Source organism: Ruegeria sp. HKCCD6157 (genome assembly GCF_013110685.1).
Classification (GTDB): Bacteria; Pseudomonadota; Alphaproteobacteria; order Rhodobacterales; family Rhodobacteraceae; genus Ruegeria.
Genome location: NZ_WVRB01000001.1, coordinates 910821 through 1026163, shown reverse-complemented (window position 1 = coordinate 1026163; position 115343 = coordinate 910821). Strand labels below are relative to the sequence as shown.

Genomic DNA, 115343 nt, shown 5'->3' with positions numbered 1-115343 from the left:
GGCAGTATCTGCGTCAGGGGCGTCGGCCGCTTTACCTGTGTCCTCGGCAGGCTCGGTCGTGGGCCCTTCATCCACAGGAGCCGCCTGTTCAGCCACTTCCGGTTCCGAAACCTGCGCATCCTGCCCTACAGGTTCCGGGGCCACGGCAGAGGCGGTTTCCTGCGGGGCGCTCGGCTCGGGCGTTTTGGTGAAGACGCCGGACAGATACAATCCACCCGCGCCCAATATCGCAACAAGACCTGCAATCACCCCCCAGATGAAATTGCCCGAGCTTCCGTTTCCCGATTTGGCGTCCATTATTTTCCTTTCACTCCACCGGGCAAAAGCTATGCGTTGAAAAGCTTTCCGACGGACAGTTGAGCCAATCTATCAATCCCGCTATCACGGGTCAAAACCCCTGACACAACCCCGGAGCCCCTCTTTGATGTCTCAGAAATCAGTCTGTGTGTACTGCGGGTCACGCAATGGAGCCGAGAAAGCTTATTCTGAAACTGCACGGCAGTTCGGCAGCCTGCTGGCGCAGGAAGGCTGGCGGCTGGTCTACGGAGCCGGCGATGTCGGTTTGATGGGTGAAGTGGCCCGCGCCGCGCAGAATGCCGGTGGTGAAACTTTCGGCGTCATTCCGGTGCATCTGGTCAAGCGCGAGGTCGGAAAAACGGATCTGACCCATTTCGTGATCACCGAGACAATGCACGAGCGCAAGAAGGTCATGATCATGAACGCCGACGCCGTCGTGGTTCTGCCGGGCGGTCCGGGGTCGCTGGACGAGCTGTTCGAAGCGCTGACATGGCGCCAGCTTGGCCTGCATGACAAGCCAATCGTCGTGGTCAATGTGAACGGCTATTGGGACGCGTTGCACACATTGTTGGATCAGGTGATCGGGCAAGGCTTTGCCGACACGTCTTTGGCGGATTTCATCACCTGGGTCGAAGACGCCGATACAGCCATGACCGCCTTGCGGAACAAGCTGACTTGAGGATGGGAAACCATGCGGGCGGTCGAACCGCCCGCCGTATTGATCAGGCCAGTCTGGCTTTGGGTTGCAGACTGTGGCGCACCACCTGTTCGACCTTGTGCAAAGGATGATTGGTCAGGGTCTTGTTGACCTCGGCCACGACCTTTCCCAGCACCTCGCTGTGCAACCGACGCCGCAACAGGCCCAGAACATGAGGGCTGGCCACCAGAACCAGCCTGTCATAGGCGCCTTTCAGCCCCTTGCGATTCAACAGGTTCGCCAGATCCTGCACGAACAGAGATTTTGCGTGCGCCTTCCACGTGGGTTCTTCAATTGCCGATTTCTGTTTTGGTCCGCCGTCGTTGCGACGACCTGCGCGGTCCGTCGGTTTTCCGGTCGGGCCGTCTTGTTCTTCGACAGCGACGACGACAAGGTTGGGATCGTCGGCGTCGGTGATATTCTCCATCACCAGCGCTTTCTCTCCATCTGCAACAATAACCCAAGTTCCCTGTGTAAGTGCGACCATTGCGATCTCCTGATTAGGTTGTGTTCTGGGTATCCCTCGACCTGCCGGACATGCGGGGCTGTTCACGCACGAACAGTGCGCAGCCCGATCATTGTTTGAAATGATATGTAGTTTCTCCCTCTGCCCTACAGAGATGTGCACTGGAAAACAGCAAACAAGATACCGTCATGCAGAAAGGGCACGTATCGGCGGGTTTTCACCGGCTGGTCATCAACCCTTTAGGCGGACATCTCGACAACCGTGATTTCGGGCGTCACGCCCAGACGAACCGGCAGGATCGAACAGCCGATACCGCCCGAAACGACCAGATCGCGCCCATCTTCGCGTACATGGCCATAGGCATAGCGATTGCCGAATTTCGATGGCACCACAGGCGACCAGCCGAACAGGCGCACCTGGCCACCATGTGTGTGCCCTGAAAGCGTCAAGGCCACCCGCCCGGGCACAGTGGGAAACACATCGGGCTCATGCGCCATCATCACAACCGGAGCGTCATCGGTGATCTGCGCCAGAGTACCTTCCAGATCGTCCAATCCTTGCGGCTTGCCGTTGCGCCAGATCGCCAGCTGATCCTCGAGCCCGGCCAGCCAGATGCCCTGAGTTTCGAGTTTGATCGCGGCATTGGACAACACCGAAATGCCGTTCTGTTCCAGAATTTCGGCATAGCGATTGGGCCCGGACCCGCGCCGCTGTGCCGACCTGTCATCCCACCAGTCGTGATTGCCCAGAACGGCAAAGACACCATTCTTCGCCTCAAGCCCGGCAAGCACAGGGGCCAGGTCCTGCATCTTGACCGTGTCCGAAACACCTTTGTGGCTTGCAAAGAAATCACCCAACAGCAGGATCACGTCCGGAGCCAGCGCATTGGTTCTGCGGACCACCTGCTTTACGCGGTTCAGGCCGACATGGGGCTCGCCCACATGCATATCGGACAGTACGGCGATTCTTAGCGGCGGCGCTGTCCAGTCGTCCCGCTGAATGCGCCATTTGCGCACGCGCAACCGAACCGCGGGTTCAATGATGAACCCGTAGGCGGCCGTGACAAGGCCTGCCAGCGTCACCGCCAGCAGGCCCTTTATAAACCGACGTCGGTTCAATACGTTACATCCGCGATGCGACGTTTTCCCAGTTCACCAGATTGTCGAGGAAGTTCGACAGGTAGGCCGGGCGTTTGTTGCGGAAATCGATGTAGTAGGAGTGTTCCCAAACGTCGCAACCCAGCAGCGCGGTTTGACCAAAGCACAGTGGGTTCACGCCATTCTCAGTCTTTGTGACGGCCAGCGAGCCATCGGCGTTCTTGACCAGCCACGCCCAGCCCGAACCGAACTGACCCGCACCGGCGGCACTGAATTGCGACTTGAATTCATCTACCGAACCGAAGCTTTCGGTCAGCGCCTTTTCCAGCTCGCCCGGCATCTTGGACTCGCCCGGCCCCATCATTTCCCAGAACTGGTTGTGGTTCCACAACTGGCTGATGTTGTTGAAGATACCGTTTTGTGCCACGGCGTTTGCGTCGTAAGTACCAACGATGATCTCTTCCAGCGATTTGCCGTCCCATTCGGTGCCGGCGATCAGCTTGTTGCCGTTATCGACATAGGCCTTGTGGTGCAGGTCGTGGTGATATTCCAACGTTTCCGCGGACATACCCTTGGCTGCCAGCGCGTCATGTGCATAAGGAAGATCAGGAAGTTCAAAAGCCATGTCGGCCCCCTGTTTAAATGTAAGTTGCGGTTCCCAAGGTTAAATGCTTTGGCAACCGCCGCAGGTCAAGGGGCGTGGCAAGAAAACCCGGAGGCAGGCGATGCTGACACAGGCGCGCAAGATGTTCTATCGCGCCCGCGGATATTATGCGGGCAATCTGAACGGCGAGCCGTTTCGTCTGGACCCGTACCATTCGAAATTCTGGCGCAAGGCCACTGCGGGCGCTTGGGAACCCGAAACATTTGCGGTTCTTGACAGGTTCCTGTCCCCGCAAAGCGACTATCTGGACATCGGCGCGTGGATCGGCCCGACGGTGCTGTATGGTGCGCGAAGGGCACGGCATGTCTGGTGTTTTGAGCCTGACCCGACCGCGTTTCGGCATCTGGCATGGAACCTTGATCTGAACGGCATTCAGAACGTTTCGGCATTCGGGGTCGCCCTGTCAGATCGATTTGGCGTGGCACGCATGGCTTCTGTGCGCGGTGAACCCGGGGATTCCACCAGTTCGCTTCTGCACGACGGGGCGCATGGGTCTGATGCGCTGACGATCGCCTGGGACCAATTCGAAAAGTCAAACGACCTGTCACGGGTATCGCTGGTCAAAATGGACATCGAAGGCGCGGAATTCATTGTTGCCCCCACTTTGTCCGCCTGGCTGAAGGAACGCCGCCCCGCCCTTCTTCTGTCTCTTCACGCACCTCTGTTGCCGGAAGACCAGAGGCACGAACGTGTCAGTGCGCTGATGGATGAACTGGGTTGTTACGCAAAGCTGTCGGATGACAAGGCGCAGCCTGTAAAGACTTCGGACTTGCTGACCGAAGACGGCCTGAGCCGTTTTCACACCGTTCTCTTGCATGGGTAGAACGTCAGGCGTTTTTTTCTTCTTTCACGCGAGGTCCCGCTTGCGGCATTGATGTGTATCAGTTTGAGTGCACACACCAAGAATCATACCCAAGTGGATAGAATGAAAAGACTTTTACCGATTGCAGTCGCCGCATTGCTTGCGCAAACCGCTGCGGCGGAAACGGTTACCGATCATTGCAAGATGACCAAACAGGACGCCCATGGCTGGATTGCGCCAGAGTATGCGTTCCGGATCGACCCCGCCGCATCTTCGGCGATGGCCGCCACTTCGTACCAGGATTGGGCCAAGGCAAAATTCAAAGACCGCGGCGCCAAGGGATATCGTATTATCTGGAAACTCGATCAAAAAATGAGTGCCGGCGGCAATGTCCGCGTTCGATATCAGGCGAACCTGAAAACAACCGACAATACAATCGCCGTCCGCATGGCATTCGTTCAGGGAAATTTCACCAACAAACCTTTCGGAGTCGGCACCTGTTCGACAGTCAAGTAAGAAAAAGCCCCGGATGAACCGGGGCTTTTTTGTTCAGTAGACCCCGACTTCACTGCCGGGCTGTGCTGCCACCTTGAGCAGTTTGAACACGTAATCCGCAGCGGAACGGAAGCAGACCACACGGAAGGTCTGTTCATCATCCATCCAGAAAGCACCGGCCACCTGCGCCAGACGCGTGCGGCGGATCTGGCCGGGCTGGAATGCATCCGCCGACAGATCGACAGGTGCGACCTTGCCAAGCACCTCTCTTGCGCTGACACCAGAGACGCTGAAGACGGCGCGGGCATCCGAGACGTTGACCGCCAAAGCATGGGTGCCATTCAGGGCACCGACCATGTCGGCCAGTTTGGCTTCGACCTCGGCATAAGGCACCAGAACCAGCAACTCGTCGGTCGACATCCAAGCCACGCCGGTATCGCCGGTCACAAGCACCTGGCGCTGACCCGGCACTTTCTGACCGGTTGCATCCTTGACGGCCTTGGCCAGCACCTTGTCGGACAGGTCGCCGCGCAGGGTTATCATGCCTTGCAGGCCGCATTCCTGGACCTTGGCGATGCCGTCATAGCTGGCGTGGTTCAATGCGCTGATGGGTTCAGACATTCTGCTTCTCCCCGTCCTTGTCATAAAAGATCGGGTCCACGATCTTGGCTTTGTAGGTTTTGCCGTCCGTGCCCGGGAACTCGACGATCTCGCCCATGCGGTCGGGGCCGTGTTTGATCAGCCCCATGGCGATGCCTTTGCCCAGATTGGCCGAGTAATATGTCGACGTCACACGGCCGATCATGTTGCGTTGACCGTTGGCATTGACGCCCTCGCCCACCGCGTAAGCACCATCCGGCAGAACCGATCCGTCCACAGTCTCGAGACCGACCAGCTTCCAACGCTCGGGATCCGCCATATGGCTGCGGGAATGAGCGCGTTTGCCCAGATAGTCCTCTTTCTTCTTGGACAGCGCCCAGTGCAGCCCCAGATCCTGCGGGATCACGGTGCCGTCGGTCTCGTCCCCGATCATGATAAAGCCCTTCTCGGCCCGCAGGATATGCAAACATTCGGTTCCGTAAGGCATCACCCCAAACTCTTTGCCTGCCTCCATCAAGGCATCCCAGAACGCTTGACCCTGGCTGGCCGGAACGGCGATTTCATAAGACAGCTCGCCCGAGAACGAAATGCGGTAGGCCCGGCAATCGAAGCCTCCGATCTTGCCATCGCGCCATTCCATGAAGGGCAGCGCCTCTTTGCTGACATCCATGCCGCCCAGCTTCTCCAGCACTTTGCGGGCGTTGGGGCCCACCACGGCGACCTGCGCGTATTGCTCGGTCACGTTGGCGACATAGACTTTCCAGTCCCACCATTCGGTCTGAAGCCATTCTTCCATGTGACCATGGATACGCTCGGCCCCGCCTGTGGTGGTGTGGCACAGCCATGTGTCCTCGTCGATGCGGGCGACAACGCCGTCGTCGATCAGGAAGCCGTTTTCCGAACACATCAGGCCATAGCGGCATTTGCCGACCTTCAGCGTGGACATCATGTTTGTGTACATCATGTCCAGAAACTTGCCCGCATCCGGGCCTTTGACGATCAGTTTGCCCAGCGTCGAGGCATCCAGCAGGCCAAGATTCTCGCGAGTGTTCTTGACCTCGCGATTGACCGCGTCATGCACGGATTCACCGGGGCGGACATAGGCATAGGCCCGGCGCCAGTGACCGACCGGCTCCCAGTCGGCGCCGTTCTTGTCGTGCCAGTTGTGCATCGGTGTCCTACGGATCGGCTGAAAGACCTCACCCCGGGCCTCACCGCCGATCGCACCCATCGAGATGGGCGTATAGGGCGGGCGGAAGGTGGTTGTGCCAACCTTGGGAATTTCGGATTCCAGCGCATCAGCAAGGATCGCCAATCCGTTGATGTTGCTCAACTTACCCTGATCGGTCGCCATGCCCAGCGTAGTATAGCGCTTGGTGTGTTCGACGCTTTCATACCCTTCGCGCGCGGCCAGTTGGACGTCAGAAACCTTGACGTCGTTCTGGAAGTCCAGCCAGGATTTCATGCGCAATTGGACTTCTGCGTTTGCCGGCATCAGCCAGACCGCTTCCATCGGCGCTTCGGCGGTTGTTTCCCCGATGGGCGCCTTGGTGTTCTTGGGCTTGAAGCCAGCCGCCTTGGCGGCCGCCTTACCGGCCGCATGGGCGTCTGTCAGAACATCTTGCAACGCCAGAGGACCGTTGGACGCGCCAGCAGCAACAACGAACCCTTTGCCATCGGCCCCCAGCGGCGGACGCTCGGGATCCGGCCGGAAATGCGCATTCGCCTCATCCCAGATCAGCTTGCCCCCGCAATGAGACCACATGTGCACGACCGGAGACCAGCCGCCGGACATGGCGACTGCATCCGCCTCAACCTCTTCACGCGCGCCGCCGATGCCTTCCTGATTGCAGATGGCAACCTTTTTGACCCGCTTGCCGCCTTTGACCTTGGCAATGGCCTTGCCCGGATCAACGCGGATACCCAACTGGCGGGCTTCTTCCGCCAAAGGTCCAGCCGTTGCCCGTGCGTCAACAATGCGCAAAACATCCACACCTGCCTGTTTCAGGATAATCGCGGTGCGGTAAGCGTCATCATTGTTGGTGGCGACGATGACCCGATCGCCCGGAGCAACCCCCCAGTTCACGACATAGTCGCGCATGGCCGAAGCCAGCATCACACCCGGAACATCGTTGCCAGCAAAGGACAATGGCCTTTCAATTGCACCCGTTGCCGTCACAATTTGCTTGGCACGAATGCGCCACAAGCGGTGGCGCGGGCCCTGCACGCCCGGCGTGTGGTCCGTCAGGCGTTCGTATCCCAACACATAACCATGGTCATAAATACCCGCTCCCATGCAGCGCGTGCGCATGATGACGTTGCCCATTGTTTCGAGTTCGGAAACCAATTGTTCCACGAACTTATCCACAGGCTCACCATCCACGGTGCCGCCGTCAACCGGAGCGCGACCGCCCCAATGCGCGGTCTGCTCGATCAGCAGGACCTTGGCACCGGATTGTGCCGCCGCCTTGGCCGCGTGCAAACCAGCCACACCGCCGCCGATCACCAGAACATCGGTAAAGGCGTAGAAATGTTCATAGGTGTCGGCATCCCGGTTGTCTTTGTCGGGCGCCTTGCCCAATCCCGCCGACTGCCGGATGAACGGTTCGTAGACGTGTTTCCAGAAGGGTTTCGGGTGGATGAACGTCTTGTAGTAGAAACCAGCCGGCAGAAACCGGGCAAAGGCCGTGTTCACCGCACCGATATCATATTCAAGGCTTGGCCAATGATTCTGCGAAATCGCGGTCAAGCCGTTGAACACCTCGGTCGTCGTGGCACGCTGGTTCGGCTCGAACCGGTTGCCCTGCCCCAGGCCGACAAGCGCGTTCGGCTCTTCCGCGCCGCTGGCGACAACGCCGCGGGGACGGTGGTATTTGAACGACCGGCCAACCATCATCTGGTCATTGGCCAGCAGGGCCGAGGCAAGCGTATCCCCCTCATAGCCCTGCATCGAGGTTCCGTTGAAAGTGAATGTGACCTTTTTCGACCGGTCAATCAGCCGGCCTTGTTTTGCGAGACGGGTGCTCATTGTGCGGGCCTTTCGCATGTGGAGGCGTCAAAGCCTCCGGCGGGAGTATTTTTGAAAAGATGAAGCATCAGGAGAACTCTCTCCACGTCCAGCCGGGCCGTTTGGCAGTGATGGCATCCTTGATGTCTTGCGGCGGCTCGGTGACCTGCGCGGAATAGGTGCCGAACACTTCGAGTGTCTGCGTGCAGCGCGCGGCGTGGAACCACTTGCCGCAGCCATTGGCGTGCCGCCAGCGCTCGAAATGAACGCCTTTCGGGTTTTCACGCATGAACAGATAGTCGTGGAATTCGTCATCGGACGAGCCCGGACCGAAACGCTTCAGATGCGCTTCGCCGCCGGCGGCCAGTTCGGTTTCTTCGGCGTCTACGCCGCAATAGGGGCAATTCAGGATTAGCATGTTGTCATCCTTTTGGCGGTCGGTCGGCGCGGGGGCCGACCTGAATTCTGTTTTCTGGCACCTTCGGGGATCGCCCTAGTGCGCCACCCCGGCGGCGACGCTTTCGTCGATGAAGCGGCCTTCCTTGAAGCGGTCCATCGAGAAGGCTTCGGTCAGCGGTGAATGGCCTGTCGCCATCAGCTGCGCCATCCCCCAGCCGGAACCCGGAATTGCCTTGAAGCCACCGGTACCCCAGCCGCCGTTGATAAAGCAGCCCTGCAACGGTGTTTTCGACAGGATGGGCGAGCGGTCACCGGTCATGTCCACGATCCCGCCCCACTGGCGCAGCATCTTCAGGCGCGAAATCATCGGGAAGGTTTCGACCAGCGCCCGCACCGTTTCCTCGATATGATGGAAAGACCCGCGCTGCGTGAAGTTATTGAACCCGTCGGTTCCCCCGCCGATCACCATTTCGCCCTTGTCGGATTGCGACATGTAGCCGTGGACTGTGTTCGCCATCACGACCACGTCCATGCAGGGTTTGATGGGCTCGGACACCAGCGCCTGCAAAGCAACGGCTTCCAGCGGCAGGCGGAAGCCCGCCATCTCGGCCAACTGACCCGAATGGCCCGCGACGACGATGCCCAGTTTGTCACAATCGATGGCACCCTTGGTGGTATCGACCCCGACAACGCGACCGTTGTCCGAGCGCACACCGGTGACTTCGCATTGCTGGATGATATCCATACCCATCGCCGAACAGGCACGCGCATAGCCCCACGCCACCGCATCATGGCGCGCAGTGCCCCCGCGTTCCTGCCAAAGGCCGCCCAGAACCGGATACCGGGGGCCATCCAGGTTGATGATTGGCACCAGTTGCTTGACGCGCTCGGGGCCGATCCATTCCGTCTTGACACCTTGCAGCGCGTTGGCATGGGCCGTGCGCTGGTAGCCGCGGATCTCGTGCTGGGTCTGCGCCAGCATGATGACACCGCGCGGGCTGAACATGATGTTGTAGTTCAGTTCCTGGCTCAGGTCCTCGTAGAGGCTGCGCGCTTTCTCGTAGATCGCAGCAGACGGGTCTTGCAGATAGTTCGAACGGATGATCGTCGTGTTGCGACCGGTATTGCCGCCGCCCAGCCAGCCTTTTTCGATAACCGCGACATTCTGGATGCCATAGTTCTTGCCAAGGTAATACGCGGTCGCCAGACCATGACCGCCAGCACCAACGATGATGACGTCATAGCGCTTCTTGGGTTCGGGTGAGCGCCAGGCGCGCTCCCATCCGGTGTGATAGCGCAGAGCTTCCCGCGCCACAGCAAAGGCTGAATAGTGTTTCATGTGCGAATCCATCCGGTTCGGTGATTGGGCGCAGATATGCCGTGTGACGGCATTTTAACCCTGCCGTGCAACGCCGCAATATCGCACTATTGCGACATGTCGCTCATTCGCGGCCATTTGTCCCTTTTGTCGGACGCCTCACAGGTCTAAGTCAGGGCAGCATCCTCGGAGGGACCATGACGTTCTGGGTTCTGATTTTTCTTGTCGCGCTGCTGATCGCAGCTTTTCTCAGCTTTACCCTGCTGCGCAAACGCCGTGGGGATGAACCCGCGGCGGCATACGATCTGCGGGTTTATCGCGAACAGTTGGCCGGTGTGGACCGGGATCTGGCGCGCGGGGTCATTGGCGAGGCCGACGCGGAACGGGTGCGCACGGAAATTTCCCGTCGCATTCTGGCCGCGGATGACCAAATGAAGAAAGAGGGCGACGGCGCCGGGCCATCTCGTGCGGTTTCGGTGTTTTCGATCCTTGCAATCTCGTTGCTTCTGATCGGTGGAGCGTTGGCGATGTATCATCGCACCGGCGCCGTGGGTTTGCCTGACATGCCGCTGACCGCACGGCTTGAACTGGCCAAGGAAGTGCGCGCCAACCGGCCATCCCAAAGCGCCGCGGAAGAACTGGCGACCCCACCTAAACCTGCGCAGCTGGAAGAAAGCTATGCCAACCTGCTGAAGCAGTTGCGGGAAACCGTTGCGAGCCGGCCGGACGATTTGCAGGGTCAGATGTTGCTGGCGCAACACGAGACGAATGCGGGCAACTTCAAGGATGGGTACACCGCGCAGCAAAAGGTGATCGAGCTGTCAGGCGACAGCGCCACGGCTGATACCTATGCGGACCTGGCTGAAATGATGATTCTGGCCGCAGGTGGATATGTCTCACCCGAAGCGGAACAGGCGCTGATCGAAGCGCTGAACCGTAACCCCCGTCACGGCCCGGCGCGCTATTACTGGGGGCAGATGCTGGCACAGATCGGGCGGCCGGACCTTGCCTATCGCATGTGGGTCGAAACGTTGCAGGATTCCCCCGCGGGTGCGCCCTGGGCCGAAGCAATTCGGGCTCAGATCGACGAACTGGCCTTTCGGGCCGGCGTTTTCAATGCACCGGATCTGAGCACAGCACCCGGCCCCAGCCAGGAAGACATGGCCGCCGCCGCAGAGCTGAGCCCCGAAGAACGGCAGCAGATGATTCAGGGCATGGTGGACCAGCTGTCTGATCGGCTGGCGACAGAAGGCGGATCTCCCGAGGAATGGGCCCGCCTGATCGCCGCCTTGGGCGTTCTTGGCCAGGGCCAGCGTGCCATCGATATCCGCGACGAGGCCATGGAAGTCTTTGCCGGCAATTCAGAGGCGTTGCAGATCATCGATGCGGCGGCCCTTCAAGCCGGGATCGCTCAATGATCCATGACGCCATCGAAGAATTTGCAGCCGCGCTGCAACCGATGAGTGCCCTGATGGGGCTGGACCTTGGGGAAAAGACAATCGGAGTCGCCGTGTCCGACCGGATGCGCGGTGTCGCCAGCCCGCTGGAAACGGTACGGCGCAAGAAATTCACGCTCGATTCCGCGCGCCTGATCGAAATTGTGACCGATCGCGAGATCGGGGGCATCTTGCTGGGCCTGCCCAAGAACATGGATGGCAGCGAAGGGCCAAGATGCCAGTCAACGCGGGCATTTGCGCGCAATTTGTCCCGCCTGACCGATCTGCCCATCGGATTTTGGGACGAGCGGCTCAGCACGGTTGCGGCAGAAAAAGCACTACTTGAGGCGGATACGACACGAAAACGTCGCGGACAGGTTATTGATCACGTTGCGGCCAGCTATATCTTGCAAGGGGCGCTGGACAGGCTGCGCTTTTTGTAACGGGTCGGAGACCAGTGATGACGAATATGGTTTGGAAAAGGAATGAGGTCGAAAGCCCTTGTGTCCAGATCTGTGTCGTTCACCCGACTGAACGTATCTGTACCGGCTGCTATCGCACGATTGACGAAATCACCCGCTGGTCCAAGATGGACAGCAGCGAACGCGCCGAAATCATGGAAGAACTGCCAACCAGAAAGCCGCGCCTCAGCAAACGTCGTGGCGGGCGTGCAGCGCGCATAAACGGTTCCTGAAGTCAGCCAGTCTGCTTTGGGGACGTATCCCTGTGGTCATTGGATTTGTTGCGGACCGACCCGTTTGTGTCTTGTCCGCGCAGCTCTGACTCGAACAGTGCCGCGATTTCGGATCTGCTTGTTTTTGCAGTCCCGTATTTTTTCTCTGCACGTTGGACATGTTTCGTGCTGGTCTTGTCCGCCTTGAGTACTGGCGTCTTGCGTGCCGCAAATCTTTCCATCAATAACCTAAGTGTCATCGCAAACTTCCCGCTTCCAATAACTGTGCCGCCGCGGGCCGAGTTCGAGCTCCTTAAAGGGGCCAGCTCATGAACGCATCTGTTCAACGTGAGTGGAGGCCCGCAGCGACAGGGCGTAGGTAAGGGCATTTCCGGTCAAATTTAGGGGGAAAACACACGGTTTTTGGTCCGTGTTGACCTTAAGGTCAGAAATTCCACGGAAAAACCCACCCGTTCCCTTACGTCACAATTCTGGACCGGTACGGCATCAAGACCGGTTTCAAGACATGTGGTGAGTGTCGTTCCGCGAAAAAAGCCAATCAGATTTGGTCAATTCGCGCTCGAGGGTGCTTTGTTCTGACCAGAGAACAAAGCACGCAAGCCGCCTGTTGGCTGCAATATCACAGGATGCAGGTTGAGGCGCAGAGCAGGGCCTTACCCCGCGGCCAGCCAGGTTTTAGCGTTTTCGATTTCCTCGGACGGAAAGAACTGAGTCCGTGTGCCCAATACATGACTGGCGACACGTTGTGCCATGTGCTGCCAGCTTTTGTCCCCGACGATGGCCGCGCGATCCAGTTGTCCGATGTGGCGACTGGCCAGACGAAAATGCGCTGCAAGAGCGGACAACCCCTGCCAGCCGTCAAATTCCCGCAGGTCGATCAGCAACCGAAACCCGGAGCGGTCATGCAACAAAGCGTCCAGGTCGCGCTCGGCCTGCTTGTACTCCTCGGGGTCCAGTTTTCCCAAAAGGCTGATCTGCACACATGGGCCCTCAAGATCGGTCACGTGAATGGATCCCAGCGACTCGCGCATCCAGCGCCGGGCGGCTTCAAGCTCGGCCAGTTCAAAGACCTGAACGGGGCATGGCAGGATCGGGGCGGCCAATCGGATGCTGGTTTGCACCCAGCCCTGATCGGCAACAACCGCGATCCGGTCAAACCCCCGCCAGTGGCTGAGCCCCAGCTTGGTGTCGGACCAGGCCGCGCCCAAATCATACCCCTTGAACTCTGGCTGCACGATGGCCAAAAGCCGAACGGAATCGTGTTCGGTCAGCGCTGCTTCGATTGCAGGAACCAGGACATCGGCATAGTCGGCGCTGTTGACTTGCCCCGACAACTCCACTTCTATCAACGCGCCATCAGAATTCGTATGGACCGTAATCATCGGTCAAAACCTCCAAAGCCAAACAATGACAGGAGGTTAAGTGGATTCGATCCATTCCGCCACACCCCCGGCACATTCCGGGCGGAAATAGGCGATCATCCGTCCATCCGGCCCTGCGCTTGCCGTTTCCGCCCAGGGGGCAACCCCGTGCAGGCAGAGGCGGTGCAGCACGTAAGCCTCGCCCGGCTTGGCCGGCAGTTCGATTCGCGGGCAGGTTTCGAAAACCTCGCGACGGGCGGATTGGTAGATATCCGTAACATCGACTTTATGCAGACGCTCTGGTGGCGTCCCCGCAAGGGCGCGCCTGAACGCCGCGCCCAGGATATGATGGCTGCCTTCCCACAACACCATGGGCGACGCATCCGGGCTGGCCTCGGTCAGCGGTATGCCCAAAATCCAGGCGTGCGGTTCTTCCACCCGGCGGCGACGATCCGGCCCCATCGGGCGCAAACCGTCCACATGAGCCGCGTCCCGATTTCTGCGATACCGCGCGGCGGCTTCGTTTTCCCCCCGACGTGGGCGTGGATACCCAGGATGCATGACCGAGACTTGGCCTTTGTGAAGCGGCAACTGCCCGTAACGCCCTGCAATGAATGACATGGCGGTTCCAGCCAAAGGCCCCGATTGGCCAACCCTGCCCTGCGCGTCATTGGGCAACGCGTCAACACCGATGAACCACGTCCCGTCACAATCCAGCCAGTCAGCATGGGCCGGGTCCGTTACCGCGGCCCGTGCGGCAGGCAGCGCATGGCCTACCCAGGCCGCAAGCACTGGATCATACGGGAATTTCACCCAGCCCCTGACGTCAAAATCCTTCACAAACCCACCGCTTTGCGCAGCATATTGAGCGCCACCAGCGTAAGGAACACGGCGAAAACGCGCTTCAAAGGTTTCGGATCCATCGCATGGGCCAGCTTCACCCCCCAGGGCGCGGTGATCATCGTCATAGCCACGACGATACAGAAGGCCACCAGATTGACCGCCCCAATGGTCAGCAGAGGCCGGTGTTCCGGTGCGATATCCAGAAACAAAAACCCGATGACCGAGGGCACGGCGATGATCACACCAAACCCGGCGGCGGTTGCGACGGCGCGGTGGATCGGCGTGTTGTACAGGCTCATCAGCGGTACACCAAAACTGCCGCCGCCGATTCCCATCAGAACCGAAAGAAACCCGACCGCGGGGGACAGGATGGCCCGCTTTACCCCACCGGGCATAACATCACCCAGCCGCCATTCCGAACGACCCAGCCCCAGATAGGCCCCGATCACCATTCCCAATATGCCGAACAGCGCCTGCAAAGCTTCGGTCCGCAGGGCCGAGGCAACAAGAACTCCGATGATCGCACCGACGACGATCCCCGGCCCCCAACCGCGCAGGATATCCCAATCCACCGCACCCTTTTTGTTGTGTGCAAGAACGGATCGGACCGATGTCACGATGATCGTGGCCAGCGACGTGGCCAGACACAGTTGCATCAACTGCGGGCCGCCGTAGCCAAGAGTTTGAAACGCATAGAAAAAGGCAGGCACCAAGACGATTCCACCGCCGACCCCCAGCAATCCGGCAAGCACGCCGGCCAGCGCTCCGATCGCAAGCAAAAGGCCCAGCATCTGGGCCAGCAACATCGTCTCGGGCATCGTTCCCCCTGCCGCTTAAACTTCTGCCATGGGCGCCACATGATCCAGCGCCCGCAGCATCACCTCGGGTCCGGCCCCATCCCGCACAGCCCCTTCAGACAAGGCGCGCCGCCATGCGCGGGCTCCGGGACGACCTGCGAAAAGGCCCAACATATGACGCGTGATCTGGTGCAAACGCCCGCCATTGGCAAGGTGCCGTTCCACATAAGGCACCATATGTTGAACGATCGCGAACGGATCACGCGTCGTTCCGGTACCAAAGATGCGTCGGTCAGCATCCGACAGGACATCGCCCGGCTGATGGTACGCAGCCCGGCCGATCATCACCCCATCCAGACCGGCTTCCAGATGTGCGGCTGCCTCGTCCAGCGTGTTGATGCCGCCATTGATCGATATGTGAAGATCCGAAAACTCAACCTTCATCCGATGCACAAGGTCAAAGTCCAAAGGCGGGATATCCCGGTTTTCCTTGGGGCTCAGCCCTTGCAGCCACGCCTTGCGGGCATGGATTGTCACCCTTTGGCAACCTGCCGCGCTGATGTGCCCCAGAAACGCGGGCAATACATCTTCGGGCTCCTGATCATCGACTCCTATGCGGCATTTCACGGTGACATCCACATTCACCGCTTCGCACATGGCAGTCACGCAGTCGGCAACGCGGGCCGGGTCTTTCATCAAGACCGCGCCGAAAGTGCCGGATTGCACCCGATCCGACGGGCAGCCGCAGTTCAGATTGATCTCATCATACCCGGCCTCAGCCCCCAGTCTCGCGGCCTGCGCCAAATCTTCCGGATCAGAGCCGCCGAGTTGCAAAGCAACCGGGTGTTCCTCGGGAGAGTAGTCCAACAGATGCAACGCCCCGCCCCGCACGAGCGCTGGCGCCGTCACCATCTCGGTATACAGCAACGTTTCCGCGCTGAGCAGCCGATGGAAATAGCGGCAGTGTCGGTCTGTCCAGTCCATCATGGGTGCCACGCTTAAACGCGCAGACTGTGTTGCCTTGCCTGTCACAGCAACGCCTCCGTCTTGCTATGCTTCGAAATCCGATGGACTGTCAGCGGCCTTGCCCATCCGAATCAAGTCGAAAAGCCCTAACACATTCCTCTGACGACGTCCCGACTGCGTCCATCAGGATCCAACTGCTTCCGATCAGACACCATATCGGCTCATCACCATCTGGACACTGCTTTCGATCGTTTCCGTCATCTCGGCTTCGCTGAGCACCCCACCCGTAAACAGCATTGGCCAGAAGGCGCGCGCCTTGATCAGGCCAATGAATTCGCGCCCGGCCCGTTCCGGATCATCGATCCGAAGCTGCCCATCCTCGGCCGCATCTTTGAGCATGGCAATGAACGTCGCCGTCTTGTCCAGCTTGCCCTGCGCTTCCGCCGCAAGCGTCGGGTTGCGCAAGGTTTCGCTGATCACCATCCGGGCCATTGCGATAACATCGGGCCGCATCAGAATGCGCCCTTCGGCCCAGGCCAGTTCAGTCAGTTGCGTACGAATATCGCGACCTTTTTCATACCGAATTTCCAGCACTTCAGCAAAGCGGTTGGACAATTCGACCACGATGGAGCGGAACAGGTTTTCTTTACTTTCAAAGTACTTGTACAACGTACGCTTGGACACTTCGGCCCTTGCTGAAATGCGATCCATACTGGCCGCGGCAAAGCCCTTTTCCTGGAACTCGGCCACGGCAGCTTCGATGATCTGTGCGCGCTTGGACGCATTCTGTGCGCTGCATTCGTTCATGTCAGAGCTATAGACCTATTGACGTACCCTGGTCAAACACTAGGTAAACGCAAGAGTTTACAGAGGCAAAACTATATGCCATAAGTAAACCTGCGAGTTTACCAATTGCGGAAACCAGCACCAACAGGAGACCCCCTCATCATGGCTCTGAAATTGAACCTGAACGGCACGACCCACGAGGTTGATGCCGAACCCGGAACGCCTCTTCTCTGGGTGATCCGAGACGAACTGAAACTGACCGGCACAAAATTCGGCTGCGGCGTGGCATCCTGCGGGGCCTGCACCGTGCACGTGAATGGTGAGCCCGTCCGTTCCTGTCAGACATTCATTGAAGACGTCGAAGACGCCGAAGTCACGACCATCGAAGCTGTCGGTGACGACAAGATCGGTGCCGCGGTACAACAGGCCTGGGTCGAACTGGATGTCGTCCAGTGCGGCTATTGCCAGTCGGGCCAGGTGATGTCGGCAGTTGGGCTGTTGTCCGAGAACCCGAAACCGTCGATCCAGGAGATTGACGAGTACATGTCCGGCAATGCCTGCCGCTGCGCCACCTATCAACGCATTCGCGCCGGCATCCAGCGCGCGTCTGAAATTCTGGAGGCCTGATCCATGACCATCAACACTTCTCGCCGTGGGTTTCTGAAAAGCGCCGCCGCTGCCGGTGCCGTCCTCCTGGTCGGCACCCGTCCGGACGGTGCGCTGGCCGCGGCCTCGTCCGAGACCGCGCAGTTCAATCCATTTGTGAAGATCGATGCCGATGGCACCGTGACCGCCATCGTCAAACATTTTGAAAAAGGTCAGGGCCCGGCGACCGGACTGCCGACGCTGATTGCCGAAGAAATCGGCCTGACCATGGACCAAATCGAATACGAGTTCGCCCCCTCGGATCCGAATGTCTACAACAACCTGCTGTTCGGCCCGTTCCAGGGCACCGGCGGTTCGACCGCGATGGCGAATTCGTGGCTGCAATACCGTCAGGCCGGTGCTGCCGCGCGCGAGATGCTGATCAACGCCGCCGCGCAAAGCTGGGGCGTGGATGCATCCGGCATCACCATCGAAGACGGCATCGTGAAGGCAGGCGACAAGTCGGCTCCGATCGCTGAATTCGTGTCCGCTGCGTCGCAACTGGATGCTCCGGCAGAGCCACGCCTGAAGGACCCGTCCGAATTCCGCCTGATCGGAAATGAAACGGTGCGCCGCACGGATACGGCGATCAAAAGCAACGGCCAGGCGATGTTTGCCATGGACGTTCACCTGCCCAACCAGATGATCGCCATGATCAAACGCCCCGAAGCGAAGGGCGGCATCGCGCTGGGCTTTGATGACAGCGCATCGAAAGAGGTCAAAGGCTATATCAGCGCCGCAGTTCTGCCCAATCAGGCGGGCGTCGCGGTGTACGCCGAGAACACCTGGGCCGCGATTCAGGCACGCGATGCGCTTGAGGTCGAATGGGACATGTCCGGCGCGGAAACCCGCAACTCGGACCAGATCAAGGCCGAGATCATGGCCGCGCTGGAGGCTGAGCCCACGTATAACGTCAACAAGGCGGATTTTGCCGCTGTGGCAGCCGCCATCGACGGCGCGGACAAGGTCGTCGAAAAAACGTTCTACTTCCCACTGCTGGCCCATGCCCCGATGGAACCGCTGAACTGCACCATCGAGCAGACCGCAGACGGAGACATCGTTCTGCATGACGGGGCACAGATGCCGACGGGTCCTCATATGGCCTACCAGCAGATCTTTGGCCTGCCCGCCGAGAAGATCCACATCAAAACCATGCTGGCAGGCGGGTCGTTCGGGCGCCGCGCCACCCCGGATGCGGATTATCAGGTCGAGGCCGCCCTGGCCTTTGTCGTCACTGACCGCTCTCGCCCGGTGAAACTGGTCTGGACGCGCGAAGACGACATTCGCAGCGGGTATTACCGACCGGCCTTTGGCCACAAGGTTCGTGTGGGTCTGGACGCCGAAGGCAACATCGTCGGGTGGCAGCACCAGATTGCCGGCCAATCCGTGATCAAGGGCACCCCGTTCGAGGCTGTTCTGGTTCATGACGGCATCGACCACAGCTCGGTCGAAGGCGTTTCGGACAGCCCCTACAGCATCCCCGGCATGGCGGTGGGTCTGACCGATACGCCAAAGGCGACGACGGTTCTGTGGTGGCGCTCGGTCGGGCACACCCACACCGCCTATACGATGGAAACCATGATGGATCTGGTGGCCGAGGCCGCCGGTCGTGATCCGGTGGAGTTCCGTCTGGCCCATCTGTCCGACAGCAGCAACCCGGACCAGCAGCGCAAGGCAGCTGTTTTGAAGCTGGCGGCCGAAAAGGCGAACTGGGGCAATGCGCCAGAAGGCCGGTCGCAGGGGATTGCCGTTCACAAGTCCTTTGGGTCTTACGCGGCTGAAGTGGTCGAAATCTCGGGCGATCCGGAAAGTGGCATCAGGATTGAAAAGGTCACCTGTGCCGTGGATTGCGGTATCGCCGTGAACCCCGATATCGTGCGGGCCCAGATGGAAGGCGGCATCGGCTATGGCATTGGCCATGTGATGCGTGACCAGATCACCCTGACAAGCGGGGCTGTGGATCAATACAACTTCCCGGATTACGAACCGCTGCGTATCGGGGATATTGCTGCAATCGACGTGCACATCGTGCCATCGGCCGAAGCGCCGACCGGCGTCGGAGAACCCGGCACGCCACCGTCGGCACCGGCTTTGGCCAATGCGATCAAGGCCCTGTCAGGTTTGCATGTCGCGCAATTGCCCATGGAAGAACATGGCGTAAGCTTTGCCTGAAAACAGCTCTCCGCGCCGGTCACACCGGCGCGGGGCGTTCCTTGAACACCCAAGCCAAAATTTGATCAAATTTGGTGACAAAGCACATCCATTGAAGTAAATCACTGGGGAGTTTCACCGACGGAGCCCCCAATGGATCTGAGAGCCCTGCACAATTTTCGCGTTGCCGCATGTGACCTGAACGGTCAGATGCGAGGCAAACGCGTGCCCCCTGGCTATGCCGACAAACTGGGAAAAGGCGCCGTGCGAATGCCGTTTTCGGCACTGAACGTAGACCTGTGGGGCGCTGATATCGAAGGAAGCCCGCTGGTTTTTGAAACCGGCGACGCAGATGGGGTGCTGCGCCCGATCGAACGCGGCCCGGTCCCCGTGCCCTGGCTGGATACGGAAACAGCGCTGGTGCCAATGTGTCTGTATGATGATGACGGCGTACCCTTCCCGGGCGACCCGCGGCATGCCCTGTCCGCCATACTCGACCGCTATGCGCAACGCGGCTGGTCCGTTGTTGCCGCGACGGAGTTGGAGTTCACACTCGTTGACGCTTCTGGCGCGCAGCCGCAACCACCGGTGAATCCGATCACAGGGCGGCGCCTTGCGGATGAGGCCGTTCTGTCGGTTGCCGAAATGGACGCGTTCGAGGCGTTCTTTACCGACCTGTACGATGGCTGCGCCGCAATGGGCATCCCCGCGCAGACGGCCATTTCCGAAAGCGGTATCGGCCAGTTCGAAATCAACCTGAACCATCAGGACGCCATGTGCTGTGCTGATGATACGTGGCTTTTCAAGGCATTGACGCGTGGATTGGCGCGCCGGCACGGATTTGCGGCCACCTTCATGTCCAAGCCTTATGCCGATGACGCGGGCAACGGAATGCATGTGCATTTCTCGGTGTTGGACCAGAACGGACACAATGTGTTCGACAACAACGGGCCGGAAGGCACCGAGATATTGCGGTCTGCCATAGCGGGCTGTGTCGCGGCCATGCCGGGCAGTACGTTGATATTTGCACCCCACGGCAACTCCTACACACGGCTGGTACCGGGTGCACATGCGCCCACGGGCGCCTGCTGGGCCTATGAAAACCGAACCGCTGCCATTCGCATCCCGGGCGGAGCGCCCACCGCACGGCGCATCGAACACCGCGTCGCCGGCGGGGACATAAACCCCTATCTGATGCTGACCGCGGTTCTGGGCGCGGCACTTGTCGGCATCGAGGACGGCTTGACCCCACCTGCCCCGATCACGGGGAACGCCTATGACATCTCGGACCTGCCTCAACTGATGCCGGATTGGTCGAGCGCGATTGACAGGTTCGCCTCGGATCCCTTGGTGGCCCGGATGTTCCCCGCTGACCTGATCCGCTATCTGACCATGACCAAGCGACAAGAGATCACCCGATTTGCGAACATCCCGCCCGAGGATCACTGGCTGTGCTATCTCGAGACGGTTTGACCCCCTTGCCGCGTCAACCAGTCTCGGTTAGGATTAATTTGATCAAATTTGGTGACACATGAAAATCGGTATTCTACAAACCGGCCACACCCCCGAAGTGCTACAGGACGAATTCGGGGATTATGACGAACTTTTCCCCGCGTTGCTGCGTGACAACGGGTTCGAGTTCGTGACCTTCGCCGTCGTGGACGGCACTTTCCCCGATGGTGCGGATGATGCGGACGGATGGATCATTACCGGATCGCGCCACGGGGTTTACGAGGACCTTCCCTGGATCGCCCCGCTGGAAGCGCTGGTGCGCGAGATCCGGGAAAGTGGAAAACCCCTGATCGGCGTTTGCTTTGGCCACCAGATCATTGCTCAGGCACTGGGTGGCAAGGTCGAGAAATTCTCGAAAGGATGGGCCGTGGGTCGTACGGAATACGAATATGACGGCAACAGATTGTGGCTGAATGCCTGGCATCAGGATCAGGTTGTCGAATTGCCGAAGGAAGCGCGGGTTCTGGGCCGGAATGCCTTCTGCGAAAACGCGATGCTGGCTTATGGGGACGCAATCTGGACAGTACAGGCCCACCCGGAATTCACCAACGGATTCGTGGCGGGCCTGATGCGGACACGGGGCAAGGGCGTGGTGCCCGAAGACCTGATGCGCGAAGCCGCAAATCGCGAGACGGCCCCGGACGACAACGCCAAAATCGCGCGCCACATGGCCGAGTTTCTAAAGAAAGAGAGAGCCTGATGGCTGATTGGACCGATAAACTGCCGGAAGCCGCAAAGGCATATTTCCATGGGCAACGACTAGACGAAGTTGAATGCATCATTTCGGACCTGCCGGGTATTGCGCGCGGCAAGGCGGTGCCTGCATCAAAATTCGCAAAGCAATCCTATTTCCACCTGCCCGACAGCATTTTTTACCAGACCATCACGGGGGGCTGGGGCGAAGCGGCCGGCGATGACGGGTTCATCGAAAAGGATATGATCCTGAAGCCCGATTTCTCGACCACTTCCGCTGCGCCGTGGACGGGGGATTGGACATTGCAAGTGATCCACGACGCCTACGACCGGGATGACAATCCGATCCCTTACAGCCCGCGTAACGTGCTCAAGCGTGTTGTGCAGCTTTATCATGATAAGGGATGGAAGCCGGTTGTTGCACCAGAGATGGAGTTCTTTCTGGTTGCCCCCAACGTGGACCCGGCGCAGGGCATCAAACCCATGATGGGGCGTTCCGGCCGTCCGGCCGCGGCGCGGCAGGCCTATTCCATGACGGCCGTGGACGAGTTTGGCCCGGTGATCGACGACATCTATGATTTCGCCGAGCATCAGGGGTTCGAGATCGACGGCATCACGCAGGAAGGCGGCGCCGGGCAGTTGGAAATCAACCTGCGTCACGGCAATCCGGTGAAACTGGCCGATGAAGTCTTCTATTTCAAACGCCTGATCCGCGAGGCCGCGCTGCGCCACAATTGTTTTGCCACCTTCATGGCCAAACCGATCGAGGAAGAGCCGGGTTCGGCCATGCATATCCATCACTCGATCATCGACATGGAAACCGGTCAGAACATCTTCTCTGGTCCTCAAGGGGGTGAGACGGACGCGTTTTACCACTTCATCGCCGGTCTGCAGAACCACCTGCCCGCTGGTCTGGCGGTTATGGCACCCTATGTGAATTCCTACCGGCGCTATGTGAAGGATCACGCGGCACCGATCAATCTGGAATGGGCCCGTGACAACCGCACCACCGGTATTCGCGTGCCCCTGTCCGGCCCTGAATCGCGGCGCGTCGAGAACCGCATCGCCGGGATGGACTGCAACCCGTATCTGGGCATCGCGCTGTCGCTTGCCTGCGGCTATCTTGGCCTGGTCGAGCAGGAACGCCCACGTCGTCAGTTCTATGGCGACGCTTATGAAGGCGAGGGCGATATCCCGCAGGTCATGGGCGAAGCGCTGGACCTGTTCGACGAGGCCACTGCCCTGCACGAAGTTCTGGGCCCCGAATTCGCCCGCGTTTACGGCATCGTCAAACGGGCCGAGTACGAGGAGTTCCTACAGGTCATCTCTCCGTGGGAACGTGAACATCTGCTGATCAACGTCTGAGACCTTCCGTGAACCTGCTCTATTCCAATGACCGCAAGGGCCAGTACCCTGACAGCTGGTATGCCGCGACGGCACATCCGATGGATCGCTTTCCCGCGTTGTCAGAAGACACCAAGGCGGATGTATGCGTTGTCGGTGGCGGTTATACGGGGCTGTCCGCGGCCCTTCATCTGGCCGAAGCCGGATTCGACGTCGTGCTGCTTGAAGCGCACCGCGTCGGCTTTGGCGCGTCGGGCCGAAACGGCGGCCAGTTGGGCAGCGCGCAGCGGATGGACCAGGAAGACCTCGAGCGTCTTGTAGGCGACGCTGACGCCGCCAAGCTGTGGGAGTTGGCCGAAGACGCCAAGGATCTGGTCAAATCCCTGATTGCAAAACACAAGATCGCCTGTGACTTGAAACCCGGTGTCGCCGTTCTGGGCCTGAGCAAATCCGAACAAAAAGAACTGCATGACCATGCCGGCCATCTTTCCGAGCGGTACGGATACGACCAGATCGAGCTGTTGGACGAAAACGCGGGTCATTCGCTGTGCCCGTCGCCCGCCTATCACGGGGGGTATCTGGATATGGGTGCGGCGCATCTGCACCCTTTGAACTTTGCGTTGGGATTGGCGCAAGCTGCGGCCAAAGCGGGCGTTCGCATCCATGAAAGCACCGAAGTGACCGGTATTGACGAGGGCCAGACGGCTGTGATCCGAACTGCACACGGCAACGTTCGGGCCGAGCACGTCATTCTGGCCTGCAACGGGTATCTGGGCGGCCTCAATCGTTCCGTCGCCGCCAGGGTCATGCCCATCAACAATTTCATTGCGGCCACCGAACCCCTTGGAGAGGACACCGCCCGGGTTTTGACCCGGGATGTGGCGGTTGCGGATACGAAATTCGTGGTGAACTATTTTCGCCTCAGCGCCGATGGCCGCCTCTTGTTCGGAGGCGGCGAAAGCTATGGCTATCGCTTTCCATCAGATGTCGCCGCCAAGGTCCGCAAACCGATGACCGAGATTTTCCCGCATTTGCGGGATGTGAAGATTGACTATGCCTGGGGCGGAACGCTGGCCATCACAATGCGGCGGATGCCGTATCTGGCCCGTGTCGCACCCAATATTCTTTCGGCTTCGGGATATTCCGGTCACGGTGTCGGCACCGCGACCCATGCCGGACACCTTATGGCGATGGCGATTCAGGGTCAGGCCGAAGGGTTTGACACGATGGCACGCGTGCCCGCGCTGTCTTTTCCAGGCGGCCCTGCCCTGCGCAGCCCGCTTCTGGTGCTGGCCATGACTTGGTTCGCACTGCGCGACCGGCTTGGGGTCTGATCCACGTAAATTGCGACAGATTGGTGAATTTTCGCCTGCCCGGCGATTGAGGGCTTGGATTGCCTTCCGATTATCTTTATCTTTCCCAAAGATAGAATTCGGGAATTCCAAATATGACGCTGCCCCCCAACGTTCACGACGCCGAACCCATCCCTGCCGCCGCCAAGGACGCGATCGAGGCCCTGATGCAGTCAGGTGACCTGTTCCGCTATACCGCACCGCAGGATGCCCCGGTGGCCCTGCTGGAAGCCGAGTTCGCGGAACTGTTGGGCACGAAATACGCCTTGGCGGTGTCGTCCTGTTCGGCCGCGCTGTTTCTGTCGCTCAAAGCACTGGGCCTGCCTCGCGATGCGCGTGTTCTGATCCCCGGCTTCACCTTCGCGGCCGTGCCGTCTTCGGTTGTCCATGCCGACTGCATTCCGGTTCTGTGCGAAGTGGGTGAAAACTATCGCATCGACATGGCCGATTTCGAGGCCAAGCTGGACAACGTTCAGGCAGTCATCATCAGCCACATGCGCGGGCATACATCCGACATGGATGCGATCATGGCCTTGTGCGACGCACGAAACATTCCGGTGATCGAGGATGCCGCGCATTCGCTGGGCACCACATGGCATGGCCGCAATATCGGTACGATCGGAAAGGTCGGATGTTTCTCGTTCCAATCCTACAAGATGATCAATGCCGGCGAAGGTGGCATCCTGATCACGAATGATGCCGATCTTGTCGCACGGGCCGTCATCATGTCCGGCGCGTATGAACACAATTGGAAAAAGCACAAAGGTCCGCAGGGCGACAATTCACCCGAACTGGAAGAGGCCTTTGCCCGCTGGCAGAACAAGCTGCCGCTGTACAATCTTCGCCTGAGCAACCTCAGCGCGGCAGTGATCCGTCCGCAACTTCCGGAACTGGCGCGCCGCGTCCGCGATGGCCTGGCGAACCATGATTACGTGGCCGGTCGCCTGAACACCTCGTCTCATATCGAAGTTCCCGCCCCCCTGCCCCCCGAGCAGCGTGCGCCGGATTCGATCCAGTTCAATCTTGTCGGAATGCAGGAACATGAGATCCGCGCCTTTGCCGCAGCGTCCGAGGCACGCGGCGTCAAGGTTCAGGTTTTTGGTCTGAGCGAAGACAACGCCCGCGTCTTCTGGAACTGGCAATTCCTGCCAGAAAGTTTCGACCTACCCAAGACGCGCGACATGCTGATGAAGGCCTGTGACGTGCGCCTGCCCGTCCGCCTGACCCGCGAAGAGCTGGACGTGATTGCAGACATCCTGCTGGCATCGGTTGGCGAAGTGACCGGCCCCATGCCGGTTTATGGCACTTAAAGCAACGGCGCTTTGAACAAGAAAGGCCCGCACAATGCGGGCCTGTTTCTTTGTTCGGAACGGATCAGTTCAACTTGGACAGTTTTTGCTGCAACTCGGCCAGCTGTTTCTTGATGTCGTCCAGATCCTCTTTCGGTTCGGACTTGTCCTCTTCCTTTTCCGGGCTGGACCATCCGCTGGACAGCCCACTGGTCATCGCCTTCAGGAAAGCCTGTTGCTGCGCCTGCAATGCGTCAAAACCCGGCATCTGAGACATCGGATTCATCGCGCTCATGTTTTCCATCATCTTGTTTTGGCTTTCGCGCAGCATCTCGAACGAGCTTTGCAGAAACTGGGGCATCATCCCCCCGCCCGGCAGCATGTAACTACGCACCAGATCATTCAGTACATTCACCGGCAGCACGTTTTCACCCCGGCTTTCATGTTCGGCAATGATTTGCAGAAGATACTGGCGCGTCAGGTCATCGCCGGTTTTCAGATCAATGATCTGTACTTCGCGCCCGTCACGGATGAACCCCGCGATATCTTCGAGCGTCACGTAATCGCTGGTCTCGGTATTATACAGCCGACGGCTGGCATAGCGCTTGATAAGCAGCGGTTTTTCTTGGTCCGACACCGGGTTCCCTCCCCAAGGATGATGCGTTGCAGCACAGGTTATGCGAGTGCAGCACAAAAAGAAAGGGCAGGTCAATGGACCTGCCCAACGCGATTGCACCCAATGGGAGGGTTGGGTGCGCTTCGCGGACGTTTCTTACTTTGCAGCTGCAGCTTTCTTGGCTGCGGTGGTGACCTCGTTGGTCGCCTTTTTGACGGCAGCGGTTGCTTCTTCCGCGGCGTCTTTGCCGGCAGCCATCAGCAGCTCGACGGTTTCGGTCTGAACTTTTTTCGCGATTTCAGCGAAAGCGGCCAGATTTTCAGCTGCAACTTCAGCCGACGCGCTTGCGAAGTCGGTTGCGGCTTTTGCGTAGTCAGCAGGCTCTGCCTTGGCTTTCGACATCTCGCTCAGCTTGGCCAGGGTGTCCTTGGTCCATTTGTTCGAGATCTCGGCCGATTTCTCAGCAGCGTCCAGGGCAACGCCCGACAGCTTCTCGTTCAGCGAAGCGGTCGATTTGAATGCGCCTTCCATTGCGGTGGTGTCCACCGGAAATGCACCCATCATGTCTTTCATGATCGCGGTAAAGTCTTGGGTCTTTGCCATTGTCCTAATCCTTTTAGCCGGTCCGGGCCCACCCCGGGTTTCATCAGCTTGAGGACAATATGATTGCTGCACCGCAGCATTGCAAGTTTTTTCTTGCTGCGACGCAGAATTTTTAAGTTTCAAAATGAAATCAGGCGTTTGGTTTCGCCACAACATAAGTCCCGGGTGCGGATGCAAGGCTCGGGTGCTTCGAATCACCCGGCTCACGGGCCGGAACCTGCTTGCCGGAGCGCTTCTTCAACCACGCGTCCCACATGGGCCACCAGGACCCCTCGTGAAAATCGGCTTCCTTCAGCCAGGTGCTGGCGTCCGACTTCATATCCGGGTTGGTGTAGTGGCCATATTTCTTCTTGCTGGGCGGGTTCACGATACCCGCAATATGACCCGACTCTGAAACCACGAAGGTTTTGGACCGCGAGCCCATTTTCTGCACGCCGCGGTAACAGTCTTTCCATGCCGCGATGTGGTCGGTTTCGCAGGTTATGGCCATCAGCGGCACATCCACGTCTTCGAGTTTCAGCTTGTGCCCCATCAACTCGAAACCGTCGGTCGCGAACTCGTTGCGCTGGCAGAGGCCTCGCAGATATTCCACGGCCATTTTTGCTGGCAGGTTTGCACCATCGCCGTTCCAGTAAAGCAGATCAAAGGCCGGAGGCACTTCCCCCATCATGTAGCTGCGAATGGCCGGACCATAAACCAGGTCGCGTGATCGCAGAAATGACATTGTGCGCGCCATGATCCAAGACCGCAGAACGCCCTCTTTTTTTACTTCCTCTTCGATTCCGTCGATGAAGTCGTTTTGCAGGAATGGCGTAAACTCACCCTGATCGGAAAAATCCGTCAGGGCCGTGAACAGCGTTGCGGATTTGACCGATTTGTCGCCACGCTGTTTCAGCAAGGACAACGTCAGGCTCAGCGTCGTGCCCGCGATGCAATAACCCACAGCGTTGACCTGTTTGACCTTGCAGATCTTCTTGGCCGTTTCGATTGCGGTCAGGAAACCGTCCTGAATATAGTCTTCCATGCCGGTTTCGGCATAGCTTTCATCCGGGTTCACCCAGCTTACGACAAACAGGGTATAGCCCTGTTCGGTGATCCATTTGATCATGCTGTTCTGGGCTTTCAGATCCAGAATATAGAACTTGTTGATCCAGGGCGGGAACAGAACGATGGGCGTCTCATAAACCGTTTCCGTCACCGGCTTGTACTGGATCAGCTCCATCATGCGGTTGCGATATATGACCTCGCCCGGCGTCGTCGCCAGGTTTCCACCAACCTCGAACGCGCTTTCATCCGCCAGTTTGACGACCAACTCGCCATCATTGGCCTCAAGGTCTGAAACAAGGTTCTCCAACCCTTTGATCAGCGACTGACCTTCGGTCTCGACCGCTTTTTGCAGGGCATCCGGGTTGGTCGCCAGAAAATTCGTGGGCGCCATCATGTCGATGATCTGCTGCGAGAAATACTGTAGGCGTCGTTTGTCCTTGGCATCCAGATCATCGACCGACGAGACAGCCTGCGCAATCGCTTCCGCGTTCGTCAGGTATTGCTGCCGGATCAGTCGGAAATAAGGGTTTGTCTCCCAAAGGGGATTGGAGAACCGCTTGTCACCGGGCTTGGTTTCCTCGGTTTCCACCTCACCTGTCGTCAGCGCTTTCTGCGCTTCGGCAAAGTTGAGAACCGACTTGCCCCAGAATTCTATCTGTTGCTCCAACAACTTGGCGGGATTTTGCCATGCCTCGGCCCAATACGCCGTTGCTGCTCGTGCGAAAAGCTCTTGATTCGGGCCGTCCAGCGCGGGGGTGTGCGACTTTTTTGACGCCATGATCTCGACCAGGCGCTTCGAGAGCTGCTCGACCTTTTCCATATTTTCTTTAATGCGTTCAATATGTTCTTCGGACACGTCCGGCATTTGGTCTTCACTTGTTGTCATTTTAACAATTCCACCCTAACCTCGCTGCCATGCAGAATAACGTCGTGGGCGCTGGGGGGCAAAGCGACGAATGGTCCGAACTCTCAGGCTGACACTCAGGAGGCTCCATTTATGCGCTACATGATGACCTACGACTTGATGGAGTCCATGCGAAACACCAACCAGTGGCTTGGTGCAACCGCAAGTGCGATGGCGTCCTACCCCCTGTTTTCCATGACACCCAACCCGGCGTTCAGCTGGATGGCTGCCTGGGGCGAAGTCACCGAACGTACCTTCCAGCGAATGGTCGTCAAACCTGACTGGGGCATTCGAACCTTCACCTGCGAGGACGGAAAGGACCATCTGGTCGAGATCACCACCGTTCTGGAACGCCCCTTTGGCGATCTGGTTCATTTCCGTGTCAACGGCCGGGAAGAACAACCGCGCAAGGTCCTGCTGGTTGCGCCCATGTCCGGCCATTACGCCACGCTGCTGCGTTCGACTGTCAAAAGCCTGCTGGTCAATTGCGAAGTTTACATCACCGATTGGCATAATGCGCGCGATATTCCCGTGTCTGCCGGCAAGTTCGATGTCGAAGACTACACGCTCTACCTTGTAGATTTCATGAAGGAACTGGGGCCGGACACGCATGTCGTGGCGGTTTGTCAACCTGCCCCGCTGACATTGGCGGCCACCGCCTATCTGGCGGAGGTCGAACCCAAGGCTCAACCCAGTACCCTGACACTGATTGGCGGGCCGGTCGACCCGGACGCGACCCCGACCGACGTTACCGACTTTGGACGCCGTGTGACGATGGGTCAGCTGGAAGAAACCATGATTCAACGGGTCGGATTCAAGTACAAAGGTGTCGGGCGTATGGTCTATCCCGGCCTGCTGCAACTGGCCTCGTTCATGTCGATGAACGCCGATCGCCACTCCAAGGCGTTTTCCGATCAAATTCAGCGTGTTATCCGCAACGAAGCCTCGGATCTGGATGCCCATAACCGTTTCTATGACGAATATCTTGCGGTGATGGACATGACGGCCGAGTTCTATCTGTCGACGGTCGAACGCGTCTTCAAAAACCGCGAGATCGCACGCAACGAATTTGTTGTCGCCGGCCACAAGGTGGATATCGGCAAGATTACCGATGTTGCCGTGAAATCGGTCGAAGGTGCGAATGACGATATCTCGGCGCCCGGTCAATGTATTGCTGCTCTGGACCTGTGCACCGGCTTGCCGGACAGCAAAAAGGCCAGCCACGTAGAACCCGGCGCGGGCCATTACGGCATTTTCGCGGGCCGCAGCTGGCGTGACAACATTCGCCCGCTTGTGATTGATTTTATGAACGAAAACAGCCGCAAGAAACCTCGCCGCGCAGCGAACACCAACAAGGTCGCCTGATGAACATGGGCGGGCCGGCACATGGTGGCCTTGCCTTTTCCTGCACCTGCGGCCAGTTGAAGGGTCAAATCTCGGACCGGGGCGTTCGGCTTGGAACCCATGTCGAGTGTTTTTGTCATGACTGCCGCGCGGCGCAGCTGTATTTCGGGCAGCCCGACCCGGCCCCAGGCCCGGTGGACATCTTCCAGATGGCACCGGATGAAATCGAAATCACCGCCGGAGGCCAATTCCTTTCGGCCATGAAGCTCAGCCCAAATGGTATGCTGCGATGGTATGCCAGCTGCTGCAACGCTCCGCTGGCGACGACGCCACGGACTGCCCGTTTGCCCTTTGCAGGGTTTATCGTCGGCAGGATTACCGGTGACGTTTCCGCATTGGGTCCGGTCACGACCCGTGGGTTTGTCCCTCGACCCGATGGAAAACAAAAACACGAAAAGGTCAGGTTTGCGGCGTTTGGCCTTTTGCGCCGCGCCCTGCATTCGCGCCTGTCAGGACGCTGGAAGAATACGCCGTTCTTCGACCCCGAGACCGGCGATCCTGCGGTCGTACCGAATGTCATTTCGAAAGACGAACGCGCGGCGCTTTACCCGTAGACAAACCTTTGCGGGATATTCAGCCAGGTTTCCAAGGCTTTGTTCACGGCATCGGGCGCTTCAAGCGGCAGAAGATGTCCGGCGTTTTCAACGATCTCCAACGCGGCCTCCGGTATCAGGTCGGACATGAAAGAATGCCGTTTGACCGGGGTCAGCGTGTCATGGGCACCGCACATGATCAAAGTGGGGACTTTGATGCGGCGCAACGATCCCTGTTGGTCGGGTCGGCGCTGCAAGGCACGCATTTGGCGCACAAAAGCTTCGGCGCCCAGATCATTCGCCATTGCCAAAAGATCATTCAGAATCGGGACTCGCCTGGGCCCCGGCGCCAAAGTATCGGTGCCGACCAGTTGGCGCATGACCTCTTCCAGCCGCCCACCCAGGGCACCAATGATCAGGTCCTCGCGACTGGCCGCGATCTGAGGTGTGTCCGCCTGTGCGTCCGTCGACATCAGGCACAGGCGCGTCACCCGTTCCGGTGCCCGCCGGATCAGTTCCAGCCCCACCACACCGCCCATGCTCAGGCCCGCCAATGCAAACCGATGTGGAAGCTGATCCAACAGCCCCGAGGCGATCTCTTCAATTCGCTCGCCTCCGGAAACAGGCGCAACAGTGACGGGCCGCGACCGTGACAACACCTCGATCTGAGGTCGAAACAGCCGGGCATCACACATCAACCCAGGCAACAACACCAGCGGTTCGTTCACGCGGGGGCTCCATCTGCTCGGTTTTCCGAGTCCTTCCAGTTGTTGTCAGGATGAGAGTTTTGCCGCAGCCGGGCAAGGAAAACTTCACGGGTAGGCGATGGCGCGAAATGCCGGAAAATCGGCGTAACGGGCTTGCCGCGTCGCAAGGTCTTCACCGGGTTCAGCGCCCGGCCTCAACAGACACCCACGCGGAGCAATATAGCTGTCGATCCGGCGATGCGGCCTGGGCCGCCACACAAGATTGAACGCACAGAGCTTGGGGAAGAACCAGATTTCGGAATACTCCAGATGATCGTGCATCCACCACGCCAGATCCCGCCAGTCCCTGCCCTGCGCATATTGATCCGCGAACCACGGGATAACGATGGATGCCCCGGCAATCCGCGCATCCCCTTCCCCGCGATCCCAGATGTGGCATTCCAGCGGGTGATCGTTTCGGGCGCAGTTCAGCTTGTTTTCATTGCCAAACCGGTTCAAGGACGATGAACGATAACCCGACCTGACCGCGACCCGGCCAAATGTCTCTTCCAAAGGGTCAAGAAGGGTTTCGCAAAACGCGCGACCTGTTTCGATCGCCAGATCCGGGTTGTCCGGAATATTCTGCTTTTGGTGGAAGTTGCCGATTTCCGAATACAGAAAATCGCGCATGAAGAAATGCCGGGACAAGCGGACACGACCCAGGGTCTCAAGGCTCCACATGCTGCCCGGCTTACGCATCTTGCATCCTTTTTATCCGATCAATCAGGGTTTATTCCACCCCCAAGCCCTTCAGCCACTCCAGAATGCCAGCAACGGCGGCATCGGTTTGACCCGGCGACATCAACCGCCCCGCGATAACATGTGAAGACGGATCGTCACCCGGCCCCATCGTCACCAGCTCGACCGTTGCCGGAGTGCCCCAGGCCTCGGCAACCTTGTGCGTCCGGTGCGGCCGCACAACCTGATCATCATCCGAAAACCAGAACAAGGCGGGTATCAGGGCCTCAGAGAAATCCAGCGCATAGACCGTATCCACCAGCACGGACATCGGCACGACGGCTTCCCACGGGTAGACCGACGTCCAGTACCTGTTCTTCTCTGGGTCCGGCCCTGACACATCGCGTTCTTTCCCCATGAGAACGGGCAACCAGCTTCTTGCCCAAGGCAACGAAGGCACCCACGCCGCGACGGTATTCACACCAAAGTTCGGCGAAACAAAAACCATGCCGACCACATCCTGGCTGAGGTCGGCATCCAACGCAGCGGCCGCCGCCAGCGTTCCTCCGGTCGAGGTGGACATGACGATCACCTTTTCCCCGACCGCGCGCGCCGCTGCCAGCCCTTCTGCGGTATCCTGCATCCAGCCCGAGGCCGTACCCTCGGCCATTGCCGGCCCATCCCGACCGTGACCTTGCAGCCGGGTGTAGACCAGATTGGCGCCCAAAGCGTCAGCCACCAGATCAGGCACGGGGCGGATTTCCTCGGAACTTGCTGAAAAACCGTGGATGTACAGAACAGAATACGGCGTGCGCTGTTCCTTGTATCCGTCCTGCCAGATCACGCGCTTTTCGACACCCGGAACGATGTCATCATAGGCAGACTCGGTGCTTTCAAAATAAACCTGAACACCTTCACCAAATTTTCGAGAGTCAAAGGTCGGGTGCAGGTTCACTTCCTCGCGCGGGCCGAACCAGAAGACCAGGCCGCCAAGAACAACCAGCGCCAGAAGAGCGCGCCCCAGAAACCAACCAAAGCGCCGCATCAGGCTTCTCCCAACACGTCAAGAACCGCGGTCTCGATCAGACGCAGGCACTTCTCGTCCGAAAAGCGATGATCGGCCCCCTTGACCAACAGCAGCCGCATGTCAGGGCCCGCAGCATGTTCCAGAAGCCGCACGGCTGTTTCGGTCGAAACGGCCGTGTCTGCGGTGCCTTGCAGGAAACGAACCGGGAACGGCAGATCCAGAGCGCCCCGCAAAACCAAATTCTGGCGTCCGTCTTCGATCATGCGCTTGGTGATGACATAGGGTTCCATATAGTCGGACGGCAGCTCGACATGGCCGACAGTGTCCAGCGCAGCTTTTTGTTCGTCGCTGAACGAAGCCCAATACCCGTCCTCGGTGAAATCCGGCGCGGCGGCGATTGTCACCATGCCTGCAATTCGCTCGGGCATGACTTTGGCCAGCAGCAATGCCTGCCATCCCCCCATTGATGAGCCAACCACGATCAAAGGTCCGTCCGTCAATGCCTTTACCGCAGCCAATGTGTCCTGATGCCAGTCACCGATACAGCCCTCGGTGAACGCGCCCGAGCTTTCGCCGTGGCCGGAATAATCGAACCGCAAGAACGATTGCCCCCGCGCCTGTACCCAGGCTTCCAGATGCACGGCCTTGGTGCCTTCCATGTCCGATTTGAGCCCGCCCAGAAAAACGATGGTCGGTCCTGCCCCTTCGGTCTTGTGATAAGCCAGTCGCCGCCCCTGCGGCGTCTCCAGAAAATCCGTCGCTGCCATGAAATCCTCTTTCTCGTTAGGCAACATCATGCACGGCAGCACGATGGTCGCAATTCCGGAATTCGATTTCCCGTTGCGTCAGCTACGCACCTTGCGACACTTGACAGTAATTGTTGCACCTGCCACATGGGCCGAACACACATAACCCGCAACCGGGCGTTCAGTGGGCGCCAAACCGACGAGGAGAGCCGATATGGCCCTGGATTCTCAATCCGTCTCTCTCACCTTTCCCGATGGCAATGCACGCACCTACGCCACAGGCGTCACGCCCGCGCAGGTGGCTGCCGACATCTCAACCTCGCTGGCCAAAAAGGCCATCTCGGCCACCGTTGACGGCCAGCACTGGGACCTGCAATGGCCCATCGAATCCGACGCGCAGATCGCCATCCACACCATGAAGGATGAGGCCCAGGCCAATGAGCTGATCCGCCACGATCTGGCCCATATCATGGCGCGCGCGGTTCAGGAAATCTGGCCCGCCACCAAGGTCACCATCGGCCCCGTCATCGAAAACGGCTGGTATTATGACTTCGACCGCGAAGAGCCGTTCACGCCGGAAGATCTCGGCCTCATCGAGAAAAAGATGAAAGAGATCATCAACAAGCGTGATCCCGTCACCACCGAGGTCTGGGACCGCGAGCGCGCGATCGAGTTCTACAAGGCCAACAACGAGCCCTACAAGGTCGAGCTGATCGAGGCTATTCCCGGCGACGAACCGCTGCGCATGTACTGGCACGGCCATTGGCAGGATCTGTGCCGAGGTCCGCACCTGCAACATACCGGGCAGGTTCCGGGGGATGCGTTCAAGCTGATGTCCATCGCCGGCGCCTATTGGCGTGGCGACAGCGACCGTGCGATGTTGCAGCGTATCTATGGTGTGGCCTTCACCGGAAAGGAAAAGCTGAAAGCGCACCTGCATATGCTGGAAGAGGCCGCCAAGCGCGACCACCGCAAGCTGGGCCGCGAGATGGACCTGTTCCACATGCAGGAAGAGGCCCCCGGCCAGATTTTCTGGCACCCCAACGGCTGGACGATCTACACCCAGTTGCAGGACTACATGCGCCGCCAGCAGCGCAACGGCGGCTATGTCGAGGTCAATACGCCGCAGGTTGTAGACCGCAAACTGTGGGAAGCATCGGGCCATTGGGACAAGTATCAGGAAAACATGTTCATCGTCGAAGTGGACGAGGAACATGCCCGCGAAAAGGCGATCAACGCGCTCAAGCCGATGAACTGCCCCTGTCATGTGCAGATTTTCAATCAGGGCCTGAAATCCTATCGCGACCTGCCGCTGCGCATGGCCGAGTTCGGGTCTTGCAACCGCTATGAGCCGTCAGGTGCGCTGCACGGTATCATGCGTGTGCGCGGCTTTACCCAGGACGATGGGCACATCTTCTGCACCGAAGACCAGATCGAGTCAGAAACCGCAGAGTTCATCCGGTTCCTGTCCCGGATCTACAAGGATCTGGGATTCGAGAACTTCTCGGTCAAATTCTCGGATCGCCCCGAGAAACGGTCGGGGTCGGATGAAGTCTGGGACAAGGCTGAAGCCGCGTTGCTCAGCGCGACACGTGCTGCCGGGATCGAGCCGGAGCTCAACCCCGGTGAAGGCGCCTTTTATGGTCCCAAGCTGGAATTTGTTCTGACGGATGCGATCGGTCGCGATTGGCAATGCGGCACGCACCAGGTTGACTTCGTGCTGCCCGAACGCCTTGATGCCACCTATATCGGCGCTGACGGCGGCAAGCACCGCCCCGTCATGCTGCATCGCGCGACGCTGGGCTCGTTCGAGCGTTTCATCGGTATCCTGATCGAAGAACACGCCGGCAAGCTGCCCTTCTGGCTTGCGCCGCGTCAGGTCGTGGTTGCGTCCATCACCTCCGATGCGGATGGCTATGTCGCCGAAGTGGTCGAAACGCTGCGCGCCGCCGGTGTGCGGGCCGAAGCCGACATTCGCAACGAAAAGATCAACTACAAGGTTCGTGAACACTCGGTCGGCAAAGTTCCGGTCATTCTGGCCGTCGGCCATCGCGAAGTTGAAGACCGCACCGTCAGTGTCCGGCGTCTGGGCGAAAAACAGACGCAGGTACAACCGCTTGTCGTTGTAACAAACGAGCTGTCGCAGGCAGCCACCCCGCCGGATTTGCTGTAACAATCGGCAGCATATTGCTGGGAATCTGGCCCCCGAATTGGGGCCAGGTTGAAACAATTCGCTCTTTCTTCATCAAAAACAATGCATTACGCTGCAAGAGGGCAAGCCGCCCTTTGACGTGCTTGTGAGACACGGGCTCGTGAATTCAACTCTGTCTATCAAGCTACTACCTTTGTCATTGTCACAAGCAGACATACCCAGTCATCAAGAGGATTACCGAGATGTCGAACACAGCCAAGTCCCTGGTTATCGCAACCGCAGTCGCAGCCGCCGTATCGGGCGCCGCAACCACTGCATCCGCTCAGGCAAAGGAAAAATGCTATGGCGTATCGCTGGCCGGTCAGAACGACTGCGCCGCGGGCCCCGGCACCACCTGCGCGGGCACCTCGACCGTTGATTATCAGGGCAACGCATGGACCCTGGTTGACGCAGGCACCTGCGCGGATATCGAACTGCCCGCACAGGCAGACGGCACCCCGCGCAAAGGCTCGCTGGAAGCCCTGGATCGCGATCTGCCCGCATAAGAACGGCCTGACGAATTCAGGGGCGGGCACCATCGCCCGCCCCTTCCCTTTCGTGATCAAGGAACTGACCCATGCTGGATAATGCCCACCGGTCGAACCGTCTGCCCGCAGCGCCGGGCGTTGGTTACAAGCCGCAACACTTCGCTCAGATACTTGAACACGCACAGCCCGTCGCATGGTTGGAAATCCATGCCGAGAACTACATGGGCGACGGCGGGCGGCCTCTGGCGCAGCTGCGCCACCTTTCCGAACAATTCCCGATCTCGGTCCATGGCGTCGGCCTGTCCATCGGCGGCGAAGGCGCGCTGGACCCTGATCACCTGGCCCGGCTGAAACATCTGGTGGGCTGGCTGAATCCCGCCAGCTTTTCCGAACACCTGGCCTGGTCCACACATGACACCCATTTCTACAACGACCTGCTGCCCTTGCCCTATACCGACGCAACACTGGCGCGCGTTTGCGATCATATCGATCAGGTTCAGGACACCGTCGGACGGCAGATGCTGTTGGAAAACCCCTCAAGCTATTTGGCCTTTGAAGAAAGCACCTGGTCCGAGCCGGACTTTCTGCGCGAAATTGCACGTCGCACCGGATGTGGCTTGTTGCTGGATGTCAATAACGTCTTTGTCTCTGCCACCAATCTGGACTTTTCTCCTCAGGGTTACATCGATGCCTACCCACTTGAAAAAGTGGGGGAAATTCACCTTGGCGGCCATGACGAGGATGAAGACGATCACGGCCATCCGCTGCTGATCGACAGCCACGGGCGTGAAGTGGTCGACCCGGTTTGGGCGCTGTTGGATTACGTGCTGGAACGCACGGGGCCGAAACCCGTCCTGATCGAGTGGGACACCGACGTACCGGACTGGTCCATTTTGCGGGAAGAGGCCGTTCGCGCGCAGACCGCCCTTGAACGGATCCCGGCATGAGCGTTTCGCAATCCGAATTTCGCGCGGCCATGATGGATGCGTCAGCCCCTGTCCCCGAAGGTTTGCTTGACGCCCAGGCGCAGCCAGCCGGTCGTCGGTTCAGCGTCTATCGCAACAATGTCGCCGTGTCCTTGACCGAAGCGATGCATCAGGCGTTCCCAGTCATCACCAAGTTGCTGGGGCCACAGAACATGGACGGGCTGGCCGGGATATTTCTGCGCCAGCACCCGCCATCATCACCGTTGATGATGTTCTATGGTGAAGCCTTTCCCGAATTCCTGGCCGGAATGCAGCAGCTTGCCCATCTTGGTTACCTGCCGGATGTGGCGCGGCTGGAACTTGCGTTGCGCCACTCACACCACGCCGCCGACAGCCAACCCGCCCCGGCAGACGCGCTGGCCGCAGACCCCGAACAGGTCATGCGAGCCCGGCTGCGTTTTGCCCCGGCCATGCGGGTGGTGCGCTCGGACTGGCCCATTCACGCGATCTGGCGTTTCAACACCGAAACCGACGCGCCGAAACCCGATGCGCGCGCCGAGGATGTTTTGATCACGCGCCCGGAATTCGACCCGGTTGCCCTGTTGCTGCCCGCTGGCGGCGCCGATTGGATCGCCCATATGCAAGGCGGCGACATGATCGGCGAAGCATTTGAAAAAACCGCTGCGGCGCAGCCGGAATTTGACCTTGGAACCACTCTGGCACTGCTTTTGCAGGGCGGTGCAATAACTTCTGTGACTATCGAAAGGCTGGAGACATGACTGCCCTGATCTCACTTCACAACATTGTTCTGGGAAAAGTGGACCTGGCGTCCAACTGGCTTACACCCACGCTGGCGCGACTGGTCTTTGTCGCGGTTCTTCTGGTCTATTACTGGAACTCGGCGATGCTGAAGATCGACGGCTCGATCTTTTCACCTTCGGCCGGTGCCTTCGGTCAGATTTTCCCCAAAGCCGCCGAAGCCGTCCTTTACGACGTATCCCAAATGACGTTCTTTCAACGGGTCGTCATTTTTTTTGGCACGGTTGCAGAATTCGTTCTTCCCGCGCTGCTGCTGGTCGGTCTGTTCACCCGTCTGGCGGCCTTGGGTATGATCGGTTTCATCTGGGTGCAGACCCTGGTCGATGTCACCGGCCATGGCGTGAAACTGGGCAGCCTGTTCGACGCGGCGCCATCCATTATGGATCAGCGCACGATGTGGACGTTCTTGATGCTGGTGATCGTAATCAACGGTGCAGGCCCCATCTCACTTGATCGGATCCTGCGTCTGAAATGACCTAGAAATGCGCTTTGGGCTGGTCCGGCTTACCTGCTGCCAGCCCAAGCACCCCGGCAACCCCGGCAAACGCGATCGGGAACATGGTGAACACACCAAATCCGAATGCGTAATACATCGCCGCCGCTGAAATCAGCAGCAGGATCCCTGCAACAAGGGCGCGCGCGGGCGCCATCGCGCCCCCGGCAATGGCCAACAAAGGCGCAATGATTGAAACAGCCTGAATCACGTCAGGGTTGTCCACCTGCCTCAGAACGCCGTCTATCTCGCCGACGTGATCGATGACAACCACCTTCGCATACCCGAAAAACCCGACGATCATCCCGATCAGCCCGGCAATAACGCCCAAGATCATGGCGGCATTACGCATTTAACGTCCTCACTGTTGCTTGCAGGCACATAAGCATTCCTTAAGAAATACCAAGCTGCGCGCGTGTTTCCGCAGTCCAGCCAAGAAACAGCTCTCCGCCTTTCTCGAACAACGGGCGCTTCATCAGGGTGGGATGCTGTTTCAAAAGCTCCAAAGGTGCTTTCGCGCGCTGGTTGTCGTCCAATCCGCGCCATGTCGTTGACCTGGTGTTGAGCAAAGCGTCGCCGAAGTCAGCAAGAGCCTGCGACAGCACAGCATCCGGCATGCCGTCGCTGCGGACATCCACGAACTCTGCGTCTGGCAATGTTTTCAATGCTTTGCGACAGGTGTCACAGGTTTTCAATCCATAAAGGCGCATGTTTTTACTGCTCCTGCATTTGATTGCATTTTAGGCAAACTTGCCAGTTTCAGGCGGTTATTCTTGATTTTTTACTTCACCGTGCAATGTTGAAAAAGGCGAAACACACGAAACGGACTGTTCAGAAAGTGCCAAACAGTCTTTTTTTGTGGTGACGCTGACCACAGCCCCCACCAATTTGTGGGACAATGCGCAAGTAGAAGGAGACACGGGACATGCCAACCGGCACCGTGAAATGGTTCAATACCACTAAAGGTTATGGTTTTATTGCCCCTGATGAAGGGGGCAAAGATGTGTTTGTACATATCTCGGCCGTAGAACGGTCCGGCCTCACCGGACTCGCAGACAATCAGAAAGTCTCGTACGAGTTGCAGGACGGACGCGACGGCCGACAAATGGCTGCGGAATTGAAGCCGTTGTAACGACATCCCCGCTGATCGCGGGATGAATCCATTAAGGATGGCGGCCAATTTCCGGCCGTCAACCACCCCCTACCGGGCCTGTTCCATTACCCGCGCGCGGATTGTTCTTTTGCGCGGCGTAGATGGTGTATATCCGTTGCTGTGGTGTCGGATATCCCGGGTTCCTGCGACCTGATCCCAGCCCCGCCCCCAGATCGGATTTCCCAGGCTTTCATTGTGTGCTCGGGGCGACGCTGGCACGTTGCGACGCCCTTCGTTCCGGTTTCAGGTCATCGTGCATGCGTCGCAAAAGCCCACACTCTGCTTAGGCGATGGATCGCTTGGCATGACAATCCGAAAAAATTGGCGCCCGGCAATTCGAATTCTATTTGCGAATGATCTCTTCGAATTCGCGCCACTCCCGAGCCGTCATGCCCGAGCTTTCCTGCGTGACGTCCTCACCCGCCAGCATGCGGCGTAGGCTTTCAACCATCTGAGCCGACAGGTTGACGGCCCCAAGACGGTAGTCCTCGAATGCTTTATAGGCAAAGGGCACCCAGTCGGCGACAATCTTGCACATCGTATCAGCGTAGACGCGGATCTCATATTGAGCATGAGGGTCAGCGCGCAGTCGCAAAAAATGGAACAGGTTGTGCAGGTCGACCTTCCAGTACCACTGCGTATAGATGTTTGCGGGCAGGTTCATCCGCGCCAATTCGCGAGCCAGACCCTGCTGCCCGTCCTGGCTGATCATCGACTCGTAATTGTCATAGCACCGGGCGCTGTCGGCCTTGAGGATGTCCAGAACACGCGCGGCCTCTTCACCTTCCAGAGCAGAGCCACGGCCCTGATTGTTCACCTCTGATTGGGCGGCCACATGTTCGGGTGCGGGAATATAGAACTCACGATCCAGAATTGAATATCGCGCCGAATACTCATTTACATTGGCCGTACGGTGCCGAATCCACTGCCGCGCCACGAAGACCGGCAGTTTTACATGCAGTTTGACCTCGCACATTTCGAAGGGGGTCGAATGCCAGTGCCGCATCAGATACCGGATCAGACCTTCGTCATTCTGAACCGATTTGGTTCCCTTGCCATAAGACACACGCGCGGCCTGACAGATGGCCGCATCATCGCCCATATAATCAATCACGCGGACAAAGCCGTGATCCAGAACCTGATGCGCGGTGTAAAGGTGATCTTCCATTCCCGCTGAAACGACGCGACGAGTGGGATGCGATTGGGCACGTTGCGCTTCGATCTCGGCCTGTTGGTCAGCGGACAGCGGCATCAAGTTTTCCTTTCTGGCAATGAGTCGCCCCCTACTATATCTCGCCAGATGCAACATCGAAACCGCGATATATGCCGCAACCCACGCAAAATTCAGTTCGCCAGACCCAGCGGTCTCGACACCCTAGGTCGGCGCGCTAAGCTCTTTGCAAACTGAGTCGAAAAGGATGAGCAAAATGGCGCTGACATATCTTCACACCATGGTCCGCGTGAAGGATCTGGAAAAATCCATGGCGTTTTACAAGCTTCTGGGCCTGAAGGAAACGCGCCGCTATGACAGCGAAGCCGGGCGGTTTTCGCTGATTTTCATGGCCCCTCCGGAGCAGGAGGATGCGCCCATCGAGCTGACCTACAACTGGGACGGTGATGATGGCCTTCCCAGCGACAGCCGCCATTTCGGTCACCTCGCATACGGCGTCGACAATATCTACGAGGTTTGCCAGCACCTTCAGGACAATGGCGTCACGATCAATCGCCCTCCGCGTGACGGTCGCATGGCCTTTGTACGCTCACCCGACAATATCTCGATCGAGCTTTTGCAGAACGGCGATGCGTTGGAGCCGAAGGAACCCTGGGCCAGCATGGAAAGCGTTGGCCACTGGTGATCCGGTGGGTCATAACGCTTGGGTTGGCCGCGCTGGCCAGCCCGATCAAGGCCGAGACGTGTCGTCTGGCCCTTGCATTGGCCATGGACATTTCAGTGTCGGTCGATGAGGCCGAGGACTTGCTGCAACGGCAGGGTTTGGCGGCTGCGCTGATCGCACCCGAAGTGCAGGAGGCCTTTTTCTCCTCTCCTATGCCGGTTGCTTTGGCTGTTTACGAATGGAGCGGTCGCTCCACGCAGCACGTCATTTTGAATTGGTTGCTGATAGAAGATGTTGCCGACCTGCTGTTCGCCTCCGGTCAGATAAGTGGTTCCGTGCGATCAAATTCCGGTTCCGCGACCGCCATGGGCTATGCCCTGGCTTACGGGTCAACCTTGATGAACCAGGCACCCGACTGCTTGTTTCAAACGATTGACCTGTCCGGAGATGGTTCAAACAACGATGGCTATGGACCGCAGATAGCCTATCGTCACTTCGCGTTCCAGAATGTGGTGGTCAATGGCCTCGTGATCAACGCGGCGGATTTTGAAGGCGAACTTTTTCTGATCCCGTTTTTTGAAAACAATGTTCTGCATGGTCCCGGTGCCTTTTTGGAGGTCGCTCAGGGGTTCGAAGATTTCGAACGGGCCATGCGGAAAAAGCTGAAACGGGAATTGAGCGGTTTGCAGATTGGTGCGCTTGATGAAAACCCGCAATAAGTCCGCGCCTGAGCGCTGCATTTACGGGCCTGTTCTCTGGACCAGCATTTGAACAAGGCCGCCAGGCCTGTGCATCATTGCAGGACGGGTTTGGTTCTGCGCGACGCACAGCCGCGGTCAGTAGATGTATCGGATCTGGTCGGTCCAATATCGCTCCACGCGGCGCAGCGACGTGGTGATGTCTTCGATACCTTCCAACTCCAACACGCCTCTGCTTTGCAATCCTTCGGCGTGACGCGCAAACAGGTCGGACACGATATTGCGGATTTCCCTGCCTCGTGGTGTCAGACGCACGCGGACAGAGCGGCGGTCAATCTCGCATCTCTGGTGGTGCATATACCCCATCTCAACCAGTTTCTTGAGGTTGTAGCTGACATTGCTGCCCTGATAGTAGCCGCGGCTTTTCAGCTCGCCCGCCGTCACTTCGTGATCGCCGATATTGAACAGCAGCAGCGCCTGAACCGCGTTGATTTCCAGCACGCCGACGCGCTCGAATTCATCCTTGATGACGTCCAGCAGCAACCGGTGCAGCCGTTCCACCAGGGCCAGCGCCTCAAGATAGCTGGTCATGAACCCCTTGGCTTCCAGCCCGGAGACCTGCATTTCCATACTCATCCGACCCTCCGATTCAGTCGTGCTGTTTGAGACACGATGACCTGAAAGTCCGAAAAATCGGTTAAGCCGGTATTTTCTTATTTCTGAAAGGTCTGAGCGATGTTTGAAATCAAACTGGCAAACTGCGCCGGCGGCTGCACCTGACCTGTGACCCATTGATAAAGGTCCTGATCGTTTTCGTGCAGCAGCGCGTCAAAGACATCCAGCCCGGCGGCATCCATATCGGCCAGGTTGCGATCTGCATAGGCGGACAGGATGATGTCCATCTCTTTGATCCCGCGCCGCATGGATCGCATTTTCATTCGCTTGATGCGTACGTCCCGGGGTTCACTCAATTCTTCTGCTCCAGCATCAGACGCATTTTCTTTTCCAGTCGCGCCGCACGTTCAGCGCAAACCCGCATCTCTCCTCGGATGGCGCGCAGTTCGGCCACCGCGGTCGACAGTTCCATTCCACCTTCGCCCTCTTCCACCGGGGCATCCATGCCTTCGCCCTCACCGGTCAGCAGCCACATGATCGAGACATTGACCAGCCCCGCCATCATCGACAACCGGTTCGCACGCGGTTCGGACAGATCGTTTTCCCAATCGACAATCGTCGTCTTCTTGACGCCAAGGCGGCGCGCCAGCTCTGCCTGGGTCATTCCGGCCGCTTCGCGCGCGCCTGCCAGACGGTCCCCGAATGTCGCAGACTCAGGTCCATACCAGTCTTTTTCATCATTCATCGGGGTCTCCAATTCACATTGTCCATTCGGCTTGATCGTCATTCCGGCGCACCCTATGACAGTCGGGTTGAACATACAAACCGAGGCCATCCATGAGTTTCCTGTCTGCGACACTGTCACGCGTTAAACCATCGCCCACGATCGCCATGACAGCCAAGGCCGCCGAGTTGAAAGCCGCCGGGCGCGACGTGATCGGCCTGAGCGCGGGTGAGCCGGATTTCGACACCCCGCAAAACATCAAGGACGCCGCCGTTGCAGCGATTGCAGCCGGAAAAACCAAGTACACCGCACCGGACGGCATTCCGGAACTGAAGCAGGCGGTTTGCGCCAAGATGAAGCGCGATCACGGGCTTGACTACACGCCCGCGCAGATCTCGGTTGGAACGGGCGGAAAGCAGACGCTGTACAACGCCTTGATGGCAACAATGAATGACGGTGACGAGGTGATCATCCCCGCGCCATATTGGGTAAGTTACCCCGACATGGTTTTGCTGGCAGGTGGAACGCCGGTTGTTGTTGAAACGACGCTGGCCAACAGGTTCAAGCTGACGGCAGAACAACTGGAAGCCGCCATCACCCCAAGGACAAAGTGGTTCATCTTCAACTCGCCCTCGAACCCGACAGGCGCAGGGTACAGCCGGGATGAGCTCAAGGCCCTCACCGATGTTTTGATGCGCCATCCGCATGTCTGGATCATGTCGGACGACATGTATGAACACCTGGCCTATGACGGGTTTGAATTCTGCACGCCTGCCGAGGTGGAGCCCGGCCTGTATGACAGGACGCTCACCTGCAACGGTGTTTCGAAAGCCTACGCCATGACCGGCTGGCGCATCGGTTATGCGGCCGGACCGGTCGAACTCATCTCGGCGATGCGCAAGATCCAGTCGCAATCCACCTCGAACCCCTGCTCGATCAGCCAATGGGCGGCAGTAGAAGCGCTGAACGGAACACAGGATTTTCTGGCGCCGAACAATGAAACGTTCAAACGCCGCCGTGATCAGGTGGTGCGCATGTTGGACGAGATTGACGGCATAACCTGCCCGACACCCGAGGGCGCGTTTTATGTCTACCCCTCGATCGCCGGGCTGATTGGCAAAACGACACCCGCGGGAACCGTCATCGAAAACGATGAAGCCTTTGCCACGGCCCTGCTGGAAGAGGCGGATGTCGCCGTCGTGTTTGGCGCGGCCTTCGGCCTGTCACCCAACTTCCGGGTCAGCTATGCGACGTCCGATGCAGCCCTGACCGAAGCTTGCGCTCGTATACAGCGCTTTTGTGCATCTCTGAGGTAAACATGTCTGCCGACCTGCCCGAATACTATTTTCGCATCCGTGAAAACGGGGCCGCGGTGTTTCGGATCGATACGGAAAACCGCCAGCGCCGGATCGAGATGGACCAGATCGCCGTCATCAACATCCGCAACGGTGAGGTCAAGCCGCACGGGCAACGGGTTTTGTCCGAACGAGATCAGGCAGAGATCGCCCAATGGGTGGACGAGCGCCGGGCCGTACTGGCCCAGCGCGACATCGACGACATTCACCGCGCTGTCGACTATCTGAATCTGACAACGCAATGGGCGCAGTCCAAGGCAAGCGACGAACAGCTTGAGGATGTAACCGACAGGTTGCTGATGGCGATGCACGATCTGCGCACGGTTCTGGTTCGGAAAAAGGCCGACCGGTTGAGCAAAGACTAGGCAAGTTCCGCCGGCGCCTGCATCTGCCGCACCGAATGCATCCAGAACCGGGCCATCAGCAGCACCGCCGCGAAGGCCAGGCCAAGCACCAGTCCCAGCCAGACACCGATGCCGTCCATCTGACGGACGAAGCCGAAATAGTAGGACGCCGGAATTCCCACCACCCAATAGCTGAGCGCCGCCATAACCATCGGTATCTTGGCATCCTGCAAACCACGCAGCAGTCCCAGCGCAATCACCTGCGCCCCGTCGACCAGTTGGAACAGGGCAGCCATGGCCAGCAATCCTGTCCCGATTGCCAGAATTTGTCCGCGCTGCGGATCATCGGCCTCCATGAACAGGGAAATCAGCGGCTCGGCATATGTCAGGAACAGGATGACGGTCACGACGGACATGACCAGCGACATGCCCGTCACGGCAATCGCACCTTTTTCCAGATGCGCCTTGTCCCGGCGGCCCAACGCGTTGCCGGCCCGGATGGTGGCCGCATTTGACAGCCCCAGATGCACCATGAATGTGGCCGACGCCAGATTCAGGGCGATCCCGTGCGCGGCCAGCGGGACCTGACCCAGCCAGCCCATCATCACGGCGGATGTTGCAAACAGCGACACCTCGGCCAGGGTAGTCAGGCCAATGGGCACGCCCAGTTTCCAAACGCTGATGAACATTTCCCAATCCGGACGCCAGAAGCGTTGGAACAGGCTGTGTTCCGGCAAGGTCCGGACCACATAGACGACAACCGCGACCAGTGAAACGACCTGCGTCGCGATCGAAGCGATCGCAGCGCCCATCACGCCCAGTTCCGGCGCGCCCCAGTTGCCAAAAATCAGCGCATAGTTGGTAAACCCGTTCACAACCGCCGCCGTAACCGTGATCCACAGCACGATCTGAGTTCGCTCCAGAGCCGCAAGGTAGGATTTCAACACCATCACGATGAGCGCCGGAAACAACCCCCAACCGGCAATGCGCAAATATTCCGACGCGGTTTCAGCGATATGCGGCTCTTGTTTCATGGCGATCAGGATCGGATAGGACCACCACAACAACGGCATGACCACCGCAGCGTATAGCAGCGACAACCACAGCCCCATGCGGGTCGAGCGGCGAATGCTGGTTTCGTCCCCTTCTGCCGCTGCGGTGGCAACCATCGGCATGACGGCCCAGCCAAACCCGGCACCAAACAAAAACAGAACGAAATAATAGCTGCTGGCCAGGGTAACCGCCGCCAGCGCCTCGACCCCGTACCAGCCCAGCATGACGGTGTCGGTCAGGCCGATGGCAAACTGCGCCAGGTGGCCACCGATCAACGGCAGGCCAAGCACGGCAATTGCCCGAAAGTGGGCCGGATATGTCATCACTTTTGTCATCGCACCAGCCATATGCGCGGGCTTGGCGCGAGACAAGAGATGATCGCTAAAATGTCAACATGATACTTCGGTGCCCGCTTGCGCAGTCCAGGCGGGCACCGGCGTGATTAACGAGCGTCCGGATGCAGTGCTGTACCCAGAATATGCTCGGAGCGGTGAATCACGTGATGCGCCTGCCCCACGATCAACGGATCGGGCTCACCCACAATGTCGTGATCCTTGCCCGGATAGTCCAGCGTCGACAGGAAATGGCGCATACAATTCAGCCGCGCGCGTTTCTTGTCATTCGACTTGATGATCGTCCACGGCGCGTCCGCGGTATCGGTGTAAAAGAACATGGCCTCTTTTGCTTCGGTATAATCGTCCCACTTGCTGAGGCTGGCCTTGTCAATCGGTGACAATTTCCACTGTTTCAGAGGATCCGTCTCGCGACTTTTGAAACGACGCTGCTGTTCTTCCTGCGTGACCGAGAACCAGTATTTGTAAAGCTGGATGCCCGAACGCACCAGCATCCGCTCCAACTCCGGCGTCTGCCGCATGAACTCCAGATATTCATTGGGAGAGCAGAAGCCCATCACCCGCTCGACACCGGCGCGGTTGTACCAGGACCGGTCGTAGAACACCATTTCGCCAACTGTTGGCAGTTCCTGAATATAGCGCTGGTAATACCACTGCCCCTTTTCTTCCCAAGTGGGTTTATTCAAGGCCACGACTCGGGCCTGACGTGGATTGAGGTGCTCCATAAACCGCTTTATCGTACCGCCCTTGCCGGCGGCATCGCGCCCTTCGAACAGCAGAACGAAACGCTGCCCGGTTTCCTGCGCCCACAACTGAACCTTCAGCAACTCTGCCTGAAGCTTGGCCTTCTGTTCTTCGTACACCGACCGCGCCATCTTGCGGCCATAGGGGTACTTGCCGCTTTCAAACGCCTGCCGGATCTTTTCAGGGCTGGGCTCTGCGACCTCTGCAACCGGCGTCGGCCTGGTCTTGACCTGAGTTGAATTTGTTTCGACCCGAGCAATGGCTTCCATGAAATCTTTCCTTTTCTGTTGTCCCGGAAAGGAGCTAGCAGAAAGGCCAAGGATGCGCTTTGATTGGGGTCAAATTGATGCCTCAAAAACCCATGAATTCCGCACTGGATGCAAGGTTCCGATACAAACGCCGTTTTTCAAGCTGTGCCCGAGCGGCCCTTGCCTGAATCCTCAATAGGATCGTCTAATCGACCTCGGCCAACATGGCCAAGGCTGGCGCCCGTTTGGCGCACCGGATCGCTGATCCCCTTGTTTCAGGCTTCATCTATGCCCCCAATCGTCAGGGTTGTTAGAGTTGTTGGGCGACAGACCCAATTCGTCGCCTTCCGTCGAACATCCCAGCCCCAGAACCGTGCGGTTCGCATAAGAGAAGTACGAACAGACCTGATTGATCTCGAGGATTTCTCCATCATCCCACCCTGCCGTGCGCAGCGCCGTCACATCCGCTTCGACCAGATCGCCCGGATCCTCGGTCAGCTTGCGCGCATAGGCCATGGCCGCCACCTGCGCTGCATCCAATGGCGCGGCGGCCGGATCGCGGGCTTCGATCGCCGCCCGGATCGCGTTTCCCCGTTCTTCGTTGTCCAGCAACCGCTGCAACCCTGCGAAATGATGTTCGACGCAATATCCGCATCGGTTCAGGGAGCTGACCCACACGCCCAGCACCTCGAGAAACCATTTCGGTATCTTGTTGCCCGAGTGATGCAGCACCGCCTTGTAGATCGCCATGTGCCCTTCCATCGAATGCGGACGCAACGAATGCGCCATCATGATATTGTCCACATTGTTGCCCGGGCCCGTGACGCGGTCATAGAGTTTCTTCAGCCTGCCTGTGGCCTGCTCGAATGGGATGGTTCTGATCCAGCTCATTTGACTTCCTGTTGACGTGATTGCCTGTCCTTCAGAGACTAGAAGCGCTTTGAGCCCGAGGCGAGACGAATTCGACACCCCGTCAGAAAGAACCCCGACCAGCACAGACCGCAATTCGAACATCGGCCCGGTTTCCCGAAACACCAACACGGCAAGTCCAGTTTAAGCCCTGCGAGCATCCGCCCTAAACCACCAGCCGTTCGGCAACCCGGTCAGTTTGGGCTAAACGCCCTCTATCTCCATGGTGCGGAACTCATTCTTCAGCCAATTGTGCCGGGCACACATCGGTCTTGTGAAATGCTGACGTATCAATTTGCTCATGGCCTTCTGGATCAGCACCGACGTCGTTGCCGGGTATACTTCGGTTGTAAACAGCGACACTGTGCGAACGAAGTTGCTGCCGGGAAAGGGCATTGCCTTTACGCTGTTGTGAAACCTCTGCGTTCTGTGAAAGCACGCCGCTGTCGTGATTGCCCAGCCACTGCCCTGCGCGACCAGGCCGATGATGGATTGGTTGCACTCCAGTTCAAACCGGTTGGGCAGGCTAAACTTGCTTCGGGCCAGTTGAGTTTCAATCTGCTTGCCGATCACATAGTCACGCGAATACCTCAACAATGGCAAATCGGCATCCGGGTTGAACAGCTCGTCCGGGGATCCTTCGAACTTGTTGGGAACCACGACTATGAAGGGGTCTCTCATCAACGGATATTCGATCAGCCCCTCGGTACGACCCAGCGGTCGTGTGGCGACGCCCACGTCAAGCTTGTGTTCCTGAAGTTTGGCAAGAATTTCGTGGCTCGGGCGCGTGAAATGGCGGAAATTGCACCGCGGCAGAGCCTGCGCCAGAAAACGAACAAGGTCGGGCGCGATCTGGTTGTCGAAGTCATCGATCAAAGCCAGCCGCAGATCCGTCGCATGCTGCCAGTTTCCCGTTCGAATCTCGGCCTCACCGCGTTTCAGCACAGTCAGACCCTCACGCACATAGCGGGCAAACACCTCGCCCGCCGGCGTCAGGCCCATCGGGCGGCGCCCATGGTCGACCAATTCAATCCCCAACGCGCGTTCGAGGCTGCGCAGGTGGTTCGAAACCGTGCTGATCGACAAGTCTGTTTCTGATGCGACTTGCTGAATTGATCCGGATTTGGCGATCAACTGAAACACTTCCAGCCATCGAAGACTCAGAGATTTGGACACGGCAACCGACCATTGTTTCGATTTGTTCGAAACTAGCGAAGCAAAGTTTTGCCCATGCGGCAATGAAGAAGTTGATCGAAACGGTCGATTCTAGGCTTTCATCCGCACAAAATCCGGGTCATACGGGCTTGGGCTGATAACCGTCGCGCCAATCCGTTTCCCGCAGCAGTCCAGCTCCATTTCGCGGCCAAGCTGCGCCAGGGACGGATGAATGAAAGCGTGCGCCAGATTCAGCTCCGTGCGATACCCCCATGCGCCCGACGTGATGGTACCAACGACAGTATCACCCTGCATCAGCGATGCGCCGGGATGCGCCGGGCCAAGGGTCGAATCGATGCGCAACGGGACCAGCTTGCGTCGCGGTCCATCCGATTTCCGTCTCAACAGGGCATCACGCCCCACGAAGGCGCCCTTGTCCAGTCGGACAAACCGATCCAGCCCGGTTTCAAAAGGGTCAAACTCGGTGATCAGATCGGCTTTCCAGTGCAAAAAGCTCTTCTCCATGCGCATGGATTCAACAGCCCTGGCACCGAACAGTTTCAGCCCGTGCGTTTCGCCGGCCTCGCGCAAGGCAAGATAGGCCGCATAGAGCGAGGCGTTTGGAACATGGATTTCATAGGCCAGCTCGCCCGAGTAACTCAGGTTCATGACCGTCGCCGGAGCAATACCGACAAAGCACTCGCGCACGCTGAGCCACGGGAACGCATCTGCCGACCAATCTCCTCTGGCGCAGGCTGACAAGACAGAACGCGACTTCGGGCCAGCCAGAACCAGAATGGTCTGATCATTTGTCAGGCTGCGCAACTGAACGTCTTCATCGCTGCGCAGATGCAGGCGCAACCAATCCATGTCGTGAAACTCGCTTGCCGCGGCGGAACCATACCAAACGCGGGCCGGCCCCCTGTCGCTGGCGGGCAGATTGGCAATCGTCGCTTCTGCCTTGATCATACCCTGGTGATTCAACAGGTATCCCAACCCGACACGCCCCTCACGCCCAGGAACAAGCCCGCAAAACAACCGATCCAGGAATGCGTGCCTGTCCGATCCCGTGATCTCGATGCGGTTGAACCCGTTGACCTCAGCAAGCCCGACGCCGGTTCGAATGCTTTCAACCTCGGCGGCTACCAAATCGAAGGTTTCGTCAAAATCGAAACTGAGCGTCGGCGAGAAATCGGGATCGGGTTTGAAATAGTCCACCCTTTCCCATCCGTTGACCACTGTGAACTCGGCCCCTTCGGATGCCAGAACAGGCGTCAGAGGTGTCGTCTTGGCGGGTCGGCCCGCGGGGCGATGTTCATGCGGAAAGTGGAACCTGAATTCGTTCTGATAATCTTCAATCGCCTTGAGCGCGGTGAGTTCCACATTGGCATGACCCGTAAACCTCCGCGGGTCGAGGCACCACGTGTCATAACATGCCTCGCCATGAACGATCTGCTGTGCCAGCAACCATCCGTGACCGCCACCTTCACCCAGCCCGGCCCGCAGCCCAATGATGCAGTACGCGTTGCGCTTGCCCGGGATCGGACCGACCAATGGGGCGCCATCAATGGTATAGGTGATCGGTCCGTTGACCACGGTGTGAATACCAACCTCCATCAAGGCGGGCATGCGCGCAAAGGCCCCTTCCAGCACATCGGTCACGCGGTCCAGATCATCCGGGCACAATGCGTTCACGAAGTTCGGATCGATCCCGTCCATACCCCAGGTTTTGCATCCCTGCTCGTAGAACCCGAGCAACAGGCCGTTCTTTTCCTGCCGGCAATAGTAATCGCTGATCGGACAGCGCAGCAGCGGCATCCGGTGTCCGGCATCCCGAATGGCCTCGATTTCTTCGGTCAGGAAATACTGATGTTCCATGGACGACACGGGATGATGAACACCCATCATGGCGCCGACTTCGTTGACCCTGTAGCCGCAGGCGTTGACGACGACATCACAGTCGATATCCCCGTGCTCGGTATGCACGGTCCAGGTGTCATCGCTGTGCTGTGTCAGCGCGGTCACCGGCGTATTTCGATACACCTCGGCGCCCGCCTTGCGTGCCCGGCGCGCAAGGGCCTGGCACAATTGCGCCGGATCGATGTCGCCGTCCAGCGGATCCCAAAGCCCACCGATGAGATTATCGGTCGAAATCAACGGGTGCCTCCGGGCACATTCATCCGCGTCTATCACCTCGAAATGCACGTCCATCCCCCGCGCCATGGACGCAAAGTGACGATAGCCCTGCATCTGCCCTTCGGTGTTGGCCAGACGGATCCCACCGTCTGCGTGGTGATAGTTGATCGGGTAATCCGGATCGTCGGCCAGTTCCTTGTACAGACGGATCGAATGAGATTTCAGGCCGACCATCGTCTGGTTCATGCCGAAATTGGTGACCTGCGCCGCCGAATGCCATGTCGTGCCCGAGGTCAGTTCATTCCGTTCGACCAAAACCACATCGGTCCACCCTTCCCGGGTCAGGTGGTAGAGCGTCGAACATCCGGCGATCCCGCCCCCTATCACAACGGCTCTGGTACGCGACTTCATGGCATTGCTCCTTCAACTTCGGCACCAGTCTTGCTGAATAACGGGATGGGCAGACAACAGGGCAGATGCGGGTGCCGGAAAATCGAAACCGCGATTTCGGATTCTGAAAACGGCACTTCTTCTTTGATACCGGGACAACTTGGGTCCTACGGTGCAGGAAAACGCAAGGTGACGAAAACACATGCCATCCGACAGCATCAAACGAAGCGGACGCAAAGCACGGCATGCTCAGCGTGCGGCCAAACCCGTCATTGATCCTTGCCCCCCCGGTCAGAAAGGCGGGGCATTCAAGCCCTTGAGCCTATCGGAAATCGAGAAAATCTATGACACGGCGCTGCGTTTGCTGGAAGAGCTGGGGATGGGAGACGTGCCGGACAGGCTGGCGATCGACCTCAGGGCGGCGGGTGCCCAGGATCGGGCACAGAACCGCCTGGTTTTTCCCCGTTCAATGGTTAAACAGGCCATCGCCTCGGCCGCGAAGAGCTTTACCTTTCATGGCCGGGATGAAAAACGATCCATCAAGGTGGGTGGCGACCGCGTGTATTTTGGCACCGGCGGTGCTGCGGTTCAGACCCTTGATATCAACAGTGGGCTTTATCGCCCCTCCACCCTGGCCGATCTGCATGATTTCACCCGGCTACAGGACACGCTGGCCAATGTCAGTTGGTTCACCCGATGCTGCGTGGCAACCGATGTCCCGGATGTGTTCGATCTGGACGTCAACACCGTTTACGCTTTGGTACGCAATACAACCAAGCCAATGGCAACGTCTTTCACGTTGGCGGAACATGTCGGCCCGATCGTCGACATGCTGGATATCGTCGCCGGCGGGGTCGGGGAATTCGCCAAACGCCCCTTCCTGAAAGCGCATATAAGTCCGATCATTTCACCAATGCGATACGGCGAGGATGCCGTGGACGTGGTTTATGAATGCATCGCCAATAACATTCCGATGTCCTGCATCACGGCCGCGCAGGCGGGCGCAACCGCCCCGGCAACTCTGGCCGGATTTCTGGCGCAATCACTGGCCGAAACGCTGGCCAGTCTCGTGATGGTCAATGCGATCAAACCCGGCTTTCCGATGGTCTTTTCCAACTGGCCTTTCATCGTGGATCTCAGGACCGGCTCTTTCGCAGGGGGCAGCGGCGAGACCGCAATCCTGAATGCGGCGTCGGCGCAAATCACGAACTGGCTGGGTTTGCCGTCGGGTGTGGCCGCCTCGATGGCTGATGCCAAGGCCATCGACGCCCAGCATGGGGCTGAAAAAGGCATCACTTCGCTGGCGGCGGCGCTGGCAGGAGGCAATCTGATCTATGAAAGCTCGGGGATGACGGCATCTCTACTCGGGGTCAGCTTCGAGGCCTTCGTTCTGGACAACGAAATGCACTCGCACACCTATCGTGTCTTGCGCGGGATCGAGGTCACCGAAGCGAATCTTGGCTTTGACGCCATATGCCATTCGGTTCTGGGCGATGGGCATTTTCTGGGCAGCGAGCAAACCTATGAAGCCATGGAACGAGACTATTTCTATCCGAAACTCGCCGATCGTCAGGAGCCCCGCACCTGGCAAACCGATGGTGCGATGGATGCGTGGTCATCCGCACGGCGCGTCGCTCAAGAGGTGTTGAGCACGCATTACCCCAAATACCTCACCCCTGAACAAGACGCCGAAATCCGCCAGCGTTTTCATATCCTGTCTTGAAGAGCGGCGGGCATTTCCAGCCCGGTCCTGAACCGTTAGGGTCACTGAGGAAACTTGCAGAGGATGGGGCATCATGGCCGATTCATTTTTTCAACCGGTGTCCGCCATGGAACTGGCCCGATTTGCCGGCATTCCCGCATTCATGCGCCTGCCCATGCTGGATCTGGCGCACGAACGGATCTCGGAGGTCGAACTGGGCATCGTCGGTATCCCTTGGGACGGCGGAACCACCAATCGCCCCGGCGCCCGGCATGGTCCGCGGCAATTAAGAGATTATTCCACCATGATCAGGGCGATGAACCCGGTTACGGGTGTGGCACCGTTTTCAATGGTGAACTGCGCAGATCTAGGAGACGTCGCCCCCAACCCCGTCGACATAGAAGACACGCTGGATCGGGTCACGCGTTTCTACACGGATCTTCGAAGCCGCAACATCACACCATTGACCGCCGGAGGAGATCACCTGACCACCCTGCCCGTCCTTCGTGCCCTGGCCGCTTCGGGTCCGGTTGGCCTGATCCAGTTCGACAGTCACACGGACTTGTTCGACACGTATTTCGGAGGTCACAAATTCACCCACGGCACCCCGTTCCGCCGCGCGGTCGAGGAAGGTTTGGTGGACCCGAAACGTTTTGTACAAGTCGGAATCCGTGGCACGGCCTACAACACTGAAGATATCGAATGGGGCGAAGCGCAGGGCATCCGCATCATTCGCGTCGAAGAGCTGTTCGACCGGGGCATAGACGACGTCATGAACGAAGTACGCGATATCGTTGGCATGCAGCCGACCTATTGCACCTATGACATCGATTTTGTCGATCCAACTTACGCCCCAGGAACCGGCACACCTGAAATCGGCGGGCCCAACAGCTTTCAGGCCCAGCAGGTCATTCGCAGGATGTCCGGCCTGAACCTTGTCGGCGCCGATCTTGTCGAAGTGTCACCGCCATTCGACCCCGAAGGTGGAACCGCGTGGCTTGGCATCTCGCTGATGTTCGAGCTGCTTTGCGTTCTGGCACAGGCGATCGACGCGCGGCGCTAGGCCCGCGCGACGTTCTCGGCGATCATCGAAATCATCTCGAACATCACCGCCGCCGCCGTCAGCGCGGTGATGTTGTTGGGGCTGTCCTTGGTGGGCATCATACAGACCACATCGCCGCCGATGATGTTCAATCCGCGCGCCGCGCGCAGGATGCCGACCGCCTCATCTATGTCAAACCCCTTCTCGCCCGGTTCCAGATTGGACACGGCCGGCGCGACGGTTGGGTCAAGACAGTCCAGATCGAAAGTGATGTAAACCGGGCGGTCACCCAAAACCTCTTTGGTCTGCGCGACCACATCGGCCAACCCGCGCTGTCGGAACTCTCGCATGGTGACGATGTTGTACCCGTAATCATACGATGGTTGCAGCCAGTCCAGGCTGCGTGGATGGCCCCGCAGACCGATCTGCATCGACCGGGTTGGATCCACCTGCCCCTGATCGGCCAGATAGGCCCCCCAATGCGCGGCCGACTTCTTGGCCCCCAGAAAGTGATCAACCTTGGTGAAGACATCCGTATGCGCGTCCAGATGCAGAAAGCTGACCGGCTGCCCGCCTGCAAGCTTGCCGCCACCCAGGGCCTGAACAATGCCACCGGTGATGGAATGGTCACCTCCGACGGAAACGGGGCGCGCCCCGGCCCTGTCTATGGTCTTGTAGAATTCAGTGATGCGTTCGATGCAGTCTTCGTTGTCGTTGGCCTTTGGAAAAGGCACATCACCAACATCGGCGATCCGCGCACTTTGCCAAGGATCAATTTCAAAGACCGAATGCACCCTGCGTTGTACGGCCGAGACATGCCGCAACGCGCGTGGTCCCAGGTGCTGGTCCCTTTCGGTCGTGCCGTTGCCCGTCGAATGCGGCACGCCCGCCAGTGCGATATCCTGCCCTTCGGGCCCGACATTGGGACACCGGAACAGTGTGGGCACGCCCCACCAATACAGGTTGTCCATCATCGATTGTTCATACGGGTCTGTCATGGTTTCCTCGGATCAAAGAAAAGCGCCCCCGATCAGAACCGGGGGCGTTTGCGTTCAGAGTTTTTCGTCTTCTCGTCGGAACGCGCCCTGCACGATCCGGTCCATGACCATGGCAAGGAACAGGATCGCAAAGCCCCCCAGCAGGCCCGGCCCCTTGGCCGCGTATTGCAGCGCCTCGAGGATTTCCTTGCCCAAACCGCCCCCGCCGATCAGTGAGATGATCACGACCATGGACAGGCACATCAGGATCGTCTGGTTCACACCGGTCATGATCGATGGCAGCGCCAGCGGGATTTCAACATCCTTCAACAATTGCCATTTCGACGCGCCAAAGGCGACGGCAGCTTCCTTGATGCTTTCAGGCACCCCGCGCATGCCCAGTGCCGTCAGGCGGATCACCGGCGGCATGCCAAAGATGATGGTGGCCAGAATCCCCGGCGGGTTGCCGGTGCCGAAGAAGGCGATGATCGGGATCAGGTAGACGAAGGCGGGAAGCGTCTGCATCAAGTCCAGAACCGGTTCCGCCGCGCGATAAGCGCGCTGCGATTTGCCGAACCAGATACCCAGCGGAATGCCGAAAACGACGCACAGCAACACCGCCGCACCGACCAGAGCCACCGTTTCCATCGCCACGTCCCAGTACCCCAGCAACGCGATATAGGCCAGAGAAGACGCGGTGAAGATGGCAACCCTTGGTCCCGCCGCACGCCAGGCCGTCACACAGATGACCAGCATGACCACCGGCCAGGGCGACCCGATCAGTGCAATCGTCAGCGCATCAAGCACCGAGCGCACGCCCGCCACGATCCCGTCAAAGATGTCGCCGCCCGCCGCAGCGGCCGCATCAATCCTGGCCTCCATCCAGTTTGCCAGGCTCGAGAACAGCGTGCCGTTGCCTTCCCCAAGAAACATCGCAGACACTTGTTGTTCCGGGAACGCGTCCAACAATGGAAGGGATGCGTTCACGGTGAACTTGTACACAATCAATGGTCCGATTGCTGCAACGAGGATCGCGCCCATGACGATGTTACGGGTCGAACGCCCACTTTCCGTGCTGTCCGGATCGATACGCCAGTTCGAATACTGTTTTTCGTAGACGCGGTCGGCATAGAACCCTTGGACCAACTTGAACACCAGCAACATCAACAACCCGGTAATCAGGATGCCTGCCGCCTCGGACTGCGCAGCGGCAGCCCTTTCCAGACTTGTGGCCGCTGCTTTTTGTATGTTCTCGGCCAGTTTGGTGAAACGGTCGATGTCGGCCTGTTCCGTGGCATCCGCTGCGCGCGCCAACAGTTCGGCCGCACGTTCCTGCTGACGCGCAGCGCGCTCGGCAAAATCCGCGCCTGGATTGCCCCATGCGCCCCTGCCGATCTGGACCCACGCGATGATCTCAAGGATCAGAAAGGTCCAGAACATGCCCCAGATTGCGCGTGACGCAGACCAGAATGGCCCAAGCGCCGCGGCCCACTTGTTGAACGTGTTGGGAAGCGCGCTGGTCGCATCATGGATCTTGTGGAACGCATTGACATAGTAGTCACCGTTCGGACCCGCGAACTCTTTGATGGAAAGGTCCAGCGCCTCGCGATCGACCTCGATATCAGAGGCGGCCGTTACTTTCATCTCTGTTGCAGCATCAGTCATTTTTGCCCCCCTGGATACCGCGCAACAGGCGCGGCTTGGTCACGACACCCACATCGATACCCGCATCCGTGATGACGACCGGCAGATCAGAATTCACGGCCAGGTCGATCAGTTGATCCAGATCCGCGCCCTCGTCGGCTCGGAGCGCACCGTCAAGTGGCCCTGAGTAACTGTCCACCGGCTCCATGATGGAATGCGCCTTGACCAGTTTGAGCTTTGAGATGCCCTGAACGAATTCGCGTACGTAATCGTCGGACGGGTTCATGACGATGTCTTCGGGGGTTCCGATCTGTACGATGACGCCATCCTTCATGATCGCAATCCGGTGGCCGATCCGAATGGCTTCGTCCAGATCGTGGGTGATGAACAGCGTGGTCTTTTTGAGCTGCGCCACAAGTGCTTTGAACTGGTCCTGCAATTGCAGGCGGATCAGCGGATCAAGGGCAGAAAATGGTTCATCCATCAACAGGATTTCCGGGTCCGAGGCCAGCGCCCGCGCGATCCCCACGCGTTGCTGCATCCCGCCCGAAAGCTCTTTGGGCAGGCGGTCCTCGTAACCTGTCAGATTCACCAGGCTCAGCGCGTGATCCGAGACGGCCCAACGCTTTGACTTGGACACCTTTCGGATCTCCAACGGATAGGCCACATTATCGCGCACGGAACGATGCGGCATCAGCGCCATGTGCTGAAAGACCATCCCGATTTGCTGGGCACGAATGCGGCGCAACTCGGATTCCGACAGTTTCGAAACATCGTGACCCAGAATCTCGATCCGACCCGCCGTGGGTTCGATCAATCGATTCACATGTCGCACCAATGTGGACTTGCCCGAGCCGGACAGCCCCATGATACAGAAAATCTCACCCCTCGGCACTTCGAACGTGGCGCCCTGAACGCCGACAACACAGTTGAAACGCTCCAGAACCTCCGGCTTGCCTATGCCTTCGTTTCTGACCGCTTCCATTGCCTCTTCCGCACGCGAGCCGAAGATCTTCCAAACGTTTTCTAATTTTACGACAGGTTCGTCCATTTATCCCCCACAGGGCGATGCCCTGCCCGACAGAAAAAGGCCGCCGCGGTTTTGCGCGACGGCCCGAAGAGTGGTGATTTAGTTGGTCAGCCAGCCAATGACGGTGTCTTCATTCGCAGCCACCCATTCCTTGGCGAAATCCGCAGCTTCGATGTTGTCGACGGCCAGCGCCTTGCCCATCGCGCTCAGATCGTCGCCTGTCATCTGGTAGTTGCTGAACAGGGCGGCCACTTCGGGATAGCTCTCTTCCAGTTCCTTGGCGTAGTGCAAGTGAAGCGTTGCTCCGTTCCAGGCCGAGGACGCCTCGGACTTGGACAACCAATCCGGATCATCCGTGGGCTGAACGATTGTCCAGGTGGCCGGATCATGAGGCGGTTCTTCCAGAACCGTCAGATCCTGTGTCACGAAGATATAGTGGGGGCTGTAGCAAAACCCGATCCACGGGTCGCCCGCTTTGGTCGCATTTGCCAGATTGGCATAGGCAATGGTTTCTTCGTATTCCGTCAGCTCGAAGATCTGGTCATAGCCATAGGACTTGGCCCGGATCTTCTCGACGACGGTCGACGCCCAACCCGGCGCACCGATCCATACCTCGGGTGTTCCGTTGCCATCGGTGTCAAAGATCGCAACCTTGTCGGGGTCGCTCAGGTCATCGATCGATTTGATGTCATACTGTTCCGCGATATAGGTCGGCACACACATGCCCTGTTCGGCCTGAACCGGGTTTTGGTTCATGACGACGGTGCCGTTTTCCTTGACATAGGTATCGTGCAGGTTCTGCTGATTGGGCATCCACACTTCCGGATGGACATGCATCGAACCGCTGTCCATTGCTTCGAAGACAATCGGGTTGGTGCCGTTTTGCAATTCCACATCCAGGCCGAGGTTTTCTTCGATCACGACCTCAAGAATATGTGCCGTGGCATTGACCGAGGCCCAGTTGGGCACACCGATCACGATATCCGCGGCCATGGCCGGCCCGGCAATCGCGAAAGACGCGCTTCCAAGTAGCGTTGCAATTTTTTTCATCTGATATCTCCGTGTTGGGTAGCTTCCGCGCTTGTTTTTCTCACCCTCTCGGGCAGCGGTGCGCTCAGGTTTTAGGTGTGGAAAGGTAGTGCCTTTCGGTTTTTTGGGGCCAGCAAAATCAAATGCTGACATAGCCCCGAAAGTGAAGCATGCGGATGCGTTGCCCATCAAGGGTTACGTCTTTCTACCTCATGAATGCGATATTATCATAAGTTTGTTTCGACTTCTTGCAATTCAATGCGGTACTTCCGAAACCTCCGAAACGGAAGATACCCGCTGTTTTCATGAGCACTGAATTGCCTCGCGCGAAAACCACAGCCAGTTTCAAAGCGGCTTTTGAAGCTTTCTTTTTGCAGGAAGCAATTGATATCAAGCAGATATTGCTGCACCTGATATAGCGTGTCGCGCACGCCCCGCCCTCAAAACGAGGCGTGATACCTCTCGTTGGCGGTTGCGCCACCTAACCGTACGACCAAGCCCCCCTGACAAGAAACCGTTCAACACTCTGTGAAACGTGTCGAGTATTCTAGTTTTGCTGCTGGCGTTTACCTACCTACTAGTAGATATTACTGTGCGTCGTAACCAAGGAAGAGACCTGACCCCATGGAAATCAATTCGGACTTCTCTGACCGCGTTGTCGTTCACTCAGACCAGCTGGAATGGCAGGCCTCTCCTATGAAGGGTGTGGATCGCAGGATGTTGGACCGGATCGGAGGCGAGGTCGCACGGGCCACCACTATCGTGCGTTATGCGCCGGGCAGTCATTTCTCTGCCCACACCCATACCGGCGGCGAGGAATTCATTGTCCTTGACGGTGTATTTCAGGATGAACACGGTGACTATCCGGCGGGGACCTATGTGCGCAATCCGCCAACCTCGCAACACACACCGGGGTCGGAACCGGGATGCACGATCTTCGTCAAGCTCTGGCAGTTCGACATGAACGACCGAACCCAGTTTCGCAAAAATATGGTGGATGAGCTGCGCGCACCCGCGAACGGCATCGCCAACGCAGTCCTGCATGAGGATGCGCGCGAGATAGTGACCTACTCCGATCTGGACGCAGGCGCGACGCTGCGCTCGGACGCCCCTGGCGGGATCGAGGTTCTGATCATCGACGGGTCGGTCACCGAAGGCGGGGAACAACTGGTCAAAAACGATTGGCTGCGCCTGCCTGAAGGCCACAGCCTGACGGCCGTTGCGGGGGCGAACGGGGCCAAGATCTGGATGAAAACAGGCCACCTGCCGTACGCCCAACCGCCGGCGGTGTAACCGATGTCTGAACAAAAACCCTTGGCGCTCGTCGCCGGAGCGGAGGCTGGGCTTGGCCAGGCGTTGGTGTCGCGTTTCCAGGCCGAAGGCATGGTGACCGTGGGTCTGGGCCGAACCCAACCCGACAACCCAATCGGTTCCTTTCATCAGGTCGATCTGTCCGACCCCGACGAAACGGCACCGGTCATAGCCGATTTGATTGCCACTTACGGGCCGCCCAAGATCGTGGTGCACAACACCGCAGAACTGGTGATCTCACCCTTCCTGAAAACAACGCTGAACGATTACCAGCGCAGCTGGACGTCGATGGTGCAAACGCTGATCGTGCTGGCGCAATCGGTGATGCAGCCGATGGTCCGTGGCGGTGGCGGAACCTTGATCGTGTCGGGTGCAACCGCCTCTCTGCGCGGTGGTGCACAGTTTTCAGCATTTGCTTCGGCCAAGTTTGCCCTGCGCGGGCTGACACAATCGCTTGCACGAGAGTTTCAACCGGCGGGCGTGCATATCACGCATGTCATTCTGGACGGCATAATCGACACGGCCCGGTCACGCGACCGGCACAGTCTGGACCCAGCCAAAATGATGAAGCCCGAAGATATTGCCGATGTATATTGGCAACTGGCGCAACAACCCCGGTCGACTTGGACCCAAGAGCTGGACCTGCGTCCTTCAACTGAGGGGTTCTGATCCATGCGCACCGATACGCTCATCATCGGCGGCGGGCTTTCTGGGCTCAGCCTGGCGACACAGCTTGTGGATCAGGGTCAGGAAGTTCTGGTTGTTGAGGCGCGCAGCCGTCTGGGCGGACGCATTCTGACCGAGGTCCAGGGGCGCGCCCATCTGGACATGGGTCCGGCTTGGTTCTGGCCCGGCCAACCACGAATTGCAGCGCTGACAGACCGGCTGGGCCTGCACCGGTTTGACCAATTCAGCTCCGGCGCGCTGAGTTTCGAAGATGAACAGGGCCGTGTCGAGCGGGGCCGCGGGTTTTCATCCATGGTAGGGTCATATCGTCTGGTCGGGGGGCTTGCTGCTTTGACGGATGCGCTGTCGGCACGTTTGCCGGATGGGGCGATCCACCTGTCCACGCAGATCACCGCCTTGGCCCGCACCGAAGGCGGGGTTCGGGTCACCACGCAATCCGGGCAGCATATTTGGGCAAGCCGTGTGGTACTTGCCATGCCGCCACGTATCGCGGCCGAGTTGATCTATGAGCCCGCCCTGCCCGATGGCACGTTGTCAGCCATGCGGCACATCGCGACCTGGATGGCCGGCCAGGCCAAAGCGGTTGCGGTCTATGACACTCCGTTCTGGCGCGAAGACGGGCTGTCAGGGGACGCCATGAGCCGGCGCGGCCCCATGGTGGAAATCCACGACGCGTCGCCTGCCAGCGGTGGTCCCTTCGCGCTGTTCGGCTTCATCGGCATCCCTGCGCAAGCGCGCCGGGATGAAGGGGCGTTGCGGCAACAGGTTCTGGCTCAGCTGGGGCGCTTGTTCGGGCGCAAGGCGACCAGCCCCAGCGCGCTTTTGCTAAAAGACTGGGCGTTTGATCGCTTCACAGCAACCGACCTGGACCTTCAGCCCGTATATGCCCATCCGCAATACGGCCTGCCGAAGGCCATGACGCGGATCTGGGAAGACAGGATCATTTTCAGCGGCACTGAAACTGCCGCGCAATTTGGGGGATATCTTGAAGGTGCATTGGAAGCAGCGGAAAACACCGCGGCATTGTTGAGCGCAAATAGGATGAAAGTGGCATGGAATTAGACACGAAAACCGCTTTGCTGAATTCTGCCGAATTTGCCGTGCGCAGCAAAGGCTTCGACGGCTTCAGCTATGCTGACCTTGCCAATGATGTGGGCATCCGCAAGGCATCGATCCACTATCACTTCCCGACCAAAGCCGCGCTGTCAGCCGCTTTGATGACACGCTACCATACCGAGTTTACCGCGCGCTGCGTCGAGATCGAGGAAACTTGTCACACGGCGGGCGGGCGCATGCGCGCATTGATCGCGCTGTATCGCGCGGCTTTGAACGACGGAAAAACCCTGTGCTTATGTGTGTCGCTGATCATCAGCCGGGAAAGCTTGTCGAATGAGGTCACCGACAAAATCCGCGAGTTCCGGCGCATGATGACCCGGTGGATCGAGAATGTCTTTGCGCTTGGCAAAACCGATCATTCGATCACGGGCGTTGAGGATCCGAAAGCAGAGGCACGCGCGGCATTGGCCTTGCTGGAAGGCGCTCATCTGACGGCGCGGGCCGAGAATAGCGCCCAAACCTTTGATGACGCCGTGGAAGTGCTAGCAGCACGTTGTTTGTGACACGGCCTAAGTTAGCTTATACAAAATGGCCGCGTCGATTGTTGAGGCGCCTGCCCGCCTCAAACCGGTTTTTCATACGAGGCCGGCAATTCAACCCGCAAAGCAGAAAGCCTCACTCCAGCTTTACCCAGGCCGAATTTCTGGCAGAGCTTTGCACGCATGCGGCCACAAACCTGACGCCTTCAAGCCCATCCCGGACCGTTGGATAGACAACGGATGCGTCAGGTGAACTTCCGTTTCTGAACGCCAGTATGGCTTCGGCTGCTTCGCCATAGATATTGGCGAACCCTTCCAGGTAACCTTCGGGGTGTCCCGGGGGCACTCTGCTGAGCCGATTGGCCGCATCCCCTGCCGCAGCCCCATTTCGGGTGATCAGACGCTTTGGCTCTCCGTAAGGAGTAAACCAAAGATAGTTCGGGTCTTCCTGAGCCCACTCGATGCCGCCCTTTTCGCCGTACACACGCAATCGCAGAGCGTTTTCGTTGCCGGGCGCAACCTGCGAAGACCACAGCATGCCGCGGGCTCCGCCTTGGAACCTCAGCAACACATGCGCGTTATCGTCGACCTGACGCCCCGGCACAAAAGCCTGCAAATCCGCCGCAAGGCTTTCTGCCCTCAATCCAGTTACAAAGCAGGCAATATTATACGCATGAGTTCCAATATCACCGGTTGATCCTCCGGCACCGGAGCGTTCCGGATCAGTCCTCCACTCGGCCTGCTTGAAATCCTGCGGCTCTGTCAGCCAGTCTTGCGGATACTCAATCTGAACCACGCGGATTTTGCCGATATCCCCGTTGGCAACCATCTCACGCGCTTGCCGAACCATTGGATAGCCCGTGTAGTTGTGGGTAAGGATGAACAGCGCGTTTGAGTTTTCAGCGGTTTTGACCAGTTTCTTCGCATCACCAAGGGTCGACGTAAGCGGCTTATCGCAAATCACGTGAATGCCGCGTTTCAGAAACTCACGCGCGGCAGCATAGTGAACGTGATTTGGCGTGACGATCGAAACCGCTTCGATCCCGGATTTCAAACGCGCTTCTCGCATCGCCATCTGCTTGAAGTCATCGTAAACCCGCTCGAGGCCCAGCGCCTCGCCACTATCCCGGGATTTTTCGGGCGTCGAGGACAACGCGCCTGCAACCAGCTCGAACTTGTCATCCAGTCGCGCGGCTATGCGGTGGACACCGCCGATGAAAGCATCGTTTCCGCCGCCGACCATACCAAGGCGAATGCGCCCCGCTCTTTCTTCGTTGCGTCCTGTTACCATCAGCCTATCCCCAGCATTTTCCGATTGGCCGCTTCGTCGGTGCCGCCGTCGGCAAAGTCGTCAAAGGCCTTCTCGGTCACGCGAATAATATGATCAGAAACGAACTGCGCACCTTCACGCGCGCCGTCCTCGGGATGTTTCAGGCAGCATTCCCATTCGACCACGGCCCAGCCATCAAAGTCGTTTGCCGCCATCTTGGAAAAGACAGCCCCGAAATCCACCTGTCCATCGCCAAGTGACCTAAACCGCCCTGCCCGATCGACCCAGCTTTGATAGCCGGAATAGACACCTTGCCTTCCGGTCGGATTGAACTCGGCATCCTTTACGTGAAACATCCGGATACGATCTTTATAGATGTCGATATTGTCAAGGTAATCGAGGCATTGCAGGACATAATGCGACGGGTCGTACAGCATGCACGCCCGCGCATGGTTGCCTGTTCGTTCAAGGAACATTTCGTATGTCACCCCGTCATGAAGATCCTCGCCGGGGTGGATTTCATAGCAAACATCAACGCCACAGTCTTCGGCGTGGTCCAAAATCGGCACCCAACGACGGGCAAGCTCATCAAATGCCGTTTCAATTAGGCCAGCAGGACGTTGAGGCCAAGGATACACGTAAGGCCAGGCCAGCGCGCCAGAGAATGTTGCATGAGCCGAGATTCCCAAATTCCGAGAGGCTGAAAGCGCTTTCTTGACCTGATCAACGGCCCATTCCTGCCGGGCTTTGGGATCTCCCCTGACGCTTTCGGCCGCAAAACCATCAAACGCCGTATCATAGGCCGGGTGAACAGCGACAAGTTGGCCTTGCAGGTGCGTCGATAATTCGGTGACTTCAACGCCGTTCTCTTGGGCTTTGCCCTTGAAGTCATCGCAATAGTCTTTGCTTGTCGCGGCCGTTTCAAGGTCGAACAACCGCCCGTCCCAACTGGGCACTTGAACGCCCCTGTATCCGCAATCCGCCGCCCATTTGGTTATGGCGTCCCATGAATTGAACGGCGCTTCATCACCGGCAAATTGTGCAAGAAATAATGCAGGCCCTTTGATCGTCTTCATTCAGTTTCCTCCCCGAAACCAATGCCTCTATGGCGGCAAATTTTCCTTCAGATAGATGTCGATGCGGATACGTTCCTGTGATTTGTTGAAAGGCACTTTGTCCGATGTTGCACGCAACAGACGCACGGCGGACCGCACCAGATGCCCGGAGTCCTGCGAGATCAGCGCGTCAAAGGTGCCACGGCGAAGCGCATCACGACTAAGCGGCGTGAGTTCATGCGCGATAATGACCAGGTCCTTGCTGATCCTGCTCTCTGACAGAAATTGAACCAAACCCGCGTTGCCCGCGGCGGAGGAGTATATTCCGACCAGGTCGGGGTAGGTCTCAAATATCCCAGGCATCATCTTGTAGATCAGATCCGGGTCATCCCTGCCCTCGACAGACGCCACGACTTCCAGATGAGGGAATTCTTCAGCGACAACAAGATCAAATCCCTGGCGCCGCTCCAGATGATCACGTGCCAAACGTGAGCCCGTCAGAACCAAAACCTTACCCGGACGATGCACAAAGCGCCCCATCAACTGAGCTGCGGTTCGCCCGGCCGAAACGTTATCGATCCCGACAAAATGATCTCTGTCCGAGCTTGGCAAGTCGGACACCAATGCAACCACTGGAATGCCTTTGTCCCTGACCCTCTTCACAGCGTCGCGGACCGAAGGCGTTTCCGGCCCGAATACGGCCACTCCGTCGACGTTCAGGCGGTCGACCCCATCCAGAATGTTAACTATGTCCTGAGGCTCGAACGGAGCGACCTTTTTTATCGTGACCCGTGTTCTTTCGATGAACTGATCGCGCGATTGTTCAGCTATCTGATCGCATATCGCCTCGACAAATTCATTACCGGCATCCGGCAGAATAAAGACGAAATTGTAGACACGGTTCCGCGCGAGGTTGGCAGCAGCGGTGTCGCGCACATACCCAAGTTCATCAATCGCCTTTTGCACTTTCTGCACGGTCACCGCCCGCACACCGGGACGCCTGTTCAAGACCCGGTCAACAGTCGCCAGACTGACACCCGCAACGCGCGCGATGTCGTTTACGGTTGGCTTTTTCACCAATTCTAGTTTTTGCTTTTGGTCTTCCACGTGTCTTTCAGCCCTCAATCTCCCGTGCCAAGCCTTCGAACAACAATGCAACAGCTTCTGCACCCGGGTCGTTATGTCCGATCAGGTTTTCTTCGGGAACATAGGCTGCACGGCCTGCTTTGGCACGGTGAATATTTGCGGTTTTGTCAGCACCTTCGCGCGCGGCTTTCGCGGCTTGCACCAGCCCTGAAGGCAGCGCCTCAAGCGCAGGTGCCAGAGCATCAATCATTGTCCTGTCGCCAACTTTGGCCCCACCTACCTGGCTGACCCGGTTCAGGCCTTCGACCAAAGACTTTGATATGGAAGCGCCACTGGCACAGGCATCTCCGGCGGCATTGAAAAAGATCGCCAGGATCACACCGGAAGATCCCCCCATGGTCTGGCTCAGCTCATTGCCCAGCGCGGGAAACAATTGCGTCAGGTCCGCAAGAGGCATTCGATCCAGGCTTCCCTGTAAAGACCTGGCTGCTGTCGCCAAGGTACTGCCTGTATCTCCATCTCCGGATTTCGCGTCCAATTCGTTCAGGTCTTTCTCGGCTTGGATCAGCAGTTCGGCCAAGCGATTTATTGTTTCCTTGGTCGCCGGATTGTTCGACGGGATGGGGTCAATCGGGGTCAAACCATCAGGCAAAGGGGCAATTCGAACCGGCTTTATCGTTTTGACCCCTGGCCATGCCACCAACTCGACCGGTTCTTCCAGCGCCAACAAGTCACTCGGATCAACCGGCAGAATCGAAACAGAGAATCCATGCATGTCCAGCGAAGTCATCAGCGGTGCCGGACCGATAATATGTCCCGCGATACCGGTTTCGGACAAGGCGTGCGTCAAAACAGACATCTCAAGCGGTGTTGTAGACCCCAAGTTGTTTACCAGCGCCACGCAGTCACCCGCCCCCACTCGCTGCTGCAACTTTTCCACGACGGTGGACATTGCGGTCACGGCATTTGCGAACTCCACCTGCTCAACACCTGGCTCGCCGTGAATACCCAACCCGAGCTCTGCTTTGCCGGGGGCAATCCTGTCTTCTTTCGGGGAACCCGGAACGGTGCAGGTGTCCAAACTCATCCCGATACTGACTACTTTCTCGACTACGTTCTTAGCGGCCTTGGTTACAGTTTCCAGATCAGCCCCGCGTTCTGCCAATGCTCCGGCAATCTTGTGCACGAACAAGGTCCCTGCCACGCCACGCGGTTGCGGCAGGTCAGGAAGCGCGATGTCATCATCGACCACCACCATTTCCACCTTGCGCCCCAATGCGCGGGCGCGCTCGGCCGCCAGTCCAAAATTCAGCCGGTCGCCAGTATAATTCTTGACGATCAGCAAACACCCCGCCTCACCGGTCACGGCCAGAATGCCCGCCAGGACAGCTTCTACCGATGGGGAAGCGAAAACCTCTCCGCATACGGCCGCAGTTAACATTCCGGCGCCCACAAACCCGGCATGGGCAGGTTCGTGGCCGGAACCTCCGCCCGAAACCAGGGCGACTTTCGATTTGTCCCAATCCGATCTGTAGACAACCTTGATATGAGGGTACCCATCCAATCTGGTCAGTGCCCCACCTGAGGATGCAAGAAGACCATCTATCGCCTCGGTCACGAGGGTTTCTTTTGTGTTGAGGAACTGGGCCATGCTTTTGCTCCTTAATTCACGCGCGCGCCGGACGCGTCAAAATACAACGGGTTTCGTGGGCTAATTTTGATAGTCTTACCTGCGGGGTAATCTTGATGGACATCGATCAGCGTCACGACCGGATGGCCATTCAAGTCCAGATGAAGTCGGGTTTGGTCACCCAGGTGTTCGGCACGTATCACGCGCGCATCACTGCCTTCGCCTTCAATGATGTTTTCCGGGCGAAGACCAATCTGCGGGCCCTTGTGATCTCCTCCGAACAATTCCGACGGAAGGATATTTATCCGCGGCAGCCCCAATCGACTGGCAACATAAACACTGCACGGGTTTTCATAGATGTCCCTTGGCGTGCCGTACTGAACCAGCCTGCCCTCTTCCAGAACTCCGATATGCGTTGCCATTGTCATGGCCTCAACCTGATCATGGGTCACATACAAAAGCGTGGACCCAAGGTCCGCCTGAATTCTCTTGAGCTCGACGCGCAGATCCGCTCTCAGCTTGGCATCCAGTGAACTGAGCGGCTCGTCCATCAAGAAAATTTGAGGATCCCGCACCAATGCGCGGCCAATCGAAACACGCTGCATCTCTCCGCCGGACAATTCCGTGGCCTTGTTGTCCAGCTTGTGCGGGATTTGCAGGATTTCCGCGACTTCGTTCACCTTCTGCGTGATCTGATCCTCAGGAGTTTTCAGGATCGGCGAACGCAGTGGAAACGACAGATTCTCGCGCACCGTCATATGCGGGTACAGCGAATATTGCTGAAAAACCATCGCCACATCGCGTTGGGCAGGCGTTTCCAGGCCAACATCTCGGCCGGCGATGCGTACCGATCCCGAGTCCATCTTCTCGAGTCCGGAAATCAATCGAAGCGTTGTCGTTTTTCCCGCACCTGTCGGACCCAAAAGCACGACGAAGGCACCATCGGGAATTGTCATCGAGATACCGTCGACGGCTTGAACAGTTCCGAATGACTTCGAGATGTTCTGCAAAATGACTTCAGCCATTGCTCAGCACCTCTTCGTTCAGGGCGGATTTCAGCGCCCGGCCCGTGGAGCGCTCAAAAAGAGTCACCGTTGTCGAACGGAAATCCAATCCCACGGTTTCACCCGGCGCAACCTTTTCACCTGCGCCGATGCGGGCCTTCAACTCACCGTTCGGGCTTTGCAATGTCACGATCTGGGTTGTCCCCAGGTATTCAGCTGCCAGAACTTTGGCCCGATAGTCACTGTCGTCGGACAAAAATACATGTTCCGGCCGGACACCGAAGACCAGTTCCCCTTCCGCCCCCTCCATCAGCTTCGGGACCGCTTCGTCATGGCCGTTCAGCCTGACCCTTTCAGAGCCGGGTGCCACTTTTCCCTGAAACGGCAAGAAGTTCATTGACGGAGATCCTATGAAATCCGCCACAAACATGGTCGCAGGTTTGTCGTAGATTTCTTGCGGCGTTCCGAATTGTTCGATCACTGCGTTATTCATGACAACAATCTTGTCGCCCATCTGCATGGCCTCTAGCTGATCGTGTGTGACGTAAACCGTTGTCGCTCCCATGCGATCGTGAAGCGCGCGCAACTCTTCGGCCATATGCTCGCGAAATTCGGCGTCCAAAGCGCCAAGAGGTTCGTCCATCATGAACGCCTTAGGCTCGCGAACGATCGCCCGCCCAAGTGCAACGCGCTGCCTGTCGCCACCCGAAAGCCCCCCCACCGGGCTTTCCAGAATGTCAGTTATCCCCAAAATCCCGGCGACTTCCTCGACTTTGGCTTTGACGGCTGCACGTGACATGCCTTGTGAAATCAGTGGATAGCTGATGTTCTTGCGAACATTCATGTGCGGATACAGCGCGAACATCTGGAAAACGAACGCTATGTCACGTTCTGAAGGCGGCTTTTGGCTGATTTCCTCACCATCCAGATAGATTTCGCCGGAAGTCGGAAGTTCCAGCCCCGCAATCATCCTGAGCGTTGTCGTCTTTCCACATCCCGACGGCCCAAGCAGCATGAAAAACTCACCATCCTCAATTGTAAAAGAGCTCTCGCGCACAGCAGTGAAATCGCCGAACATCTTCTTTACGTTTTTGACTATGATCTGGGCCATTTCTACTCCGGAAAATGGCTGACGATGATGAACATGACGGTTCCGATCAGCGTGACGATGAAGGAATAGGTGAACGCCCAAAGGACAAAGGGCTGCATCAGCATGAAGACACCCAGTGCGATCAGGATGGTGGCGACCATCTCCCACGGGCCGCGGCGGAGCCGCATCAATCCGGTAAGAAACTCGCTCATTTGCGTACGGCTCCGAATGTGATCCCGCGCAGCAGGTGTTTGCGCATCAGGATGGTGAAAATCATAACAGGGATCAGGAAGATCGTCGCACCGGCCGCAACCGCAGGCCAATCCAGACCGCCAATACCGATGATGGTGGGGATGAACGGGGGCGCTGTCTGCGCGTTGGCCGAAGTCAGCAGCACGGCGAAAGCATATTCATTCCATGCGAAGATCAGGCAGAAGATCGCAGTTGACGCAATGCCTGTGGCGGCTTGCGGCAGCACCACTTTGTAGAAGGCCTGAAACCTCGTGTAGCCATCTATGAGGGCGGCTTCCTCGTACTCTCTTGGAATTTCGTCGATGAAACCCTTCAGCAACCAAACCGCCAGGGAGATATTCACGCCCGTATACAGGAGGATCATTCCCAGATGCGTGTCGCTCAACCCAAGGTTTCTGAACATCAGGAAGATCGGGATGGCGACAGCGACCGGAGGCATCATCCTTGTACTAAGAATGAAGAACAGAAGGTCGTCTTTGAGCGGTACCTTGAACCTGCTGAACGCATAGGCGGCCAGCGTGCCGAGGAAGATACTCAAGAACGTGGAGCCAAATCCGATGATGACCGAATTCATGAAACGCTCGCCGAACTTGGAGGGCCCAACGATCACCATGTCATATTGGCGGACGATCTCATCGGCCCAGTTCTGCGGCGGGTTGGCTTCCAGAAACTCCTGCGTCTGCCTGGTGCGCGTGGTGAAAAGATTGACGTAACCTTCGAGCGTTGGGTCAAAGACCACTTTGGGCGGGTAGCTGATCGCGTCGGCGGGGGATTTGAACCCGGTCAGCAAAATCCACACCAGCGGGATCATCGTGATCAGCGCATAAGTGATGACCAGGATTCCTGCGATCCATTTGGACCGGTTCGAAGGTTCAGTGACGGAAAAGCTACTCATCTCTGTTTCACCTTGTTCAGGGCTTTGACGTAGATCGACGCAAGGCCGAACACGGTGACGAAAAGGATGATCGCATAGGCTGACGCGTAGCCCGTACGCCACTTTTCAAAAGCCTCCCGCTTGAGATTGATCGAAGTGAGTTCCGTAACGGACCCCGGCCCACCGCCGGTCAACTGCACCACCAGATCAAACATTTTGAAGTTCTCGATCCCTCGAAACAGCACCGCCAGCATCAGGAATGGCAGCACCATCGGGATCGTAATCGTAAAGAACTGCCGCAGCTTGCTGGCCCTGTCGATCTCGGCCGCCTCGTAGATGTAATCGGGAATACTGCGCAGCCCGGCCAGGCAGATCAGCATCACAAACGGCGTCCACATCCAAGTGTCGACGATGACGATGGCCCAGGGCGCCAACGTCACAGAACCCAGCATCTCAAAACTTGACGGGTCTTTGCCGGTGAACCACGAAACGATATAGTTGAACAGGCCGATCTGAGGCTGATAGAGAAACTTCCAAAAGTTCCCGACGACAGCAGGGGACAGCATCATTGGCAAGACAATAATCGTGGTCCAAAGGTCATTTCCCTTAAACTTCTTGTTGATTAGCCACGCCAAGGTGAACCCGATCAGAACCTGAAAAAAGATCGTCCAGAAGAGAAAATGCGCCGTCGCCTGCATATTCAACCAGGTGTCGGAATCCGTCAGGATACGCTCGTAATTCCTGAACCCGACATCCTTGACCTCGCGCCCTATCCGATTGGCTTTGTAGTTGGTAAAGCTAAGCTGGATTGTCCAAATCAACGGAAAAATGTTGATTGCAAGCAGCAGGAAGATCGTCGGGGAAATGAATATCCAAGCAATTGCTCGATCGGATAACCCTCTGATTTTGCGCGCAACTCGCGTGGGCGTTGCCTGCGCAACGCGATCTATGGTCCGGTCAGACATTTCTTTGCCAGTTCTTGTCGGTTTGGGACACACGGGTCATGGTGGAGCGGGCTTGAACCCGCTCCTGCCCTGCTTCCGGATTAAAGCTTGCCTTCGTCTTCGAAGACTTCGGTCCAATCCTCGATCAAAAGATCAAGCGCTTCTTGCGCGGTGCCTTGGTCGGCGACAACGTAGTCATGGATACGTTTCTGCATGGCCAACAGCAGTTCCGCATAAGCAGGCTCCTGCCAGAAGTCCTGCACACCTGCCATGGCTTCCAGAAAGTCACCGGCAAAGGGTTGGCTGTCCACGAAGCCGGGGTCTTCCAGCACGGAATTATGTGCTGAATAACCGCCCAGTTCCCACCATTTGGCCTGAACTTCGGGTTGCGCGAACCACTTGATGTACTCAAGCGCGGCATCCTGTTTGTCAGAATAGCTGACGACTGAAATCCCTTGCCCGCCCAACGTTGAACCTGCCTGATTTTGCGGCGGGTTCACGAAGAAGTCGATCTTGTCGCCACCGGTATTGGGATCTGCATAGAGGCCCGGGAAGAAAGCAAACCAATTCATGGCCATGGCGACCTGACCTGACTTAAAGGCGTCCAAGCTTTCACCCATGTAAGAGTTTGTGTACCCCGGAGGTGTCGCTGTTTTGTAGAACTCTTTGTAGAATTCCAGCGCTTCGACGGCTTCGGGTGAATTCACGGCGCCTTCCATGTCATACGAGCCCGGCGTATTTTCATACTTGAACCCCCATGGGTAAAGCGCACTCGTCACACCCATTGTTATCCCTTCCGAACCGCGCTCGGTAAAGATCGCAGCGCCGTACACGGTTTTTCCATCGATCTCGCGACCTTGGAAAAATTGCGCAATCTGCAACAGCTCTTTCTGGGATTCCGGTTCACGCAAATCTTGACCGGTAGCTTCTTTATAGGCGGCTTGGATATCGGGATCTTCGAACCAGTCCTTGCGATAGAACCAACCGTTCGCATCACCCATTGCAGGCAGCGCATAGTAATTTGGCGTGCCCTTTGGCCAAGTCGAATAAGCGTACACAGTTGCCGGCGCGAAATCATCCATACTGATGCCTTCAGCATCAAAGAAGTCATTCAGCTTTACATAGTGACCGTTCTCGGCTCCGCCGCCAATCCATTGGCTGTCCCCGATCAGCAGGTCACAAAGCTTCCCTCCGGAATTCAGCTCATTCAGCATGCGGTCCGCAAAGTTCGGCCAGGGCACAAACTCGAAGTTCATTGTGTGGCCAGACTCGGCCTCGAATTCTTTGGATAGCTCAACCAGCGCGTTGGCCGGGTCCCATGCCGCCCAACACAGTGTCAGGTCTTCAGCATTTGCCTTGGTAGAAAGAGTAGTAGCGGCAAGGACTATTGCGCTGGCAGACGCCAGTTTTGAGTAAGTCATCCATTCCTCCCTTTTTAACGCCGTCAATCGAGGATGTGCGAATCGCGGCATAGTTCCAAGGCTATTTGAGGTACGCACCTCAAGTCTAGAAAATTTTGAGGTTCGTACCTCAAAATGCCCCATGTGACTTTAAATTAATCCCCTATCCTTTGTTTTTACGAAATTTACGGCGCGTCATCTCCTTCTGCATACTTTGCAACAATCCACTGGAAAAACCGCTAGTCTCAAAACAGTTCTTTGAAACTGACCTGCTGGCAGCTTTGGATAGCCAGTTCTCAAAGGCCCTGCATTGCTGGATTTTCGGCTTTCCGCCCCCCGCCCGAACGCGTGGAAATCGATGGACCAGAAGACGCAAGACGAGCCAAATTCGGCTATACACGACGGATCGGAAACCAACGGATGAGCGAACTCACCATTGTCAGAATGAAGCGTTACCCTATCAAGGGTCTGAGTCCGGAGCCGCTGAACACAGTCAACCTGAGCGCGGGTGAGGGTGTACCTGGTGATCGCCTTTTCGGCTTTGCTCGCTACAATTCCGGCTTTGACCCGACTGACCCAAAGCCACTTCCTAAAGACCGCTTTGTTGTTTTGCTGAAAGAAGCTGGGCTTGCGGGTCTCAGGACACGTTTCGACGCAACAACTCAGCAGTTGGAAATTGATGTGGACGGCCGCACCCACTGCTTCAGCATGAGCGAGTCCCAGGGAAAAACGGATGCCGCCAGACTCCTCTACGATACGCTGGAACTACAGGATCCTGAACCGCCTAGATTCGTGTCTTCGCACCCGCATCGTTTCACGGATGTTTCAGTCGTTTCACCGAAGATGATGAATGCGATATCGGTTCTCAACTTAAGCTCTATTGATGCGTTAAGCAGAAAGTTGCGCACAGACATTCACCCGGACAGATTTCGGGCGAATATCGAAATTGACGGATTGCCACCGTTTTCCGAGCTGAGCTCTGTCGGTTCCACCTTTGTGTTTGGCGATGTCAGGCTGCGGATACTCTCGCGGACGAAAAGATGCGCCGCTACCGAGGTGAATCCTGAGACGGCCCTTCGAGACTTGAACATTCCGTTCTTACTTCGAACCCATCTGGGCCATATGGATATGGGGGTTTACGTAGAAGTGCTGGATGGCGGCACCCTCTTTGCTGGCCAAAAAGGAAAATGCCCGCAGGAATAAGTGGCCCAATTGATCTGACACTTACACGTCGCCGGAGTTCTTTTGGCATTCATCGGACGTGATCAGACCAACCTGTGCTCGGAATCACGCAATGCAACTCGCGAAAATTGCGGCATGAATCCAGATCGTCGAATGGAAATGATGCGAAACGGAAAAAAAATGGCGGTGCTGTAAGACAAATTGGAACCAGTCTCTGCTAAGCCAGTACAGCTGCCCTTTTTGCCGCACCAAGTTCGCGCGGCCCGGCAAGAGCGAAGGTGCGTGTTCGCTTGAAGGTATCTCTGCTGGCTAACGATCTTTTATGGGTGAAGTGGTTGTGGACGGAGGAGTGGACTACAGCGAACTTCTGCAAACTTCGCATGCGCCTGAAACGTAGCATGGCGCGTTCGCGTCGTTGAAACGGCAGGTGCGAATTCTCGACACGGTTTTTTTAGGCATCTGCCAGCTTGCTGGTTTTCTGTAGCACCCAAATCTCTGATTGCCGCCACAGATTATCGGGCTGGCCGTTGATCTTAAAAAAAACCTCATCCACATGCCACTTCCATTTTTGAGTACGCCCGCTGCTGCTGGACCCGTTTTCTAAGGATTTCCGTGGCGAACATTGGGCCGAACCAAGTCCACCAGTATCGGACCGTCTCTTGGCTCACATCTATCCTACGCTCATCCATCAGGTCTTCGACATTGTAAAAGGCACAGGAAACCGAAGGTACAATATCACGGCCCGACGAATGATCCTGGGGTTGGCCTAGAATTCCTTGAATGGGCCTGGGTTGGTCACAGGTGGAGGCTTCGAAAGCCCCTACCCGTTTCAACCCGAGTTCTTCTGACAAGACTGTTTTAGATGTTCACCTGTTTTCGCAATTCAGGTCTGCTTTGGGGTTGGTGCAATAATGGTTCAGAGCTTGCGAAGGAAATCATTGCACTCCGGCGAAAAGTATTTGTTTCTTGCGGTCTGCATCCCTTTGACACAAATCGAAATCGCACTCATGCAAAAAGCCCCGAGGGGAAGGCGCAACTAAGAAATGCCCAAAATCATCTCGCCCTGCGACTAGCGCAACCAAAGTTTTCACGCCGTTTTTCTGTTTCATTGAGGGTTTTATGAAACGCAACGCCGCGCCAATGCGTCTGTCGTCTGTGTTATTGGGTCCCGATGCGTGAAAGAGATGCCCGTGATGCATGGATGCCTGCCCTGCACGCAATTCCGCAGCCACTGCATCTTGTTCGTTCACATCGACTGCGATTTCCTGCCCGCGTGATAACAGATTGTTTTTGCTGAAGGTGTCTACGTGAGGCACGATACGGTTTTTATGGCTGCCTGGAACAAACTTCATACACCCGCTTTGCTCAGACGCTTCTGAAATCGCAACCCAACAAGTAACCTCTTCTGCATCATCCAATCCCCAATAGGTCAAGTCCTGGTGCCACGACACGATTTTCGATGATCGCGCCTCTTTTACGAAAAGTGCACCGCTCCAAACCATGAGGTCCGGCCCCAACACCGTTGAAGCAGCCTCAGTCAACTTCGGATGGCGGAGAAGTGCATCGAATGATGGTATCAGCCTGTCCGGATACGAGTATAGAAGCTTGAGTTTCTCTGGGTCATCTCTGAGGATTCGCTCTGCTTTCTCAAAATCATCGCGCAGCGTTTGAACCTCGGATACTGTCAGAATATCCAGCGGAGCCACGAAACCATCTCTTTCATAAGTCTTCGCTATATCAGGAATTCGTTTAACCATTGTTATTATCCGGAAATGTTAACTGCACCTTCATTGATCGGCTTCGATCAGACGCAACCTCGAAAGCAGTGACAGCCTCCCCAACTTCGAAGGAATGCGTCACCAGATGGTCGACGTTTAGTAGTCCGTTTCGCATCATTTCGACAGCGACCGCGAACTCGGAATGGAAACGGAAAGATCCGCGAAGTGCAATCTCTTTTGCAGTCAACGCCTGCATCGGCACTGTCATGTCTCCGCCCAGGCCAAGCTGAACCAAAGTTCCACGCGGGCGCAAGCATGCGACGCCAGAAGCCAGGGCCGATTGAGCCCCGGAACATTCCAGTTGGACGTCAATCTGGCCCTTGTCCTTTTCAAACCGTTCCAACATTTGCGGATCAGTGTAGGTGTTGATGACATCGTCTGCCCCGCATTCACGCGCTATGGCTAGGGTCTGGTCCGAGATATCTGTCGCGACTATTCTGGCCGCCCCAGAACGACGTGCCACCAAGATCGTAAGGCAGCCGATCGGGCCGCATCCGGTGATAAGCACCGTTTTACCCACCAGGCTTCCAGCTTGTTTAACCGCGTGCAAACAAACCGCCAGCGGTTCTGCCATAGCGGCCTGTGCAGGGCTCAACCCGTCTGCCGGAACACATTGACTGGCTTTCGCCACGAGTTTGCTCCGAAAAGCGCCTTGGATATGCGGGAACGGCATTGCGCTGCCATAGAACTTCATATCAAGACAGTGGTTTTGCTGCCCGTTCAGACAATAGTAGCAGGCTTGGCAGGGGCGGGATGGAGAAACTGCAACCAATTGACCTAGGTTCAGCCCCTGCACACTTGACCCGAATTCTACGATTTCGCCGGCGACTTCGTGTCCAAGCACCATCGGTTGAAGCAGCTTGATGGCGCCGAAGCCACCGTGGTTGTAATAATGCAGGTCAGAGCCGCAAATCCCACCCACGCGCAATGCAATTAAAACTTCGTCTTGTCCCAGGTCGCGTACATCCCGGTTTTCCAACCTCAGATCTTTCGCAGCATGGATAACAACAGCAACACTGGCCGAAGACATTGCGCAGACTCCCTATACACATCGCCAAAAGATACGGATAGTCGGTGCCGACAACCAAGGGATTTTTGCATGACGCTTGAAATGTTCAGCCTAAATGGAACTCGGGCGCTGATAACAGGCTCTAGCCAAGGCATTGGATTTGCGTTGGCTCGTGGCTTGGCTGCTGCCGGTGCGCAGGTCGTTTTGAACGGGCGCGACACCACAAAACTGGCGGCAGCAGCCTCCGAACTAAGTGAAACAGGCGCCTCGGTACGGGAGCTTTCGTTCGATGCGACCGATCATGAAGGCGTCCGATCTGCTGTGGACGACTTTGAAGAAAAGGTTGGCCCGATAGACATCCTGATAAACAACGCCGGAATGCAACACAGGACGGAGTTACAGGATTTCCCAGCTGATGCCTTTGAACGCCTACTACAAACAAATGTGGCTTCCGTCTTTAATGTCGGTCAGGCAGTGGCACGACACATGATTGAAAGAAAGTCTGGCAAGATCATTAACATTGCGTCGGTTCAATCCGCATTGGCAAGACCGGGTATTGCGCCTTACACGGCGACAAAAGGTGCCGTGACCAACCTTACAAAAGGAATGGCAACTGATTGGGCCAAGTATGGTCTGAACTGCAATGCCATTGCGCCCGGATATTTCGATACACCTTTGAACGCCGCCTTGGTTGCCGACCCAGCGTTTAGTGCATGGCTCGAGAAGCGCACTCCGGCCGGTCGCTGGGGAAATGTAGAAGAACTTGTCGGTGCCGCCATATTCCTTGCGTCCCCTGCATCCAGTTTCGTCAATGGACATACTCTCTATGTCGATGGTGGAATAACGGCGTCACTTTAATTTGTGGCTTTCAATCCTCTGCTAAATGTGACTGACCGTAGATATCGTTTACCGCGCCGACGCCAAAGCAATCACCACAACAACAATCAAGGAAGCCGCCATCGCAAAGTTGATCCTTCGATGCGATCTTTGGCTTATATCAAGGCTGCCCAGCTTTGCGCCAGCACCCAGCCAGATCATGTGCACTGGCACCCATATCATATTGAAAACAAGGATTTTTATGACGACCTCCCAAACGGGCGCATCGGGCAAAAAGGCAAACCCTGAAAACAATGCTGTGCTGACCACGTAAGCCTTGGGATTAATGAACTGAAGTGTCAGCCCATTCGCAAAACCAAGTGGCGAAACCGCTGGAGAAAACCCGACCTTTGAGCCAGCGCTGGCAATTCGCCAAGCCAGAAATACCAAATACCCGACTGAGGCGCATAGCAGCAAAGTTCTGAGCGCCGGTATAGCCAAAGCTACCGCAGCGACTCCAGAGACAACCAACATCATGTTGATAAACCCGCCCAGCATCAAACCAGCCACGAAGGCGAGCCCAGCTCGAAAACCAAATGCTGATCCAATACCCGCAGTTGTTAGAACGCCTGGGCCCGGCGTAATCAGCAGAAAGAAAACCGCGACAGCAAACTCAAACACTCTTCAGATTGGCCTTTTACAGATCTCTGCATTCTGGCACAGCTGTGATCACCGATCCGTCCTTAAGGTGTTGCAGAAGATTGTCGACGGTTAGGTCACCCATAGCTGCACGCGTCTCAATAGTCGCGCTACCAGCGTGAGGGAGCAGAACGACATTGGACATATCGCGCAACGCTTTTGGAACACGCGGTTCGTCCTCGAAAACATCAAGCCCCGCCCACCCAAGCTCGCCGTTTTGCAATGCGTTGATAAGGGCAGTTTCGTCGACGACCGAACCTCGGCTAACGTTTATCAGAGTGCCGCCCGCCCCCAACGCGCGAAGCACCTCAGCGTTGACCAGCCTATTGGTCGACGGACCGCCGGGCGTGATGCATATGAGGACGTCAACATGTTCTGCCATTTCAACCAAATTGTCGAAATAGCGGTACGGGACATCCTTTTGATTGCGGGTATGATAAGAGATTTCGGGGGCCCACGGCTCTAACTTATCAACGATCGCCTGACCAATGCGACCAAGACCAAGAATGCCTATCTTTTGATTGTCTGCTGATCGGGTCAAAGGGGCATTGCCTTCAACTTCCCACCGTCCGGACCGAACGTAATTGTCGTCACGTAGAAGCTCTCGGTAACATGACAGCAATAGCAGAACGGCGGTGGTTGCGACTTCTTTGTTCAAAACATCGGGTGTGTGCGTCACAACAATTCCACGCTCAGCCGCAGCATTTGCGTCGACAGCGTCGTAACCGACTCCATAGACGCTGATCATCTTCAGATTGCTGAGTGATGTCATCAGGTCATGCGGAACACCATCGTGCCCGTTCGTTACGATATGCGTAATACTATCCGCGTTGAAATCGTCCAATTGATGAATGTCGAACGCTGCGGACAGGCGTTCTCGCATCCGTTCAGTGATCCCGCCGATTTGCAATAAGTCAGTCATCTTGGCCGACCGTTTGCCGCTGAACACCAAGCCCATCGATGCGAAGCTCCATGACGTCGCCTTTTTTCAGGTAAACTGGTTCCGGTTTGATTCCCATTCCGACGCCGGGCGGTGTTCCAGTTGAAATGACGTCACCGGGGTACAGTGTGAAAAGTTGGCTTAGATGCTCAATGATCTCGGCAACGGAAAAGATCATCGTAGAAGTATTCCCGGTTTGCATGCGCTGACCGTTTACATCCAGTGACATACCAAGGCTTTGAGGATCCGGCACCTCATCCCGGGTCACCAACCAAGGACCTGTCGGGCCAAATGTGTCGCAAGACTTGCCTTTGGTCCATTGACCGGTCAGTTGAGTTTGAAAATGCCGTTCTGACACGTCGTTTACGATGCAATAGCCGGCAACGTATTCGAGCGCGTCGGCCTTGGACACGTATTTGGCCATTTTGCCAATGACGACGCCCAGTTCGCATTCCCAGTCGGTGTGAGTAGATCCGCGCGGCATGACAACATCATCATAGGCACCAATGACGGCTGAGTTTGCCTTGAAAAAAAGTATCGGATGCTCTGGAATATCTGCGCCGGTTTCTGCGGCATGGTCCGAGTAATTCAAACCGATGCAAAGAAATTTTCCGATGCCACCGACACACGGTGCGATACGAGGATCTCCCTCGACAATTGGCAGGTTATTCGGATCCAATGAGCGCAGATTATCAAGCGTTCCGTCATCCAGAACATCGCCCGTAACATCATTGATGTGGGCGGACAAATCCCGCAATTGACCCTGGGAATCGACCAAAGCAGGCTTTTCCGAGCCCTCGGCTCCGTAACGAACAAGTTTCATTTCTGTTCCTTTTAGTGATTGTCGCGTGGCATGAAGTCTCGCGCGATATCGCGGTAGTTTTCGGCACCCTTGAGCGTCATACCGCGATCCAACCGATCTACTTTTTCGCGGAATATTTCCTGCCATGGGGATTGATTGGGCGGCATTGTATACCCACCCTTTGCCTCCAGATCGCGGGCGCGTTCATGCAGTTCTTCAAGCGAAACCAGCATATCTGCTGTGCCTTTGCCAAGATCGATGCGCAGTCGGTCGCCAGTTCGCACCAAGGCCAACCCACCGCCCTCTGCAGCTTCTGGTGAAGCATTCAGGATAGACGGGCTTCCTGAGGTGCCGGATTGCCGGCCATCACCGATGCAAGGAAGGGCTTCGATTCCCTGTTTCAACAAATACGCAGGCGGACGCATGTTCACGACCTCTGCGGCACCCGGGTACCCTTTTGGTCCTGCTCCGCGCATAATCAGAATACAGTTTGCATCGATTTTTTCGGCGGGATCATCGATCCGATGGTGAAAATCCTCGGGCCCGTCAAACACAACCGCCCTGCCCTCAAATGCATTAGGATCATCCGGGTTCGACAAGTAGGTCTCTAGAAATGCCTGCGAGATCACAGATGTCTTCATAATCGCACTCTCGAACAAGTTGCCCGAGAGATTGATGAACCCCGCCTGTCGCTTAACCGGGCTACTGACAGGCTTGATTACGTCGCTATTCTGAGACCGGCGCGTCGAGCAATTTTTGCCTATCGTCTTACCGTTCACCGTTATCGCATCGGGATGCGGCAGCAATCCAGCATGAAGAAGCTCTCCGACAACGGCGGGAACACCCCCGGCCTGTTGGTAATCTTCGCCCAGATATTTACCCGCAGGCTGCATGTTAACCAACAGAGGAACGTCGTGGCCAAGCTTCTGCCAATCATCGTTGTTTAATGGAACACCAAGATGCCGAGCGATCGCATTCAGGTGGATCGGCGCATTCGTCGATCCACCGATCGCCGAGTTTATGACAATCGCATTCTCAAAAGCCTGACGTGTCATCACATCACTGGGGCGTAAATCCTCCCAGACCATGTCCACAATGCGTTTACCCGTTTCATAACTGATTTGACCGCGCTCTCTGTACGGGGCTGGTATGGCTGCTGATCCTGGCAATTGCATACCCAAGGCTTCAGCAAGCGAATTCATGGTCGTTGCTGTTCCCATCGTATTGCAATAACCCACCGAAGGTGCCGCGGCGGCTGCGATCTCCATGAAGTCATCGGTGTCGATTTCATCAGCCGCAAGGTCTTCGCGCGCTTTCCAAATAACCGTTCCTGATCCGGCGCGCTCACCTTTCCACCAGCCGTTGAGCATTGGGCCGACCGACAGGGCAATCGCTGGGATGTTGACGGTCGCAGCGGCCATAAGAAGTGCGGGCGTGGTCTTGTCGCAACCAATGTTCAGAACAACGCCATCAATCGGATACCCGAATAGACTCTCAACCAGGGACAGATAAGCCAGATTGCGGTCGAGAGAGGCCGTTGGCCGTTTACCGGTCTCTTGTATCGGGTGGACCGGTATTTCGATGCACGTTCCCCCGGCGGCGATGATCCCGTCGCGAACGCGTTTGGACAACTCGATATGATGCCGGTTGCAGGGGCTCAAATCACTCCCGGTCTGAGCAATCCCAATGATCGGCTTGCCTGATTGCAGTTCTGCGCGGGTCAATCCGTAATTCAGGTATCTCTCAAGATACAATGCCGTCATCTCAAGGTTCTCAGAATTCATGAACCACTTGCGAGATCGCAGATCATTTTTTGATATTTTAGTCATTGGCCTGACCATCCCCCATCAATTATGTGCGTGTGTCCCGTGGTGAATGCACTTTCATCGCTCGCCAAATAGACGACCAATGCAGCAATCTCTTCTGCCTTCGCTACACGCCCCATGGGCTGACGCGCCACAAATTGTGCAAGGGCTTCTTCTCTGCTGCCCAGTTGCTCGCCCAACGCATCTACGCGGTCACGCCAACTGGGACTGTCGACTGTTCCCGGACAAATGCAATTGCACCGAATTCCTCGTGTTATGAAGTCCACGGCTACCGATTTCGTCAGCCCAACAACGGCAGCCTTAGTCGTTCCATATACAAAACGATTTGGCGCACCGATTATGGAACCCAGTGCAGAAGACATGTTGATAATCGAGCCTCCTCCGCGCTCTAGCATCCCCGGCAATACAGCCTTTGTCGTGCGCACCATTGAGCGCACATTCAGGTCCATGGCGAAGTCCCATTCTTCGTCGGTTGCATCCAGAATAGTTCCGTGATGCACGAACCCGGCGCAGTTGAACAAAACATCCGGCTTCGCTCGCGCGACCCCATCATGAATACTGTCATTATTTGTCACATCCATCTCGAAAATTTCGAGATTTTCGAGATTCCGATCGCGAATCAAATTTAGTTTTTCAGGGTTAATATCAGTCGCATAGACTTTCGCACCCTCTCTTGCCATCGCAATTGCGCTTGCAAGTCCGATCCCTTGTGCGGCGGCTGTAACCAGCACGTTTTTTCCCTTAAGTCTCTCTGACATATATATTTTCCGACCCTAGAAGTGGCGACTGGACACGTGTTTCTTCGTCCCACAGATCAACCGAGAAGCAAAGAAACCTTGGTGGATTTGCAACGACTTCTGGCATGTGGGCCCAGAGCCGTTAGCGTATGACAGAGATTTTGGTTTGGCCATAACCATGCGTGGCGCACCTTCGGAAGGACAGAGGATTATGAGCAAGCAGTTCAAAGTAGCTCTATTGGGAACCGGCTTGATGGGCGCTCCTATGGCGAGGAATATTTTGCGCGCCGAAATTCCGCTAACTGTATGGAACCGCAGCTTGGATAAGGCAAAACCGTTGACGGCGGAAGGCGCGACATTGGCGGAAACTGCCCCGCTGGCGGTTTCGGGTGCAGACGTAATTGTAACGATGCTGTCGGACGGATACGCGACCGGCGCGCTACTTTCTGACGAGGCTTTCCGCAAACAACTCAAACCCGGAATGATCTGGATTGATATGTCCAGCGCCAAACCCGAACACGCCCGAGAACAATCCGCGCAATTGTCTTCGATGGGGTTGCAGCATCTGGATGCCCCGGTTTCCGGCGGCACCAAAGGTGCCGAAGCTGCCACGCTTGCGATCATGGTCGGTGGTGATCAGGACGTTATGGAGCGCGTGCGACCGGTTCTGTCAGCAATGGGCCGCCCTGTGCATGTAGGCCCAAGTGGTTCTGGTCAATTGTGCAAATTGGCCAATCAGACGATTGTCGCTGTGACTATATCGGCTGTCGCCGAAGCGACTTTACTGGCGCAGCGAGGCGGGGCACACCCTGCCGCGTTGAGGACCGCACTGAAGGGGGGATTTGCTGATAGCATTATCTTGCAACAACATGGCGAACGCATGTCTGACGGAAATTTTGTACCCGGAGGTTTGTCCAAGTTTCAGTTGAAGGATTTGGACAACACGCTGGAGGAAGCGCGAAGCCTTGGCGTTGAGCTACCTAGCACCCAATCTGTGCGCGACCGTTTCGAATATCTGATAGACGAAATGGATGGGGCCGAACTGGATCATTCAGCTTTGTATCTGGAACTCAAAAAACGGAACGGATTGTTATGACGCGGATCCTTGTCATAGGCGGTGGAGGAATGCTGGGTCAGAAACTGGCCCATCGCATTTCGACCCATGAAACTTTTGGAGCGGATGCCCAAGTTTCACTGTTCGATCTCTCGTTCCCACCCGATAGTGCGGCTAGTAATCAAATTGTAGGGGACTTGACCGCGTCAGGCATGGCTAAGTCTTTTGCTGCGCAGCGACCGGATGTCATTTTCCATCTTGCAGCGATCGTTTCTGGCCAAGCCGAGACAGACTTTGCGTTGGGCTGGGATGTAAACCTTATGGCGACGTGGGCACTGCTGAACGCACTTAAGGATGAACACGAGGCATCAGGAAGGGAATACACTCCTCGCCTGGTTTTCGCCTCATCCATAGCGGTGTTCGGGTCACCGTTCCCTGAAAAGATAACCGATGAGTTCCTTTCGGCACCTTTGACCAGTTACGGAGTGCAGAAAGCGGCGTCTGAACTGATGATCACGGATTTCAGCAGGAAAGGATACATCGACGGTATTTCCTTGCGCTTACCCACATTGTGTGTGCGCCCGTGCAAGGCCAACGCTGCCGCTTCGTCCTTCTTTTCAGGTATAATCCGCGAGCCATTGAATGGGGATGAGGCTGTCTTGCCAGTTGCCGAAACTGTTCGACACTGGCACGCTAGCCCCCGCGCCGCTGCGACTTTTTTGACCCACGCCGCAACATTGGACACGCAGCTTTTGAATGACCGACGCGCCTTGAACATGCCAGGTGTCAGTTGCACCGTCGCCGAACAAATCGAAGCTCTGCGCAATGTCGCCGGTCAAGACGCAGTTGGCCTAATCAGGCGAAAACCAGACAAGGCAATTGAAGGAATTGTCAAGAATTGGCCGCGCGACTTTCAAACAGATCGCGCTCTGAAGCTGGGGTTTGAGGCGGAATCAAGTTTTGATGATATCATTCAGGTCTATTTGGAAGACGATTTTCGGCCTTAGTCGCCCATCGTCTTTCCGGTTAGATGGCGTTTCAGATGATTGTGGATTTTCTCCCGTGTTAACTGCTCATCCCCCGACAATGCCGCTTCAAGTATATCTGCATGATGCCTTATGTTCTGAGAAATGAACTCAAAGTTCCGGTCTGCCACCATCAACTGCTGTCTGAATTGCGCGTAAATCCGGCTATGCAATTGTTTTAAGGTTTCCGAGCCACAGGCAGAAATAAGCGTCTGGTGAAACTCCTTCTCCGAGGCAAACCAGATCTCGACAAGGTCGCTTGGGTCGTCCGTGGCGTGAATGCGTTTTTCGATATGGCTGAGTTTGTGATGTGCAGCCGTCAATCTTGCTTCCCAATCCACCCCGCCATTTCGGATCGACATTGCGGTGCCTTCGGCCTCCAACAGAACACGGACATGCGTCAATTCGATAAGCTTCTGCGGTGAACGCTTTGGTACGCGGAAACCTTTTTGTTCCTGAAAGTCCACCAAACCAACAGCGGCCAAACGAAAAAGGACTTCACGAACCGCACTTGCGGAACAGCCATACACTTTACGTAGTTCTTCGGCCCGCACCTTGGCTCCATGCTCGAATCCATTAGAGATCAGGCGCATCTTAAGGTCTTGATAAATATCTATTTCTTCGTTCATCCCGGCATGCACCTTAAAGTTATGTCCAAGTAGCGTCCTAACCTTATTTTCGAATTATCGCAAGAATCTCGAAATTTTTAGAAATTTCAATTTTTTCTTGTTGCATTCGATTCGTCGGCTTAACGTTTACCTGCGTGACAGCAAAGGAGGCGGCAAGATCTTCCACACCCGCAACGCACAACGTCTGGGAGGACAATATGAAAATAGTCAAGACAGCGGCCGTGGCGGCCGTAGCCACGACAATGGCAGCCGGTTTCGCAATGGCTGAAACAACGAAGCTTAGAATTCAAACCCATTTTTCGCCCGAAACTCTGTCTGGCCAGATGGCTGCAAAATTCGTTGAAGACATTCAGGAAATGTCGAACGGCGAAATCGAAGTTGAAATGTTCTATTCCTCTTCGGTGGTCAAATCGGTTGAAACCTTCGATGCCGCAGCTACGGGAATTCTGGATTGCGACATGACGGGCGGCGGCTATCAGACCGGGAAAAACCCGGCCTTCCAGTTTGCGGGTGACCTGCTCGGCGGATATCAGAACCCATACCAGCAAATGGCTTGGCTTCTTCATGGCGGCGGAAGAGAAGCTGTAAACGATCTATACAACGGCTACGACATGGAGTTCATCGGATGGTGGATTCCCGGGCCGGAGTCGCTTTCTTCGACTAAGCCGATTGCAAAAGTGGAAGACTTCAAGGATTGGAAATTCCGCTCGCCTCCGGGCCTTGCAACCAAAGTGTTCGCGGAACTTGGGGCTTCTCCGATCGTGATGGACTTCAACGAAATCTTTACGGCTTTGGAAACCGGCATCATTGATGGTGCGGATGCTGCGAACCTGACTAACAACGTGGGCCTCGGTCTGTACGAGATCGCAGGTCATACAAACTATCCCGGTTTCCACTCGATGCCCGCAGATCATCTGGCCTGTCGCAAAGACGTCTGGGAAGCGATGCCTGCGCACCACAAGAAGATCATGGAAGTCGCAATGGATAGCCTGGCATTGCACAATGCGACAATCAATGAAGTGCAGAACGCTCAGACTGCAAAAGACCTGAAGGCAAAAGGTGTTCAGTTGTACGAATGGTCGCCTGAAGACCTGGCAGCGTATCGCGCGGCCGTTCAGGTTGGTTGGACTGAATTCGCAACGACTCCTGAGGCACAGGCGCTTTTGGAAAGCCACATCAACTTCCTGCGTGACCTGGGCGCAATGCAGTAATCAGGCTTCGACCGAATTAGGACACTCGGAAAGGCCGCATCAGCGGCCTCTCCGCATCTGCGCCAGGATTCAGAACTTCATGAAAATTACCAGAATTATAAGTCATGTACTGCAGTACGACATGCCGGAAGTTCTGGGCTACTCGCAACAGTATTATGACAGGCGCACAACCCATCTGGTCGAGATTCAGACAGATGAAGGGGTAACCGGTTGGGGCGAGTGCTTTGGTCCCGGAAACGTAGCCATAGCCAACAAGTCCATCGTCGAAAAGGTCATCCAACCAATGGTCCTCGGCTTGGACCCCTTGGACAAAGACGTGATCTGGCACAAGGTGTACAACCTTTTGCGAGACCATGGCCAAGGCGGAATGCCAATACAGGCTTTGTCCGGGGTGGACATCGCACTTTGGGACATCACCGGAAAAATCTCTGGCCTCCCCCTCCATAAACTTGTCGGGGGCGCGCATCGCACAAGCGTTCCTTGCTACGGCTACGGCATGATGCTCCGGGATGAACCGATTTCTCATCTGGCCAGCCGTTTTGAGGATGAAGCCGCAAAGATCAAGGCAATGGGATTTACCGCCACCAAAATGAAAACGGGCTTTGGCCCGAAGCCTGATGTGAAGCTGTGCGAAGCAGTTCGACGCGGAGTTGGTGACGACTTTCCTTTTATGGTCGATGCGAACCATGCCTATACGACTTCGGACGCGTTTTTTGTCGGTCGGGCGCTGGAAGAGCTGGACGCATATTGGTTCGAAGAACCGGTCGCGCCAGAAGACATTGACGGGTACCGCGAACTGCGCACCTCGCTTAAAGTCAGCATCTCGGGCGGAGAGGCGGTATTCAATCGCTGGGCCTGGCGCAGTCTTCTTGAAAATCGCGGCATTGATATAGCGCAGCCAGAAGTATGCGCTTTGGGCGGTGTTTCAGAGTATCTCAGGGTACTGGCCCTATGCCACGCACATTTCACTCCGGTCGTTAATCACGTCTGGGGCAGCGCCATCGCCGTCGCAACTAATCTGCACCTACTGGCGGCCATGCCATCAATTCCAGGCGGTTTGCATCCATGGGAGCCGATGCTTGAGTTCGACACAACGGACAACAAGTTTCGGGACGATCTGCTGACCGTACCGTTGGAAATTCAAAATCAGGTCAAGGCCAATAACGGCCGTGTCATGATCCCGACTGGCCCCGGACTGGGTGTCGAGCCGGATCGAGACTTTATCGATCACTACAGGATCGAAGGATAGGGACGAGGGTTACGCGATGCACAAGAATTCAGGCGGACCAATTGAATGGCTCATACCGTTGGCCTTCGTCGCGACTGCCAGTTGGCTTGTTTGGCATCTTCCAGCATTCCTGTTGGATTGGCTGCCTTACACCTCTGAATCCCTCAAAAGTCAGGTAACGGAAATATATCTACGCAGCGACGTCACGCCCGAGTTGCCTGGTGTGTTCGGGGGGTTTGTCGACATCATCGACGTGGCTGCGCTCGTCCTTCTGCCGTTTCTTGCAGTGATTGGTACAAAGACCGTGCGCCCGGCGACGATGGAGTTCGAAGGCTCGACGGTTATGGATCGTTTCGCCCTGTTCATCGGCCGAGTTACGATGATGATGATCGCAATCATGACTGTCGTCATGCTCTACGAAGTCTTCATGCGCTATATCCTTGAGAAGCCGACCGAGTGGGCCAACGAAATGACACTGTGGTTCGCCAGCTTTGTGTTTTTGATGTCTGGCTACTATGCCATGCAGCAACGCAGTCACATACGAATATTCCTGCTTTACGACGCAGTTCCACGTTGGCTTCAGCGCGTTTTTGACACGGTTTCAACAATACTGATCGTCCTGTTTGCCTTCTTTCTGGTCTACGGCAGTTACAAACAGGTGTTCGTCAACAAGCTCTATAAATGGGAGCTTTACGGCTCCGCCTTCAATCCTCCGATCCCGGCGACGTTGCAGCCGATGGTACTGATCGTGATTACGCTCGTCGCAATGCAGGCAATTTTGAACTTGGTCGCGGATTGGAACAAAGAACCGGAAATCCACACAGATGAACCGGACGAGGACGAAATTGAAATGATCAAACGGGCGGTGGGACAAGACTGATGGATATTGGAACAATCTCACTCATCCTGATGGTCGCCCTGATCATTCTCCTGGCGATCGGGATGCCCCTGGGTCTAGCCTCGGCTTCGCTTGCGGTTCTGGTTCTTGTCCTGAAGTTCGAACCGACACTCCTTTTGAACCCGTTTTCATTCGGCGACGGGATTCTCACCGGGCGGCCAGGCACTGGGCCGCTCTACATCCTGGCGCAAAAAATATACGGGCTCTTAACGGACTACGTGCTTATATCCGTGCCATTGTTTATCTTCATGGCGTCGCTGCTAGAGCGGTCCGGGATCGCGCGCGACATGTATTCGTCGCTGAATGTCTGGCTGTCCAGAACAAGGGGCGGTATCGCGATCGTGACTTCGATCATGGCAGTGATCATGGCGGCCATGTCCGGCATCATCGGCGGTGAGGTTGTCCTGCTGGGCCTGATCGCCCTGCCCCAGATGCTGCGCCTCGGCTATGATCAGAACCTCGCAATCGGCGTCATCTGCGCCTCGGGGTCGCTGGGTACCATGATCCCGCCCTCGATCGTTCTGATCATCTATGGGCTGATCACCGAAACCTCGATCAAGTCGCTGTTCACCGCGTCTTTCATTCCCGGCTTCATGCTGGCCTCGATGATCATCCTGTACATCATCATTCGCACGCGGCTGAATCCTCACCACGCGCCGCTGCCGGAACCGGACCCGAGCGACCCCGAACCGGCTGAAAAGCGCAAACTGTTTGCGGCCTTCATGAGCATCGTCGTCGCCGGATTTTCTACCGTTCTGTTTATCCGGGCTGCGTTTTTCGAGCTTTCCGGCTCGAACGCTGCCAGCCAGGGCGAGCCCGCACGGCTGGGTACGGCTGACTACCTGCCCTGGTTTGCCGGCATCACGATCATCGCCCTTCTGCTGATCTTCTTTGTCTTTGGGAGACAGCGCGCAAAAATCGGCTGGGAAATGGGCAAAGGTCTCGTCGCGCCGCTGGTCGTCATCGGCGTCGTGCTCGGCTCGATCTATGGCGGGATCACGGGCATCACCGAGGCTGCAGGCATGGGTGCCTTCGCTGTTCTGATCATCGCCATTCTGCGGGGCGAAGGATCATTCGAGCTGGTTTGGGACAGCTTGATGCGGACGCTCAAATCCACAGGCACCATCATATGGGTCACCATCGGGGCCGCCGCGCTGGCGGGTGCCTACACCATTGCCGGCGGACCTCAATACGTGGCCGACCTGATCGTCGGGCAAGACCTGCCGACCATGCTGGTCATTCTGGTAATGATGCTGATCCTACTGTTCATGGGCGCGTTCATGGATTGGGTCGGCATCGTGCTGTTAATCATTCCGGTCTTTCTGCCGATCGTCCTGCGCCTTCCTATCGAGGAAATCGGTCTCATTGGCGAGTTGCAACCGAGTCATGTCGCGATCTGGTTTGGCGTCGTGTTCTGTATGAACATGCAGGTCAGCTTCCTGTCCCCCCCGTTCGGCCCGGCTGCGTTCTATCTGAAATCTGTGGCTCCGCCGCATATCAGCCTGACGGATATCTTCCGCGGCTTCCTGCCATTCATCGGGATCCAGTTGCTGGCACTTTCCGTTCTTCTGATCTGGCCGGGCATCATCGCGCTGCTTTTGTGAGGTTGCACACATGCTGACACAAGATCAGATTGGCAAGTTCCAGACCGATGGATACCTCGTGGTCGAGGATGTAATTCCCGGCAATGTCCTGGATCGGGTGCAGTCCGAATACTCGGATGTCCTGAACCGGCTATATGACGGTTGGTACGACAAAGGGCTGGTCAAGGACGAACCGTCCGGGATGTCCTTCTGGGACAAACTCCTGTCCGCCTATCAGGCCGGTTGCGACTATTTTCAGCCATTGGACATCTCATTGCCCGGCGACCGGATCATGGCTGACACACCTTTCCATATTGGGCCCGCCGTGTTCGACTTGCTGACGGCCCAACCCATGCTGGACATCGTTGAGCAGTTGATCGGGCCAGAGTTGGTCAGCAATCCGATCCAGCACGTTCGGCTGAAGCCCCCTGCCCTCAAGCTGTCCAAGGACGAGGTGCGGGCGCATATCACCGCAACGGACTGGCATCAGGACCGGGCAGTTGCGTTGGAGGATGCGGACCAGACCGACATGGTCACGGTTTGGATCGCCGTCAACGATGCAACGGTCGAAAACGGCTGCCTGCAAGTGCTGCCAAAGGCACAGGACCAATCCATCCTGCCGCATTGTGCGCGGACGCAGACAGGCATTGCCGGCGGGTTCATTGACGAAGACCGCGCCCTGCCCCTGCCTGTCAAGGCGGGCGGGATCATCCTGTTTCACCCTCTGACACCACATGCGTCACTGGTCAATGAAACGGATCGGTTCCGCTGGTCGTTCGACATCCGCTTCAGTGCAGCAGACCAACCCACCGGTCGAGACCATTTCCCAAGCTTCATCGCGAGGTCCAGATCGCGCCCCGAAACCGAGCTGCGGGATTGGCGTGTCTGCAAGTCAAATTGGGAGGCGGCGCGGGCAAGGCTGTCCGGGCAACCGCACATAGATATTCACCGGTGGACATCGGACTCGCCCTTTTGCGCTTAGATCCGGCTACCAGGAAAGCTGATTATGATTTTTGTACGTTTAGATCGAACGGATAGCGTGGTGGTTGCAACTCGGCCTCTGGAGGCCGGCAGTTTGGTCGAGGATGTCACGACCAATGCGCGCATCCCCTCGGGCCACAAGGTCGCCACGCAGATGATTGTACCGGGCGATCCGGTGAGAAAATATGCCCAGATCATTGGTTACGCGACCCAAATGATCCACCCCGGCGATCATGTGCATACCCACAATGTCGAGTTCCGCAACACCAGCGTGGACTATGAGTTTGCGACGGATCACAGGCCTATGAGACCCGCCGCTTCGGTCGATACGTTCATGGGCTACCACCGGGACAACGGTCGGGTCGGTACGCGCAATTACATTGCGGTTCTGACCACCGTGAACTGTTCGGCGACGGCGGCTCGCATGATCGCCAATCACTTCACGCCGGACAAGCTGGCCGAGTATCCAAATGTCGACGGCGTGGTGGCTTTTGTCCACGGAACAGGCTGCGGAATGGCCGATTCAGGCGACGGTTTCGAAGCTCTTCAACGGGTCATGTGGGGGTTTGCCAAACATCCCAATCACGCTGCCGTTCTGATGGTCGGTCTGGGCTGCGAGATGAACCAGATCGACTGGCTGCTGGACGCGTATGGGCTGAAGCAGAACCCCACTTTCCAGACGATGAACATCCAGAACATCGCCGGACTGCGCCGGACCGTGGAAATGGGCATCACCAAGATTAATCAGATGCTTCCCATTGCCAATGAGGCGCGGCGCAGCGAAGCCCCTGCGTCCGAATTGATGGTTGCGCTACAATGCGGTGGATCGGACGCCTGGTCCGGAGTGACCGCGAACCCGGCGCTTGGACGCGCCTGCGATCTGTTGGTCGCCCAAGGCGGCACGGGTGTCTTGGCGGAGACGCCGGAGATTTACGGAGCCGAACACCTTTTGACCCGCCGTGCCCTTGATCGCGCAACCGGGGAAAGGCTGATCGGACTGATCGATTGGTGGCAGGACTACACCGCCCGCAATCACGGTTCGATGGACAACAACCCAAGCCCCGGCAACAAACAAGGGGGTCTGACGACCATCCTTGAGAAATCGCTGGGGGCGGCGGCAAAGGGCGGAACCAGCCCTTTGACCGGTGTGTTCAAGTACGCCGAACCCATCACCGCCAAGGGCTTCACCTTTATGGACAGCCCCGGATATGACCCGGCCTCGGTGACAGGGCAGATCGCGGCCGGGTGCAACCTTGTGTGCTTCACCACGGGGCGCGGCTCTGCATTTGGATCGAAACCGGCGCCCACGCTAAAAATCGCCACCAATTCGGAATTGGCAGCGCGCATGCCTGAAGACATGGACGTTGATGCGGGCGACATCCTGACCAAAAGTGTCAGCGTCGAAGAAAAAGGACAGGAAATATACCGACGACTGCTCCAAGTCGCCTCGGGTGAGCAAACCAAGTCCGAGGCGCAGGGCTTGGGTGATTACGAATTCGTTCCCTGGCAGATCGGAGCGGTGATTTGAAACGGATCCTTGTAGCCGGCGGCGGGTTGATAGGTATCCGCCACGTGCGCGCCGTGATTGAGCATCCCGGCTGCACGTTGGTCGGGTTGGCCGATCCAGACGGCTCGATCCAGATCGACGCGCCGCGTTTTGCCAGTATGGACGAGGTGCGGGACCCGGTGGATGGCGTCATCATTGCAACGCCGACCCGCCTGCATGCCGAACATGGCATTCTGGCCGCATCCCGCGGTTGGCACATGCTGATCGAAAAGCCGGTTGCCGCGTCGGTCGATGATGCCCTGCGCCTGAAGACGGCCGTTCGTCAAGCCGAAGTCCGCAGTCTGGTGGGGCACCACCGGCGGTATCACAGCACCTTGCAGCACCTGAAAAAAGTGATCGAGAAAGGTGCGATCGGACAAGTCATCAACGTCTCGTTGTTGTGGGCCATGCGCAAGCCCGAAAGCTATTTCGAACAGAACTGGCGGACTTCGGATGGCAGCCCGGTCCTGATCAACCTGGTGCATGATATCGATGTCCTGCGCTTTGTGATCGGAGAAATCTCGGATGTCGTCGCACTGCCCGGCGCGTCGATCCGCGGATCGGATCGGATAGAAAGCGGCGCGGTCGCGATTGCGTTCGAAAACGGCGCGACGGGCGCCATCAGCTTTGCTGACACCGCGCCCAGTCCCTGGGGGTTTGAAGCCGGAACCGGCGAAAATCCGAACATCGGCACGACCCACCAGGACATGATGTGGATCACGGGAACCAGCGGCGCTGTCAGTTTTCCCTCCATGACCCTGTGGCGCGGAAATGATTGGAGTACTGCGGCCCAAAAAAGCCAACTTACACGACCGGAACAGCAACGCGCACCGCTGGAGGCGCAACTGGATCACTTTCTTGACGTGATCGACGGCGCGTCTCCACTGATCGACGTCGAGGATGCGGCCCGGACGCTCGAAGTCACATCAAGGATCGAAATGGGGCTTAAGGCGCGATCAGCTCGAGTGCGGGCGCCGGCCTGATGTACATGCGGTCCGGCAATATACCTGCCACTCAAGAACCAGCGATTGTCCTCCGGGCGAATTAGCATCCAAACCGCGAAACCGCACACACCAGACACAAGAATGAAAACCAGACGCATTCACGGAAAGGGAAACCAATGAGCAAACCATCAATCGGGTTTATCGGCCTGGGTCTCATGGGCGGAGCCATGGTGAGCCGGCTGTTGGACCAGGGATACTCGGTCACGGTCCTGGGGAACCGCGACCGCACACATCTGGACGCCGCCATTGACCGAGGAGCTCGCGAGGCGCAAAACGCCCGGGAACTGGCTCAGGCCAGCGACATCGTGATGCTGTGCATGGGAACCTCTGAACAGGTCGAAGGCCGTATGCGCGGCGCTGATGGAGTGATCGCGGGATTGAAACCCGGGGCGATCGTCATCGACTTTGGCACCTCACTTCCGGGCAGCACGCGCGCGCTGGCCAAGGAGGTTGCCGCAGCCGGCGGAAGCTATCTTGATGCTCCGCTTGGCCGGACGCCCTCGCACGCGCTGGAAGGCAAGCTCAACATCATGACTTCCGGCGACAAGGAGGCCTTTGACAAGGCCGAGCCGACACTAAAGGACCTGGGCGAGAACGTCTTTTACCTTGGCCCGGTCGGATCGGGACATACCATCAAACTGATCAACAACTTCTTCGGAATGACCGTTGCGAACGCGATGGCCGAAGCCTTTGCCATGGCTGATATCACCGGCGTTGACCGCAAGCAGCTGTATGACGTAATGGCCGCAGGGCCGCTGCATTCCGGAATGATGGATTTCGTCAAGGCCTACGGTGTCGAGAATGATCCAAACCAGCTGGCCTTTGCCATCAAGAACGCTGCAAAAGACCTTGGGTACTATGATCGAATGGCGCGCGAGGCAGGCGTTTCAAGCGTGATGTCGCAGGGTGCGCTTTCGGCGCTGAAGGACGCGCGTGACCACGGTCAGGCGGATGACATGGTCAGCCAGATGGTTGACTACTACGTCAAGCGTTTCAACACCTAATCGATGGGCGTCACCGCCAACCCCACTGCGGACCTGCCGCGCCTTGGCATCGTGCTGATGCTGATGGCGTGGCTGATCTTTTCGCTGGTGGACCTTGGGGCCAAGTGGTTGGCGTTGGCCGGCGTGCCGGCATTTCAGTTGGCGTTCATGCGCTATGCGGGGCACTTCGTGATCTCGGTGGGCGTGATCGCCAAGGGCGGGATCGAGGCTGGCCGGTTCAAGACGGACCACCCTTGGCAGGTGATAAGCCGGGCCTTGTTGCTGATCTCGGCGACCGTTTTCAATTTCTATGCCCTGCGGTTTTTGCCTCTGACCGTCGTATCGGCAATCATGTTTTCCAGCCCGGTCATCGTGTGCTTCCTGTCCGTCTTCGTGTTGAAAGAAAGCGTGGGCCCATGGCGTTGGGCGGCCATCATCCTGGGCTTTCTGGGGGTGTTGGTTGTCGTGCGGCCGTTTGGTTCGGCCTTTCATCCAACCATGTTGCTGATCGTCTACAACGCCACGGCGTTGGCCCTGTACTCGATCATGACTCGCAGGCTGTCCGGAGTTGTTGCGGTGGACACCATGCAATTCTACCTCGGGCTTACCGGGACTGTGGTTCTGTTACCCTTCGCCCTCTGGTTCTGGGTCCAGCCGGAAAACACCTGGAGCCTGATTGTCCTGATCGGCCTTGGCGTCTTTGGCTGGGGCGGGCATCAACTGCTGACGAACGCGCATCGGTTCGGAACGGCCAACCAGTTGATGCCATTCACCTATTCGTTCCTAGTCTATGTTGCGATTTGGGGCTATCTGTTCTTTGACACGGTACCGGATGCATTCACGTTGGCAGGAGCTGCGCTGATCATGGTCGCCGGTCTCATCATCTGGAAAAGAGAAAAGAAATGACGCGAATTGCCTGCATCGGCGAAGCAATGATCGAATTGTCCATGCTGGAAACCGGCGCACAGGTAGGAGTCGCGGGGGATACGCTGAACACAGCCATCTACATGCGCCGCGCAGCTCCTGACCTGCAGGTGGAGTATGTGACATGTCTGGGTGACGACCCGTTTTCGGGGCGCATCGCGGACTTCATCGACAGCCATCGCATCGGGACATCCGGCATCCGCATCATTCCGAACGCCTCTCCTGGATTATACGCAATCACGACATCCGCGGACGGTGAACGCAGCTTTACCTATTGGCGCAGTGAGGCGGCCGCCCGCCAGCTTTTTACCGATCACGATTTCGGCTCGTTGAACGGTTATGACGTGCTGTACTTGTCGGGTATTTCTGTGGCCATTCTTCCGCATACGGTTCGGCTTGCACTTCTGGACTGGCTCGAAGGTTCTTCCGTCCGGTTGGTCTATGATAGCAACTTTCGTCCGCGTCTTTGGGACAGCGGTGAACACGCCCGGCAGATCAACCAGCGGCTTTGGCGGCGTGCTGACATTGCCCTGCCATCCATCGACGACGAGATGGCACTGTTCGGGGAAAGCGCGGATCAGGTGGCAGCACGCTTTGCCGTCCATCACGGCATCGGTGCGTTGAAACGCGGAGAGAATGGCCCTCTGTCCATCGGTCAGAACATTGAACAAACCTATGAACCTGCCAAGAGCGTACTGGATACCACAGCAGCGGGCGACAGTTTCAACGGTGGGTACCTCGCGGCCTTGCTGACCGGGAAATCACAGGCCGAGGCCCTGATGGCTGGACACAATCTGGCATCCACCGTTGTTCAGTTCCGCGGCGCCATCATTCCAGGATAAGTGGCGCGAGGTCTTCGGCGCCGACAAGACGCAAAAGCGGCACTAGCGGATCTTTCTGCTTTACCGCCGCGGCAATATCCGACGCGCAAGGATCGTTCAGCGCCCTGCCCTTGGCGGTCTCGGACGTGCAATAGGAAATCCAGGCCCGCACCCCCGCGATCACCGCCTGAGACCCGGTTTCACGGAGTGTGGGAATAAACCGATAGGGCAGCTTTTGGCTGCCATCCATCGCTATTTGGTCCAAACGGTGCGCCAGCTCGGGGTTTTCAAACCGGCGCAACAGAGCCTCAGCATAGTCCATGATCTGCGCTTGCAGCGCAGCGGGCAGCGTTGCGCCCGCATCCTTCATCAACCCGGAAACCAGCGGGCGCAAGACCGGGTCTCGAACCGCTTCGTGAACGTAGGTCAGGCCCCGATCCAAACCTGCATAAGCCAACAGGGAATGGGCACCGTTCAACATGCGCAGCTTTCGCATCTCGTGCGGGGCCACATCATCGACCAGTTGCACACCCGGCCAATCCGGGTGCGGACCGGCGAAACTGTCTTCGATCACCCACTCCGAGAACGCCTCGGTCGGAACAGCCATAGGATCGCCGCTGATTGCGCGAACGGCGTCCGTGGTAGCCGGGGTGATCCGGTCGACCATCGCGTTGGGAAAGCGAACGGCACCCCAATCCACGTCCAGACCAGCTGCTTCGGCAAAATCGGCAACTGCCGTTGCGAGCGTTTTGCCATTTTCCATGCGGTTGTCGCAGCTTAGCACCGTCACAGGTTTGCGTCGTTCCGCAAGGCCAAAAGCCAAAAACCCGATCAGAGTCGCGGGCCCCTGCCCTGCCAGATCGGCGGCAATCGACGGGTCCTGGAGGTTCAGCTTGCCCGCGGCATCCAGATGATAACCTTTCTCGGTGACGGTCGCCGAGATAATCTCGGCATCCGCCATCGCGTCTAATACCGCTGCACGATCCTCGGGCGCGACCAGAACGTCCCGCAGAGCCTTGATGCGCCGGACGCCCTGCCCCTGTACGCACAGGTCGTACTCGAAACCCTGACGGGCCAATCCATCCCGAACCGAGGATGAACGCAGGCTGACGCCGACAACGTCCCATCCGCCCGCTTGATCGGTGTAGTCCAGCAAATGCGCCCGGGCAAAGTTTCCAAGGCCGAAATGAAGAATTGTACCCATCTAGCTTTGCAACCCGTAAACCTGTTTCGCCAGATCAACCGCCAGCAACCGCGCAAGATGCTCGGCACTGTCCCGACTGAAGCAACCGCGCGCAACCTGCTCGGCCAGATGAATCGCCACTCCCCGCCGCCAAAGGTCGTGTCGTGCAGGAATGGACAGAAAGGCTCGCGTGTCGTCATTGAATCCGGCCAGGTTGAAATATCCGGCCGTTTCAACAACCTGATCGAAATACCGCGCAATCCCGGCTGGGCTGTCATGGAACCACCAAGGCGGCCCGATCCGAAGGCACGGCCAATGTCCCGCCATCGGGGCCAGTTCACGGGCATAGGTGCTTTCGTCCAGTGTAAACAGAATGATGCGCAGTTCCGCCGTGTTTCCGACCCGGTTCAACAGTGCCTCAAGGCCCGTGACCCAGTCCATCGCTATTGGAATGTCGGCCCCCTTATCCCGTCCGAAGTCCCGCATTACAGCGGGGTTCGTGTTGCGCTTGCTCCCAGCATGTATCTGCATGATAAGACCATCATCGACAGACATCTGTGCCATTTCGATCAGCATATGCCCATAGAACCGGCGAGCATCCTGTTCGGTCCCTTCCGTCCGTCTCAGCCGCTGGTACATCGCATCCGGATCTTCCAGCCACTCGGTCTGCACGCGTTCGATACCGTGGTCGGTGGCTGTACAGCCCAGCTGGATGAAATAAGCCCGCCGCATCCGCAGCGCGTTGAGGTAGCCATCATAGCTGCCCAGATCGCAACCTGTCAGTTCACCCAACTTGTTCAGGTTCTGTACGAACTCCGGATCCGCCCCATCCAAAACCCCGTCTGGGCGGAACGTCGGAACAACCCGCCCGCCCCAACCGCTTGCACGGATCTCCTGATGCTCCACGAGGCCGTCGAGAGCGGAATCCGTGGTAGCCAGAACCTCGATCCCAAACCTGTCGAACAAAGCCCTCGGGCGAAATTCGGGTTGCGCAAGCTTTTCTGAGATCTTGTCATAGATCAGGTCTGCCGTGCGCGAAGACAACTCGTCAGAAACGCCCAGCGTTTCATGCAGCACGTAGTTCATCCAGATCCGGGATGGCGTTCCCAGAAACAGATGCCAGTGCTCGGCAAAGGTGCGGAACACGGCGCGAGGATCCTTCTTTCGCCCCTCTTCCCCAACGCCGAGTTCTGACAAGGGAACGCCCTGCGAATAGAGCATACGGAACACGTAATGGTCGGGAACCACCAGCAGTTCTGCGGGGTTGGGAAACGGCGCATCGGTTGCAAACCAACCCGGATCGCAGTGACCATGCGGAGACACGATCGGCAGGTCTTTGATGCCCAGATACAGGTCTTCTGCCATCCCATTCAAATTACCAGTCAATTCTGCCTCCGATACTGCCGCCCGAAATTGTTAACACAGTTTTTAATGGTTGCATCTTTCCCGTTCGAACCCGCAGACTGACCGGGTGATCCGGGGGATTGAATGAATATTGCGCTGATTGGTTTGGGGATGGTTTCTGGCACGCATGTCGCCGCCATTCGGACATCGGAACAAGGCCTCAGTCTTGCCGGCGTCCTCGGGCGCAATCCTGAAAAAACAGTTGAGTTCGCGCGGCGAAACGATACCCGCGCATTCGGCTCGGTCGAGGAAATCGCAAACGACCCAAACGTTGACTTTGCGATCATCGCAACCCCGCCCGATCAGCGCACAGAGTTGGTGCGGGTTCTTTCGACCGCTTCGAAACCGATCCTGATGGAAAAACCCATCGAAAGAACGCTGGACGCCGCGACAGCCATTGTCGAGCAGTGCGAGATGTCTGGCGTGCCGCTGGGCATCGTCTTTCAGCACCGCGCCCGCGCTGCCTCGCAGGCGCTGAAATCAGCCATCGAACAGGACGAGTTGGGCGCGATCGCCACGGTCGAGATCCGTGTCCCCTGGTGGCGCGATCAAAGCTACTATGACGAACCGGGTCGCGGCACTTATGCACGCGACGGTGGCGGCGTCATGATCTCGCAGGCAATCCACACGCTTGACTTAGCGATGTGGATGCTGGGGCCGATCTCGGACATTCAGGCCGTGATGAGGAAAACTCCACTACACGATCTCGAGGCCGAGGATTGGGCAGGTGCAGTCTTTGAAATGGGTAACGGCGCGGTAGGCACGTTGATGGCAACCACCGCCGAATTTCCCGGGTCTGCTGAGTCCATCACGATCCAGGGCACCCTAGCCAAAGCGCATCTGGAGTCAGGTGCCCTGACCGTGACCACTTTCGACGGCCGGGAATCCACGGTCGGCGAGACCGCCGCCACAGGCGGAGGGGCCGATCCCATGGCGTTCACACATGCCTGGCACCAGGCGGTCATCGAGGACTTCGCCAAGGCCGTTTCCAGTGGAACGCTGCCCATGGCCACCGGACACAGTGCCCTTTTGACACACGCCGTCATAGACGCGATGCAGATCGCCAATCGAACCGGCCAGAAAACACGAGTCATCGCATGAGCCTGACCTGCGTCGCCCTTGGCCTGGACCACCGCCATATCTATGGCATGACAGAAAACATGCGCAAAATCGGCGTGGACTGCGTTGGCTATTGGACACAAGGCGATCCGGAAACGCTGGCGGGCTACGTCAAAAGGTTTCCCGATATTCCGCGGCTGGCCCGACTGGAAGACGCCCTGACCTGCGGGGCGGATCTCGCGCTGATTTCGTCAATACCGGCAGATAGGGCCGCGTTGACGATCCGCGCCATGCAGAATGGCATGGATGTCATGAGCGACAAGCCGGGCTGCACGACGTTCGAACAACTCGACCAGATCAAGCAAACGGTCGCGGACACCGGTCGCATCTGGTCGGTGAACTTCTCCGAACGGTTCGAAACGCCCGTCAGCACCCCGGCGACCGAGCTGGTCGAGGCCGGTGCCATCGGGCGCGTGATCCAGACGGTCGGGCTTGGCCCACACCGATTGAACCGGGCAACCCGGCCGGAATGGTTTTTTCAGCGTGACCGCTATGGCGGCATTCTGACCGACATCGCCTCTCATCAGATTGATCAGTTCCTGCATTATACAGGTTCGAAAACCGCAGAAATCACGAACGCCTATGTGGCGAACTATGCAAACCCTCAAGATCCCGGACTGCAGGATTTCGGCGAGGTCAATCTGCGCAGCGAGAATGGCACTGGGTACATCAGGGTTGACTGGTTCACGCCGGATGCCTTGCCGAACTGGGGGGATGGTCGTCTGACGATCCTGGGCACCGAAGGATATATCGAGTTGCGGAAATACGTCGATGTGGGCGGAGCCGTAGGGACAGATCATCTGATCCTCGTCAATGGTGAAACCTGCCAAAAGATTGACGCCTCCGACGCCGGCCTTCCCTACTTTGCGCGCCTGGCCGATGACATTCGCAACCGGACTGAAACCGCAATGACGCAGACCCACTGCTTTACGGTCATGGAACTGGCACTGCGCGCGCAGGAAATGGCGGAACGCAGATGATCAACGTTGCGATCCTCGGCGCAGGTATCGGTGCGCAACATCTGAGCGCACTGGAACGGCTTGACCGTACTTTCCGGGTAACCGCCGTGGTCGACCAGAATATCGACCGGATCGAACAGATACGGCAGAACTCGGGTTTTCGAGCATTGATCAACATTCAGGACGCTCTGGATGATCCGACGATTGATGTCATCGACATCTGCCTGCCGCCCCATCTGCATGTACCGACCACGCTTGCGGCACTGGCCGCAGGAAAAAACGTTGTCTGCGAAAAGCCTCTTGCGACTTCGATGCAGGATGTGGATCGGATCACAGCAGCCGCACGCAACGCGGGCAAGCATGTGTTTCCAGTCTTTCAATACCGGTGGGGTCCGTCGCTGTCTCAATTGCGCCGCTTACAACGCACAGGCCTGACCGGAGCGGTCCAAACTGCCGCGCTTGAAACCCATTGGTCCCGAGGGGCAGACTATTACGCGGTGCCGTGGCGCGGAACATGGGCCGGTGAACGCGGCGGCGCAGTGCTGGGCCACGCCATCCACAACCATGATCTGCTGACTCATATCGCAGGCGATATCGCCTGGGTGTCTGCAATGACCACAACGCGGGTCAACCCGATCGAGACCGAAGACTGCGCCGCAATCTGCTTTGGCATGAATTCCGGCGCTTTGTGCACAAGCAATATCACCCTAGGCGCCGCCACGGACGAAACCCGCCTGCGGTTCGTCTTTGAAAAGGTGACCGCCACCTCTGGCACCGAACCTTACGCTCCGGGTCAAACGCCCTGGACATTCGTCGCGCGGGACCCTGTGGATCAATCCGCTATCGACGAGGCCCTTGCAGCCGCCGCTGCCGAACCAACGGGGTTCGAAGGGTTCTTTACTGAAATCGGCAAGGCGCTGCGGTCCGAGGCAAATTCGGCCGTTACGTTGAAGGATGGCGCTGCGTCCATCGGCCTTGTGACGGCAATTTATCACGCGGCGCGCACCGGGCAGCGCGTTGCTCTTCCTATCAGGCCTGATCACCCGCTGTATGAAGGATGGCTGCCATGAAACAATGTTGGCGTTGGTTCGGACCCGATGATCCGATCGCCCTGGTCGATCTCCATCAGGTCGGGGTTCAGGGCATCGTCACCGCGCTGCATCACATCCCTCCGGGACAGCCCTGGGATGAACCAAGCATAGCCGACCGGCAGACAGTTATGGCTGCTGCCGGGTACAGTTGGGACGTTGTCGAAAGCCTGCCCGTCTCCGAGGCGATCAAGACGCAGTCCACAGACATGGCCGAGCATCTTGAGGCTTACAAATCCAGCCTCAGGGCCCTGTCCGCCCGTGGAGTCAAAGTCGTTTGCTACAACTTCATGCCAATCCTGGATTGGACGCGCACCGCCCTTCGCGCCCCGCAGCCGCATGGCGGAACGGCCATGCTGTTCGACCTGGCTGACTTTGCTGTATTTGACATACATATTCTCGAACGTCCGGGCGCGCCCGAAGACTATTCCAGCGCCGTCCAGCAAACGGCCAAGGATCGCTTCTTGCACATGTCGGATGAATCCAAAGCCCAGTTACAGCACAATGTCACTGCGGGATTGCCCGGCGCCAACGATCAGTGGAGCGTGCAGGACGTGCGCGCTTTGTTGCAGACATATGCGCATATCGACCGTGACCGGCTGCGCGCAAACCTTGTCGATTTCCTGTCCGAGGTCGCTCCGGTGGCCCAAGAACTGGGGCTGCGCTTGTGCTGCCATCCTGATGACCCGCCATTCTCGTTGCTTGGCCTGCCGCGGATCATGTCCAGGTCCGATGACTACGGCGCCGTTTTGGATGCCGTTGATATACCGTCGAATGGCGCAACGTTGTGTACCGGGTCTCTGGGTGTTTCCCCGGAATTCGATGGGCCGGATTTCGTGCGCCGGCATGGCGGCCGGATTCACTTTGTTCACTTGCGAAATACCCGACGCATCGCGGGGTCGGACAGACAGAAGCCGGGTTTCTATGAGGCTCCGCATCTGGAGGGCGACACCGACATGGTCGGCACCATTCGCGCTTTGATGAACGAACAGCGCCGCCGCAAATCCCAAGGGCGGGACGACTGGCAAATTCCTATGCGGCCCGACCACGGACAAGAACTCCTGAGCGATCTGGGCGGACACAGCACTCCTGGCTATCCACTGATCGGTCGAATGCGCGGGCTGGCGGAATTGCGCGGCATCATGGCGGCATTCTCGTAACGCGTCGGATCAGACAGTTTCTTTCCACCCGCAACACTTCTTTGCTTGCCTGAGCGCCGCATTCTTCGTTTACTTACGGTACGTAAACGGGCAGCGGGGTGTCTTCCGGACTCGCCCGACGTCTGCTCAAGACGCGTGAAACTCCCGCGAAAACCGATGCGATTGGGCATCATTTTTCGAAACGTCTGCCATACGGAAATGGCAGAAAAACGGGAGGATTCCAAATGAAAACAGCAGGCGTAATCGGTCTTGGCGACATGGGCAGCGGCCTTGCCAAGAACCTGATCAAGAATGGCTTTGAAACATCCGGTTTCGACCTGAGCGAGACACGCATGACGGCATTTACCGACATGGGCGGCCTGGCCAAGGACAGCGTGGGACAGGTCGGCCGTCATGCAGCCGCTGTGTTTGTCATGGTGATGAACGGAGATCAGGCCCGCGATGTCATTTTGGGTGAAAACGGGCTGGTTGCGAATATGGCCAAAGGCGGAACGGTCATCCTGTCGGCGACCATTACCCCGGCCGAAGCCCGCGCTATCGGGCAAGACATGGAGGGCTCGGGCATCCACCTGATCGACACGCCGGTCTCGGGTGGGTTTCCCGGCGCGCAAAACGGCACATTGACGATGATGGCTGCCGCCGCTGCGGATGTACTGGACCGAAATGCCGAAGTCATGCAGGCAGTGTCAGCAACTATTCATCGGGTCGGAGAAAACGCCGGCGACGGCCAAACCGTGAAAGCCTGCCTGCAATCCCTTATCGGATCGATCTTTTCCGCCACATTCGAGGCTGCGGCCCTGGCGGCCAAAGCCGGTGTCAGCGGTCAGGCATTGCTTGACGTGTTCTCATCCTCCAGCGCGGGGTGCGGTGTGGTGAATACCGCCCTTGAAAACATCATTGATCGCAAGTTCGAAGCCACCGGCAGCCATATCGCAACCATGCATAAGGACCTGACGATCTCTCTGGCACTGGCCGGTGCATTGGGTGTTCCCATGCACACAGCGTCATCCGCAATGCAGATCTTTCACGCCGGAAAAACCAAATACCCGAACGGCGACAATTGGGTGTGTACCCGCGTCATCGAAGAGATCGTTGGCGCAGAATTGCATCGCTGAGGGGGCTGAACATGAAACTAGGTGTGATTTGCGACGGCATTTCCCGCGATTTGCGGCATGCCGTGGACGTGATGGACGAATTCGGTCTGGACTATGCAGAGCTTCAGTTCGTTGGTGATACGGAGGTTGGGGACCATTCCCCGCAGCAAATTGCCGAGATCGACGCGCTCTTGCGTGACCGGGGCAAGCCTGTGTCCTGTCTGTCGCGCCATATCTTTGCCGGGATGACAGCTGCAAACAGGCCCGGTGACGACCTGCACACCGGGCACATGGACGCCTTGAAACGCGTAATCGACATGGCGCATGTTGTTGGGTCTCCGCTGGTTCGGATCATGACCCAACGAAAAGAGCAGATACTCTGGGGAAAAAACGGCGCCGAAAAGTGGAACGTCGCGCATGAGGTATGGGACTCGATGCCTCCGTTAATCGCGCCAGCGGTTGAGCTGGCAAGGGCCGAGGGCGTGACGTTAGTCGTAGAAACCGGAAACGGCACCCTGGTCAACTCCAACTATACAGCCCGCAAGCTGATTGACGATTTGGACGCATTAGACACTTTGAAAGTGCTGTGGGACCCCGGAAACAACTGCTGGTGCCATGAACTGGCATATCCGGACGGTTATGAAGAATTGCGCGGCGGCTATCTGGGTCACATTCACATTAAGGACGTAAAGGTCGACACACCGAGGGCAACGCTGGAAGTGCGCCGCATGGGGGAAGGTCAGCTTGCGCCTCTGTTCCAACCCATCGCCGACGCGCTCCGATCCGACGGCTATGATGGCGTGATTTCATTCGAAAGCGTTTATCATCCCGGCAACGGAAATTTCGAAGATGGGTTTCGTCTGTGCATAGACAGGTTCAAAAGCCTGTTTGCATGAAAGAAAGCTATAGAGTGTTATTAATCAGATACTTAAGCCTCAAAGTTGAATGCCGTATGGGGGGGCGGGTAGCTGGGCGCATTCGCGCAAGATCAAGGAAAGGGTCTGATGGATGAAGCAAGAGTTTTTTGAGCTGTCCATTGAAACGCCCGGCAAATCCCTCACCGACATCAGCGGGATTGTTCAGCGTGCGGTGTCCGAACATAGATTTGGCTCGGGTCTGCTGACCCTTTGGTGCGTCCACACAGGTGCCGCGCTGTTGGTGCAAGCCAATGCCGATCCCGAAGTGGTCAAGGATATCGAGACGTTCTTCGAGAAACTCGTACCCAAGTCACCAGGCAAGTATCACCACCGCCCGACCGAAGACGACAACGCCCCGTCGCATCTGCGGGCGCTGTTGACGCAAACTCAGGTATCGATCCCGGTCGAACAGGGGCAGCTTCCGCTGGGCCGCGTGCAAAGCCTGTACCTGTTCGAACATCGCGAGGCACCTAAAACCCGCCGGCTGAAGGTGCATTATATCGGGGATTGATGCCTTGGGCCCCATGGAGGGTTGACGGTGCTACCGCCCCATCCAGCCCCCGTCGACGACAAGGATTTCACCGTTGACGTAGTCCGACGCGGCAGAAGCCAGAAAGACCACCGGTCCGGCAAAATCACCAGGCGTACCCCAGCGGCCCTGAGGTGTTCGTTCCAGGATCGACTTCGACCGGACCGGATCGTCCTGCAGGGCTTGGGTATTGTCGGTCGCGATGTAACCAGGGGCGATCGCATTCACGTTCACGCCCTGCCCGGCCCATTCGTTGGCCAAAGCTTTGGTAAGCTGTCCAATCCCGCCTTTCGAGGCCGCGTAGCCCGGCACAGTGATGCCCCCCTGAAATGTCAGCAGCGATGCGGTGAAGATGATCTTCCCCGAGCCGCGTGCCAGCATGTCCTTGCCGATCTCTCGGGACAGAACGAACTGCGAGGACAGGTTCACCTCGATCACTTCGTCCCACCAGTCGTCCGGGTGTTCGGCGACGGGTTTGCGTTTGATCGTGCCGGCATTGTTGACAAGGATATCAATAGTTTGTCCGTCTGCCCTCAACTGATCAATAAACGCATGCAGCGCAGCGCGATCCGAGAAGTCGCATTGGTAAGCCCGGAAATTGCGTCCCATCGCCGTCACGGCTTCTTCGACATCAGACCCGGACAGCTCAAGCGAGGCCGACACTCCGATGATATCAGCTCCGGCCGATGCCAATGCCTCGGCCATGCCGCGCCCGATGCCGCGTTTGCACCCGGTCACAAGCGCAGTCTTTCCCGTCAGGTCGAAACTTTGCAAAACACTCATGAACGCGGTCCAACTTCGATCAGGCTTTTCATTGCGGTTGGGCTGCGATCCAGTGCTTCGAACGCAGCCTGAATGTCTGACAGAGGGCTGACGTCGGTAATCACAACATCCGCGTCCACTCCGCCCGAAGCGACAACTGCGATCGCCTTCTCGTAATCCTCAGGCTCATAGACCCGAGCACCGATCAGTTGCAGCTCTCTCCAGAAGAATTGGAACAGGTCGATCTGGGGCTTTTGGGCATGGATCGCGACCATCACGATCCGGGCCCGCGTCGCGGCAACGGCGGTCATCGCATCAACACCGGGCTGCGTTCCCGATACCTCGAAAACCACATCCGCCCCTTTGTCGCCCGTGCGCGCGTTTATTTTGGACACCAGATCGGTTTCGATTGGGTTGATCGTGTCAAAACCAAGCTTTTCAGCAATCGCCAGACGGTTCGGATTCACTTCGGAGATCACGACCTTGCCACCCGCGTCCCGCGCGACCATGGCAACCAGGATGCCGATCGGGCCGCCGCCGATGACGACAACGTCCTCGCCAGGTTGCAGGCCGGATAGCCGCACATCGTGGCAGGCAACGGCGACCGGCTCGATCAGCGCCGCGTGATCCATGCGCAAGTCATCCGGCAGAACGTGCAACGTGTGGGCCGGAACGGTCCAGATCTCTTGCATGGCGCCGTCAGTGTCGAGGCCCAGGAACTTGAGATTCTGACAAATATGCTGATGCCCTCGTTTGCAGGCTGGGCATTCTCCGCAGTGATCAAGCGGTCGGACAACGACCTTCTGGCCAGGCTTTATCGTGTCGACGCCCTCGCCCACCGCTTCGACGACACCGGACATCTCGTGCCCGATTACCCGGTTCAGACCGACACGGGCATCCATGTTACCGTGGTAGACGTGCATATCCGTCCCGCAAATCCCGCAATAGGCAACGCGAATGGCGACCTCGCCGGGGCCCGGAGCTGTCGCCGCGGCCTGTTCTACGGCAAAGCTCTTGTTGCCCCGATAATACGCCGCAGAGATCGTCTGGGTCGTCATGTATGCATCTCCTTGTGTTCCGCATTCAGTTTGTCCCAGTCGAATTCCACTCCGGTTCCCGGCGTATCCGGGGCCACGGCCAGGCAGTTTTCCACAACCAGCGGACGGGTCGTGTACTGGTCTATCGGGAATGAGTGTACTTCCAGCCACCCCGCATTGGGTTGCGCCGAAACAAGGCTGACGTGCAGCTCCTGCATGCCATGGCTACAAACCGGAATGCCATGCTGAGCGCTCAGCGCGGCCACGCGCAACCAGCCGGTGATCCCGCCGCAATTTGAGGCATCGGGCTGGATGAAACTCAGCTTCGCATCATCAAAGGCGTACTCGAATTCGTGAATGGTGTGCAGGTTTTCACCCATGGCAAGGGGAACGCCCGTGGCTTCGGCAATTCGGCCATAACCTTTGTAATCATCTGGAATAGTCGGTTCCTCGAACCACAGGATATCGCAGTCGGCGAACCCTCGGGCGGCCTCGATGGCCTGTTCGATGCTCATGGAGTAATTCGCGTCGACCATGAAGAACCGGTCCGGTCCCAGCATCTCGCGCACTGCCCGGGCACGCGCCAGATCATCGGCCAGATCCGGTTGGCCGACCTTGATCTTGACCGCGTTGAACCCACGCGCAAGGTAGCCTTCGGTCTGGCGCAGCAGTTTCTCTAACGAGAAATTCAGGTCGATCCCGCCAGCATAGGCCTTGCACTGTTTGGACGCTCCGCCGGCCATTTGCCACAGCGGTGCATTCTGCGTTCTGCCGCGAATGTCCCAAAGTGCAATATCCACGGCCGAAATAGCGAACGAGGCGATCCCGCCCCGTGCAACGTAGTGCACATGCCACTGCATGGCATCGTACAGGCTTTCGATCTGTTCGGCGTCTTGTCCAACCAGGAATGGCGCAAGGTCATGCTGGATCATCGCCAGAACGGCATGACCGCCTTTGCCGCCCGTATAGGTGTACCCAACCCCATCAACCCCATCCGACGTTTGAATGGTGACGGTGATCAATTGAAAGAACGTGTGATCCCCATGTTTGGCATCAACCAGGACTTCGGCGAGCGGGACGTTGAACAGCCGCGCTGAAACACTTTCTATGCGATTCACGAACCCAAGACCTTCTGCTGCCTGGCAATAACCCGAGACTGTAAAAGGATGACCGCAAAAAGAAAGCCTCCACGTATGACCATCTGCCAATAGGCACTGAAACTGATGGTCCCCTGACCGTTTTCAAAGTTCAGAACGTTGAAGACCAGACCCAGCAGCAGCGCGCCGGCCACCGTCGCGGGGATCGATCCCATTCCACCCGTCAACAGAGTGCCGCCCACAACGACGGATGCGATGGCCGACAATTCCCATCCGATGCCCTCAAGGGGTTGTCCGGCTCCAAAGCCCGAGGCCAGAAAGACGCCAGCCAGCCCAGCACAGCCACCCGATAGCAGGTATACGAAAGCCTTGGCCCGGTTGACTTTCAGGCCCATGAGGTTCGAGGCATCCTCGCTGCCCCCGATCGCCAACACGGTCCGCCCGATGGTTGTTCTTTCCAGCACCAGCCAAAGTGCCAGCGTCAGTCCGGCCACGATGACGATTGCCCATGGAAACAGACCGAACGCCTGTCCCATGCCAAGTTTGGTAAAGTTCGACCCCCAATCGACTGAAATTGTCTGGGCGCCCGAAATCACCAATGCGCCGCCTTTTGCGGCAAGCATCGTCGCCAGAGTGGCGATGAAGGGCGGGATGCGAAGCATGATAATGCAAAAGGCGTTGATCGCTCCGAAGCCCACCCCGGCAAGTACAGCCCCCGGCAGCGCAACCTGAATCCCGTATGGGCTGAGATAGGCCGCAACAACCGAGGTAAAGGCCGCCACGGATCCGACCGACAGATCAATCCCGCCGGTCATGATCACAAAACACATGCCAAGCGCAATCGCGATGAACATCGCGTTGTAATTCAGGAAAGACGAGAAGTTGTAGGCGCTGCCAAAGTTGTCATAGCGCATCAGCCCGAACAGGATCAAAGCCAGAAGTGCGATCCAAACCGTCACCGAGGCAGAATTGCGCCGAAGGTACTTTCGCAGGTCAAAAGCCGTTTCATCCAACATCGATCAAGCCCTCCGGAACTGCTGGACCCAAACGGCCAGGATAATGATGACGGCCTTGGCTATTAGCGCAACTTCGTCCTCTACCCCGTTGGCCAGCAACGTATATTTGACCAACTGGATTATGACGGCTCCCAGAATGGCGCCAAAGATCGGCGCCCGCCCGCCTTGTAAAAGCGCCCCGCCCACAACCGCGGCCGCGATGGCATCAAGTTCCATCAGATTGCCGTTGCGCGCAGCGTCCGAGGCCGAGTTGATCGCAACCACGATCAGACCCGCCAGGCCCGCAAGCACCGCGCAGATGACATAGGCCCCGATCTTGACCCGCCGGACAGGACCACCCGACAGATATGCCGCGCGTTCATTGCCGCCTATCGCCAGCAGGTAACGGCCCCATGTGGTTCTGGTGATCACCCAGAACAGCACACAGGCAATGGCCAGCGCCAGCCAGCCTTGAAACGGCAAGCCAAGCACTTTTCCGGTTCCAAGATAACTGAATGAAGGGTTTGAAAATGTCTGTAGGTTCCCGTTCGTCAAAACCTGGGCAATACCGCGACCAGAGATGAAGAGAATGAGCGTTGCCACAATGGGCTGAACGTTCAATATGGCAACCATCACTCCGTTGAACACCCCGCATAACCCTGCGATGAACAGCGGCAGGATAATGGCCAAAGTGACGCCGAGCATTGGATTAGCGGCTCCCAGATCCGACAGAAATATCAGCGGGGCCAGCGCCCCCGCCAGAGCCATGACCGCGCCAACCGACAGATCAATCCCACCCGTGGCGATGACCAGCGTCATACCCATGGCCACGATGGCGATCGTGGCAACCTGGCTGATATTTACGAACAAAGTTTGCAGTTGCAGGAAATTGGGGGTGAAATACGCGTTGAACACCAGCAGGGCGACCAACGCGGCGATGCCGCCGTGAAAGCGGAAGGGCATCGATGCGACCCGTTGCGGCAACTTCATTGCGCGGTCCATGAACCAGTTCCTTCTTCATGATGCGCAAGCGCGCGCACCAGTATGTTCTCGGTAATCCCGGGGTTTGTCAGTTCCTTGACCGAGTGCCCCTCGTGCATGACAACGATGCGGTCGGCGCCTTCCACCAGTTCTTCGAACTCCGAACTGATGAGGACAACGCCGAAGCCCTTTTCGACATAAGACCGAATGAACGACTGGATCTCTCGCTTGGCGCCGACATCCACACCTCGGGTCGGCTCGTCCAGTATCAGGATGTCGGGCTGCGTCGCCAGCCAGCGGGCAAGCAGCACCTTTTGCTGGTTGCCGCCGGACAACTCGCGAATGGGTTGGTCCATATGCGCTGCCTTGATGCCCAGATCGTCGATGAACGCCTGAACGATCTCGCGCTCGCGGGCAAAGTCGATCTGACCACGGCTGGCCAGCTTCGGCAGCAGGGCCAGTGTCATGTTCTCGCGCACGGACATGTCTGGAATGATCCCTTCGGTCTTGCGATCTTCGGTCAGAAAGCCAACCCCGTTTGTGATTGCGTCACCCGGACCGGACGGTTGCCCGACCGCACCGTGCAGCTCGATTGCGCCGCTGCGTGCCCCGTCTACACCGAACAAAGCGCGCGCGGCCTCGGTCCGACCCGAGCCCAGAAGCCCGCCCAGCCCAACGATTTCTCCGCGGTGGAGCGTGAGGTCAAAATGCGTCAGCCGCGGGCCTGTCGAAACAGAGTCGGCCCGCAAGACGATATCGCCTTTCTTGGCCTTTGCGCCGGCGAAATCCGTCAGACCGTCTGCCGCGATCTCGTCCTTGTTGCGGCCCAGCATGTCCGCGATCATTTCCAGTTTGGTCGTGTCCCGGACGTTGCGCGTGCTGACGGTACGCCCGTCTCGCATCGTTGTGACCCGATCGCAGATCTGGAACAGCTCATCGAGGAAATGCGAGACATACAGGACGGAAACGCCCTGTTTCTTTAACTCGCGCACTACACCGAACAGAACTTCGACTTCGCTGGCATCCAGTGACGACGTAGGTTCGTCCATGATGACCAGTTTCGCGTCCAGCGAAACGGCCCGTGCAATCGCAACCAACTGCTGGATCGCTGTCGAGAAATTTCCCAGCGGCTCGGTCACGTCGATATCTATGCCAAAGCGCGCAAGAACCTCGCGTGCGCGCCTGTTGCCCTCGCGCCAGTCGACCAGAAAGCCGAGACGTTTGGGCTCGTACCCCATGATGATGTTCTCGGTCACTGACCGCAGAGGCACCAGGTTGAGCTCTTGATAGATCGTAGCAATTCCGGATTCCTGCGCTTCGCGCGGGGTGGAAATGCGGCTTGGCAAACCGGCCAGATGGACGTCACCGACATCCCGGTCGTACACTCCGGTCAGAACCTTGATCATCGTCGATTTACCCGCACCGTTCTGGCCGATCAGCGCATGAACCTCGCCAGGTGCGATCTCAAGGCTGGCCTGGCTGAGTGCCGGTACACCGGCAAAGGACTTTTCAATTCCCGACATCGAGACGAGCGCATTCATGAGATGTCTTCCTCCGATTGCTTGCAGGCGGCGCCGACCACAGGCCAGCACCACCCACCAGGGAGAATCAATAGGCTTCGTCGATGTGATCGGCCGCATTGTCCTTGGTGAAGATGCGATCTTCGACCTTCACCCATTCCGGGATCGTCTCGCCAGCCGCGTATTTCTTCATGACTTCACAGGCCAATGGGCCAAAGAAGGGAGAGCTTTCCACCGTTACCCCCATCTTGCCATCGATAATGGCTTGAAGCGCGTCGCGTGTCCCGTCAATCGAAACGATGGTCACGTCCTCGCCGGGCTTGCGGCCAGCCAGTTCCAAGGCCTGAATCGCGCCGATCGCCATCTCGTCATTATGGGCGTAGACCACGTTCACGTCGGGATGCGCCTGAAGCAGGGTTTCCATCACCTGACGACCCAGGTCGCGCGCAAAATCACCGGTCTGAGAGGCCACGATCTCAAAGCGGTCATCCGCTGCAATCGCGTCGTCGAAACCCTTTTTGCGGTCATTTGCAGGCGAGGACCCTGTCGTGCCTTCCAACTGGACGATGATGCCTTTGTCGCCCTCGAAATTTTCCATCAGCCATTGCGCGGCCCGGTTGCCCTGATCAATAAAGTCCGATCCAAGAAATGCCACGAAATGTTCGCCTGGTTTGGCGACGGCCGGATCAACCGAGCGGTCCACCAGAAAGGTTGGGATTCCCGCAGCACGGGCCTTCATAACGGCAGGGATCAGCGGCTTTTCTTCCCGCGGGGGCAGGAACAGAACGTCGATACCTTGCGCGATCATGCTGTCCACATCCGCAACCTGCTTGGCAGCAGATCCAGCCGCATCCGTCGCGATCAGATCCCAGCCACAGGCCTCGGCCGTGTCATGGAACGATTTCGTCTCAGCAATGCGCCACGGGTTGTTCGACTCCATCTGCGCAAAGCCGACCTTGTAGCGATCCTTCTGCTCAAGCGGTGGTAGATCCTGTGCCATCGCCGTAGTGCCCAAGAGCGCACCCGCGACAACAGTCGAGATCAAAAGAGTTCTGCGTTTCATGGTTATTCCTCCTCCATTGGTGCGGTCGCCTCCATTTTGACCGCAAGTTTTCAGGTCATGCCCAATTCATGTAAGTCGTCTGTTTCCTCAGATAGCCATCGAAGCCATAAGCGCCGTCTTCACCCCCAACACCGGACAGCCCCCAACCGGTGTGAAATCCCTGCACGGCTTCGCCATTCGATCGGTTCAGGTACAATTCGCCGAATTTCAAACTGCTCGGGGCCTCCATCAATCGGCGGTGCGATGCCGTAAAGAGATAGGCAGACAGCCCGAATGAAGTGTCATTCGCATAACTTATCGCCTGATCAAAATCCTCGACTCGCATGGCTGTCGCGACGGGACCAAAGACCTCCTCTTGCATCGCGGCATTGCCGTTGTCGGAGACCTCGAGAACGGTCGGGGACATCCAGTGCCCCTTGCGATGCGCACCGTCCGTCAAGGGCCCACCTTCGAGATGGACCGTGGCACCTTCGGCGATGCTGCGTCGGATGAT

Annotated in this window: 114 protein-coding genes and 2 pseudogenes (2 of these 116 cut by a window edge); 52 read left to right on the top strand and 64 right to left on the bottom strand. The window is 57.5% G+C overall.

Translation table 11 applies throughout. The features are described 5' to 3' along the window. On the bottom strand, positions 1-297 hold the beginning of the coding sequence (locus tag GS612_RS04795) for a LysM peptidoglycan-binding domain-containing protein (RefSeq protein ID WP_171639243.1). The gene continues 1077 nt to the left of window position 1, outside the view; 297 of the gene's 1374 nt are visible here — the first part of the coding sequence; it begins with the start codon at positions 295-297; its stop codon lies off the left edge, out of view. 127 nt (positions 298-424) lie between these two features. Between GS612_RS04795 and GS612_RS04790 the strand changes: the two genes are divergently transcribed. Next, positions 425-976, top strand: a complete 552-nt coding sequence (locus GS612_RS04790; protein WP_171327960.1) for a TIGR00730 family Rossman fold protein — start codon at positions 425-427, stop codon at positions 974-976. Between the two features lie 43 nt (positions 977-1019). On the opposite strand, the gene GS612_RS04785 is transcribed toward GS612_RS04790, so the two are convergent. The 3 genes from GS612_RS04785 to GS612_RS04775 form a co-directional block, all read right to left on the bottom strand. Further along, positions 1020-1481: a host attachment protein gene (locus GS612_RS04785; protein WP_152458383.1), complete on the bottom strand. Its 462-nt coding sequence runs from the start codon at positions 1479-1481 to the stop codon at positions 1020-1022. Between the two features lie 218 nt (positions 1482-1699). Then, on the bottom strand, positions 1700-2578 hold the full coding sequence (locus GS612_RS04780) for a metallophosphoesterase (protein ID WP_171639242.1): 879 nt from the start codon (positions 2576-2578) through the stop codon (positions 1700-1702). Positions 2579-2582: 4 nt separating this feature from the next. Continuing rightward, the gene (locus GS612_RS04775; protein WP_171228054.1) at positions 2583-3182 is read right to left on the bottom strand and encodes a superoxide dismutase; all 600 of its coding nucleotides are present in this window, start codon (positions 3180-3182) and stop codon (positions 2583-2585) included. 43 nt (positions 3183-3225) lie between these two features. Here GS612_RS04775 and GS612_RS04770 point away from each other — a divergent pair, with 43 nt between their 5' ends. Next, positions 3226-4044 (top strand): FkbM family methyltransferase, encoded by an 819-nt coding sequence (locus tag GS612_RS04770; protein ID WP_253286099.1) that lies wholly within the window; start codon positions 3226-3228, stop codon positions 4042-4044. A gap of 51 nt (positions 4045-4095) precedes the next feature. Then, positions 4096-4539 carry a hypothetical protein gene (locus tag GS612_RS04765; protein ID WP_171639241.1) on the top strand — a complete coding sequence of 148 codons (444 nt, stop codon included), beginning with the start codon at positions 4096-4098 and terminating at the stop codon, positions 4537-4539. A gap of 33 nt (positions 4540-4572) precedes the next feature. On the opposite strand, the gene GS612_RS04760 is transcribed toward GS612_RS04765, so the two are convergent. The 4 genes from GS612_RS04760 to GS612_RS04745 all read right to left on the bottom strand — a co-directional run bounded on the left by GS612_RS04760 (position 4573) and on the right by GS612_RS04745 (position 9863). Beyond that, positions 4573-5139, bottom strand: a complete 567-nt coding sequence (locus tag GS612_RS04760) for a sarcosine oxidase subunit gamma (protein WP_171639240.1) — start codon at positions 5137-5139, stop codon at positions 4573-4575. Beyond that, positions 5132-8146 carry a sarcosine oxidase subunit alpha family protein gene (locus GS612_RS04755; protein WP_171639239.1) on the bottom strand — a complete coding sequence of 1005 codons (3015 nt, stop codon included), beginning with the start codon at positions 8144-8146 and terminating at the stop codon, positions 5132-5134. Before GS612_RS04755 ends, GS612_RS04760 begins: the two co-directional genes overlap by 8 nt. Positions 8147-8213: 67 nt before the next feature. After that, positions 8214-8543: a sarcosine oxidase subunit delta gene (locus GS612_RS04750; protein ID WP_152458389.1), complete on the bottom strand. Its 330-nt coding sequence runs from the start codon at positions 8541-8543 to the stop codon at positions 8214-8216. Between the two features lie 75 nt (positions 8544-8618). Beyond that, on the bottom strand, positions 8619-9863 hold the full coding sequence (locus GS612_RS04745) for a sarcosine oxidase subunit beta family protein (RefSeq protein WP_171205004.1): 1245 nt from the start codon (positions 9861-9863) through the stop codon (positions 8619-8621). A 176-nt stretch (positions 9864-10039) separates the two neighbouring features. Here GS612_RS04745 and ccmI point away from each other — a divergent pair, with 176 nt between their 5' ends. From ccmI to GS612_RS04730, 3 genes are read left to right on the top strand one after another with little or no spacing between them, the layout of a single operon-like run. After that, positions 10040-11260 carry a c-type cytochrome biogenesis protein CcmI gene (ccmI, locus tag GS612_RS04740; RefSeq protein ID WP_171639238.1) on the top strand — a complete coding sequence of 407 codons (1221 nt, stop codon included), beginning with the start codon at positions 10040-10042 and terminating at the stop codon, positions 11258-11260. Continuing rightward, positions 11257-11721 (top strand): Holliday junction resolvase RuvX, encoded by a 465-nt coding sequence (ruvX, locus tag GS612_RS04735; protein WP_171631328.1) that lies wholly within the window; start codon positions 11257-11259, stop codon positions 11719-11721. Before ccmI ends, ruvX begins: the two co-directional genes overlap by 4 nt. 17 nt (positions 11722-11738) lie before the next feature. Beyond that, positions 11739-11972, top strand: coding sequence for a DUF1289 domain-containing protein (locus tag GS612_RS04730; RefSeq protein WP_171167523.1), 234 nt, complete (start codon positions 11739-11741; stop codon positions 11970-11972). Positions 11973-12625: 653 nt separating this feature from the next. Here GS612_RS04730 and GS612_RS04725 read toward each other — a convergent pair. From GS612_RS04725 to GS612_RS04705, 5 genes are all read right to left on the bottom strand, one after another. Further along, positions 12626-13354 carry an STAS/SEC14 domain-containing protein gene (locus tag GS612_RS04725; RefSeq protein ID WP_171639237.1) on the bottom strand — a complete coding sequence of 243 codons (729 nt, stop codon included), beginning with the start codon at positions 13352-13354 and terminating at the stop codon, positions 12626-12628. Positions 13355-13390: 36 nt separating this feature from the next. Further along, a complete protein-coding gene (locus GS612_RS04720; RefSeq protein WP_171639236.1) occupies positions 13391-14173 on the bottom strand; it encodes a hypothetical protein in 783 nt (260 codons plus the stop codon). Further along, entirely contained in the window at positions 14170-14994 is an 825-nt protein-coding gene (locus GS612_RS04715) for a sulfite exporter TauE/SafE family protein (RefSeq protein WP_171639235.1), read from the bottom strand. The genes GS612_RS04720 and GS612_RS04715 overlap by 4 nt, the downstream gene beginning before the upstream one ends. 15 nt (positions 14995-15009) lie before the next feature. Next, positions 15010-16005 carry a tRNA dihydrouridine(20/20a) synthase DusA gene (dusA, locus tag GS612_RS04710; protein WP_371809290.1) on the bottom strand — a complete coding sequence of 332 codons (996 nt, stop codon included), beginning with the start codon at positions 16003-16005 and terminating at the stop codon, positions 15010-15012. Between the two features lie 138 nt (positions 16006-16143). Then, the gene (locus GS612_RS04705) at positions 16144-16746 is read right to left on the bottom strand and encodes a TetR/AcrR family transcriptional regulator (RefSeq protein ID WP_171639233.1); all 603 of its coding nucleotides are present in this window, start codon (positions 16744-16746) and stop codon (positions 16144-16146) included. A 141-nt stretch (positions 16747-16887) separates the two neighbouring features. Between GS612_RS04705 and GS612_RS04700 the strand changes: the two genes are divergently transcribed. The 7 genes from GS612_RS04700 to GS612_RS04670 all read left to right on the top strand — a co-directional run bounded on the left by GS612_RS04700 (position 16888) and on the right by GS612_RS04670 (position 25732). Continuing rightward, entirely contained in the window at positions 16888-17352 is a 465-nt protein-coding gene (locus GS612_RS04700; protein WP_171639232.1) for a (2Fe-2S)-binding protein, read from the top strand. A gap of 3 nt (positions 17353-17355) precedes the next feature. After that, the gene (locus GS612_RS04695) at positions 17356-19542 is read left to right on the top strand and encodes a xanthine dehydrogenase family protein molybdopterin-binding subunit (protein WP_171639231.1); all 2187 of its coding nucleotides are present in this window, start codon (positions 17356-17358) and stop codon (positions 19540-19542) included. Positions 19543-19674: 132 nt separating this feature from the next. After that, positions 19675-20994, top strand: a complete 1320-nt coding sequence (locus GS612_RS04690; RefSeq protein ID WP_171639230.1) for a glutamine synthetase family protein — start codon at positions 19675-19677, stop codon at positions 20992-20994. A gap of 58 nt (positions 20995-21052) precedes the next feature. After that, positions 21053-21733, top strand: a complete 681-nt coding sequence (locus GS612_RS04685; protein ID WP_171639229.1) for a type 1 glutamine amidotransferase — start codon at positions 21053-21055, stop codon at positions 21731-21733. Beyond that, positions 21733-23091, top strand: coding sequence for a glutamine synthetase family protein (locus GS612_RS04680; protein WP_152458471.1), 1359 nt, complete (start codon positions 21733-21735; stop codon positions 23089-23091). The genes GS612_RS04685 and GS612_RS04680 overlap by 1 nt, the downstream gene beginning before the upstream one ends. An 8-nt stretch (positions 23092-23099) precedes the next feature. Next, positions 23100-24404 carry an FAD-dependent oxidoreductase gene (locus GS612_RS04675; protein WP_171639228.1) on the top strand — a complete coding sequence of 435 codons (1305 nt, stop codon included), beginning with the start codon at positions 23100-23102 and terminating at the stop codon, positions 24402-24404. A gap of 113 nt (positions 24405-24517) precedes the next feature. Then, entirely contained in the window at positions 24518-25732 is a 1215-nt protein-coding gene (locus GS612_RS04670; RefSeq protein ID WP_171639227.1) for a DegT/DnrJ/EryC1/StrS aminotransferase family protein, read from the top strand. A 64-nt stretch (positions 25733-25796) separates the two neighbouring features. Here the strand turns inward: GS612_RS04670 and phaR are convergent, their stop codons facing one another. The 3 genes from phaR to GS612_RS04655 form a co-directional block, all read right to left on the bottom strand. Further along, on the bottom strand, positions 25797-26348 hold the full coding sequence (gene phaR, locus GS612_RS04665; protein ID WP_152458474.1) for a polyhydroxyalkanoate synthesis repressor PhaR: 552 nt from the start codon (positions 26346-26348) through the stop codon (positions 25797-25799). Positions 26349-26483: 135 nt separating this feature from the next. Next, complete coding sequence (locus GS612_RS04660) at positions 26484-26930, bottom strand: phasin family protein (protein ID WP_152458475.1); 447 nt, start codon at positions 26928-26930, stop codon at positions 26484-26486. Between the two features lie 130 nt (positions 26931-27060). After that, the gene (locus GS612_RS04655) at positions 27061-28863 is read right to left on the bottom strand and encodes an alpha/beta hydrolase (RefSeq protein WP_171639226.1); all 1803 of its coding nucleotides are present in this window, start codon (positions 28861-28863) and stop codon (positions 27061-27063) included. Between the two features lie 111 nt (positions 28864-28974). On the opposite strand from GS612_RS04655, the gene phaZ reads away from it, so the two are divergent. Both phaZ and GS612_RS04645 read left to right on the top strand, forming a co-directional pair. Continuing rightward, positions 28975-30246 carry a polyhydroxyalkanoate depolymerase gene (phaZ, locus tag GS612_RS04650; protein ID WP_171639225.1) on the top strand — a complete coding sequence of 424 codons (1272 nt, stop codon included), beginning with the start codon at positions 28975-28977 and terminating at the stop codon, positions 30244-30246. Further along, complete coding sequence (locus GS612_RS04645) at positions 30246-30839, top strand: DUF6151 family protein (RefSeq protein WP_253286098.1); 594 nt, start codon at positions 30246-30248, stop codon at positions 30837-30839. The genes phaZ and GS612_RS04645 overlap by 1 nt, the downstream gene beginning before the upstream one ends. Here GS612_RS04645 and GS612_RS04640 read toward each other — a convergent pair. The 4 genes from GS612_RS04640 to GS612_RS04625 all read right to left on the bottom strand — a co-directional run bounded on the left by GS612_RS04640 (position 30830) and on the right by GS612_RS04625 (position 34036). Next, positions 30830-31546 carry an alpha/beta fold hydrolase gene (locus tag GS612_RS04640; protein WP_171639224.1) on the bottom strand — a complete coding sequence of 239 codons (717 nt, stop codon included), beginning with the start codon at positions 31544-31546 and terminating at the stop codon, positions 30830-30832. The genes GS612_RS04645 and GS612_RS04640 overlap by 10 nt on opposite strands. An 84-nt stretch (positions 31547-31630) precedes the next feature. Beyond that, positions 31631-32245 carry a hypothetical protein gene (locus GS612_RS04635; protein ID WP_171116493.1) on the bottom strand — a complete coding sequence of 205 codons (615 nt, stop codon included), beginning with the start codon at positions 32243-32245 and terminating at the stop codon, positions 31631-31633. 49 nt (positions 32246-32294) lie between these two features. Beyond that, the gene (locus GS612_RS04630; RefSeq protein WP_171639223.1) at positions 32295-33287 is read right to left on the bottom strand and encodes a carboxylesterase; all 993 of its coding nucleotides are present in this window, start codon (positions 33285-33287) and stop codon (positions 32295-32297) included. Further along, positions 33287-34036: an alpha/beta fold hydrolase gene (locus tag GS612_RS04625; RefSeq protein WP_171639222.1), complete on the bottom strand. Its 750-nt coding sequence runs from the start codon at positions 34034-34036 to the stop codon at positions 33287-33289. Before GS612_RS04625 ends, GS612_RS04630 begins: the two co-directional genes overlap by 1 nt. Before the next feature lie 193 nt (positions 34037-34229). Between GS612_RS04625 and thrS the strand changes: the two genes are divergently transcribed. The 5 genes from thrS to GS612_RS04600 all read left to right on the top strand — a co-directional run bounded on the left by thrS (position 34230) and on the right by GS612_RS04600 (position 38914). After that, entirely contained in the window at positions 34230-36188 is a 1959-nt protein-coding gene (gene thrS, locus GS612_RS04620; RefSeq protein WP_171639221.1) for a threonine--tRNA ligase, read from the top strand. 221 nt (positions 36189-36409) lie between these two features. Beyond that, on the top strand, positions 36410-36712 hold the full coding sequence (locus GS612_RS04615; RefSeq protein WP_152458482.1) for a DUF2282 domain-containing protein: 303 nt from the start codon (positions 36410-36412) through the stop codon (positions 36710-36712). A 71-nt stretch (positions 36713-36783) separates the two neighbouring features. Further along, positions 36784-37641 (top strand): DUF692 family multinuclear iron-containing protein, encoded by an 858-nt coding sequence (locus GS612_RS04610; RefSeq protein WP_171639220.1) that lies wholly within the window; start codon positions 36784-36786, stop codon positions 37639-37641. Next, positions 37638-38399, top strand: a complete 762-nt coding sequence (locus tag GS612_RS04605) for a DNA-binding domain-containing protein (protein ID WP_171639219.1) — start codon at positions 37638-37640, stop codon at positions 38397-38399. The genes GS612_RS04610 and GS612_RS04605 overlap by 4 nt, the downstream gene beginning before the upstream one ends. Further along, positions 38396-38914, top strand: coding sequence for a DoxX family protein (locus tag GS612_RS04600; protein ID WP_171639218.1), 519 nt, complete (start codon positions 38396-38398; stop codon positions 38912-38914). Before GS612_RS04605 ends, GS612_RS04600 begins: the two co-directional genes overlap by 4 nt. A 1-nt stretch (position 38915) precedes the next feature. Here the strand turns inward: GS612_RS04600 and GS612_RS04595 are convergent, their stop codons facing one another. Further along, on the bottom strand, positions 38916-39284 hold the full coding sequence (locus tag GS612_RS04595) for a hypothetical protein (RefSeq protein WP_171639217.1): 369 nt from the start codon (positions 39282-39284) through the stop codon (positions 38916-38918). Positions 39285-39324: 40 nt separating this feature from the next. Further along, the gene (locus tag GS612_RS04590) at positions 39325-39642 is read right to left on the bottom strand and encodes an ArsC/Spx/MgsR family protein (RefSeq protein WP_171231370.1); all 318 of its coding nucleotides are present in this window, start codon (positions 39640-39642) and stop codon (positions 39325-39327) included. Between the two features lie 215 nt (positions 39643-39857). Here GS612_RS04590 and GS612_RS04585 point away from each other — a divergent pair, with 215 nt between their 5' ends. Then, complete coding sequence (locus GS612_RS04585; RefSeq protein ID WP_152458488.1) at positions 39858-40064, top strand: cold-shock protein; 207 nt, start codon at positions 39858-39860, stop codon at positions 40062-40064. A 364-nt stretch (positions 40065-40428) separates the two neighbouring features. On the opposite strand, the gene thyX is transcribed toward GS612_RS04585, so the two are convergent. Next, on the bottom strand, positions 40429-41337 hold the full coding sequence (gene thyX, locus GS612_RS04580; protein ID WP_152458489.1) for an FAD-dependent thymidylate synthase: 909 nt from the start codon (positions 41335-41337) through the stop codon (positions 40429-40431). Between the two features lie 175 nt (positions 41338-41512). Between thyX and GS612_RS04575 the strand changes: the two genes are divergently transcribed. After that, entirely contained in the window at positions 41513-41941 is a 429-nt protein-coding gene (locus GS612_RS04575) for a VOC family protein (protein ID WP_171639216.1), read from the top strand. Then, positions 41938-42639: a DUF1194 domain-containing protein gene (locus GS612_RS04570; protein WP_171639215.1), complete on the top strand. Its 702-nt coding sequence runs from the start codon at positions 41938-41940 to the stop codon at positions 42637-42639. The genes GS612_RS04575 and GS612_RS04570 overlap by 4 nt, the downstream gene beginning before the upstream one ends. A 117-nt stretch (positions 42640-42756) precedes the next feature. On the opposite strand, the gene GS612_RS04565 is transcribed toward GS612_RS04570, so the two are convergent. From GS612_RS04565 to GS612_RS04555, 3 genes are all read right to left on the bottom strand, one after another. After that, on the bottom strand, positions 42757-43254 hold the full coding sequence (locus GS612_RS04565) for a MarR family winged helix-turn-helix transcriptional regulator (RefSeq protein WP_371807722.1): 498 nt from the start codon (positions 43252-43254) through the stop codon (positions 42757-42759). A 77-nt stretch (positions 43255-43331) separates the two neighbouring features. Beyond that, positions 43332-43556 carry a succinate dehydrogenase assembly factor 2 gene (locus GS612_RS04560; RefSeq protein WP_170344713.1) on the bottom strand — a complete coding sequence of 75 codons (225 nt, stop codon included), beginning with the start codon at positions 43554-43556 and terminating at the stop codon, positions 43332-43334. 29 nt (positions 43557-43585) lie between these two features. Beyond that, on the bottom strand, positions 43586-43978 hold the full coding sequence (locus GS612_RS04555; protein WP_152458492.1) for a helix-turn-helix domain-containing protein: 393 nt from the start codon (positions 43976-43978) through the stop codon (positions 43586-43588). 92 nt (positions 43979-44070) lie between these two features. Here GS612_RS04555 and GS612_RS04550 point away from each other — a divergent pair, with 92 nt between their 5' ends. Further along, positions 44071-45273, top strand: a complete 1203-nt coding sequence (locus tag GS612_RS04550; protein ID WP_171639214.1) for a pyridoxal phosphate-dependent aminotransferase — start codon at positions 44071-44073, stop codon at positions 45271-45273. Positions 45274-45275: 2 nt separating this feature from the next. Next, complete coding sequence (locus GS612_RS04545; protein WP_171639213.1) at positions 45276-45677, top strand: hypothetical protein; 402 nt, start codon at positions 45276-45278, stop codon at positions 45675-45677. On the opposite strand, the gene GS612_RS04540 is transcribed toward GS612_RS04545, so the two are convergent. The 5 genes from GS612_RS04540 to GS612_RS04520 all read right to left on the bottom strand — a co-directional run bounded on the left by GS612_RS04540 (position 45674) and on the right by GS612_RS04520 (position 52665). Then, a complete protein-coding gene (locus GS612_RS04540) occupies positions 45674-47032 on the bottom strand; it encodes an MATE family efflux transporter (protein ID WP_371809288.1) in 1359 nt (452 codons plus the stop codon). The two genes, GS612_RS04545 and GS612_RS04540, sit on opposite strands and share 4 nt — an antisense overlap. Before the next feature lie 119 nt (positions 47033-47151). Beyond that, positions 47152-48075 carry a polyphosphate kinase 2 gene (gene ppk2, locus GS612_RS04535; RefSeq protein WP_171205518.1) on the bottom strand — a complete coding sequence of 308 codons (924 nt, stop codon included), beginning with the start codon at positions 48073-48075 and terminating at the stop codon, positions 47152-47154. Positions 48076-48336: 261 nt separating this feature from the next. Beyond that, positions 48337-48945, bottom strand: coding sequence for a carboxymuconolactone decarboxylase family protein (locus tag GS612_RS04530; protein ID WP_171639211.1), 609 nt, complete (start codon positions 48943-48945; stop codon positions 48337-48339). 222 nt (positions 48946-49167) lie between these two features. Then, the gene (locus GS612_RS04525) at positions 49168-50139 is read right to left on the bottom strand and encodes a LysR family transcriptional regulator (RefSeq protein ID WP_171615803.1); all 972 of its coding nucleotides are present in this window, start codon (positions 50137-50139) and stop codon (positions 49168-49170) included. 90 nt (positions 50140-50229) lie between these two features. Next, entirely contained in the window at positions 50230-52665 is a 2436-nt protein-coding gene (locus GS612_RS04520) for an FAD-dependent oxidoreductase (protein ID WP_171639210.1), read from the bottom strand. Between the two features lie 181 nt (positions 52666-52846). On the opposite strand from GS612_RS04520, the gene GS612_RS04515 reads away from it, so the two are divergent. Together GS612_RS04515 and GS612_RS04510 are read left to right on the top strand one after the other, a co-directional pair. Then, a complete protein-coding gene (locus GS612_RS04515) occupies positions 52847-54367 on the top strand; it encodes a trimethylamine methyltransferase family protein (RefSeq protein WP_171639209.1) in 1521 nt (506 codons plus the stop codon). A gap of 73 nt (positions 54368-54440) precedes the next feature. Further along, the gene (locus tag GS612_RS04510) at positions 54441-55409 is read left to right on the top strand and encodes an agmatinase (protein ID WP_171639208.1); all 969 of its coding nucleotides are present in this window, start codon (positions 54441-54443) and stop codon (positions 55407-55409) included. Here GS612_RS04510 and GS612_RS04505 read toward each other — a convergent pair. The 4 genes from GS612_RS04505 to GS612_RS04490 all read right to left on the bottom strand — a co-directional run bounded on the left by GS612_RS04505 (position 55406) and on the right by GS612_RS04490 (position 60089). Continuing rightward, entirely contained in the window at positions 55406-56386 is a 981-nt protein-coding gene (locus GS612_RS04505; protein WP_171639207.1) for an arginase family protein, read from the bottom strand. The genes GS612_RS04510 and GS612_RS04505 overlap by 4 nt on opposite strands. 54 nt (positions 56387-56440) lie before the next feature. Then, positions 56441-58030 (bottom strand): proline/glycine betaine ABC transporter permease, encoded by a 1590-nt coding sequence (locus GS612_RS04500; protein WP_171639206.1) that lies wholly within the window; start codon positions 58028-58030, stop codon positions 56441-56443. Beyond that, positions 58023-59060 (bottom strand): glycine betaine/L-proline ABC transporter ATP-binding protein, encoded by a 1038-nt coding sequence (locus GS612_RS04495; RefSeq protein WP_171639205.1) that lies wholly within the window; start codon positions 59058-59060, stop codon positions 58023-58025. Before GS612_RS04495 ends, GS612_RS04500 begins: the two co-directional genes overlap by 8 nt. A gap of 78 nt (positions 59061-59138) precedes the next feature. Further along, complete coding sequence (locus GS612_RS04490) at positions 59139-60089, bottom strand: glycine betaine ABC transporter substrate-binding protein (RefSeq protein ID WP_152458505.1); 951 nt, start codon at positions 60087-60089, stop codon at positions 59139-59141. A 603-nt stretch (positions 60090-60692) separates the two neighbouring features. Between GS612_RS04490 and GS612_RS04485 the strand changes: the two genes are divergently transcribed. Genes GS612_RS04485 through GS612_RS04470 form a run of 4 tightly spaced genes read left to right on the top strand, consistent with a single transcriptional unit; the run spans position 60693 to position 63685 of the window. Continuing rightward, entirely contained in the window at positions 60693-61361 is a 669-nt protein-coding gene (locus tag GS612_RS04485) for a cupin domain-containing protein (RefSeq protein WP_171639204.1), read from the top strand. Between the two features lie 3 nt (positions 61362-61364). After that, the gene (locus GS612_RS04480) at positions 61365-62048 is read left to right on the top strand and encodes an SDR family NAD(P)-dependent oxidoreductase (RefSeq protein WP_171639203.1); all 684 of its coding nucleotides are present in this window, start codon (positions 61365-61367) and stop codon (positions 62046-62048) included. 3 nt (positions 62049-62051) lie between these two features. After that, positions 62052-63128 carry an NAD(P)/FAD-dependent oxidoreductase gene (locus tag GS612_RS04475; RefSeq protein WP_171639202.1) on the top strand — a complete coding sequence of 359 codons (1077 nt, stop codon included), beginning with the start codon at positions 62052-62054 and terminating at the stop codon, positions 63126-63128. Beyond that, positions 63119-63685, top strand: coding sequence for a TetR/AcrR family transcriptional regulator (locus GS612_RS04470; RefSeq protein WP_171639201.1), 567 nt, complete (start codon positions 63119-63121; stop codon positions 63683-63685). Before GS612_RS04475 ends, GS612_RS04470 begins: the two co-directional genes overlap by 10 nt. Positions 63686-63797: 112 nt before the next feature. On the opposite strand, the gene GS612_RS04465 is transcribed toward GS612_RS04470, so the two are convergent. The 10 genes from GS612_RS04465 to GS612_RS04420 all read right to left on the bottom strand — a co-directional run bounded on the left by GS612_RS04465 (position 63798) and on the right by GS612_RS04420 (position 74287). After that, entirely contained in the window at positions 63798-64952 is a 1155-nt protein-coding gene (locus GS612_RS04465; RefSeq protein WP_171639200.1) for a Gfo/Idh/MocA family protein, read from the bottom strand. Next, positions 64952-66007, bottom strand: a complete 1056-nt coding sequence (locus GS612_RS04460) for a sugar phosphate isomerase/epimerase (RefSeq protein WP_171167441.1) — start codon at positions 66005-66007, stop codon at positions 64952-64954. Before GS612_RS04460 ends, GS612_RS04465 begins: the two co-directional genes overlap by 1 nt. A 27-nt stretch (positions 66008-66034) precedes the next feature. Further along, positions 66035-67093, bottom strand: a complete 1059-nt coding sequence (locus tag GS612_RS04455; protein ID WP_171115172.1) for a LacI family DNA-binding transcriptional regulator — start codon at positions 67091-67093, stop codon at positions 66035-66037. 7 nt (positions 67094-67100) lie between these two features. Further along, complete coding sequence (locus tag GS612_RS04450) at positions 67101-68723, bottom strand: dihydroxyacetone kinase subunit DhaK (protein WP_152458513.1); 1623 nt, start codon at positions 68721-68723, stop codon at positions 67101-67103. 11 nt (positions 68724-68734) lie between these two features. Further along, the gene (locus GS612_RS04445; protein ID WP_171115168.1) at positions 68735-69727 is read right to left on the bottom strand and encodes an ABC transporter ATP-binding protein; all 993 of its coding nucleotides are present in this window, start codon (positions 69725-69727) and stop codon (positions 68735-68737) included. Beyond that, positions 69720-70817 carry an ABC transporter ATP-binding protein gene (locus tag GS612_RS04440; protein ID WP_152458515.1) on the bottom strand — a complete coding sequence of 366 codons (1098 nt, stop codon included), beginning with the start codon at positions 70815-70817 and terminating at the stop codon, positions 69720-69722. The genes GS612_RS04445 and GS612_RS04440 overlap by 8 nt, the downstream gene beginning before the upstream one ends. Before the next feature lie 2 nt (positions 70818-70819). Beyond that, positions 70820-71008 (bottom strand): hypothetical protein, encoded by a 189-nt coding sequence (locus GS612_RS04435; RefSeq protein WP_058274732.1) that lies wholly within the window; start codon positions 71006-71008, stop codon positions 70820-70822. After that, positions 71005-71943, bottom strand: coding sequence for a carbohydrate ABC transporter permease (locus GS612_RS04430; protein WP_152458516.1), 939 nt, complete (start codon positions 71941-71943; stop codon positions 71005-71007). Before GS612_RS04430 ends, GS612_RS04435 begins: the two co-directional genes overlap by 4 nt. Beyond that, positions 71940-72887, bottom strand: coding sequence for a carbohydrate ABC transporter permease (locus GS612_RS04425; protein WP_171115163.1), 948 nt, complete (start codon positions 72885-72887; stop codon positions 71940-71942). Before GS612_RS04425 ends, GS612_RS04430 begins: the two co-directional genes overlap by 4 nt. Before the next feature lie 80 nt (positions 72888-72967). Further along, positions 72968-74287 (bottom strand): ABC transporter substrate-binding protein, encoded by a 1320-nt coding sequence (locus GS612_RS04420; protein WP_152458518.1) that lies wholly within the window; start codon positions 74285-74287, stop codon positions 72968-72970. A gap of 399 nt (positions 74288-74686) precedes the next feature. Here GS612_RS04420 and GS612_RS04415 point away from each other — a divergent pair, with 399 nt between their 5' ends. Further along, complete coding sequence (locus GS612_RS04415; RefSeq protein WP_171639199.1) at positions 74687-75469, top strand: MOSC domain-containing protein; 783 nt, start codon at positions 74687-74689, stop codon at positions 75467-75469. A gap of 196 nt (positions 75470-75665) precedes the next feature. Here the strand turns inward: GS612_RS04415 and GS612_RS20495 are convergent. From GS612_RS20495 to GS612_RS04405, 3 genes and pseudogenes are all read right to left on the bottom strand, one after another. Continuing rightward, positions 75666-76202, bottom strand: a pseudogene (locus tag GS612_RS20495) (DDE-type integrase/transposase/recombinase). Positions 76203-76383: 181 nt separating this feature from the next. Continuing rightward, entirely contained in the window at positions 76384-77205 is an 822-nt protein-coding gene (locus GS612_RS04410; RefSeq protein WP_171639198.1) for a phytanoyl-CoA dioxygenase family protein, read from the bottom strand. Further along, positions 77198-78256, bottom strand: coding sequence for an L-idonate 5-dehydrogenase (locus GS612_RS04405; protein WP_171639197.1), 1059 nt, complete (start codon positions 78254-78256; stop codon positions 77198-77200). The genes GS612_RS04410 and GS612_RS04405 overlap by 8 nt, the downstream gene beginning before the upstream one ends. Before the next feature lie 69 nt (positions 78257-78325). Between GS612_RS04405 and GS612_RS04400 the strand changes: the two genes are divergently transcribed. Further along, on the top strand, positions 78326-79093 hold the full coding sequence (locus GS612_RS04400) for an SDR family oxidoreductase (RefSeq protein WP_171639196.1): 768 nt from the start codon (positions 78326-78328) through the stop codon (positions 79091-79093). A 48-nt stretch (positions 79094-79141) separates the two neighbouring features. On the opposite strand, the gene GS612_RS04395 is transcribed toward GS612_RS04400, so the two are convergent. From GS612_RS04395 to GS612_RS04375, 5 genes are read right to left on the bottom strand one after another with little or no spacing between them, the layout of a single operon-like run. Continuing rightward, on the bottom strand, positions 79142-79732 hold the full coding sequence (locus GS612_RS04395) for a LysE family transporter (protein ID WP_171639195.1): 591 nt from the start codon (positions 79730-79732) through the stop codon (positions 79142-79144). A gap of 16 nt (positions 79733-79748) precedes the next feature. Next, complete coding sequence (locus GS612_RS04390) at positions 79749-80708, bottom strand: 2-hydroxyacid dehydrogenase (protein WP_253286097.1); 960 nt, start codon at positions 80706-80708, stop codon at positions 79749-79751. After that, the gene (locus tag GS612_RS04385; protein ID WP_171639194.1) at positions 80665-81513 is read right to left on the bottom strand and encodes a fumarylacetoacetate hydrolase family protein; all 849 of its coding nucleotides are present in this window, start codon (positions 81511-81513) and stop codon (positions 80665-80667) included. The genes GS612_RS04390 and GS612_RS04385 overlap by 44 nt, the downstream gene beginning before the upstream one ends. Before the next feature lie 11 nt (positions 81514-81524). After that, on the bottom strand, positions 81525-83321 hold the full coding sequence (locus GS612_RS04380; protein ID WP_171639193.1) for an IlvD/Edd family dehydratase: 1797 nt from the start codon (positions 83319-83321) through the stop codon (positions 81525-81527). Then, the gene (locus tag GS612_RS04375) at positions 83318-84076 is read right to left on the bottom strand and encodes an SDR family oxidoreductase (protein WP_171231344.1); all 759 of its coding nucleotides are present in this window, start codon (positions 84074-84076) and stop codon (positions 83318-83320) included. Before GS612_RS04375 ends, GS612_RS04380 begins: the two co-directional genes overlap by 4 nt. 106 nt (positions 84077-84182) lie before the next feature. Between GS612_RS04375 and GS612_RS04370 the strand changes: the two genes are divergently transcribed. Both GS612_RS04370 and denD read left to right on the top strand, forming a co-directional pair. Beyond that, positions 84183-85151 (top strand): NAD(P)-dependent oxidoreductase, encoded by a 969-nt coding sequence (locus tag GS612_RS04370; RefSeq protein ID WP_371809285.1) that lies wholly within the window; start codon positions 84183-84185, stop codon positions 85149-85151. Then, the gene (gene denD, locus GS612_RS04365; RefSeq protein WP_171639191.1) at positions 85148-86116 is read left to right on the top strand and encodes a D-erythronate dehydrogenase; all 969 of its coding nucleotides are present in this window, start codon (positions 85148-85150) and stop codon (positions 86114-86116) included. Before GS612_RS04370 ends, denD begins: the two co-directional genes overlap by 4 nt. On the opposite strand, the gene GS612_RS04360 is transcribed toward denD, so the two are convergent. Beyond that, positions 86113-86763: a GntR family transcriptional regulator gene (locus GS612_RS04360; protein ID WP_171231342.1), complete on the bottom strand. Its 651-nt coding sequence runs from the start codon at positions 86761-86763 to the stop codon at positions 86113-86115. The genes denD and GS612_RS04360 overlap by 4 nt on opposite strands. Before the next feature lie 197 nt (positions 86764-86960). On the opposite strand from GS612_RS04360, the gene GS612_RS04355 reads away from it, so the two are divergent. The 10 genes and pseudogenes from GS612_RS04355 to GS612_RS04310 all read left to right on the top strand — a co-directional run bounded on the left by GS612_RS04355 (position 86961) and on the right by GS612_RS04310 (position 97963). Continuing rightward, positions 86961-87974: a TRAP transporter substrate-binding protein gene (locus tag GS612_RS04355; protein WP_152458529.1), complete on the top strand. Its 1014-nt coding sequence runs from the start codon at positions 86961-86963 to the stop codon at positions 87972-87974. 79 nt (positions 87975-88053) lie between these two features. Beyond that, a complete protein-coding gene (locus GS612_RS04350; RefSeq protein ID WP_171639190.1) occupies positions 88054-89223 on the top strand; it encodes a mandelate racemase/muconate lactonizing enzyme family protein in 1170 nt (389 codons plus the stop codon). Between the two features lie 58 nt (positions 89224-89281). Next, complete coding sequence (locus tag GS612_RS04345) at positions 89282-90082, top strand: TRAP transporter small permease subunit (RefSeq protein WP_253286096.1); 801 nt, start codon at positions 89282-89284, stop codon at positions 90080-90082. After that, positions 90082-91704: a TRAP transporter large permease subunit gene (locus tag GS612_RS04340; RefSeq protein WP_171227998.1), complete on the top strand. Its 1623-nt coding sequence runs from the start codon at positions 90082-90084 to the stop codon at positions 91702-91704. Before GS612_RS04345 ends, GS612_RS04340 begins: the two co-directional genes overlap by 1 nt. Before the next feature lie 10 nt (positions 91705-91714). After that, positions 91715-92665, top strand: coding sequence for a phytanoyl-CoA dioxygenase family protein (locus GS612_RS04335; protein ID WP_171639189.1), 951 nt, complete (start codon positions 91715-91717; stop codon positions 92663-92665). Positions 92666-92689: 24 nt separating this feature from the next. Then, the gene (locus GS612_RS04330; protein ID WP_171639188.1) at positions 92690-94192 is read left to right on the top strand and encodes a UxaA family hydrolase; all 1503 of its coding nucleotides are present in this window, start codon (positions 92690-92692) and stop codon (positions 94190-94192) included. After that, positions 94189-95193, top strand: coding sequence for a Gfo/Idh/MocA family protein (locus tag GS612_RS04325; protein WP_171639187.1), 1005 nt, complete (start codon positions 94189-94191; stop codon positions 95191-95193). The genes GS612_RS04330 and GS612_RS04325 overlap by 4 nt, the downstream gene beginning before the upstream one ends. Positions 95194-95294: 101 nt before the next feature. After that, a pseudogene (locus tag GS612_RS04320) lies at positions 95295-96218 on the top strand (NAD(P)-dependent oxidoreductase); the annotation flags it as partial. 3 nt (positions 96219-96221) lie between these two features. Beyond that, positions 96222-97103 carry a DMT family transporter gene (locus tag GS612_RS04315; protein WP_171639185.1) on the top strand — a complete coding sequence of 294 codons (882 nt, stop codon included), beginning with the start codon at positions 96222-96224 and terminating at the stop codon, positions 97101-97103. Next, a complete protein-coding gene (locus GS612_RS04310) occupies positions 97100-97963 on the top strand; it encodes a sugar kinase (protein ID WP_171639184.1) in 864 nt (287 codons plus the stop codon). The genes GS612_RS04315 and GS612_RS04310 overlap by 4 nt, the downstream gene beginning before the upstream one ends. Here the strand turns inward: GS612_RS04310 and GS612_RS04305 are convergent. Next, entirely contained in the window at positions 97950-99146 is a 1197-nt protein-coding gene (locus tag GS612_RS04305; RefSeq protein ID WP_171639183.1) for a mannitol dehydrogenase family protein, read from the bottom strand. The two genes, GS612_RS04310 and GS612_RS04305, sit on opposite strands and share 14 nt — an antisense overlap. After that, positions 99147-100490 (bottom strand): glucuronate isomerase, encoded by a 1344-nt coding sequence (uxaC, locus tag GS612_RS04300; protein ID WP_171639946.1) that lies wholly within the window; start codon positions 100488-100490, stop codon positions 99147-99149. 123 nt (positions 100491-100613) lie between these two features. On the opposite strand from uxaC, the gene GS612_RS04295 reads away from it, so the two are divergent. From GS612_RS04295 to GS612_RS04265, 7 genes are all read left to right on the top strand, one after another. Then, on the top strand, positions 100614-101630 hold the full coding sequence (locus tag GS612_RS04295; protein WP_171639182.1) for a Gfo/Idh/MocA family protein: 1017 nt from the start codon (positions 100614-100616) through the stop codon (positions 101628-101630). Continuing rightward, the gene (locus tag GS612_RS04290) at positions 101627-102628 is read left to right on the top strand and encodes a Gfo/Idh/MocA family protein (RefSeq protein WP_171639181.1); all 1002 of its coding nucleotides are present in this window, start codon (positions 101627-101629) and stop codon (positions 102626-102628) included. Before GS612_RS04295 ends, GS612_RS04290 begins: the two co-directional genes overlap by 4 nt. After that, entirely contained in the window at positions 102625-103677 is a 1053-nt protein-coding gene (locus tag GS612_RS04285) for a Gfo/Idh/MocA family protein (RefSeq protein ID WP_171639180.1), read from the top strand. Before GS612_RS04290 ends, GS612_RS04285 begins: the two co-directional genes overlap by 4 nt. Then, on the top strand, positions 103674-104855 hold the full coding sequence (gene uxuA, locus GS612_RS04280) for a mannonate dehydratase (protein WP_171639179.1): 1182 nt from the start codon (positions 103674-103676) through the stop codon (positions 104853-104855). The genes GS612_RS04285 and uxuA overlap by 4 nt, the downstream gene beginning before the upstream one ends. Before the next feature lie 224 nt (positions 104856-105079). After that, positions 105080-105970, top strand: a complete 891-nt coding sequence (locus tag GS612_RS04275; RefSeq protein ID WP_171639178.1) for an NAD(P)-dependent oxidoreductase — start codon at positions 105080-105082, stop codon at positions 105968-105970. An 11-nt stretch (positions 105971-105981) separates the two neighbouring features. After that, positions 105982-106845, top strand: a complete 864-nt coding sequence (locus GS612_RS04270) for a sugar phosphate isomerase/epimerase (protein WP_171639177.1) — start codon at positions 105982-105984, stop codon at positions 106843-106845. A gap of 112 nt (positions 106846-106957) precedes the next feature. Beyond that, on the top strand, positions 106958-107377 hold the full coding sequence (locus tag GS612_RS04265) for a secondary thiamine-phosphate synthase enzyme YjbQ (protein WP_152458545.1): 420 nt from the start codon (positions 106958-106960) through the stop codon (positions 107375-107377). Between the two features lie 30 nt (positions 107378-107407). Here GS612_RS04265 and GS612_RS04260 read toward each other — a convergent pair whose 3' ends face one another. The 8 genes from GS612_RS04260 to GS612_RS04225 all read right to left on the bottom strand — a co-directional run. Beyond that, the gene (locus GS612_RS04260) at positions 107408-108178 is read right to left on the bottom strand and encodes an SDR family oxidoreductase (protein ID WP_171639176.1); all 771 of its coding nucleotides are present in this window, start codon (positions 108176-108178) and stop codon (positions 107408-107410) included. Then, positions 108175-109215 (bottom strand): zinc-binding dehydrogenase, encoded by a 1041-nt coding sequence (locus GS612_RS04255; protein ID WP_171639175.1) that lies wholly within the window; start codon positions 109213-109215, stop codon positions 108175-108177. Before GS612_RS04255 ends, GS612_RS04260 begins: the two co-directional genes overlap by 4 nt. Next, positions 109212-110312, bottom strand: coding sequence for a mandelate racemase/muconate lactonizing enzyme family protein (locus tag GS612_RS04250; RefSeq protein WP_171639174.1), 1101 nt, complete (start codon positions 110310-110312; stop codon positions 109212-109214). Before GS612_RS04250 ends, GS612_RS04255 begins: the two co-directional genes overlap by 4 nt. Beyond that, entirely contained in the window at positions 110309-111307 is a 999-nt protein-coding gene (locus GS612_RS04245; protein ID WP_171639173.1) for an ABC transporter permease, read from the bottom strand. The genes GS612_RS04250 and GS612_RS04245 overlap by 4 nt, the downstream gene beginning before the upstream one ends. A gap of 3 nt (positions 111308-111310) precedes the next feature. Next, positions 111311-112288, bottom strand: coding sequence for an ABC transporter permease (locus tag GS612_RS04240; protein WP_171639172.1), 978 nt, complete (start codon positions 112286-112288; stop codon positions 111311-111313). Further along, a complete protein-coding gene (locus GS612_RS04235) occupies positions 112273-113808 on the bottom strand; it encodes a sugar ABC transporter ATP-binding protein (protein WP_253286094.1) in 1536 nt (511 codons plus the stop codon). Before GS612_RS04235 ends, GS612_RS04240 begins: the two co-directional genes overlap by 16 nt. A gap of 67 nt (positions 113809-113875) precedes the next feature. Beyond that, positions 113876-114850: an ABC transporter substrate-binding protein gene (locus tag GS612_RS04230; protein ID WP_093961695.1), complete on the bottom strand. Its 975-nt coding sequence runs from the start codon at positions 114848-114850 to the stop codon at positions 113876-113878. A gap of 55 nt (positions 114851-114905) precedes the next feature. Then, a protein-coding gene (locus GS612_RS04225; RefSeq protein WP_216603501.1) for an aldehyde dehydrogenase family protein crosses the window boundary here: on the bottom strand, positions 114906-115343 show its end. Its footprint extends 1029 nt past the window's final position; 438 of the gene's 1467 nt are visible here — the last part of the coding sequence; its start codon lies off the right edge, out of view — the gene reads right to left on this strand; its stop codon occupies positions 114906-114908.

Coding starts and splice junctions, on each gene's coding strand:
- GS612_RS04575 (WP_171639216.1), top strand. CDS start 41,513: ATGGCGCTGACATATCTTCACACCATGGTCCGCGTGAAGGATCTGGAA.
- GS612_RS04545 (WP_171639213.1), top strand. CDS start 45,276: ATGTCTGCCGACCTGCCCGAATACTATTTTCGCATCCGTGAAAACGGG.
- GS612_RS04565 (WP_371807722.1), bottom strand. CDS start 43,254: ATGAGTATGGAAATGCAGGTCTCCGGGCTGGAAGCCAAGGGGTTCATG.
- GS612_RS04750 (WP_152458389.1), bottom strand. CDS start 8,543: ATGCTAATCCTGAATTGCCCCTATTGCGGCGTAGACGCCGAAGAAACC.
- ccmI (WP_171639238.1), top strand. CDS start 10,040: ATGACGTTCTGGGTTCTGATTTTTCTTGTCGCGCTGCTGATCGCAGCT.
- GS612_RS04755 (WP_171639239.1), bottom strand. CDS start 8,146: ATGAGCACCCGTCTCGCAAAACAAGGCCGGCTGATTGACCGGTCGAAA.
- GS612_RS04465 (WP_171639200.1), bottom strand. CDS start 64,952: ATGGTAACAGGACGCAACGAAGAAAGAGCGGGGCGCATTCGCCTTGGT.
- GS612_RS04700 (WP_171639232.1), top strand. CDS start 16,888: ATGGCTCTGAAATTGAACCTGAACGGCACGACCCACGAGGTTGATGCC.
- GS612_RS04595 (WP_171639217.1), bottom strand. CDS start 39,284: ATGCGTAATGCCGCCATGATCTTGGGCGTTATTGCCGGGCTGATCGGG.
- GS612_RS04230 (WP_093961695.1), bottom strand. CDS start 114,850: ATGAAACGCAGAACTCTTTTGATCTCGACTGTTGTCGCGGGTGCGCTC.
- GS612_RS04515 (WP_171639209.1), top strand. CDS start 52,847: ATGCCATCCGACAGCATCAAACGAAGCGGACGCAAAGCACGGCATGCT.
- GS612_RS04655 (WP_171639226.1), bottom strand. CDS start 28,863: ATGACAACAAGTGAAGACCAAATGCCGGACGTGTCCGAAGAACATATT.
- GS612_RS04355 (WP_152458529.1), top strand. CDS start 86,961: ATGAAAATAGTCAAGACAGCGGCCGTGGCGGCCGTAGCCACGACAATG.
- GS612_RS04705 (WP_171639233.1), bottom strand. CDS start 16,746: ATGAACGAATGCAGCGCACAGAATGCGTCCAAGCGCGCACAGATCATC.
- GS612_RS04440 (WP_152458515.1), bottom strand. CDS start 70,817: ATGGCCCAGATCATAGTCAAAAACGTAAAGAAGATGTTCGGCGATTTC.
- GS612_RS04715 (WP_171639235.1), bottom strand. CDS start 14,994: ATGCCCGAGACGATGTTGCTGGCCCAGATGCTGGGCCTTTTGCTTGCG.
- GS612_RS04385 (WP_171639194.1), bottom strand. CDS start 81,513: ATGAAACTTGTTCGTTACGGAGCCGAGGGCTCGGAAAAGCCTGCTTTG.
- GS612_RS04615 (WP_152458482.1), top strand. CDS start 36,410: ATGTCGAACACAGCCAAGTCCCTGGTTATCGCAACCGCAGTCGCAGCC.
- GS612_RS04560 (WP_170344713.1), bottom strand. CDS start 43,556: ATGAAAATGCGATCCATGCGGCGCGGGATCAAAGAGATGGACATCATC.
- GS612_RS04425 (WP_171115163.1), bottom strand. CDS start 72,887: ATGTCTGACCGGACCATAGATCGCGTTGCGCAGGCAACGCCCACGCGA.
- GS612_RS04695 (WP_171639231.1), top strand. CDS start 17,356: ATGACCATCAACACTTCTCGCCGTGGGTTTCTGAAAAGCGCCGCCGCT.
- GS612_RS04730 (WP_171167523.1), top strand. CDS start 11,739: ATGACGAATATGGTTTGGAAAAGGAATGAGGTCGAAAGCCCTTGTGTC.
- GS612_RS04500 (WP_171639206.1), bottom strand. CDS start 58,030: ATGACTGATGCTGCAACAGAGATGAAAGTAACGGCCGCCTCTGATATC.
- phaZ (WP_171639225.1), top strand. CDS start 28,975: ATGCGCTACATGATGACCTACGACTTGATGGAGTCCATGCGAAACACC.
- denD (WP_171639191.1), top strand. CDS start 85,148: ATGACGCGGATCCTTGTCATAGGCGGTGGAGGAATGCTGGGTCAGAAA.
- thyX (WP_152458489.1), bottom strand. CDS start 41,337: ATGCCGCTGTCCGCTGACCAACAGGCCGAGATCGAAGCGCAACGTGCC.
- GS612_RS04760 (WP_171639240.1), bottom strand. CDS start 5,139: ATGTCTGAACCCATCAGCGCATTGAACCACGCCAGCTATGACGGCATC.
- GS612_RS04505 (WP_171639207.1), bottom strand. CDS start 56,386: ATGACAGACCCGTATGAACAATCGATGATGGACAACCTGTATTGGTGG.
- GS612_RS04275 (WP_171639178.1), top strand. CDS start 105,080: ATGAAAACAGCAGGCGTAATCGGTCTTGGCGACATGGGCAGCGGCCTT.
- GS612_RS04680 (WP_152458471.1), top strand. CDS start 21,733: ATGGCTGATTGGACCGATAAACTGCCGGAAGCCGCAAAGGCATATTTC.
- GS612_RS04645 (WP_253286098.1), top strand. CDS start 30,246: ATGAACATGGGCGGGCCGGCACATGGTGGCCTTGCCTTTTCCTGCACC.
- GS612_RS04635 (WP_171116493.1), bottom strand. CDS start 32,245: ATGTGGAGCCTTGAGACCCTGGGTCGTGTCCGCTTGTCCCGGCATTTC.
- GS612_RS04460 (WP_171167441.1), bottom strand. CDS start 66,007: ATGAAGACGATCAAAGGGCCTGCATTATTTCTTGCACAATTTGCCGGT.
- GS612_RS04340 (WP_171227998.1), top strand. CDS start 90,082: ATGGATATTGGAACAATCTCACTCATCCTGATGGTCGCCCTGATCATT.
- GS612_RS04790 (WP_171327960.1), top strand. CDS start 425: ATGTCTCAGAAATCAGTCTGTGTGTACTGCGGGTCACGCAATGGAGCC.
- GS612_RS04685 (WP_171639229.1), top strand. CDS start 21,053: ATGAAAATCGGTATTCTACAAACCGGCCACACCCCCGAAGTGCTACAG.
- GS612_RS04285 (WP_171639180.1), top strand. CDS start 102,625: ATGATCAACGTTGCGATCCTCGGCGCAGGTATCGGTGCGCAACATCTG.
- GS612_RS04600 (WP_171639218.1), top strand. CDS start 38,396: ATGACTGCCCTGATCTCACTTCACAACATTGTTCTGGGAAAAGTGGAC.
- GS612_RS04490 (WP_152458505.1), bottom strand. CDS start 60,089: ATGAAAAAAATTGCAACGCTACTTGGAAGCGCGTCTTTCGCGATTGCC.
- GS612_RS04245 (WP_171639173.1), bottom strand. CDS start 111,307: ATGTTGGATGAAACGGCTTTTGACCTGCGAAAGTACCTTCGGCGCAAT.
- GS612_RS04630 (WP_171639223.1), bottom strand. CDS start 33,287: ATGCGGCGCTTTGGTTGGTTTCTGGGGCGCGCTCTTCTGGCGCTGGTT.
- GS612_RS04335 (WP_171639189.1), top strand. CDS start 91,715: ATGCTGACACAAGATCAGATTGGCAAGTTCCAGACCGATGGATACCTC.
- GS612_RS04660 (WP_152458475.1), bottom strand. CDS start 26,930: ATGGCAAAGACCCAAGACTTTACCGCGATCATGAAAGACATGATGGGT.
- GS612_RS04400 (WP_171639196.1), top strand. CDS start 78,326: ATGACGCTTGAAATGTTCAGCCTAAATGGAACTCGGGCGCTGATAACA.
- GS612_RS04415 (WP_171639199.1), top strand. CDS start 74,687: ATGAGCGAACTCACCATTGTCAGAATGAAGCGTTACCCTATCAAGGGT.
- GS612_RS04605 (WP_171639219.1), top strand. CDS start 37,638: ATGAGCGTTTCGCAATCCGAATTTCGCGCGGCCATGATGGATGCGTCA.
- GS612_RS04550 (WP_171639214.1), top strand. CDS start 44,071: ATGAGTTTCCTGTCTGCGACACTGTCACGCGTTAAACCATCGCCCACG.
- GS612_RS04585 (WP_152458488.1), top strand. CDS start 39,858: ATGCCAACCGGCACCGTGAAATGGTTCAATACCACTAAAGGTTATGGT.
- GS612_RS04625 (WP_171639222.1), bottom strand. CDS start 34,036: ATGGCAGCGACGGATTTTCTGGAGACGCCGCAGGGGCGGCGACTGGCT.
- GS612_RS04555 (WP_152458492.1), bottom strand. CDS start 43,978: ATGAATGATGAAAAAGACTGGTATGGACCTGAGTCTGCGACATTCGGG.
- GS612_RS04690 (WP_171639230.1), top strand. CDS start 19,675: ATGGATCTGAGAGCCCTGCACAATTTTCGCGTTGCCGCATGTGACCTG.
- GS612_RS04445 (WP_171115168.1), bottom strand. CDS start 69,727: ATGGCTGAAGTCATTTTGCAGAACATCTCGAAGTCATTCGGAACTGTT.
- GS612_RS04765 (WP_171639241.1), top strand. CDS start 4,096: ATGTGTATCAGTTTGAGTGCACACACCAAGAATCATACCCAAGTGGAT.
- GS612_RS04495 (WP_171639205.1), bottom strand. CDS start 59,060: ATGGACGAACCTGTCGTAAAATTAGAAAACGTTTGGAAGATCTTCGGC.
- GS612_RS04430 (WP_152458516.1), bottom strand. CDS start 71,943: ATGAGTAGCTTTTCCGTCACTGAACCTTCGAACCGGTCCAAATGGATC.
- GS612_RS04330 (WP_171639188.1), top strand. CDS start 92,690: ATGATTTTTGTACGTTTAGATCGAACGGATAGCGTGGTGGTTGCAACT.
- GS612_RS04480 (WP_171639203.1), top strand. CDS start 61,365: ATGTCTGAACAAAAACCCTTGGCGCTCGTCGCCGGAGCGGAGGCTGGG.
- GS612_RS04770 (WP_253286099.1), top strand. CDS start 3,226: ATGCTTTGGCAACCGCCGCAGGTCAAGGGGCGTGGCAAGAAAACCCGG.
- GS612_RS04410 (WP_171639198.1), bottom strand. CDS start 77,205: ATGGTTAAACGAATTCCTGATATAGCGAAGACTTATGAAAGAGATGGT.
- GS612_RS04390 (WP_253286097.1), bottom strand. CDS start 80,708: ATGGGCTTGGTGTTCAGCGGCAAACGGTCGGCCAAGATGACTGACTTA.
- GS612_RS04785 (WP_152458383.1), bottom strand. CDS start 1,481: ATGGTCGCACTTACACAGGGAACTTGGGTTATTGTTGCAGATGGAGAG.
- GS612_RS04350 (WP_171639190.1), top strand. CDS start 88,054: ATGAAAATTACCAGAATTATAAGTCATGTACTGCAGTACGACATGCCG.
- GS612_RS04435 (WP_058274732.1), bottom strand. CDS start 71,008: ATGAGCGAGTTTCTTACCGGATTGATGCGGCTCCGCCGCGGCCCGTGG.
- GS612_RS04305 (WP_171639183.1), bottom strand. CDS start 99,146: ATGGGTACAATTCTTCATTTCGGCCTTGGAAACTTTGCCCGGGCGCAT.
- GS612_RS04725 (WP_171639237.1), bottom strand. CDS start 13,354: ATGATTACGGTCCATACGAATTCTGATGGCGCGTTGATAGAAGTGGAG.
- GS612_RS04590 (WP_171231370.1), bottom strand. CDS start 39,642: ATGCGCCTTTATGGATTGAAAACCTGTGACACCTGTCGCAAAGCATTG.
- GS612_RS04315 (WP_171639185.1), top strand. CDS start 96,222: ATGGGCGTCACCGCCAACCCCACTGCGGACCTGCCGCGCCTTGGCATC.
- GS612_RS04240 (WP_171639172.1), bottom strand. CDS start 112,288: ATGGACCGCGCAATGAAGTTGCCGCAACGGGTCGCATCGATGCCCTTC.
- GS612_RS04420 (WP_152458518.1), bottom strand. CDS start 74,287: ATGACTTACTCAAAACTGGCGTCTGCCAGCGCAATAGTCCTTGCCGCT.
- GS612_RS04470 (WP_171639201.1), top strand. CDS start 63,119: ATGGAATTAGACACGAAAACCGCTTTGCTGAATTCTGCCGAATTTGCC.
- GS612_RS04265 (WP_152458545.1), top strand. CDS start 106,958: ATGAAGCAAGAGTTTTTTGAGCTGTCCATTGAAACGCCCGGCAAATCC.
- thrS (WP_171639221.1), top strand. CDS start 34,230: ATGGCCCTGGATTCTCAATCCGTCTCTCTCACCTTTCCCGATGGCAAT.
- GS612_RS04290 (WP_171639181.1), top strand. CDS start 101,627: ATGAGCCTGACCTGCGTCGCCCTTGGCCTGGACCACCGCCATATCTAT.
- GS612_RS04745 (WP_171205004.1), bottom strand. CDS start 9,863: ATGAAACACTATTCAGCCTTTGCTGTGGCGCGGGAAGCTCTGCGCTAT.
- ruvX (WP_171631328.1), top strand. CDS start 11,257: ATGATCCATGACGCCATCGAAGAATTTGCAGCCGCGCTGCAACCGATG.
- GS612_RS04610 (WP_171639220.1), top strand. CDS start 36,784: ATGCTGGATAATGCCCACCGGTCGAACCGTCTGCCCGCAGCGCCGGGC.
- GS612_RS04260 (WP_171639176.1), bottom strand. CDS start 108,178: ATGAGTGTTTTGCAAAGTTTCGACCTGACGGGAAAGACTGCGCTTGTG.
- uxuA (WP_171639179.1), top strand. CDS start 103,674: ATGAAACAATGTTGGCGTTGGTTCGGACCCGATGATCCGATCGCCCTG.
- GS612_RS04310 (WP_171639184.1), top strand. CDS start 97,100: ATGACGCGAATTGCCTGCATCGGCGAAGCAATGATCGAATTGTCCATG.
- GS612_RS04450 (WP_152458513.1), bottom strand. CDS start 68,723: ATGGCCCAGTTCCTCAACACAAAAGAAACCCTCGTGACCGAGGCGATA.
- GS612_RS04530 (WP_171639211.1), bottom strand. CDS start 48,945: ATGAGCTGGATCAGAACCATCCCATTCGAGCAGGCCACAGGCAGGCTG.
- GS612_RS04255 (WP_171639175.1), bottom strand. CDS start 109,215: ATGACGACCCAGACGATCTCTGCGGCGTATTATCGGGGCAACAAGAGC.
- GS612_RS04405 (WP_171639197.1), bottom strand. CDS start 78,256: ATGTCTTCGGCCAGTGTTGCTGTTGTTATCCATGCTGCGAAAGATCTG.
- GS612_RS04670 (WP_171639227.1), top strand. CDS start 24,518: ATGACGCTGCCCCCCAACGTTCACGACGCCGAACCCATCCCTGCCGCC.
- GS612_RS04510 (WP_171639208.1), top strand. CDS start 54,441: ATGGCCGATTCATTTTTTCAACCGGTGTCCGCCATGGAACTGGCCCGA.
- uxaC (WP_171639946.1), bottom strand. CDS start 100,490: ATGGCAGAAGACCTGTATCTGGGCATCAAAGACCTGCCGATCGTGTCT.
- GS612_RS04520 (WP_171639210.1), bottom strand. CDS start 52,665: ATGAAGTCGCGTACCAGAGCCGTTGTGATAGGGGGCGGGATCGCCGGA.
- GS612_RS04375 (WP_171231344.1), bottom strand. CDS start 84,076: ATGTCAGAGAGACTTAAGGGAAAAAACGTGCTGGTTACAGCCGCCGCA.
- GS612_RS04380 (WP_171639193.1), bottom strand. CDS start 83,321: ATGACTAAAATATCAAAAAATGATCTGCGATCTCGCAAGTGGTTCATG.
- GS612_RS04270 (WP_171639177.1), top strand. CDS start 105,982: ATGAAACTAGGTGTGATTTGCGACGGCATTTCCCGCGATTTGCGGCAT.
- GS612_RS04295 (WP_171639182.1), top strand. CDS start 100,614: ATGAATATTGCGCTGATTGGTTTGGGGATGGTTTCTGGCACGCATGTC.
- GS612_RS04360 (WP_171231342.1), bottom strand. CDS start 86,763: ATGAACGAAGAAATAGATATTTATCAAGACCTTAAGATGCGCCTGATC.
- GS612_RS04235 (WP_253286094.1), bottom strand. CDS start 113,808: ATGAATGCGCTCGTCTCGATGTCGGGAATTGAAAAGTCCTTTGCCGGT.
- GS612_RS04775 (WP_171228054.1), bottom strand. CDS start 3,182: ATGGCTTTTGAACTTCCTGATCTTCCTTATGCACATGACGCGCTGGCA.
- GS612_RS04475 (WP_171639202.1), top strand. CDS start 62,052: ATGCGCACCGATACGCTCATCATCGGCGGCGGGCTTTCTGGGCTCAGC.
- GS612_RS04485 (WP_171639204.1), top strand. CDS start 60,693: ATGGAAATCAATTCGGACTTCTCTGACCGCGTTGTCGTTCACTCAGAC.
- GS612_RS04540 (WP_371809288.1), bottom strand. CDS start 47,032: ATGACATATCCGGCCCACTTTCGGGCAATTGCCGTGCTTGGCCTGCCG.
- ppk2 (WP_171205518.1), bottom strand. CDS start 48,075: ATGGAAGCCATTGCTCGGGTCGAAACAAATTCAACTCAGGTCAAGACC.